Origin of the sequence: Sphingobacterium thermophilum, assembly GCF_039541675.1 — a bacterium.
GTDB lineage: Bacteria > Bacteroidota > Bacteroidia > Sphingobacteriales > Sphingobacteriaceae > Sphingobacterium > Sphingobacterium thermophilum.
The window spans coordinates 288,358-403,700 of sequence record NZ_BAABGR010000015.1 but is presented as its reverse complement, the minus strand read 5'-3'; the positions used below and the strand labels follow the sequence as shown (position 1 = coordinate 403,700).

At 41.5% G+C, this 115,343-nt stretch carries 95 protein-coding genes, 2 tRNA genes and 1 pseudogene (2 of these 98 only partly in view); 52 read left to right on the top strand and 46 right to left on the bottom strand.

Going from position 1 to position 115,343, the window contains the following annotated elements; all coding sequences use genetic code 11:
• The 3 genes from uvrC to ABD873_RS07665 form a co-directional block, all read right to left on the bottom strand.
• On the bottom strand, nt 1–969 hold the 5' portion of the coding sequence (gene uvrC / locus ABD873_RS07675; RefSeq protein WP_345066852.1) for an excinuclease ABC subunit UvrC. It extends 831 nt beyond the left edge of the window; the window shows 969 of its 1,800 coding nt (coding positions 1–969); the start codon lies at nt 967–969; its stop codon lies off the left edge, out of view.
• 73 nt (nt 970–1,042) lie between these two features.
• Nucleotides 1,043–3,292, bottom strand: coding sequence for a penicillin-binding protein 1A (locus ABD873_RS07670; protein ID WP_345066849.1), 2,250 nt, complete (start codon nt 3,290–3,292; stop codon nt 1,043–1,045).
• Between the two features lie 266 nt (nt 3,293–3,558).
• Nucleotides 3,559–4,872: a tetratricopeptide repeat protein gene (locus tag ABD873_RS07665; protein WP_345066846.1), complete on the bottom strand. Its 1,314-nt coding sequence runs from the start codon at nt 4,870–4,872 to the stop codon at nt 3,559–3,561.
• Between the two features lie 97 nt (nt 4,873–4,969).
• Here ABD873_RS07665 and ABD873_RS07660 point away from each other — a divergent pair, with 97 nt between their 5' ends.
• On the top strand, nt 4,970–6,187 hold the full coding sequence (locus ABD873_RS07660) for a TCR/Tet family MFS transporter (protein ID WP_345066843.1): 1,218 nt from the start codon (nt 4,970–4,972) through the stop codon (nt 6,185–6,187).
• Here ABD873_RS07660 and ispF read toward each other — a convergent pair whose 3' ends face one another.
• The gene (gene ispF, locus ABD873_RS07655; RefSeq protein WP_345066840.1) at nt 6,188–6,664 is read right to left on the bottom strand and encodes a 2-C-methyl-D-erythritol 2,4-cyclodiphosphate synthase; all 477 of its coding nucleotides are present in this window, start codon (nt 6,662–6,664) and stop codon (nt 6,188–6,190) included. It abuts the gene before it with no gap.
• A gap of 153 nt (nt 6,665–6,817) precedes the next feature.
• On the opposite strand from ispF, the gene ABD873_RS07650 reads away from it, so the two are divergent.
• From ABD873_RS07650 to ABD873_RS07630, 5 genes are all read left to right on the top strand, one after another.
• Nucleotides 6,818–8,320 (top strand): SUMF1/EgtB/PvdO family nonheme iron enzyme, encoded by a 1,503-nt coding sequence (locus ABD873_RS07650; RefSeq protein ID WP_345066836.1) that lies wholly within the window; start codon nt 6,818–6,820, stop codon nt 8,318–8,320.
• A 640-nt stretch (nt 8,321–8,960) separates the two neighbouring features.
• The gene (locus ABD873_RS07645) at nt 8,961–9,602 is read left to right on the top strand and encodes a thioredoxin family protein (protein ID WP_345066833.1); all 642 of its coding nucleotides are present in this window, start codon (nt 8,961–8,963) and stop codon (nt 9,600–9,602) included.
• Nucleotides 9,603–9,980: 378 nt separating this feature from the next.
• A complete protein-coding gene (locus ABD873_RS07640) occupies nt 9,981–10,805 on the top strand; it encodes a hypothetical protein (protein ID WP_345066830.1) in 825 nt (274 codons plus the stop codon).
• A 462-nt stretch (nt 10,806–11,267) separates the two neighbouring features.
• Nucleotides 11,268–11,450, top strand: a complete 183-nt coding sequence (locus ABD873_RS07635) for a hypothetical protein (protein WP_345066827.1) — start codon at nt 11,268–11,270, stop codon at nt 11,448–11,450.
• A 51-nt stretch (nt 11,451–11,501) separates the two neighbouring features.
• Nucleotides 11,502–11,750 carry a hypothetical protein gene (locus ABD873_RS07630; RefSeq protein ID WP_345066824.1) on the top strand — a complete coding sequence of 83 codons (249 nt, stop codon included), beginning with the start codon at nt 11,502–11,504 and terminating at the stop codon, nt 11,748–11,750.
• Nucleotides 11,751–11,948: 198 nt separating this feature from the next.
• Here ABD873_RS07630 and ABD873_RS07625 read toward each other — a convergent pair.
• Nucleotides 11,949–13,069 (bottom strand): IS3 family transposase gene (locus tag ABD873_RS07625; RefSeq protein WP_345066821.1). Its coding sequence is split into 2 segments (ribosomal slippage): nt 11,949–12,814 and nt 12,814–13,069, totalling 1,122 coding nucleotides; the frame shifts between segments, so codons are not numbered across the junction.
• 107 nt (nt 13,070–13,176) lie between these two features.
• Here ABD873_RS07625 and ABD873_RS07620 point away from each other — a divergent pair.
• Both ABD873_RS07620 and ABD873_RS07615 read left to right on the top strand, forming a co-directional pair.
• Nucleotides 13,177–13,413 carry a hypothetical protein gene (locus ABD873_RS07620; protein WP_345066818.1) on the top strand — a complete coding sequence of 79 codons (237 nt, stop codon included), beginning with the start codon at nt 13,177–13,179 and terminating at the stop codon, nt 13,411–13,413.
• A gap of 11 nt (nt 13,414–13,424) precedes the next feature.
• Nucleotides 13,425–13,763, top strand: a complete 339-nt coding sequence (locus tag ABD873_RS07615) for a hypothetical protein (RefSeq protein WP_345066815.1) — start codon at nt 13,425–13,427, stop codon at nt 13,761–13,763.
• Nucleotides 13,764–14,005: 242 nt separating this feature from the next.
• Here the strand turns inward: ABD873_RS07615 and ABD873_RS07610 are convergent, their stop codons facing one another.
• Nucleotides 14,006–14,368, bottom strand: a complete 363-nt coding sequence (locus ABD873_RS07610) for a hypothetical protein (RefSeq protein ID WP_345066812.1) — start codon at nt 14,366–14,368, stop codon at nt 14,006–14,008.
• Between the two features lie 353 nt (nt 14,369–14,721).
• Here ABD873_RS07610 and ABD873_RS07605 point away from each other — a divergent pair, with 353 nt between their 5' ends.
• A complete protein-coding gene (locus ABD873_RS07605) occupies nt 14,722–15,282 on the top strand; it encodes a hypothetical protein (RefSeq protein WP_345066810.1) in 561 nt (186 codons plus the stop codon).
• 344 nt (nt 15,283–15,626) lie between these two features.
• Here the strand turns inward: ABD873_RS07605 and ABD873_RS07600 are convergent, their stop codons facing one another.
• Nucleotides 15,627–16,106, bottom strand: coding sequence for a hypothetical protein (locus ABD873_RS07600; RefSeq protein WP_345066807.1), 480 nt, complete (start codon nt 16,104–16,106; stop codon nt 15,627–15,629).
• 147 nt (nt 16,107–16,253) lie between these two features.
• On the opposite strand from ABD873_RS07600, the gene ABD873_RS07595 reads away from it, so the two are divergent.
• Entirely contained in the window at nt 16,254–17,807 is a 1,554-nt protein-coding gene (locus ABD873_RS07595) for a restriction endonuclease (RefSeq protein WP_345066804.1), read from the top strand.
• A gap of 267 nt (nt 17,808–18,074) precedes the next feature.
• On the top strand, nt 18,075–18,422 hold the full coding sequence (locus ABD873_RS07590) for a hypothetical protein (protein ID WP_345066802.1): 348 nt from the start codon (nt 18,075–18,077) through the stop codon (nt 18,420–18,422).
• Between the two features lie 141 nt (nt 18,423–18,563).
• On the opposite strand, the gene ABD873_RS07585 is transcribed toward ABD873_RS07590, so the two are convergent.
• From ABD873_RS07585 to ABD873_RS07575, 3 genes are read right to left on the bottom strand one after another with little or no spacing between them, the layout of a single operon-like run.
• On the bottom strand, nt 18,564–18,968 hold the full coding sequence (locus ABD873_RS07585) for an acyl-CoA thioesterase (RefSeq protein ID WP_039053546.1): 405 nt from the start codon (nt 18,966–18,968) through the stop codon (nt 18,564–18,566).
• 28 nt (nt 18,969–18,996) lie between these two features.
• Nucleotides 18,997–20,802: a MutS-related protein gene (locus ABD873_RS07580; RefSeq protein WP_345066797.1), complete on the bottom strand. Its 1,806-nt coding sequence runs from the start codon at nt 20,800–20,802 to the stop codon at nt 18,997–18,999.
• Between the two features lie 50 nt (nt 20,803–20,852).
• Nucleotides 20,853–21,509: a protein-L-isoaspartate(D-aspartate) O-methyltransferase gene (locus tag ABD873_RS07575; protein WP_345066794.1), complete on the bottom strand. Its 657-nt coding sequence runs from the start codon at nt 21,507–21,509 to the stop codon at nt 20,853–20,855.
• Nucleotides 21,510–21,653: 144 nt separating this feature from the next.
• On the opposite strand from ABD873_RS07575, the gene blaOXA reads away from it, so the two are divergent.
• The 3 genes and pseudogenes from blaOXA (at nt 21,654) to ABD873_RS07555 (ending at nt 24,216) form a co-directional block, all read left to right on the top strand.
• Nucleotides 21,654–22,472 carry a class D beta-lactamase gene (gene blaOXA / locus ABD873_RS07570; protein ID WP_345066791.1) on the top strand — a complete coding sequence of 273 codons (819 nt, stop codon included), beginning with the start codon at nt 21,654–21,656 and terminating at the stop codon, nt 22,470–22,472.
• Nucleotides 22,473–22,477: 5 nt separating this feature from the next.
• Nucleotides 22,478–23,318: pseudogene (locus ABD873_RS13870) on the top strand (DUF4886 domain-containing protein).
• Between the two features lie 58 nt (nt 23,319–23,376).
• The gene (locus tag ABD873_RS07555; protein WP_345066783.1) at nt 23,377–24,216 is read left to right on the top strand and encodes a DUF4886 domain-containing protein; all 840 of its coding nucleotides are present in this window, start codon (nt 23,377–23,379) and stop codon (nt 24,214–24,216) included.
• Between the two features lie 28 nt (nt 24,217–24,244).
• On the opposite strand, the gene priA is transcribed toward ABD873_RS07555, so the two are convergent.
• Both priA and ABD873_RS07545 read right to left on the bottom strand, forming a co-directional pair.
• Nucleotides 24,245–26,722 (bottom strand): replication restart helicase PriA, encoded by a 2,478-nt coding sequence (gene priA, locus ABD873_RS07550; RefSeq protein WP_345066780.1) that lies wholly within the window; start codon nt 26,720–26,722, stop codon nt 24,245–24,247.
• 72 nt (nt 26,723–26,794) lie between these two features.
• A complete protein-coding gene (locus ABD873_RS07545; RefSeq protein ID WP_345066777.1) occupies nt 26,795–27,184 on the bottom strand; it encodes a DUF423 domain-containing protein in 390 nt (129 codons plus the stop codon).
• A gap of 131 nt (nt 27,185–27,315) precedes the next feature.
• Between ABD873_RS07545 and ABD873_RS07540 the strand changes: the two genes are divergently transcribed.
• The 5 genes from ABD873_RS07540 (at nt 27,316) to ABD873_RS07520 (ending at nt 33,945) form a co-directional block, all read left to right on the top strand.
• Complete coding sequence (locus ABD873_RS07540; RefSeq protein WP_345066774.1) at nt 27,316–29,943, top strand: outer membrane protein assembly factor BamB family protein; 2,628 nt, start codon at nt 27,316–27,318, stop codon at nt 29,941–29,943.
• Between the two features lie 49 nt (nt 29,944–29,992).
• Nucleotides 29,993–31,000 (top strand): DHH family phosphoesterase, encoded by a 1,008-nt coding sequence (locus ABD873_RS07535; protein ID WP_345066771.1) that lies wholly within the window; start codon nt 29,993–29,995, stop codon nt 30,998–31,000.
• Between the two features lie 22 nt (nt 31,001–31,022).
• Nucleotides 31,023–32,000: an FKBP-type peptidyl-prolyl cis-trans isomerase gene (locus ABD873_RS07530; RefSeq protein WP_345066768.1), complete on the top strand. Its 978-nt coding sequence runs from the start codon at nt 31,023–31,025 to the stop codon at nt 31,998–32,000.
• Between the two features lie 139 nt (nt 32,001–32,139).
• Entirely contained in the window at nt 32,140–32,925 is a 786-nt protein-coding gene (locus ABD873_RS07525) for a TatD family hydrolase (RefSeq protein ID WP_345066765.1), read from the top strand.
• 3 nt (nt 32,926–32,928) lie between these two features.
• Complete coding sequence (locus ABD873_RS07520; protein WP_039054084.1) at nt 32,929–33,945, top strand: asparaginase; 1,017 nt, start codon at nt 32,929–32,931, stop codon at nt 33,943–33,945.
• Between the two features lie 48 nt (nt 33,946–33,993).
• Here the strand turns inward: ABD873_RS07520 and ABD873_RS07515 are convergent, their stop codons facing one another.
• Nucleotides 33,994–35,457, bottom strand: coding sequence for a hypothetical protein (locus ABD873_RS07515; protein ID WP_345066761.1), 1,464 nt, complete (start codon nt 35,455–35,457; stop codon nt 33,994–33,996).
• A gap of 90 nt (nt 35,458–35,547) precedes the next feature.
• Nucleotides 35,548–37,428 carry an alpha-L-fucosidase gene (locus ABD873_RS07510; protein WP_345066758.1) on the bottom strand — a complete coding sequence of 627 codons (1,881 nt, stop codon included), beginning with the start codon at nt 37,426–37,428 and terminating at the stop codon, nt 35,548–35,550.
• 233 nt (nt 37,429–37,661) lie between these two features.
• On the opposite strand from ABD873_RS07510, the gene ABD873_RS07505 reads away from it, so the two are divergent.
• The gene (locus ABD873_RS07505) at nt 37,662–38,834 is read left to right on the top strand and encodes a trans-sulfuration enzyme family protein (protein ID WP_345066754.1); all 1,173 of its coding nucleotides are present in this window, start codon (nt 37,662–37,664) and stop codon (nt 38,832–38,834) included.
• Nucleotides 38,835–38,852: 18 nt separating this feature from the next.
• Here the strand turns inward: ABD873_RS07505 and ABD873_RS07500 are convergent, their stop codons facing one another.
• The 3 genes from ABD873_RS07500 to ABD873_RS07490 form a co-directional block, all read right to left on the bottom strand.
• A complete protein-coding gene (locus ABD873_RS07500; protein WP_345066750.1) occupies nt 38,853–39,533 on the bottom strand; it encodes a copper homeostasis protein CutC in 681 nt (226 codons plus the stop codon).
• A complete protein-coding gene (locus ABD873_RS07495; protein WP_345066748.1) occupies nt 39,533–40,516 on the bottom strand; it encodes an isoaspartyl peptidase/L-asparaginase family protein in 984 nt (327 codons plus the stop codon). Before ABD873_RS07495 ends, ABD873_RS07500 begins: the two co-directional genes overlap by 1 nt.
• 99 nt (nt 40,517–40,615) lie before the next feature.
• Complete coding sequence (locus tag ABD873_RS07490) at nt 40,616–42,394, bottom strand: aminopeptidase P family protein (protein ID WP_345066745.1); 1,779 nt, start codon at nt 42,392–42,394, stop codon at nt 40,616–40,618.
• A 142-nt stretch (nt 42,395–42,536) separates the two neighbouring features.
• Between ABD873_RS07490 and dacB the strand changes: the two genes are divergently transcribed.
• The 6 genes from dacB to ABD873_RS07460 all read left to right on the top strand — a co-directional run bounded on the left by dacB (nt 42,537) and on the right by ABD873_RS07460 (nt 55,338).
• Nucleotides 42,537–43,955, top strand: a complete 1,419-nt coding sequence (gene dacB / locus ABD873_RS07485) for a D-alanyl-D-alanine carboxypeptidase/D-alanyl-D-alanine endopeptidase (protein WP_345066742.1) — start codon at nt 42,537–42,539, stop codon at nt 43,953–43,955.
• Nucleotides 43,956–44,025: 70 nt separating this feature from the next.
• Nucleotides 44,026–46,299: an NADP-dependent malic enzyme gene (locus tag ABD873_RS07480; RefSeq protein ID WP_345066739.1), complete on the top strand. Its 2,274-nt coding sequence runs from the start codon at nt 44,026–44,028 to the stop codon at nt 46,297–46,299.
• Between the two features lie 3 nt (nt 46,300–46,302).
• A complete protein-coding gene (gene ruvA, locus ABD873_RS07475) occupies nt 46,303–46,887 on the top strand; it encodes a Holliday junction branch migration protein RuvA (protein WP_345066736.1) in 585 nt (194 codons plus the stop codon).
• Nucleotides 46,888–47,046: 159 nt separating this feature from the next.
• Nucleotides 47,047–53,964, top strand: coding sequence for a T9SS outer membrane translocon Sov/SprA (gene sov, locus ABD873_RS07470; protein ID WP_345066733.1), 6,918 nt, complete (start codon nt 47,047–47,049; stop codon nt 53,962–53,964).
• 55 nt (nt 53,965–54,019) lie between these two features.
• The gene (locus ABD873_RS07465; protein WP_039053339.1) at nt 54,020–54,490 is read left to right on the top strand and encodes a GAF domain-containing protein; all 471 of its coding nucleotides are present in this window, start codon (nt 54,020–54,022) and stop codon (nt 54,488–54,490) included.
• Nucleotides 54,491–54,516: 26 nt separating this feature from the next.
• Nucleotides 54,517–55,338, top strand: coding sequence for a hypothetical protein (locus ABD873_RS07460; RefSeq protein ID WP_345066729.1), 822 nt, complete (start codon nt 54,517–54,519; stop codon nt 55,336–55,338).
• Here ABD873_RS07460 and ABD873_RS07455 read toward each other — a convergent pair.
• The 11 genes from ABD873_RS07455 to ABD873_RS07405 all read right to left on the bottom strand — a co-directional run bounded on the left by ABD873_RS07455 (nt 55,329) and on the right by ABD873_RS07405 (nt 64,726).
• Nucleotides 55,329–56,234 (bottom strand): WD40 repeat domain-containing protein, encoded by a 906-nt coding sequence (locus ABD873_RS07455; protein WP_345066726.1) that lies wholly within the window; start codon nt 56,232–56,234, stop codon nt 55,329–55,331. The two genes, ABD873_RS07460 and ABD873_RS07455, sit on opposite strands and share 10 nt — an antisense overlap.
• 152 nt (nt 56,235–56,386) lie before the next feature.
• Entirely contained in the window at nt 56,387–56,971 is a 585-nt protein-coding gene (gene hisIE / locus ABD873_RS07450) for a bifunctional phosphoribosyl-AMP cyclohydrolase/phosphoribosyl-ATP diphosphatase HisIE (protein ID WP_345067387.1), read from the bottom strand.
• A gap of 56 nt (nt 56,972–57,027) precedes the next feature.
• The gene (hisF, locus tag ABD873_RS07445) at nt 57,028–57,780 is read right to left on the bottom strand and encodes an imidazole glycerol phosphate synthase subunit HisF (RefSeq protein ID WP_345066723.1); all 753 of its coding nucleotides are present in this window, start codon (nt 57,778–57,780) and stop codon (nt 57,028–57,030) included.
• A gap of 1 nt (nt 57,781) precedes the next feature.
• Entirely contained in the window at nt 57,782–58,534 is a 753-nt protein-coding gene (locus ABD873_RS07440; protein ID WP_345066720.1) for a 1-(5-phosphoribosyl)-5-[(5-phosphoribosylamino)methylideneamino]imidazole-4-carboxamide isomerase, read from the bottom strand.
• A gap of 13 nt (nt 58,535–58,547) precedes the next feature.
• Nucleotides 58,548–59,141 (bottom strand): imidazole glycerol phosphate synthase subunit HisH, encoded by a 594-nt coding sequence (hisH, locus tag ABD873_RS07435; protein ID WP_039053973.1) that lies wholly within the window; start codon nt 59,139–59,141, stop codon nt 58,548–58,550.
• A 58-nt stretch (nt 59,142–59,199) separates the two neighbouring features.
• Nucleotides 59,200–60,339 (bottom strand): bifunctional histidinol-phosphatase/imidazoleglycerol-phosphate dehydratase HisB, encoded by a 1,140-nt coding sequence (gene hisB, locus ABD873_RS07430; protein ID WP_345066717.1) that lies wholly within the window; start codon nt 60,337–60,339, stop codon nt 59,200–59,202.
• 7 nt (nt 60,340–60,346) lie between these two features.
• A complete protein-coding gene (gene hisC / locus ABD873_RS07425; protein WP_345066714.1) occupies nt 60,347–61,399 on the bottom strand; it encodes a histidinol-phosphate transaminase in 1,053 nt (350 codons plus the stop codon).
• Nucleotides 61,400–61,453: 54 nt separating this feature from the next.
• The gene (locus ABD873_RS07420) at nt 61,454–62,365 is read right to left on the bottom strand and encodes a ribonuclease Z (RefSeq protein WP_345066711.1); all 912 of its coding nucleotides are present in this window, start codon (nt 62,363–62,365) and stop codon (nt 61,454–61,456) included.
• A gap of 3 nt (nt 62,366–62,368) precedes the next feature.
• Complete coding sequence (locus ABD873_RS07415) at nt 62,369–62,743, bottom strand: STAS domain-containing protein (RefSeq protein ID WP_039053975.1); 375 nt, start codon at nt 62,741–62,743, stop codon at nt 62,369–62,371.
• Between the two features lie 27 nt (nt 62,744–62,770).
• A complete protein-coding gene (locus ABD873_RS07410) occupies nt 62,771–63,715 on the bottom strand; it encodes a phosphoribosylaminoimidazolesuccinocarboxamide synthase (RefSeq protein WP_039053976.1) in 945 nt (314 codons plus the stop codon).
• Between the two features lie 42 nt (nt 63,716–63,757).
• Nucleotides 63,758–64,726: a PhoH family protein gene (locus ABD873_RS07405; RefSeq protein WP_039053977.1), complete on the bottom strand. Its 969-nt coding sequence runs from the start codon at nt 64,724–64,726 to the stop codon at nt 63,758–63,760.
• A gap of 241 nt (nt 64,727–64,967) precedes the next feature.
• Between ABD873_RS07405 and ABD873_RS07400 the strand changes: the two genes are divergently transcribed.
• The 16 genes from ABD873_RS07400 to ABD873_RS07325 all read left to right on the top strand — a co-directional run bounded on the left by ABD873_RS07400 (nt 64,968) and on the right by ABD873_RS07325 (nt 79,727).
• Nucleotides 64,968–65,750: an SAM hydrolase/SAM-dependent halogenase family protein gene (locus tag ABD873_RS07400; protein WP_039053978.1), complete on the top strand. Its 783-nt coding sequence runs from the start codon at nt 64,968–64,970 to the stop codon at nt 65,748–65,750.
• Between the two features lie 56 nt (nt 65,751–65,806).
• Nucleotides 65,807–66,355, top strand: a complete 549-nt coding sequence (locus tag ABD873_RS07395) for a hypothetical protein (RefSeq protein WP_345066700.1) — start codon at nt 65,807–65,809, stop codon at nt 66,353–66,355.
• A 58-nt stretch (nt 66,356–66,413) separates the two neighbouring features.
• Nucleotides 66,414–68,252: an ABC transporter ATP-binding protein gene (locus ABD873_RS07390; protein WP_345066697.1), complete on the top strand. Its 1,839-nt coding sequence runs from the start codon at nt 66,414–66,416 to the stop codon at nt 68,250–68,252.
• Nucleotides 68,253–68,348: 96 nt separating this feature from the next.
• Nucleotides 68,349–68,723: a YtxH domain-containing protein gene (locus ABD873_RS07385; protein ID WP_345066694.1), complete on the top strand. Its 375-nt coding sequence runs from the start codon at nt 68,349–68,351 to the stop codon at nt 68,721–68,723.
• 45 nt (nt 68,724–68,768) lie between these two features.
• Nucleotides 68,769–69,431: a heme exporter protein CcmB gene (locus ABD873_RS07380; RefSeq protein ID WP_039053980.1), complete on the top strand. Its 663-nt coding sequence runs from the start codon at nt 68,769–68,771 to the stop codon at nt 69,429–69,431.
• A gap of 13 nt (nt 69,432–69,444) precedes the next feature.
• Nucleotides 69,445–70,110, top strand: coding sequence for a cytochrome c biogenesis protein (gene ccsA / locus ABD873_RS07375; protein WP_039053981.1), 666 nt, complete (start codon nt 69,445–69,447; stop codon nt 70,108–70,110).
• A gap of 3 nt (nt 70,111–70,113) precedes the next feature.
• Entirely contained in the window at nt 70,114–70,323 is a 210-nt protein-coding gene (locus ABD873_RS07370) for a CcmD family protein (protein ID WP_039053982.1), read from the top strand.
• Between the two features lie 27 nt (nt 70,324–70,350).
• Entirely contained in the window at nt 70,351–71,334 is a 984-nt protein-coding gene (locus ABD873_RS07365) for a DUF6427 family protein (RefSeq protein WP_345066687.1), read from the top strand.
• 152 nt (nt 71,335–71,486) lie between these two features.
• Nucleotides 71,487–72,812, top strand: coding sequence for a BamG family beta-barrel-assembly machinery protein (bamG, locus tag ABD873_RS07360; RefSeq protein ID WP_345066684.1), 1,326 nt, complete (start codon nt 71,487–71,489; stop codon nt 72,810–72,812).
• Nucleotides 72,763–73,419, top strand: coding sequence for an LPS export ABC transporter periplasmic protein LptC (lptC, locus tag ABD873_RS07355; RefSeq protein WP_345066681.1), 657 nt, complete (start codon nt 72,763–72,765; stop codon nt 73,417–73,419). The genes bamG and lptC overlap by 50 nt, the downstream gene beginning before the upstream one ends.
• A gap of 147 nt (nt 73,420–73,566) precedes the next feature.
• Nucleotides 73,567–75,669 carry a peptidylprolyl isomerase gene (locus ABD873_RS07350; RefSeq protein WP_345066678.1) on the top strand — a complete coding sequence of 701 codons (2,103 nt, stop codon included), beginning with the start codon at nt 73,567–73,569 and terminating at the stop codon, nt 75,667–75,669.
• Between the two features lie 60 nt (nt 75,670–75,729).
• The gene (locus tag ABD873_RS07345; RefSeq protein WP_345066675.1) at nt 75,730–76,248 is read left to right on the top strand and encodes a DUF2480 family protein; all 519 of its coding nucleotides are present in this window, start codon (nt 75,730–75,732) and stop codon (nt 76,246–76,248) included.
• Between the two features lie 30 nt (nt 76,249–76,278).
• Nucleotides 76,279–77,070 carry a DUF3108 domain-containing protein gene (locus tag ABD873_RS07340; RefSeq protein WP_039053873.1) on the top strand — a complete coding sequence of 264 codons (792 nt, stop codon included), beginning with the start codon at nt 76,279–76,281 and terminating at the stop codon, nt 77,068–77,070.
• A gap of 10 nt (nt 77,071–77,080) precedes the next feature.
• The gene (locus tag ABD873_RS07335; RefSeq protein ID WP_345066672.1) at nt 77,081–77,644 is read left to right on the top strand and encodes a DUF3109 family protein; all 564 of its coding nucleotides are present in this window, start codon (nt 77,081–77,083) and stop codon (nt 77,642–77,644) included.
• A gap of 57 nt (nt 77,645–77,701) precedes the next feature.
• Entirely contained in the window at nt 77,702–78,673 is a 972-nt protein-coding gene (locus tag ABD873_RS07330) for a polyprenyl synthetase family protein (RefSeq protein ID WP_345066669.1), read from the top strand.
• A gap of 1 nt (nt 78,674) precedes the next feature.
• Complete coding sequence (locus ABD873_RS07325) at nt 78,675–79,727, top strand: TerC/Alx family metal homeostasis membrane protein (RefSeq protein WP_345066666.1); 1,053 nt, start codon at nt 78,675–78,677, stop codon at nt 79,725–79,727.
• A 77-nt stretch (nt 79,728–79,804) separates the two neighbouring features.
• Here ABD873_RS07325 and ABD873_RS07320 read toward each other — a convergent pair whose 3' ends face one another.
• The 3 genes from ABD873_RS07320 to tpx all read right to left on the bottom strand — a co-directional run bounded on the left by ABD873_RS07320 (nt 79,805) and on the right by tpx (nt 82,317).
• Complete coding sequence (locus tag ABD873_RS07320) at nt 79,805–80,749, bottom strand: hypothetical protein (protein ID WP_345066663.1); 945 nt, start codon at nt 80,747–80,749, stop codon at nt 79,805–79,807.
• A gap of 164 nt (nt 80,750–80,913) precedes the next feature.
• Nucleotides 80,914–81,624 carry a hypothetical protein gene (locus ABD873_RS07315; RefSeq protein ID WP_345066660.1) on the bottom strand — a complete coding sequence of 237 codons (711 nt, stop codon included), beginning with the start codon at nt 81,622–81,624 and terminating at the stop codon, nt 80,914–80,916.
• Nucleotides 81,625–81,819: 195 nt separating this feature from the next.
• Complete coding sequence (gene tpx, locus ABD873_RS07310; RefSeq protein ID WP_039053878.1) at nt 81,820–82,317, bottom strand: thiol peroxidase; 498 nt, start codon at nt 82,315–82,317, stop codon at nt 81,820–81,822.
• Nucleotides 82,318–82,449: 132 nt separating this feature from the next.
• On the opposite strand from tpx, the gene ABD873_RS07305 reads away from it, so the two are divergent.
• The 3 genes from ABD873_RS07305 to ABD873_RS07295 all read left to right on the top strand — a co-directional run bounded on the left by ABD873_RS07305 (nt 82,450) and on the right by ABD873_RS07295 (nt 85,484).
• Nucleotides 82,450–83,670: an OmpP1/FadL family transporter gene (locus tag ABD873_RS07305; protein ID WP_345066654.1), complete on the top strand. Its 1,221-nt coding sequence runs from the start codon at nt 82,450–82,452 to the stop codon at nt 83,668–83,670.
• Nucleotides 83,671–83,678: 8 nt separating this feature from the next.
• Nucleotides 83,679–84,980, top strand: coding sequence for an SGNH/GDSL hydrolase family protein (locus tag ABD873_RS07300; protein WP_345066651.1), 1,302 nt, complete (start codon nt 83,679–83,681; stop codon nt 84,978–84,980).
• Nucleotides 84,981–85,067: 87 nt separating this feature from the next.
• Nucleotides 85,068–85,484, top strand: a complete 417-nt coding sequence (locus ABD873_RS07295; protein ID WP_345066648.1) for an OsmC family protein — start codon at nt 85,068–85,070, stop codon at nt 85,482–85,484.
• A gap of 3 nt (nt 85,485–85,487) precedes the next feature.
• Here ABD873_RS07295 and ABD873_RS07290 read toward each other — a convergent pair whose 3' ends face one another.
• The gene (locus tag ABD873_RS07290; protein ID WP_345066645.1) at nt 85,488–86,540 is read right to left on the bottom strand and encodes a DUF2157 domain-containing protein; all 1,053 of its coding nucleotides are present in this window, start codon (nt 86,538–86,540) and stop codon (nt 85,488–85,490) included.
• A 137-nt stretch (nt 86,541–86,677) separates the two neighbouring features.
• Here ABD873_RS07290 and uvrA point away from each other — a divergent pair, with 137 nt between their 5' ends.
• The gene (uvrA, locus tag ABD873_RS07285; RefSeq protein ID WP_345066642.1) at nt 86,678–89,524 is read left to right on the top strand and encodes an excinuclease ABC subunit UvrA; all 2,847 of its coding nucleotides are present in this window, start codon (nt 86,678–86,680) and stop codon (nt 89,522–89,524) included.
• Between the two features lie 31 nt (nt 89,525–89,555).
• Here uvrA and ABD873_RS07280 read toward each other — a convergent pair whose 3' ends face one another.
• The 7 genes from ABD873_RS07280 to ABD873_RS07250 all read right to left on the bottom strand — a co-directional run bounded on the left by ABD873_RS07280 (nt 89,556) and on the right by ABD873_RS07250 (nt 98,830).
• Nucleotides 89,556–90,854, bottom strand: coding sequence for a bifunctional folylpolyglutamate synthase/dihydrofolate synthase (locus ABD873_RS07280; protein WP_039053883.1), 1,299 nt, complete (start codon nt 90,852–90,854; stop codon nt 89,556–89,558).
• A gap of 5 nt (nt 90,855–90,859) precedes the next feature.
• Nucleotides 90,860–91,687: an energy transducer TonB gene (locus ABD873_RS07275; RefSeq protein ID WP_345066637.1), complete on the bottom strand. Its 828-nt coding sequence runs from the start codon at nt 91,685–91,687 to the stop codon at nt 90,860–90,862.
• A gap of 64 nt (nt 91,688–91,751) precedes the next feature.
• Nucleotides 91,752–92,159, bottom strand: coding sequence for an ExbD/TolR family protein (locus ABD873_RS07270; protein WP_345066634.1), 408 nt, complete (start codon nt 92,157–92,159; stop codon nt 91,752–91,754).
• A 27-nt stretch (nt 92,160–92,186) separates the two neighbouring features.
• A complete protein-coding gene (locus ABD873_RS07265) occupies nt 92,187–92,888 on the bottom strand; it encodes a MotA/TolQ/ExbB proton channel family protein (protein ID WP_039053885.1) in 702 nt (233 codons plus the stop codon).
• Nucleotides 92,889–92,932: 44 nt separating this feature from the next.
• Entirely contained in the window at nt 92,933–94,012 is a 1,080-nt protein-coding gene (locus tag ABD873_RS07260; RefSeq protein ID WP_345066630.1) for an HU domain-containing protein, read from the bottom strand.
• Nucleotides 94,013–94,057: 45 nt separating this feature from the next.
• A complete protein-coding gene (locus ABD873_RS07255) occupies nt 94,058–95,779 on the bottom strand; it encodes a TonB-dependent receptor (protein ID WP_345066627.1) in 1,722 nt (573 codons plus the stop codon).
• 15 nt (nt 95,780–95,794) lie between these two features.
• Entirely contained in the window at nt 95,795–98,830 is a 3,036-nt protein-coding gene (locus ABD873_RS07250) for a tetratricopeptide repeat protein (RefSeq protein ID WP_345066624.1), read from the bottom strand.
• Between the two features lie 313 nt (nt 98,831–99,143).
• On the opposite strand from ABD873_RS07250, the gene ABD873_RS07245 reads away from it, so the two are divergent.
• On the top strand, nt 99,144–101,144 hold the full coding sequence (locus ABD873_RS07245; RefSeq protein ID WP_345066621.1) for a hypothetical protein: 2,001 nt from the start codon (nt 99,144–99,146) through the stop codon (nt 101,142–101,144).
• Nucleotides 101,145–101,162: 18 nt separating this feature from the next.
• On the opposite strand, the gene ABD873_RS07240 is transcribed toward ABD873_RS07245, so the two are convergent.
• The 3 genes from ABD873_RS07240 to ABD873_RS07230 form a co-directional block, all read right to left on the bottom strand.
• Nucleotides 101,163–102,101, bottom strand: a complete 939-nt coding sequence (locus tag ABD873_RS07240; RefSeq protein ID WP_345066618.1) for an aspartate carbamoyltransferase catalytic subunit — start codon at nt 102,099–102,101, stop codon at nt 101,163–101,165.
• Between the two features lie 24 nt (nt 102,102–102,125).
• Nucleotides 102,126–102,671, bottom strand: coding sequence for a bifunctional pyr operon transcriptional regulator/uracil phosphoribosyltransferase PyrR (gene pyrR / locus ABD873_RS07235; protein WP_039053995.1), 546 nt, complete (start codon nt 102,669–102,671; stop codon nt 102,126–102,128).
• A gap of 126 nt (nt 102,672–102,797) precedes the next feature.
• On the bottom strand, nt 102,798–105,824 hold the full coding sequence (locus tag ABD873_RS07230; protein WP_345066614.1) for a protein O-mannosyl-transferase family: 3,027 nt from the start codon (nt 105,822–105,824) through the stop codon (nt 102,798–102,800).
• Between the two features lie 327 nt (nt 105,825–106,151).
• Here ABD873_RS07230 and ABD873_RS07225 point away from each other — a divergent pair.
• From ABD873_RS07225 to ABD873_RS07215, 3 genes are all read left to right on the top strand, one after another.
• Nucleotides 106,152–106,222 (top strand) — tRNA-Gln (locus tag ABD873_RS07225).
• A gap of 158 nt (nt 106,223–106,380) precedes the next feature.
• A tRNA-Gln gene (locus tag ABD873_RS07220) sits at nt 106,381–106,451 on the top strand.
• Between the two features lie 147 nt (nt 106,452–106,598).
• Entirely contained in the window at nt 106,599–107,555 is a 957-nt protein-coding gene (locus tag ABD873_RS07215; RefSeq protein ID WP_345066611.1) for a ribose-phosphate pyrophosphokinase, read from the top strand.
• 79 nt (nt 107,556–107,634) lie between these two features.
• Here the strand turns inward: ABD873_RS07215 and ABD873_RS07210 are convergent, their stop codons facing one another.
• Both ABD873_RS07210 and ABD873_RS07205 read right to left on the bottom strand, forming a co-directional pair.
• Nucleotides 107,635–111,036 (bottom strand): DUF1080 domain-containing protein, encoded by a 3,402-nt coding sequence (locus tag ABD873_RS07210; RefSeq protein WP_345066608.1) that lies wholly within the window; start codon nt 111,034–111,036, stop codon nt 107,635–107,637.
• Nucleotides 111,037–111,054: 18 nt separating this feature from the next.
• A complete protein-coding gene (locus ABD873_RS07205; RefSeq protein WP_345066605.1) occupies nt 111,055–112,323 on the bottom strand; it encodes a Gfo/Idh/MocA family oxidoreductase in 1,269 nt (422 codons plus the stop codon).
• A 194-nt stretch (nt 112,324–112,517) separates the two neighbouring features.
• Between ABD873_RS07205 and ABD873_RS07200 the strand changes: the two genes are divergently transcribed.
• Nucleotides 112,518–113,108, top strand: coding sequence for a 50S ribosomal protein L25/general stress protein Ctc (locus ABD873_RS07200; protein ID WP_039053991.1), 591 nt, complete (start codon nt 112,518–112,520; stop codon nt 113,106–113,108).
• 80 nt (nt 113,109–113,188) lie between these two features.
• Nucleotides 113,189–113,752, top strand: a complete 564-nt coding sequence (gene pth / locus ABD873_RS07195; RefSeq protein ID WP_039054102.1) for an aminoacyl-tRNA hydrolase — start codon at nt 113,189–113,191, stop codon at nt 113,750–113,752.
• Between the two features lie 232 nt (nt 113,753–113,984).
• On the opposite strand, the gene ABD873_RS07190 is transcribed toward pth, so the two are convergent.
• Nucleotides 113,985–115,019, bottom strand: a complete 1,035-nt coding sequence (locus ABD873_RS07190; RefSeq protein WP_345066598.1) for a phosphodiester glycosidase family protein — start codon at nt 115,017–115,019, stop codon at nt 113,985–113,987.
• A 51-nt stretch (nt 115,020–115,070) separates the two neighbouring features.
• Nucleotides 115,071–115,343 carry the end of an alpha amylase family protein gene (locus tag ABD873_RS07185; RefSeq protein WP_345066596.1) on the bottom strand. It continues 1,047 nt past the right edge of the window, so the window shows 273 of its 1,320 coding nt (coding positions 1,048–1,320); the start codon falls outside the window, past its right edge; its stop codon occupies nt 115,071–115,073.

The following is a 115,343-nucleotide window of genomic DNA, read 5'->3' as shown; positions in this document are numbered from 1 at the left end:
AAAAGGGACAATAATCTCGCGTGACAGCGATTTGTAGCGATTGCGGATTTCTGGAATAGCAATCTGCAGCAGTTCCGCATCGGTCTCATCCAGTCGTTTTTTCATTTCCAAAGTCTGCGTCTGGATTACCACTCCGTTCACCACTCTCAAGAAATTTACAAAGGCTATACTTTCATCCGATGCAATGCTAAAGACATCCACATTCGTAATAGATGAACTTACCACTGTCGATTTGGATTGGTAGTTTTCCAGCTTATCCAACTTGATCTTTAGCTGGTGCGCCAATTCGAAGTTGAGGTTCGCGACGGCTTCATCGAGCTGCTCTTTGATACGCGTTTTCACTACCGATATCTTACCATTAAGGATATCTTTGATGTTAGCAAGATTCTGGTCGTAATCTTCTTTCGACTGTAGTCCCTCACAAGGCCCCTTACAATTGCCGATTTGATATTCCAGACAGATACGGTACTTCCCTTTGGCGATAATTTCAGGAGAAAGGTTGAGGTTGCAAGTGCGCAGCGGAAACAACTCCCTTATGGTATCCAGCACCACATGCATCATGCCCACCGAAGCGTAAGGACCGAAATAAGTGGAGCCATCCTTGATATATTTACGTGTCCACTGTACGCGCGGAAAAGGTTCATTCTTGATGACAATCCAAGGATAGGTTTTATCGTCCTTAAGCATCACATTGTAGCGTGGCTTATGTTTCTTGATAAGGTTGTTCTCCAGCAGCCAAGCATCAATTTCCGTATCTACAATGGTAAAGGCTATGCGGTTGATCTTACGGACCAACACCCTAGTTTTGGCATTGAGCTGACGGTCATTGACGAAATAAGAACTCACCCTATTCTTCAAATCTTTAGCCTTCCCCACATAAATCAACACATCGTCCTTATCAAAATATTGATATACGCCAGGTTTATGAGGAATCTTCTTTAACTCTTCTTTATAATCGAACGAACTCATCAACACTACATAAAAATGCCAGACAACAAATTACGAAAATTCATTGTCTGGCGTGTTATAATATTATCAAATTTTAAAATCCTAAACGGTCGTCTTGCAGCTCCGGTTCGGGCTGTTCCCCACCTTGATACACTCCACTATACTTCGAGCAGTCGATCACGCGTGTCAATCCTCCCGGCGGAAGAGGGAAATCCTCTTTAGAATATCCGAGCTTACTATCAGCATACACACGCTTCATAAATAAGCCGAACACCGGCAGGGCTGCCGCAGCCCCCTGTCCATACTGCATATTGCTGAAGCTTATACCTCGGTCTTCACATCCTGTCCACACTCCGGTTACCAGTTGCGGCGTAATGCCGATAAACCATGCGTCGGAGTTGTCGTTGGTAGTACCGGTCTTACCCCCTATAGGATAGGTAATCCCCCCAAACTCGGCACGACGCAGTCTGCTGGCCGTACCGCCATCTACCACTCCTTTCAACATATCTACCATGATATAGGCAGACTCACTGTTAAGCACTTTCCGGATTTCAGGTTTATGCTCATAGATTACCGTTCCTTCTTTGGTTTCTATACGTAGGATCATCACCGGCTTAATCCATGTTCCGTGATTGACGAATGCCGAATACGCACCAACCATATCATATACCGATGCTTCATATGCTCCCAAAGCTATAGAAGGATAACTAGGCACCTTGGATGTTATACCCATCTTGCGGGTAAGTTCTGCCACATTTGAAGCACCTACCAAGTGAATGAGGTATGCCGTAGCGTGGTTTTGCGAATATTTCAGCGCATTTTTCAAGGTTATAGGATCTCCACCCTGAATAGTTCCCCGTGGCGACCAGTCGCCGTATGTTTGGGGATGGTTAGGAATCGGCTGACACGGCGAGTAGTCGTTGTCTATTGCCACCGCATAGGTGAAAGGCTTGGCTGTAGATCCCACCTGACGTGTTCCCATCTTTACCTGATCGTATTTATAATGTTCAAAGCTTATCCCTCCGACCCACGCTTTGATATGTCCGGTCTGTGGTTCCATAGACATCATGGAGTTGCGGAGAATAAGTTTGTTGTATTTAATAGAATCCATCGGCGTCATCATCGTATCGACGCTTCCTTTCCAGGTGAAGATGGTCATGCGCGTCTTTGTGTTGAAAGCTTTCAGGATTTCCTCTTCAGAAGCGCCGTCATTTTTCATCTGTATATAACGGTCCGAACGCTTCATACCAGTAGTGAGGAGCTTAGCACGCTCCCCGGCAAAAGGATTTCTGTTGCGCCACTGCTTATCAAACTCTTTTTGCAGCTTCTGCATCCATTCTTTCTGTGCCTGTTCGGCATACAGCTGCATATCGTAATTTATAGGTGTATAGATGCGAAGTCCGTCTCTATCCAAGTCGTACGGGGTGCCATCCTCTTTGGTGATGCCCAGACGTTGAAACTCCTTCTTGATCTCATCTTTCAGCACCGCACGGAAATAAGGGGCCGGGCCTTCGCCATAGCTCGTCACATTGAGATTCAGCTTCAACGGTTTTTCCTTGGCTTCCTCATATTCTTCTTTGGTGATAAAGCCCTCTTTCATCATATTGGCCAACACCAGGTTACGGCGGTTAAGCGAACGTTCCGGATTGCGGATAGGAGAAAATAAAGAAGGGCCTTTCAACATACCTACCAACACGGCTGCTTCTTCCATCTTCAGCTTATCCGGCGTGGTATTGAAGAAGGTCCGTGCCGCAGACTTAATACCATACGTATTTTTATAGCCGAAGTCTACGGTATTGAAGTACATCATGATGATCTCTTCTTTAGTGTAGTTCCGTTCCAAACGTACGGCCGTAATCCATTCCTGCAGTTTCTGCATGATACGCTTGATGGTGTTGCGCTCTCTCTTTTCCGAAAAAAGATTTAATGCTAGCTGTTGAGTGATCGTACTTCCCCCTTGCTTGTTTCCCATCAATGTATAGAAGACCGTAGTTATCGTACGGGAATAATCTATTCCCGAATGGCTATAAAAACGTTTATCTTCGGTAGCAATCAACGCATTAACCAGATGAGGAGATAAATCACTATACTGTACGTTAGATCTGTTTTCTTTATAATAGGTACCCAACACACGGTTGTCGTCCGTAAGGATTTCTGAAGCCAAATTACTTTTTGGGTTTTCCAATTCATCGAAACCAGGAAGCTTACCAAAAAGACCGATACGTACTAAAAATATTACTAAAAAAATACATCCTATACCACCAAAAATGATCAGCCAAAAATTTCGAGTATAGCGTTTGATCTCTTCCGGTGTAAGCTTACTATTTTTTGATTCTCTCTTCATATTAATTATGTAGAATGCTACTTAACGATTCTTTCCGTTTTCAAATATTCCCTGACAGATTCTGCTATTGCATGAACGCTAACATTTTTTGGGAATTACAAAGGTACTATATTTTTTTTCACTAAGCTTTATAAATTCGGGGCGCTATCCACAAACTTATCTGCAAAGGGTCTCCTCCATAGCAAGAGAAGTAACGTTTTAAGGTTAATCACCTACTGTCTACAGCCGCGTTTCCGCATTCTATACATGTACACATTTGCTGACTTTTAGAGCATGTTCTCCAACAGGTTTATCCGATGCAGATAATCTGTCTTTCTAACGGTATCTTGCTGCATGAGCTCCTTCAGAACTCCTACCGCTTCCTTCCTTAAGCCTATCTTCTCAAGGAAATCTGCATAAGCCACTCCCTTTCCGATCGTTCTATCCTCTTTATATTGGCGCAAGAGGGAAATCCATTCGTCACCATTCGCACTCAAGATACGCGCTTCATCCTCTAACCCATCATGATATCCACTCTCCCTGATTTTTTCTAAATACGTCTTTGCTAAATCGTATTGCGACTTAGAAAGATATAGTTGTACCAATTTCCAGCATGCCTTGCTAGCCATACGTGGTGACGGGTACTGCTGCACAGCCTTTGTGTAATACACTATGGCCGAATCCGGCTGATGAGGCGCATAATCTTCTGCCACAGCCATATAAACCAGCCCCTCCTTGCCCAAAGAATAGCCCTTCTTCAAAATCTGTTTGTATTGGGCAAGACGTTGATTCAAGTCTTTCGACTGTAGACGTAAACAAGCAACTTCCGAAGCAATTTTTATACCATCGGGAGCGGTAAGACTTCTCCGCACCGCTTGAAAATACGGTAAGGCCTGTTCGTAATTTTCCTTTTCCGCATACATCAATGCTAGGCTATACGTCCAAGACCAGCGGTAACCCTTTGGAGCATATTCCGTTTGGGCCAATTCCAAGTACACGATGGCTGAGTCTATCTGCCTTTGAAGATAGAAGGTTTCTGCATGAGCAGCATAAAGTAAGGATCTCTCTCGAGGAGAGAATAGTCCTAATTCGATTTCTGGGAAAAGAGAGTTTACCTTCTGATATTGTCCCAAAAGATTATGGATTCGCAACCAATAATACAAAACCTCGAAGTCCGTAAAGGATAGTCCCGGCAAGTCTAGATAAGCCTGGGCAGCATAATAATCTTCCTTATAAAAATAGGATTGAGCAAGACGTACATATAGTGCTTTTTTCTGCCGGTCTTCATGCACGTAAGGCAGCAGTTCCAAGATGCCCTGTTGTAAGGAATCCAGAAAGTTCGAATTAGAACGATAATCCGGCTTTTCAAGCAACTGAATCTGCCACATGTTCTGCTGTTGAAAAAGTAGTCTTTCCCTTTCCTTCCTTAATGCGGCGTCAATATTAAAAAGCGTATTATACCGAATAGAAAATGAATGATACTTCTTCTGCGAATAAGAGGATGGATTACCCGAAGGCGTAGAACATTGCACAAAGAATATCCCGCCTATTGTGGTGACCAATAAGGAAAAGCATATAGAAAAACTCTTTAAAAACCTCATTTCTATTAGCTTACGCTGACAATCAAATATACAATACGATTGTAGATTTCAACAAATAGTTTAATTATAGGCCTTACATTCCTTACCTTTACCTCCGATGTTGACGAAATCAGTAGAATCCAAAGGTTTATTTTTCATTTTTGTAACCGTAGTGATTGACTCTATAGGACTGGGCATTATCATTCCGGTGATACCGAAATTAATTCAGGAACTTATACATGGAGACCTTAGCGCTGCCTCCCAGTATGGGGGATGGCTGGTATTTGTTTATGCTTTCGCTCAATTTTTCTTTGCTTCGGTGTTGGGCAACCTGAGTGATAAATATGGGAGAAGGCCGGTATTGCTGTTTTCTCTATTGGGTTTCGGAATCAACTATATTCTTATGGGGATAGCTCCTTCTATTGGATGGCTCTTCGCAGGACGACTTATTGCCGGCATTACGGGAGCCAGTCATACGGTCGCTGCCGCCTATATCGCCGATATAAGCTCTCCCCAGAAAAAAGCACAAAACTTTGGTTTGTTAGGTGCAGCCTTCGGGCTGGGTTTTATCCTCGGGCCGGTACTTGGAGGCATCTTGGGTCAATACAGCTCACGGCTTCCCTTTTTTGCGGCGGCGGCTCTCTGTCTGTTAAACCTTCTTTACGGCTATTTTGTCGTGCCGGAATCGTTAAAGCCTGAACTGAGAAGACCTTTCGACTGGAAGACGTCCAACCCCATCGGCACTTTTGCCCATATCAACACCTATCCCCAAATTTTACCGCTTATGGTCTGTATCTTCCTCGTAAACATAGCAGCCAATGCCGTGCAAACCACGTGGTCCTATTATACGATGGAAAAATTTCAGTGGGATGAACGTATGGTAGGTCTATCGCTAGGTTTTGTAGGTACGTTATTGATGATAGTGCAGGCAGGACTTATACGCATAGCCATACCGAAGCTAGGACTCAAAAATGCTATCCTCCTCGGGCTCACCCTTTACCTGATTGCGTATTCTTTGTTCGGCATTGCAACACAAAGCTGGATGATGTTTGCGATAAGTATCTTCTTCGTATCGGCAGGTATCGGAGGACCGGCACTGCAGAGCTACATCTCCAATCATATACCGGCAAACGAGCAAGGACAGATACAAGGAGGAATCACTTCCGTCATTAGCCTTACAGCCATCATCGGCCCTGTCATCATGAGCTCCCTATTTTCTTATTTTTCAAGAAAAGAGGCTGTCTTCTATTTTCCGGGAGCCCCATTTGTCTTGTCGGCATTACTGTCCGTCCTTGCCTTGCTGATAATGATTTCTTATTTCCGAAACAAAGAGTGATTATTTCTGAATCAGGCAAACAGCATATGCTACAACGCCCTCCTGACGGCCAATGAAGCCCATGGTTTCGTTTGTCGTCGCCTTAATGGAGATATCTTCCTCCTCTAGGCCTGTAACTGCTGCTATGTTTTTTCGCATGGCAGGAATATAAGGTTTGATCTTCGGAGCTTCCAGCACCAGCATTGCGTCAATATTACCCAGAGACCAGCCTTTCTCAGAAATAAGACGCACACACTCTTCTAAGAGCACAAGACTGCTAACACCCTTCCAGCGCATATCCGTATTGGGGAAATGCAAACCTATATCGCCTAAGTTGGCAGCTCCCAATATAGCATCACATATAGCATGCACCAACACATCTGCATCGGAATGCCCAAACGCTCCGGCATGATGTTCTAGCTGTACACCTCCCACGATGAAAGGGTGTCCCTCTTTCATCTGGTGTACGTCGAAACCGAATCCTACTTTAATCTTCATACCGGACGAAGTTAGCATTTACTTTTAATATTCTCTATACATCATTGTGCACGTCCTTTCCGAAACACAATTAGTACCTGTATTTATATTTTGTATTAAGATATTACAAAAAAATCCTATTTTTGAACAACTATTAATGACATTGAAATCATCATGATGAAATTGCGAGTTTTTACATCTGCAATACTAATTATTACAATTATAACCTCTTTCAGTTCTTGTAAAAGTAAAAGCGGTGACTATTCAAGCAAAACAGGTGTTCGTTATAATGATCCGGACAATGGAGGCTTACAAATAAACAGAAAAATCAAAGAAACGCCGGGACCAGGTTTAATTCCTATTGAGGGTGGTACTTTCGTGATGGGAGGCAGCCTGAGCGACGATATAGCTTACAACTATGATGTGGTAAAGCGTAGGGTGACCGTGGCTTCGTTCTATATCGACGAGACTGAAGTAGCCAATGTAGACTGGTTGGAGTATCTACATTGGATTACCACCAATTTCCCTGATGACCAAAAAATGTATTACGATGCTCTCCCTGACACCTTGGTGTGGAGACATCCTCTTTCGTATAATGAGCCTTATGTAAACTTCTACTTGCGTCACCCTTCCTTTCAGGATTATCCGGTGGTGGGAGTTACATGGGAGCAGGCTGTAGCGTACTGCCAATGGCGTACAGACCGTGTAAACGAAAACATATTGCGCCAGAAAGGCATCCTAGCAGATTATAAAACTGCTGCTCAACAGCAAAAAGCAACCGGTTTCAACACCGAAATTTATCTTAACGGCCAATACCAAGGGGAAGGTATTGACGGTAAAAATATGCCCAAAGATACTCGCCCTAACGCACAACAGGGTGCTCGCAGACCTGTACGTATGGAAGACGGCATCCTAAAACAAGCATATAGACTACCTACAGAAGCAGAATGGGAATATGCTGCTCTAGGGTTGATAGGAAATACAATCAAAGGAAATGTGGAAACCAACAAGGTTTATCCTTGGAATGGTCTGGGCGTTCGCGACTACAAACGTGGAACTCAAGGACAGATGATGGCCAACTTCAAAATTTCTAGAGGTAACAACATGGGAGTTGCCGGCGATCTGAACGACGGTGGTGACATCACCGTTCCGGTAAGAAGTTATCAACCTAACGACTACGGTCTATACAATATGGCCGGAAACGTAAACGAATGGGTAAGCGACGTGTACCGTCAGCTATCTTATGAAGACTTCGAAGACTTCAACCCTTACCGCGGTCACGAATTTAAAGACTATAAATACGAAGACGAAGAGAAACGGATTCTCGCCAAAGATGAATACGGCAGACCTATAAAAGTGCCGGCAAAAGCGCCTCGCAAACAAACATGGGAAGAGCTGCAGGCCGCTAAAGCCGGAGAAAACCCATTGAAACCATATAACAATGATGTGCGCGGTTTCAAAGACGAAGAAAACAAAGAGCTTTACGGCAAGACTACTCTCGTCAACAACAAATCTAGAGTCTATAAAGGTGGCTCATGGAACGACAGAGCCTTCTGGCTAAATCCTGCTACCCGAAGACATATGCAACAAGATGAATCCAACGCCATGACAGGATTCCGCTGCGCTATGACTATGGTAGGCAACATATTTGGACCAGGAAACGGCTATAGAAGATAAAAAAATAAAAGGGAGGAAAATTTCTTCCCTTTTTTCATATAGAGGGCTTTCATAGCAGCCTTGCCAACCATTACAGGTTTCAAACCAATAAGTTTTCTGTAATGCGCATTATCGGGAACATACCATTTTTGGGTGGATCGGCTCTATTAGCGCTAGCGTTTTCTTTAAGAACACTAATAAGATCGGGACTATAAGGATAACAATCCAAATAACATTTTTTGCCCTCATATACGCCCAGCTCAAAAGCGAAGTCCTTTACATCAAAACCACTCATTTCTTAACTGCGTATTTTGTGTAATCAATACTAAAAATAGTAAAATTTCAAACAACTAACAATGCAAAATGCACAATTAAATTACTGTTGGATGATATTGATAATCAACAATCTAAGAATCCCAAAGGATTGATTAATTTCTTCAAAAAAATTATTGCGTATATTTGAGAGTTAGCCACCATTTTAAAGAACACTCGCAGAAAAAAATAAAAATCTAAGATTTGACTTTTAAAGAGCAAAATTGAAATAAAAGCAGGACGAAAAAAAAGAAAATTTAAAAGGAAAATCATAACGGAAGTTTAAGCGGAACGGAAAACCAAAAAAAGAAAAATCCAAAAGAAAAAATATTTTGTACCTAAAAACAATATGAAAAAAGGCGAAAAAGTATTTCTTACTATTTTGATAATGGGATTTTTACTAAGTTCTATGTATCTAATTTACAAGTTGCCTCAAGTATATGGAAAAATTGCACTTGGCGTTTCTTTTCTCGTATTGACTGTTTCATTTATCAAAATCAAATGGCTTAGAAATATACTGCTAATCGTTTGTTCAGGTGGAGTAATTTTCATCCTATACTCAGGATTTGCCTTTTTGGATTATACAGAGAATAAAAAGACTGTTTTTGATAGTATTGAATATGCAGTGACTTTTGAAAAAGGAACTTTTAAGGAAGCCCTGCAAAAATCAAAAGAATTGAATAAGCCAATCTTTATTGATTTCTATACTGTTTGGTGCGCACCCTGTTTGGCATTTAGCAAAAATGTGCTGACAGATGAAGAAGTAGCCAAATATATGAACAAAGCTTTCCTCAATTTGAAATACGATGCGGAAAAAGGTGAAGGGATTAGTATTTCAGAAAAGTACAATATTTCGTCTTATCCGACCCTGTTGATAATAAATCACAAGGGGGAAATTGTAGAACATATCAACAAAAAATGGGTTCCAAACAGTGAAAATATGATAGATATTTCAAAAAGATATCTTTCTACAAACATCAGTTCTCAATAAAACTGATTTAAAAACAATATGATTAATTTAACCCGAAAACCGATATAAAAAACGGTGGCTAACAGCGGCTATGCGCCAGGCGGGAAATCCGTCTTCGGTTGACAGATTACGGATGCGAGAAATGTTCGTTTCCAAAAGGACAATTCTGGGTAAAAGTCCCGCCCATCGCCAATACGCGGCCCGTTGGCAGAAATAATTGGACACACCATCAAGCTAAGAGAGCACTAAACAAAGATGAGTGACAACAAAAAATGACGACTGCAAAAAGCGGAATATTCTGAAACAGCGCTTAATCTGAAAGTAAGACTAACTTGAAAATTTTAATTATGAAGATGTTAAACCAAATTTTACAACCTGTAAAAAAAATTCTCAAAAGGAATGCTTGCTCTATTGACATTGAACTTGTTTGTTGTCCTTTGTATATTCATTTTCGACTCTTGTAAAAAGGCAGCGTATGAAAAAAGTGATGCTAAACAAGCTAATGCTAAATTCATTGCCGCCTTGGAAACAAATAAAAAAAGTATTGCCTCGGTTTCGTTTGGCAGCCGAAGTAGTTCTTCGACCGGAACAACCGCACGTATGGTAGCTCCAACCTCTGAGGAAGTAACTATTTATGTACAGTTTCCAAATGAAGTTGATTCTGAAACAAGCTCCTTATTTCAAAGTGCAAATTCTGTGCAGGAATTAGTTGAACTTATTCACGAGGCGGATGCCATTATCCAATATGAACCAACGGCCACAAATTCTGATTATCAAATCAATGTGCCAATTGAAACAATCGTAACTGCGTTAAACCCATTAGTTCAAGAATCAAAGCAATATCTATATTCCAAAGGCTTTACTGAACTGGAAATTCAACAAATGATAGCGGAAGAAAGCGCAGAAGAAACCGATTTAATTCCCTTTGTAATGGCTTTAACTCAAGTTGAAAATAGTCAGCCAGTAGCTAGGAATTATCTCAATTTTTTTGTTAATTCTGCCAATGCAAGAGCAATTACATGGAGTGATGCAGGAGCCTGTGCCGTTGCTGCGTTATTAGGCGATTTCGCTGGATTTGCTTATGGTTCGACAGCATCTGTATGGTCAATTAGTGCAATGAAAACAGCTTTCAAATCTATTGCAAAAAAAGCACTTGGGCCTGTTGGTGTAGCGATTGCTGTCGCTGAATTTGGCATTTGTCTTACAGGAGTTTATTTAAGCTAAAACGTTGTGTATGCTAATAATATATTTCCTCATGATGCCTATTTTCGTATTTGCTTTATTTGGTCGAACAGTGAAGCTTGCTTCATCAATAAAAGAACGGAATAGTGACCAAATTAAGATAAACATATTCTTTATAGGAGTAATTATTTTATTAGGTGGACTTTGTGTTGTCGTACTTGAAACATTAAGACGATAAGAATTAGATGATTACTTCTGCCAACAATGCATTGGCTATATGGCGGGTTGACACTAAATGCTCAACGGAAGTAATTCTGTTGAGCATTTTTACAAAACTCATCATTAGTATTTCTATTTCCGCCACATCGCCAATGCTTTAACGTTACACGACATTTTTCCAAACATTACGTATAAAATGAAAAATTATTAATAAGTGCTGTTTTATTTTTATCTGTAAGCTTTGCGTTTGCTCAACCTGCTAAACAAAATATTGAACGAGATTTTATGGATTATAACCAGCTTATTTTAGATAAGAAAATTGATGATGCATTAGAATATACGAATCCAAAACTATTCGATATAATTCCAAAGGAATCAATGAAAAGTTTACTTGAAGATGTTTATAAAATGCCAAATATTGAATATAAAACTTCAAAACCAATAATATCTGAAATTAGTGATTCTTAAAGAATTGAAAATATTGATTATATAAAGATTGAGTACATTTCACCTATTGAAATGAAAATGATTGATCTTGATTTAAATGATGAAAGTAAAGTACAAGCTTTAATAAATTCTTTTGAACACAAATTCGGTAAAGGAAATGTTTCATTTGATAAAACATCAGGATTTTTTAAAATTAATGCTAACAAAGTTGTAATAGCAAGTTCTAACTCTGACTTAAAAAACTGGAAATTTGTAACAGTTAATAATCCGAAAATGAAAACATTACTTGAAAAAATAATTCCGGCTGAAGTTTTAGAATAAAAACGTCGTGTAACATCGGCTTGGCGAAATTGAGGGTTAAGGGAAATATAGAAAGACTCTCCTTTTTTATCCCAACAACTTTCTCTATTTACTTATGTCATTGCTATTTTATAAAAATGTGTTCGTGATTCGTGTAATCTTCCCTTAGCTAGCTACATTCAAAACTAAAAAATTCCAATCAGTGACCCCTCCCCATATTTAGGAGTCTTCTAAAATAGAAAATTCGGCCGTTTTTACCTGTTTTTCTATGAACATTTCCGGCGTCAAATTTTCGAGGAAACTATGCGGCCTGAAGGTGTTGTACTCCTCTCTCCAGACTTCTATTTTCTCTTTGGCATCTTCCAGTGAAAGAAACCAGTGTGCGTTTAGGCACTCATCCCGGAAGCTCCCATTGAATGATTCAATATACGGATTATCTGTGGGTTTACCCGGTCTAGAGAAAATTAATTCAACCTGATGCTCATAAGCCCACCTGTCGACTTCTTTAGAAATAAACTCCGATCCGTTATCCACCTGGATCTTTTTCGGCTTTTCACCTTTCAATAAACGAAGTTCCTCCAAAACGGCAACTACGTCGCCTCCTTTTAACCCTTGTCCGACTTGAATCGCCATGCATTTACGACTATAATTATCGACTATAGTTAAGCAACGGATCTTTCGGCCATCGAACAGCGCATCTGCAACAAAATCCATACTCCAACAATCATGTAAATTGGAAAAAACAGGCCGCTCGGAGCGGTGTGAAGCAGCCCGGCAACGACTAGGGCGCTTCACACGCAGATTCAAACCCTCTTCTTTGTAGATACGGTAAACACGTTTATGGTTATCTTCCCAGCCCTCTCTTCTTAGTAAAACAACAATCCGCTCGATACCGTAGCGAACCCGCGTCTCCGCAATATTCCGTATGCGCTGCCGTAGTGGAGCATCGTTCTTACGAACATTTTTATAATACCACACGGACGTACTCAGCAGTGATACATGACATGCTCTGCGAAGGGAAACTCGATAATCAGAAACCAATCCAGCAACCATTTTTCGACGTTGAGCAGGATTTAATACTTTTTTTTTAAAACGTCTTGCAGCATCTGCTTATCCAGGCTCAGATCCGCAACCAACTTTTTTAATTGAGCATTCTCCTCTTCAAGCTGCCGAAGACGGCGCAGTTCCGCTACCCCTAAACCACCATATTTCTTCTTCCAGTTGTAGAAAGTGGCTTCACTGATCCCCATTTTTCGGCACACTTCCTCTACTCGCGTACCGGTCTCGGCCTGCTTGATGGCAAAGGTGATTTGTGATTCGGTAAACTTTGATTTTTTCATGGATATTCCTCCTGTTTAAAATTAGTAATTCAATCCGTTTTTCTCTAATTTTAAATACTCCGGTTTTTAGGGGAGACGTCAAAAAATGGGTGCAAAAATATTCATCTTTGAAAACGGATTCTATTATATGGAAAAATGAATACTTAGAAAATTTGGAAAAAGGTTATACTATTATAGAAGCACAGGAGATTGCATTATTGCATTTATATGGTGATGTCATTGATTTATTTAAATCACCTAATACAGAGAATTTAGATTTTAAACCAATTGTTATCTCGCCTAATCCAAATAATACAGATAAAAGAAAAGTAAGAACAACTAATAAACCTTGTCCAACGAATTAGAAAATAATGATATGAAACAAATATTAAGTGTTATAATAATCTTATTATCAACTAGTCTAAGCAAAGCGCAAACTTATATTGAAGGATGGCGAGTTATTCCATTTTCACAAGTAGCTAATAGTTCACTTTTACCTCAAAATCAAAGATTGAGCACGACAGCTTCATTTAATAAATTAAAAGAAATAGAACCTACTACTACTAAAAAAGCACCCGATGAAATGACAGGCGAATATTGGTTAATTGATAGTATGCTAATCCAATTAGTGACTAGACAAATATCCTCTGAATGGCCTAAAAATGATTTGGAAGACTTTAGACTATCTTTAATCCAGATGTTGGTGGAGAAATAAGTAATCCGCATAGACCAGCTTTACTCCGTCAGAAAGAGGATTTTTTCACAGAAATTAAATCTGTTAATAATTTTGAAGTTTTGGTTTTTTATTACAAAACAATGTCAAATTCTAAAGATTTTTTCATTTACGATAATATGAACAGATACGGTATAATAGGATCTATATATGCCAAGAAGGAGGATTATAGCAAAGCACATACTTTTATAAATACACTTTTAAATAGTATCACGTTCAAATAGCTATATTAAAAAATTCCACCATCTTTTTTTCTTTACTATTAGAGCCTCTTTTTCTTTTGGAGATTCCAATAGTAACATTGCTTTTTGTAAATCCATTATTCGACCATCTTTTTCGTTTAAAAGTTGGTCTTTATGCTTTATTTCCTGCTCATATAGAGCTATCTTACTTTTAAGCTCAGACAACTCAATGTCTATGGACACATCTTGAACAATGTCCACATTTTGACCACTGCCCTTTTCGTATGTTTTAACAGGTGAATATGAGGCGAATAAATAATTTACATCAACAAAAAGTTTATTGTCTTTTTTTAATAAAAGACTTACTTTCAGTCTTAGACAAAAATCAACGTATTGTCTTCTCACTTTTACCTGTAGCTTTTACAGCTTCTTTAACATCTATATAGTTCATTTATATGAATTAAGTCCAGTTAGTCAAATATAACAAATGTCCACCCATTTAAATAAAGTCAAAACCTTTAAAAAGGACCTTCTAATATACATATTGAAACACGCCGGAAAAACCCTTAATACCAAACGATTAGGCTTAACTTTATTTTTTTTATTAAAAATAAAGTTTTAACTTTAGGGAAATACTAATTATTATTTAAACCCTTTTTATTATGAGAAGAAATACAATTATAATTTTATAATGTTATTTACAACACTGTTTGGTTGTTCTAAAGATAATAGTATGGTCGAACAATCTCCCATGGAGCATGGAGCAATCTTATCTTAGTTCCAAAAGTTTCAGTAAAATTAAAGCATCATTTGAAATATCAGATTCTGATGTAAAGTTTGATAAATCCTTTAATATTACAAGTGGATCAAAAGATGTTGACATTCTAGTTATTCCAATTTACAGAGGAAATGTACATGAGGCCTATTTGTGGGTTTACAACAATAAGAAGGAAAACAGAATTACCACTCTTTATGAATCATTAACTTACGAAAGTTCAATATTATCTTCTGCTTCTTTGTATTCTGAATCTAAATTATTTATAATGGATATTGATTTTGAAAAAGAAAAAACAGGACTTCGGTATAAAATTGCTGATGACCTTGATAAAAGAGTTGTCTCTAAAAAATTAGCTTCTAAAAAATTAGCTAAAAACCCTCCTGTTGATACAGAAGAAGAGACATATGTTGATTGTGTAACTAGAGTCTATCAGACTGCAAAGCAAGCTTGTGAAGCAGATGCAACATGTGACACTCTTTGTGATTTTACACCAGGTTGTCACGCATCCATGTTAGCTGCAGCCGCATACACTTGTCTATAATATATATTTAGTTACTTAACTTTAAACTTTTTGCAGATGAAATTCTTCTTTATAATAATCGCTTTATTTTGGTTGATTAGTTATGTGATAGCAACAGTTCAAATAGCTAAATCAAAAGATAGAATATCTTTTTTGAGTATTGTATTAATGTTCCTATTTCCTTTTATATGGGTGTTTTTTACAAAAAAGCTTACTCATATTGAAGGAGTTTATAGGCAAAATAAAAAGAGACATCATTCAATAAATACATATCGTTAAAAAAACAAAACACCTTTAATATTTCATACAACCTAATACTTTATAAATGTAGGTTGTATGAAATATTAAATAAATTTTTGTAATTATCATCTTCTGTAACCTCGTGAGCGTTCCTGCTGTTGGTTTTGTTCTTTTTCCTCTCTTTGGGCTTTTATCTGTTCAAATTGGCTTAGTTCCTTTCCTTGCTTTTCGACTCTATTATCTATCATAAATTCGCTTTTTACAGCGTTTTCAATGTAATTATTAAGCAACTTCTTTTGCTCTTTGGTCGGTTCTTGTACTGGGTTCTGCTCAATCTTCTGCTTAATCTTTTCAAACTTCTTGTTATAGTCTTCCGATTTGGCGTTTTCTTCCTTGATTTTACTATTGAAAAGAAAGGGAACGGGCTTTATCTCCTTTGGCTGTGCGTTCCTTACTTTTTCCTCATATGCTTTGCGCTCCTCGTATTTGGATTGTAAAGAACTGCTTTCTGAAATCGTGGTTCTTATTCCCTTTTCCAAATCTGATTTAATCAATAATTTCACGTCATTGACTTTGTATGAATATCCTTGAGTTTTTTTTTCCAAACCTCGCATTTTCAAAAAATGCTCAATATTTGCACTATGCCCCAAAGACATTGAACGAGAAACAACGGTCTGCAAATCTGCCCTTAGATGCCTTTCTACTTCCTCCCTCTGAATAGTTTTTGTTTCGTTTACCGTTTTACTGTTTTCTTGCAGAATCTTGCTTATATCACCCCATTTAGCCCCGATTTGAGAACCTTTAACGCTTATCTTGATTTTAAAATCGCAATGACAGGTACACCTGTTGAAAATACTTTAGTCGATATTTGGTGTATTATGGATTTTGTAGTTCCTGGACTCTTAGGTAATGCTAAGGATTTTGCCAAAGAATATCAAACCCCATTAAAAGATGAATCAACTGATGTTAAGGCCCTTACTGAAAGATTACGCAACAAAATTGGAATTTTTATAAAAAGAAGATTAAAAAGTGATGTGGCGAAAGATTTGCCTAAAAAATACGACAACGAAAATTCAAGAATAAAAAGTACAATGCCACCAACTCAGTTAAATAGATATCTTCAAGAAATTGAATTGGCTAATGATACTAATTTAGACGGAGTTGATGCTAGAAACCAAAAATTAAAATCCCTCTGGGCACTTAGAGATATTTCAGACCATCCCTATTTATTAGAAAGTCAAATATCAAATTTCCCGACTGTAGAACTTATCGAAAGCTCTGCTAAATTAAATACTACTGTTGGTATTCTTGCTGAAATAGAAGCAAAAAACGAAAAAGCTATTTTATTTGCAGACAGAAAGGCTACCCAAAAAATGCTACAAAAGGTTATTTATGATACTTTTAGAGTTTCCCCAAGTATTATTAACGGAGACACCCCAACTAAAAAACAAGATGAAAGTAAACAGACATTAAGTAGACAACAAACAATTGACAGATTTCAGTCAGAAGAAGGATTTAACGTAATAATCATGTCACCTCTTGCAGCAGGTGTAGGGTTAAATGTTATAAAAGCTAATCATATTATTCATTATACAAGACATTGGAATCCTGCAAAAGAGGAACAGGCGACTGATAGAGCTTATCGAATTGGACAAGAAAAAGATGTCTTTGTGTATTATCCAATGGCAGTTTTTCCTGAAGATATGAAAGATGAAGAAGGTAACAGATTGAAATCTTTTGATGAAGTATTGGATAGTCTTCTTGCTTATCGAAAAAACTTAGCTGCTAGTACTTTATTTCCAACAGAACAAGCTGAGATCACACCTGATGAACTATTTGGAAATATTTTTGGAACAAAAACAGAGATCAAGCATAAAACACTTTCTTTAACTGACATTGACAGACTTCATCCAAATCTTTTTGAAGCAAGTATAGCATCGCTTTACAAAGGTCAAGGCTTTGAAGTTTATCTTACGCCATATTCCAACGACAAAGGTGTAGATGTTGTAGCTTTAAAGAACGGAGAAAATTACCTCATACAAGCCAAGCAAACAAAATCCTTAGTTGGAAATGATGCAATACAAGAGATTTGTACTGCAAAGAATTATTATGAGGCAAAATTTAAAGAGAAGTTTAAACTGCTGACAATAACTAACAATAATTACACTCCAACAGCAGTACTTTTAGCGGGAGCCAACGATGTTAAATTGCTACACCGAGCAGAGCTTGAAAAGTTATTGAAAGAACAAAGAATCACAACTAAGGATATCCATAAAATGGACTTACAAAGGTTAACAAAAATATAGCCAACGCTTTTGACTTCAAATATGTGCTAAATTTAAACTTTGGTATTTCTGTTTAAATGGATGTATTATATTAAAAAACCCTCACAATACCAATCCACCACTCCTTTATCTACATTTTCCCAAAAGGGAAATATGATGGAAATTTGATTGCCTGCTAAAAATGATTATATTACGTATTTGCTACAAATCAATGGGAAGACGGATATTATGGAATAGCTTTTTATAAGCTGATATCCCACCATCCTAAAAATAATGAGGGCTTACACTATGAAAGTCATAACGCTATGCGGATCCACCAAATATAAAAAGCAGTTTGAAGATGTTAATGCTTTCCTTACTCTTCAAGGGAATATCGTATTAAGTTTATGTTTCTTTGAGCAGAGTGAAGGCATACATATTACCGAAGAACAAGCAAAATTGTTTGAGGATATTCATTTCCGCAAAATTGACATGTCCGATGAAATATTCGTCGTCGATGTTGACGGTTACATAGGAAAGAGTACCCGAAAGGAAATAGAATATGCCAAGAAGATGAAAAAAGAAGTTAGATATTATTCAAACAGTGAAATTCCAAAGGATTTTATTGCTTCCTATTTCAAAATACAAAAAGGTTAATGGAAATATTAGGGAAAACCGAGGTAGTCGAAAACAGCACCTTCCAGCTTCGGCAAGCCTTAGTCCTATTACTCAGAGCGGGGCAAAACGTCTACTACAAAAGTTCTGCCCTACTTCAAAATAGTTTACCAAGATAAAAAATTAATTGTCTATTTCTATTCCTTCTAACACTGGTATAGGCTTCTTGTTGTCGTCCAGCGCCACGAAAGTAAACAGTCCTTGGATCGCGAGCTCCCTACCTTCTTTATACATGTGTTCAAGGTAAATATTTACCCTAACCTTCAAGCTTGTACGACCCACGCTTTCCACACGTGCTACCGCTTCAATTATACTTCCGGAAGGTATGGCCTTCTCAAAATTTATCTTATCGGAAGATACGGTGACCAACCTCTTGCGGCAGAAACGTGTCGCCGCCATAAACGATACCTCATCCATGATGGCCATAGCTTTTCCACCAAACAAAGTATCGTGATGATTTGTCAGGAAAGGAAATACCGTAGTACACACCCTTGTCTCCGACTGTTCTATTCTCTCTTCTAAGGTCATGAGTTACTTTTTTACAAAGGTACAATTTCTAACTGTCTTGCACGTCTATCCCTATACCTTTTAACAGAAGCGAAGCATTGAAGATCGTACACTTACCTTCCTTAAGCTTGTAATCAAACAACATCTCTCCCTCTATCACCTGGATATCAAAATGGTAATTCTTCAACAGTCCTTTATATTCCTCCTCCAGAGCTGCCAGCTGCAGGTCATGTGTTGCTACCATACCTTTACCTCGTAGGGCCAAAATTTTCTTTATAATAGCTTTGGAGCCCAAGTATTTATCCACCGAATTTGTACCTCGGAGCATTTCATCAATCAACACAAAAGTATCCGGATCCGATGTCAGCTTATCCAAAATATACCGCATCCTGTCCAGCTCAGCTTTGAATGTCGAAGTACTCTCGTTCAGGCTGTCTTTGATACGCATATAGGTTACCAAAGAATATATAGGAAGTTTAAAGTCCTCCGCGCAGACCACCGCTCCGGCATATGCCAGCACAGCATTGATTCCTACGGTACGCAAGAAGGTACTTTTCCCCGCCATATTTGACCCGGTGATAAGCGCCAGAGTATGGTCGTGGGCGTCATAATCATTAGCTACAGCCACCTCTTCGGCAATCAACGGGTGACATAGCTGCTTAGCGCAAAGATGGTCATTCTGAGGGCTTTCCAGAATCTGTGGCTCTACCCATCGCGGATAATTATTACGAAGTATTGCCAAGCTCGCCAAGGCTTCCATCTCCGCAATGACCTCGAAAGCCTTCAGGATATTTTCTTCATATTTCTTCTTCCACTCTAGGATGGCCAACACCTGCCTGAAATCCCACAGCAACAACATATTCAAAAGAGACCCTATCAGAATGTTGTTGCGTGTATCCAGCTTATCGATAAGCTGACCCAGCTGCTTGAATGCCGTAGACAAGGCTTCTCCCCGCTGCGACTTCAGCACCTGCCGGATATGCACAGTATGGGGCGCCTCAAAAGACTCCTTTTCTACCATTTCTACCGCATCCGCATAGGCCATCAACGTTACCCCTATCTTGTCTATACGGCTGGAGAAATAAGAAACTTTACCTCCCAAAGCCATGGTCCACAACAGATGAACCACGGCCAGAGCAAGCAGAAAATTCCACAACGGCAACATCCAGAGGGAAATTCCTACACCCAGCAGGAAGATGTAAGGCACAACCTTCACATAAAAACGCATAAAAGAAGACCCAAAACGTAAAGAGTCATCTCTCATATATCGTGTCAAAAAACTTTTGATGTTGACCTTCTGTCCCAGATTAAATAGAAGTTTGGCCTGCAGCTGTTGAATCCATTCCTTCTTACCTGCAAGTTCTTTCGTAGCACGCTGACGAGCCACGATATCTTCCTTTTTCGAAGGGCGCAACAGCCAAGAAGCCAGTAGTCCTTCTCCTTCTTTTGTAGCACAGCGGTTGATCAAAGCAAACAAGGACTGCGGGCCGAAGATATCCAAATCCGAAACATAAGCATGTTTAGGGTCCTCATATTCGGCACCATCCGCATACATATTCTGCCGGGATTCTAACACAAGGACTTCATTCTCGTTGACTTTCAGCAGCGCGCGCTTATAGGCTCTGATTTTTTCTAGGCGGCTCTGTCGCAGCACCAGAAAAGCAAAGCCTACCACCAACAGAAATACCGCCCCCAGGAGCAGCCACACGCTGTTCTGCTGAAAAATCTGAAACAGCACATATGCCCCCAATAAGATCAGGGCTAGACGCATCATGCTGTTTCTGTTTATCTTCTTTTCGAGCTCTAGGAGCTCTTGATTGACAGCTCGAATATTTTGTGAATAGAAATTCTTCATCAAGGCTAAAGATAGGGAAAAGCCTGAGAAGAATTATTATCGGAAAGATTTTACCAGGCCTTGTCCCCTACCAGCGGCACGAAGCGGAAGGTGTCAAGCTCAATGCGTTCAAACTCATTTTCGCCGACACGCAATATGGTCACCATCTTTTGGGATTTTTCGTCGCCCACAGGGATCACCAGCAGGCCTCCCAACTTGAGCTGACGCAACATCATATCGGGAACGAAGGGAGCACCCGCCGTCACTATAATTTTGTCGTAAGGAGCATGTTCGGGAATGCCTTTTGAGCCGTCGCCAAGAAAAAACTTAGGTCGGTACCCCATATAAGGCAACACCTGGATGGCTCGCTCGTACAAGTTCTTTTGTCGTTCGATAGTATATACATCTGCCCCTAGCTCCAGCAAGATACAGGTTTGATACCCCGATCCCGTGCCTATCTCCAATACCTTATCGCCTTCCTTCACATGAAGCAGCTCGGATTGATAGGCCACCGTGTAAGGTTGCGAAATCGTCTGCCCGTCCCCTATAGGGAAAGCAATATCCTTATAGGCCTGATTCCAGAAGGTTTCGTCGAAGAAAAAATGACGAGGCACCTTACCTATAGCCTCTAGCACACGTTTATCCTGAATACCCCTACTTTCAAGATGCTTTACAAGCTTCTTTCTTGCCCCTTTTTCCCTGTAATTATCTATGAATTTGTATGCCATCGTTCTTCAAAAATACCATTGTTTGCGGATATTATTAAAGAATAAATACAATTAATTTGGAGCCAACAGGTTGAGGTTTCTCATAGGCAGCATTGCCATTCCAATTTTTAATAAGTAAATTTAAAAATTAAAATCATCAAACCTATGCTTCGTAATTTTCCGATCATCATTCTTATTGTTCTGTTACTAAACACCGCTTTCGCACAAAAGCTCCCGACAAGAAATTTAGAATACAAAGAAAAGATTGAGCAGCTGATGCATGCACAAGATATGCAGGGCACCATAGTGGTATACGACGCCAGTAATAACATCTATTATTCTAACGACTTTGCCCTTGCCGAAAAAGGAAACCTCCCTGCCAGCACCTTCAAAATCGTCAATACCATCATAGCACTGGAAACCCAAGTGCTGACAGACGAAAATACCATAATGCGGTGGGATGGAAAAAAAAGACGCTTCGACTTCTGGGAAAAGGATATGACCGTACGTGAAGCCTTCCACGCTTCCTGCCTCCCCTGCTACCAAGAGGTGGCCCGTAAAATCGGCGTCAAACGCATGCGTACATACCTCAAGAAGCTGCAATACCCTCACATGGTGGTGGACGAAAACACTATTGACAACTTTTGGATAAAAGGACCCTCGCGCATATCTCCTTTGGAGCAGATTCTTTTCCTGCAACGCTTCTACAGTCGACAGCTCCCTATATCCGCACAGACCTACGACAAAATGATTTCCATCTTTGAAAAAGAAAAAAACGACAATTACCGCTATTTCGGAAAAACGGGATGGTCGGACGACAACAACTGGAACAACGGCTGGTTTGTAGGAATTGTCGATAAAGGAGGAAAAGTTTATTATTTTGCACTCAATGTGGAACCTATAGACCAAGCCAATACCAGCAAATTTACTGCCGGTAGGGAATGGGTAACCCGTGAAGTATTGAAATTATTACAGATACACTGAATATTATGAAAAAACTAAATCTAGTTTTTTTCACATTTTTATTTATTCATAATTGCTTTTCACAAGCACAAGATACTATTAGACTATTAGCAATCGGAAATAGCTTTTCGGAAGACGCTCTTGAATACTATTTGCACGATCTGGCTAAGGCCGATGGTAAGGTTATGATTATTGGCAATATGTACATGGCAGGAGCACATCTGACATTTCATGTTGAGAATATTAAGGAAAATAAAAATGCTTATGAATATCGCAAGATAAATGCTGAAGGTGTCAAAAAGGTATATAAAAATCAAAGTATTGCTTCTGCATTAAAAGACGAAAAATGGGACTATATAAGCTTACAACAGGTGAGTTCTCTTTCGGGTAAATATGATACTATTATGAAGAGCTTACCTTTTATGATCCACTATGTTAAAAAGAATAAATCAAAAAAAAACAAAATTGCTATATCATCAAACATGGGCCTACCAGAAAGGTGTCCCCCATAAAGGATATATTCATTATGACAATGATCAAGGCAAAATGTATGCAGGTATTGTAGATGCAACAAAAAAAATAAATAAACTTAAAGACATTCACATGGTGATTCCCGCAGGAACAGCTATACAAAATGCTCGTACCTCGTCACAGGGAGATACGTATACTCGAGATGGATATCACTTAGAACAAACGTATGGTAGATTTACAGCAGCCTGTGTTTGGTTCGAAAAATTATTTGGAAAAGATGTCCGAAAAATCAGCTATAAGCCAGAAAAAATCACGGATAAACAAGCTGAAATTGCTAAAGTAGCAGCACATCTAGCCGTTAAATATCCATTTAAAATATCAAAATTAAAATTATAACATATTCCATGCTTGGATTGATTACATTTGTATAGCTTATATCAGACATATTCAAATTATGAAAAACCTAATTACCTTTCTTTTCACCTTATTATTTTTCTTTTTAAACACTTCGGCCCAGGAAAAAGTGCTCAAAGTCTTAGCCATCGGCAACAGCTTTTCAGAAGATGGCATAGAAAACTACCTTTATGACCTTGCCAAAGCCGACGGCCACAAAATCATCATCGGCAATATGTATATCGGTGGAGCACCTATAGAACTTCACGTAAAAAATGCTAAAGAAAATAAGGCTTCCTATTCGTATCGTAAGATCGGCGTGGATGGCGTCAAGAAGACCACTAAAAATGTAAGCTTGGAACAAGCTATCACCGACGAGGACTGGGATTACATAAGCTTACAGCAGGCTAGCCCCTTTTCGGGACAGTATGCGGTGATCATGCAACATCTGCCGCAGCTTATAAGCTATGTCTCTTCGCTGAAAAAGCCACATACCAAACTTATCTATCACCAAACATGGGCTTATCAGCACGACTCTACCCATAAAGGCTTTGCCAACTACGATAAAAGCCAGGAAAAAATGTATGCCGCAATAGTGGATGCCACAAAACGCATCAGCAAAATGAAAGAATTCATCTTTCTAGTGCCTGCCGGATCGGCAATACAGAACGCACGTACATCCTCCCTTGGGGACACCTTCACACGAGACGGCTATCACCTAGAACTTAACTACGGAAGATTTACGGCTGCCTGCACTTGGTACGAAAAGCTTTTCAATACCGACGTCCGAAAAAATACCTTTAAACCGGAAAAGGTAACAGACCAACAGGCCGAAATAGCCAAGCTGGCAGCACACAAAGCCGTGAAAAAACCTTTTAAAATTTCTAAAATCAAGAAATAAAAAAAGCGGGGGTAGTCCCTCGCTTTTTTTAATACGGATCTACATCGATTACCACCCGCACCCCGGCATTCTGCTTATCCAGCTCAAATTGCGTAAGTGCCGCACGGATGATTTCTTTAACCTTATTGATGTTGATATTGACACGTTCTACCTTCAAGGTGATGGTCTGAATATAATGGTTGCGCACCCGCGACACCAATGGAGGCTCGGGCCCCAAAATACGGTTTCCCAACGACACACGTAATAGCTCAGCCAGCTTATGCGCTGAATCTGCTGCCTGCTGTTGGTCTGGATGCTTGACATCCAAGCGGATAATCCGATAGAATGGAGGATAAGCAAAATTTTTCCGCTCGGTAACCTCCTGCATAAACATGCCTTCATAATCGTGGTTTACAACCTGCTCTATAACCCGATGTCCGGGATTATAGGTTTGGATAATCACCCTGCCTTGGTCTTGACGGCGTCCCGCCCTTCCCGCCACCTGCGAAAACAGTGAAAAAGCCCTTTCATAAGCACGGAACTCCGGAAAGTTGATGATAGTGTCCGCATTCAAGATACCGATGAGGCTCACCCTGCCAAAGTCCAGACCTTTTGCAACCATCTGCGTACCTATGAGCACATCGTATTCATGGTCATCAAAGGCCGAGATGATGCGCTCAAAGCCATGCTTTCCCTTTGCGGAATCCAAGTCCAAGCGACCTATGCGCAGATCGGGCATCAGGATTTCCAACTCCTCTTCCACACGTTCGGTGCCATAGCCCTTGCTTTCCATATGCGGCATTCCACATGCCGGACATACGCTGACCGTATTTTCCGTATGACCACAATAATGGCAATGCAAAAGGTTGGAAGATTTATGGTAAGTAAGGCTAACGTCACAGTTTATACATTTAGCCACATAACCACAGGTGCTACACTGCACAAAGGGTGTGTGTCCTCTCCGGTTTTGAAAAAGTATAACCTGCTCTTTCTTGGATACAGCTTCCCCTATAGCATCTAACAGGGTTTTGCTGAAATATGACTGCATCTCCCCTTTTCGGGCAGCTTCAGCGATATTGACAATTTCTATGGAAGGGAGTTGAGCCTCACCAAAGCGCTGCAGCAGCTGTACCAAACCATATTTTTTTGCCTTAGCATTATAATAACTTTCTATGGAAGGTGTTGCGGATCCCAACAGCACCTTGGCATGATGCAGATACGCCAAATAAATTGCCGTATCCCGCGCATGATAGCGCGGTGCTGGCTCATACTGCTTATACGAGCTTTCATGTTCCTCATCCACAATAATAAGTCCCAAATCGCGGAAGGGCAAAAAAATGGAAGAACGAGCCCCTATGACGACCTTATATTCATTTTTCAATACCTTATGCCACACCTCCGCTCGTTCGTTATCGTTAAACTTGGAATGATATACTCCCAAATCATTTCCGAAATGTAGCTTGAGCCGCTCGGTAATTTGTGTGGTCAGGGCAATCTCCGGCAGCAAATACAGTACATTCTTCGCTGACTGTAAAGCCTGCTCTATCATGCGGATATAGATTTGTGTCTTTCCCGATGCGGTCACCCCATGTAGCAGGACTACATCTTTCTCCTCAAATTGTTTATTGATTTCCTCGAAAGCTCTCTGCTGCTCCTCACTGAAGGTGAAATCTTTGGTCAGCAACACATCCACCCCTTGAAAGCGGCTGACGACCTGCTCTTGCACCTCAAAAACTCCTTTATCTATCAACGAAGTAATAGCACTGCTACCACATCCGCTAGCCTCCATAAGGTCTTTCCGTGTTATATGTTCCTGCATCTTGGAAAGCTGGATATATCCCAGCACGGCATCCTGCTGCTTAGGAGCCCTATTGAGGCTATCCAACAAAAGGTGTAACCCTTCGCCGTCGTTATAGGTAGAAGCTAGGCGGAGGAAAGCTTTCGTCTTGGGCTTATAGCGCTCTTTAATCTCTTCGGAAATGAGAATAAAACCCTGCTCAAAAAGTGATTTCAACAAAGGAAATACCGTCTTCTGCCCCAAAATTTTGGTCACATCCGCCACACTAAGCTCTCCCGCCACATCTAAGGCATCCAACACCAAAAAGGCTTTATCCGACAGCGTACTGCGGTCCAGTTCAGCATTATCTGCCGCAACAATCTTCGTCTCTGACGCCATCTTTAGAGCGGCCGGCAATGCTGCCTGCATCACCTCTCCCAGATGGCACATATAGTAGTCTGCTATCCAATCCCACAACTTCAGCTGGCCCTCATCCACGATAGCATAATCATCCACAACATCCAAAATATATTTGGCCTCGTACTTCTCCGGGGCTGCAGTACCAATATCCCTGACAATGGCGGAATATACCTTGTTCTTGCCAAACTGCACAATGACCCGCTTGCCTATCCCAATCTTTTCGTTAAGCTCAAAAGGAACACGATAAGTATAGGTTTTGGCTATAGCCAATGGCAAAATAACATCTACAAAATACGTTTTGCGTTCTGCAAATAAATCCGGATGTGACATAGCACAAATGTAAAGAAAAAGCCTCTGATAGCATTTACCAGAGGCCTTATATTTTCTTGAGACAGATAAAGTCTATGCTCTGTTTTTCAATGCCGCCACAAAAAGGCCTATCCATCCTACCATAAAACATACTCCTCCCAGCGGTGTCACCGGCCCTAAAATCGTCAGTCCCGACGCTCCAAGTAGCTCTCGAACACTCAACAGGTACAACGATCCAGAGAACAACAGGATCCCCACAGTAAAGAAGATAAAGGAAACACGGATAGATTGACTCTTGGCTCTTGAAAAGGTAGATAAAAACAACATCGCAAAAGTATGGTAAAAATGATACTGGTTAGCGGTCTTCCATGTACCAATATGGTACTCACTTATTTTGCCTTCCAAACCATGTGCACCAAAAGCCCCCAAAATCACAGCCAAAAGTCCAAAGAATGAAGCTGTAAGAATGATCTGTTTATTCATTAATACTTACTCAGAATTGTTTAAGTTAAAACTAGTGATAAATGTAATAAAAAAATAATGTAAATCGCTATACTAATTGATGTTTTTAATAGGTTTTTCTTCCTTTCAAAGTAATTATTTAGGTTTGTAGAATGAGGAATACAATAATTCTTGCGGTGCTCTTGTTTCTTGGCGTTATCGCTGCCTCGATTTACTATTTCAGTGGACTCAACAGAGAGCAGCACAACACACTCAAACCACTAAAATACTTGCCGGAAAATACTTTCCTCATCGCTTCGATAAAGAACGATGAAGTTACAGACAATATATTCAAAGATTTTGATCTTTTCGATGCTTTATTGGGTAAAAAAGATATCTCCCTCCTAAAGCGATACAAAAATCAGCTACTGCGTCACGATGCGCTGTACGACTACATCGCCGAGCAGGATGTATTCCTTTCCTTCCATCCGGATAAGGATTCGTTGAATCTACTGATTACCATTCCGACCTCCGAAAACATCAGCGAAAGCCAGTTGGCCAGCCTGATTAATAAGTTTGCCAAGCACTATAAAATAGGATCGGTCGATACCTTGGGCAACAAAATCACTACTTTAAGTTTCGGCAATCCGGACACCACTTTGTACACGACCTATTATCAACACGTGCTCTTTGCTTCCTCTTCCTTACAGACAATAGTTTCGGCATTAAACAAAAGTATTCCTAAACTGTCGGAAAAGCAGATAGACTATTTTATCCATAACAACTCGAAAAACACCCCTTTCAGCGTGTATTTTCCTCATCAAAACTTCCAAGCTCTTGTCAAACATTTCCAGCAGAAGGAGAAAGGTTTTTTCCTTGATCAGTTTTTAGGTCTGGAAGGACAATCCACATGGAACATCAACTTCAAGCAAGATGCACTGATGCTTACCGGCGAAAGCCAGCTTCAACAGACCCAAGGAAACTACATCGCTCTCTTCCGTTATCAAAGCAAAAGAACACAGCGACTTTACAATTTTTTCCCTTCCAATACTGCCGTTTTCATGGAGTATAGCCTCAGCAGCTACCCTAAATTCGCTTCCGACCTCAAAGAGTATTTCGAAGCACGTCAGGAAACAAAAAAGGTAGCTTCTCTGCTTGAGAATCTTGACAAAAAAAATAGCAGCTTGCATAAACTAATAGCAACATGGCAGCATAATTTCGCTGTGGTGGAAATGACCAACCAAAGCCAGCTAGCCTTCGTAGCTTTAAACGACACCACAGCATGGAAAGATGTGGCGTCCTCTCTTCTGGAAGATGCAGGTGATAATATCTACCGCTTCAAGACATCAAACATACTCTACAGTATCTATGGGGAGCCCTTCAAAAATATGAGCCGCCCCTACGTCACACGCGTACAGGACGTATTGGTAATATCCAACATTCTAGCCGATTTAAGATACTATCGTAATAGTTATGACCGTAAAGATCTCCTAACAGGGACCTTAGGATTCAAAAACTTTGAAAAACTACAAGGCAACGAAGCCAACGTAACATTGTTCATTCATAACAAGAACGCCTACTCCAAAATTTTGTATTCCCTTCCCGCGAAGTATCAAAAAAAATTCAGGGATGATGAAAACTATGGTTTCAAGGATTTCTACTCTTGGTCATTACAGCTTTCAGGAAATAACGGAACTTTCGGTTCACAGCTGTACGCCCTCTACAAAAGCAAAAATGCCTTGGGGGGCACTCCGGAATGGAGTTATCCTCTAGCAAATAAGGCGATCACGGCGCCATACGTCTTCGAACACTCGGACTCCACACAGTTCATCCTTATCCAAGAGCTTGACCACACTCTGCACGCCATCCATCCTAGCGGCACAAAAATGTGGTCTACCGTCATCTCCGGAAGGATTGTGGGAGAAATAAAACAGCTTGAAGACCGCAGCATAATATTTGTCACCGACAAAAACAGATTATACCGTCTCGATACGGACGGAAAAAATAAAAAAGGTTTTTCAAGAGGATTATCCGATACCCCTGTTGCCGCACCGCTAGCGGCCACAGCCGCCGGCAAAGAAGCACTGCTCGTCCCTACGAAAAATAAGATTCTTGCCATAGACCTAGACGGAAATATGATAGAAGAGTGGAAAAACATCACGGCTGACGGAACACTATTAGGTGAAGTGCAACAAATTGGTAAAGAATTTGTCATCGCTTCCTCGTACGGACGGATTTACTTCATAAATCAGGATGGCTCCCTGCGTAAGGAGATAGATATCCCCGGTGATGTAGAGTTCAGATTCCCGCTAGGAGTGGTAGACAAAGGTAACAACAGCTACGAGCTATTGGCATATGCTACCAACCATACCTTATATCGAATTGCCGAAGATAAGGTCGTTGACCAACATACGTTCGACAGCAAAGCAAATAGACAACATGTAGATTTCATCAATATCGCAGGCTCCTCAGCTCCCGAGATGATTCTTATCCACGACAACCGCCTTCAGTTTGTCGACATAGCAAAGAAAGACACGCTTTACGAATATCATTTCACCAAATACATTGACGATAAACCTCAGTACTTCAGGGATGGAAGGACAAGCAACAGCCTCATCGGCGTAGCTTCCAAAGCGACCAACCTGATATACCTCTTCAGTGGCGACAATACCTTGATCGAAGGATTCCCTGTAGAAGGACTGCCCCTATTCTATTATGGCAAAATCAATTACAACAGCGAGATATTCCTCCTATGTACACGCAGGGATAAGAAGTTATACGCCTTCAAACATCAAAAATAAATTGAGATAAAGCTATTATTTTTTGTACGTTTGTATTCATGAATATTTTATGTTAAAAGGAGAAGAGAATTTACAACTATTAACCAAACCTAAACGAATAACAATTACTACGCATCATAAACCGGACGGAGATGCTTTAGGTTCTTCGTTAGGACTTTACCATTGGTTGATACAACACAATCATGAGGTTGCTGTGGTCACTTCTTCTGATTTCCCTACCTTTTTGGATTGGATGCCGGGAAGAGAAAAAGTGGTTATCCACGCCGAAAACCCTTCCCTAACACAAGAGCTGATAGAAAAGGCAGATATTATCTTCTGTTTGGACTATAGCGCTTTGTCGCGCACCAATGTGTTGGAACCTATCATCCGAGATGCCAAAGGACAAAAATGGATGGTAGACCACCACCTCGATCCGGAAGATTTTGCAGACTTAAGCTATTGGGATTCTACCGCCGCAGCGACAGCACAGCTCGTTTACAGCTTCATCGCCGACATATGTAAGGATGAAAAAGCTATCAATGCCGATGTGGCAAGTTGTCTCTACGCCGGAATAATGACGGATACCGGTTCTTTCCGATTCCGCTCTACCACCTCGGCAGTACATCATATCATCGCCAAACTTATAGACGCCGGAGCACGCAACTGGGAGATACACGAAAATATTTATAACAGCAATACTGAAAAAAGATTGAAATTTATCGGATATTGTTTATTAAATTGCCTAGAAGTAATTCCAGAATACAATACCGCATTGTTTTCTCTTTCCAAAAGTGACTTGGAAAAGTTCAATGTGAGCACCGGAGATACAGAAGGTTTGGTCAACTACGCCTTGTCTATTAAAGGGATAAGATTAGCAGCACTAATAGTTGACAGAACAGAATTAATTAAATTATCTTTGCGTTCAATCGGCGAAATACCTTGCAATGAAATTTGTAAGAAATATTTCAACGGTGGAGGGCATCTCAACGCTTCCGGAGGCAGCTCAACAGAAGATTTGGCTTCGGTAGTGAATAAGTTTAAATCAATTTTACCTGAATATTCACATTATTTAAAATAGTAAATAAGTATTAATCAATAAAATGAAAAAATCAATTTTTTTAATGGCTGCAGCCGTAGGTTTAATGACCACAGCATGCCAAAACTTCAAAAAAGGAGATGGAGGTTTAGAGTATAAAATCGTTAAGGACAACGGTAAACCAAAAATCCAGGCAGAAGACTATGTGATTTATGACATGGAAGTACTCTCTGACCGCAACGACTCATTAATCAACAGTACTTTCGAATTGGGTTTGCCTAGCGCCTTGAAAATCGCTCCAGATTCTGTTCCGGGACGTTACAAAGGAGACTTCATCACAGCCTTCACTTACTTAGGAGAAGGAGACAGCGCAGTATTCCGTTTGAATTTGGATACCGCAGCAGCAAAATCCGGCCAGCCTAAGATGCCTTTCGCGGACAAATATGTCACTATCAAATTATCTATCCGCAAACACCTGTCGAAAGCTAGCTACAACGACTCTACAGCTTCTGCAGAGTTGAACAAGTTCTTCGACGCTGAATTGAAAAAATTAGAAACGGCAGAACCAGCTAAAATCGAAAAATATATCGCTTCTAATAAACTACAACCTAAGAAAACGGCTAGTGGCCTTCAATACGTTGTAACCTCTGAAGGTAAAGGTGCAAAACCTGTAGATGGCGATACCGTGTATGTAAACTATGTGGGTAAACTGACTAACGGCAAAGTGTTTGATACATCTATCAAAGAAGAAGCGGAGAAAGCTAAATTACCTGTAAACCCTATGCGTACTTTCGAACCTATCAAATTCGTGTTAGGTGTAGACCCTATTATTCCTGCATGGGTGGAAGGTCTTAAGTTGATCAACCAAGGTTCTAAAGCGACCTTAATCATCCCTTCTAGTCAGGCTTACGGCGCTAACGGTCAACCTCAAGGTAAAATTCCTCCTTACGCACCGTTGATCTTCGACTTGGAACTAGTAAAAGTAGTGAAAGGCAAAGCGCCAGAGCAAAATCCTCAGGCATCAGCCCCAGCGCAAAACTAGTTAAACAGTAAATACTTATTCAGTCTAATATTTTAAGACTTTATAAATAAAAACACGATTTTGTTGATAAAATCGTGTTTTTTTATTTCCTGTTAACCAGTATATTATCAATTTCTTATTTTTACGCCAATTTGAAAACATGGAAATCTCCAACGACATCATACTCACCGACACGCATACACATATCTACTATCATCTAGGTACGGAAAAGCTGGATCAGCAAATACAACGTTGCCTTGATCACCATATCAAAAGACTTTTTTTACCTAACGTAGATACGGAATCCATAGACGCGGTGTTTGGAACGGCGAAGCGCTATCCAGACCTCTGTTTTCCTATGCTGGGCTTGCATCCCTGCAGCGTAAAAGAAAACTTTAAAGAGGAGCTGCAAACCATCCATGAGGCTATAGAGAAATCAAAAATCTATGCTATCGGCGAAATAGGAATTGATCTTTATTGGGATAAAAGCACCTTAGCTTGGCAACAGCAAGCTTTCCGCACACAGATACAATGGGCCAAAGAGATGTCCCTACCTATCGTTATCCATTGTCGGGAGGCTTTTGACGAAGTATTTGAGGTGTTGGATGAGATGAATGATGAAAAGCTGTTTGGAATCTTCCACTGCTTCACGGGAACTTTGGATCAGGCCCGTAGAGCCATAAATCTGGGATTCAAACTGGGGATAGGTGGTGTGGTGACATTCAAAAAAGCAGGCTTGGATGCCGTAGTCAAAGAAATAGATCTACAACATATAGTATTGGAAACGGATGCCCCTTATCTGGCACCAACTCCTTATAGAGGGAAAGAGAACGAAAGTTCTTATCTCATTTACGTCGCTCAGAAAATGGCCGAGCTGCACAACCTCAGCGTTGAAGAGATAGCAGCCATAACGACACAAAATTCAAAAGAGATTTTTGGCATTTAGAACATGAATATTTTCATCATATATACGGGCGGTACAATAGGGATGGTTCAGGACCACTCAGGAACTTTTGTGCCTTTCGACTTCGAACTGATCAAAAACAACCTTCCCGACTTAAGCAGGCTGGATTATAAACTTACCGTACACTCCTTCAACCCTATCATCGATTCTTCCAATATGACTCCTGAAATATGGATCCAAATGGCAGAATTGATTCGGGATAATTATGACGAGTATGACGGGTTTGTCATCCTTCACGGCTCGGATACCATGGCCTTCTCGGCTTCCGTGTTAAGCTTCCTGCTGGAAGGTCTCCAAAAGCCGGTAATCTTTTCGGGCTCACAACTTCCTATCGGTGAAATACGTACCGACGCCCGCGAAAACATGATGACAGCCTTGGAAATTGCCTCCGCAAAACATAATGGCAGATCTATCGTACAAGAGGTGTGCATCCTCTTCGACAATAAGCTGTTCCGCGGCAACCGTGCTTTCAAATACAACTCCGCAAAATTCGAAGCTTTCCGCTCACCAAACTATCCTGTCCTCGCAGAAGCAGGCATACATCTGAAATATAATTTCGATGCGCTGATGAACAACTCGGATAAAGAGTTTATCTGCCACAACAATTTGGATAACAGAGTAGCGGTATTAAAGCTTTTTCCGGGCATAAGCCCCTCTACCGTAAAGTCTATCCTTGATCTCGATGTGCGCTCCATCGTCATGGAAACCTTCGGCTCCGGCAATACCACTACCGAAAAATGGTTTTTGGACCTTCTCGAAAATGCTATCAAACAAGGGAAAAATATTCTCAATATATCGCAATGTAAGGTAGGTTCCGTAGAGCTGGGAAGATACGAAACTAGCAAAGGACTGAAAGATATAGGCGTGCTCAATGGATATGACATGACTTTTGAGGCCGCAGTAACAAAGCTGATGTACCTCCAAGGCGAGCTCATGGACCAACAGGCCGTAGCCTATTGGATAGAAAAAGACATACGTGGAGAACTCACTGTCAACGACTAAAACTATTACATACGCTAAAGCCCCACTAATCGGGGCTTTAGCTTTATTTTAGAAAGTATCTGTCAAAGAACCCTCCCAATTTTCATTTTTGATAATCTGGAAGCCTACGGGCCATGTCAGCTCATTGAGCAGCTCTCCCCGAAAGACAAGCTGCATATTATTCTTCAAAAAGCTTCCAAGCTGGAATGTACGCAATAATCCATTTGCACCATATACCTCCACCTGATAGAGCACAGGCTTGGTCTCCTGCAGCAATCCCAAAAACTGATTGAAGACCACCTGCTTATTGGTACTAAAATCTTCCGTAAAGGTTATACTCGTCTGATCCAATATTGGATTGGAAGCAAAGCTACCGAATGGAGCATAAAAAAATGGTTCATGCTGCTGTGTGACCACCAACTCCTTTACCAATGACAAATCTCCGGCATCCGTAAATTCTATCTTAATTTGGCTGAAAAGACGTGTCAGCAGTATGGGCTGCACCTGCTCTCCACTTACCGTAAGGGTACCAACGTACCCAAAAATATCGGCCTCGTGGTTAGAAAATAGATTCGAGCAATATATATCCGCTGCCTTTTCAATAGAAGAAGGGAAAATCAATGGGCTTTGAGAAGTGTTGGAAACAAAAAAGACATCATACTCTCCCATTGGAAGCTGAACCTGAAGCTGCATATCTTCCGAAAAGTCCACAACCCCTACACTTTTTACCCCTGGCTTATCCTTATGGAAAATAAAATAGTACAGCTCGTTAATGGGTTGTGGATGTGTGAAAGTAGATGCCTCCCCCACAAGTCTGATATTATCCAACCTGACTACTCCCTGCGACTCATTATATTCGCCAGAACTTCCCCGTTCTCCTGCCTTCATCACCAGCTTCATCCAAAGCTCCTCACCCTGTATAGATATGGTATCCAGCTCATACGAAAAACTGTTTTTCGTATTGGAAGTTACATTTCCAAACTGGTTGTTCAACGCTAGCGCCACATAATTATCTCCCTCATCAATGCTATAATAAATCTCAAAATCCTTAGGCCCGGTATTGGTACTTGTAATATCAAAGGCAAACGACCGAATAGCAATAACATCGTGGATAGGCATTTTGATAAACACCTCCCTCGCTCCCGTCATGCTCACGGATTTGCCGGCAGCGAAATCTTCAAAAGCAAAACCATTAGCATTGAAATTGGTCGGCACTATGCCATTATTGTAGGTTATGGAAGGTTCTGCCCTATAATCATATTTGATATCCGGATTTATACTTTCATTATTAAAACTCCAGAAATACAGGTATCCATCACCTACATTAGGGGTTGTGGAAGCCAGCAATGCCCCACCGGAAGAAGAATTTACTGCCAAATACCTGCTGGTATTGGAGAATTGATGGATAGCAAAAGTAACAGAATAGGCTAACTCATCATCATCACGGACTATACTATCTTTTTTACAGGAAACGGCTAATAATAAGATGAATACTAAAGCTAGCCCATTCAATAAATGAACTATACTTTTCATATCTTATTATTTTTTAACTTAAATTAATGATTTTTTTACATTAAAATCAAGTTTCTTCGAACAAAAAGTATAGTTCAAACTTAATACTGCTTATTTATAAAAAGCTAAATCCTTAAACGTAATTTCTGAATTTTCCAGAGCCACAACTTTAATAAACTTCGCATCTATTGTTTTGCCGAATTCAACGATTTGCTGTACAGGATTAGCCAGAATATTGGAAAACTCGCCTCGCGTCACGCTGCTCCATGTTTTACCATCATCGCTGCTGTAGATAGCATATTTTATGACTATACCTTCCTTACGACCATCCTGTCGTGGCTCATACACCATCTTGGTCACCGAACCATCTAGCTTGAACACCATCTCATTTCCCTTAATAACAAAAAGTGAGCGTTCGATGTCCTTTTTTGTTTTCTCTTTATTCACAAAGGAATAGCTCTGTCTTTCATTATTCTCCATAGCCGGAGAATCGAAGAAAAACGGTTCTTTAAACTCTTTAAACAAGGCAAAGTCACTCAAAGTAGGTTCTACTGGAGCAAAAAGACAGATCTTAAGCTTCGAAGTCTTTATAGGCTCAGACAATTTTATCAATCGGTTCGCACCTATGCTTGTTGCCGATGCTACATGCTGCCATTGCTGATTTTTCCAGATCCATACCTGAACAGAATCCATGCGCTGTCCCAGCTTGATGTTTTCACGCAACCGTATGATATCAAATTCTTTCTCACCATCCAATGTGACCTCAATCTCGGGAGTGAAAACGCCATCCTCCGGTGCGTAATAGCTATATCTGTCATCGTCGAAAATGTTGGCGGGAGCAAACGCCGCACTGTTGCCTCTCAAAGAGGTGGAGGTGGCTACAGCCCCTTTAGCAAGATTGGTCTCAAAGGTCTTCCGCAACTTTCTTCCGAAATATTGCAGAGCCTTCACGTCGTTAGGATGCAATATACCTTCGGGCATTGGAGCCAAGCCCAAATTCATATTTGCTCCGTGACCTACCGATTTAAGATAGATTTCGAAGAGCTGTTCGGGAGTTTTTACGCGCAAATCCTGATTTTTATGGTAAAACCACCCATCCCGCAAAGGAACATCACATTCTGCCGGAATCCAAAAGCGGCCAAAGCGATCGCCTGTAGGTAGATTGTGTTCTTCTACCGCTCCGGGCACAGGCTTAGCTCCATTAAGGCCTATTGGGGTAATCGTTGCCCACGAGGTTTCCGCCGCATATCCCTTTTCGTTGCCTACCCATCTCATGTCGGGCCCTACATCAGAAAAGATACAGGCCATAGGCTGCAACTTACGAACTATAGGCCACGTCTTTTTCTCCCACTCGTAATAAGTTGTACGATCTATAATACGTTTTTCTTTACGTCCGCCATAGTATCCATCACCGCCGTTAGCACCATCGTGCCATGAGGTAAACAGCTCGCCGTAATTGCTCATCAGCTCCGTAAGCTGCTCCCGGTATGCCTCCGCATATGCCGGAGTGCCATACCTTGTATCGTTACGGTCCCACGCCGAAAGATAGACACCAAACTTCAATCCGTTTTCTCGACTGGCCTCCATAAATTCACGCACCATATCGCCTTTACCATTTTTCCATGGCGAACGGGCTATACTATAGGTTGTCGTTTTGGTGGGCCACAGGCAAAAGCCGTCATGATGCTTCGCCACACTGATCAGCCCTCTGAAGCCTGCCGAAGCGGCAGCACGTGCTATCTGATGTGCGTCAAAATGAGAAGGATTGAAAATAGCAGGATCCGCATCTCCAAAACCCCATTCTTTATCTTGAAAAGTTGTTGGCGTATAATGAATAAGACAATACATCTCCATTTCATGCCAGCGTAGCTGACGTTCCGTAGGAACAGCACCAAACGGCTTCAGTGCCTCCTGCGCCCACAGAAAAGACGCTGAACCCAAAACAAGAATTTGTGTTACTAAAATCTTATTTAAAGAGGAGAATTTTCTCATAGACAATACCATTTTAAGACTTATAATCGGTGATTCGTTGTAAACGCTATTTTCCCTTAAAATATGAATTTATATTTATTTGTAACTATAAAGAAAAATTAAATTATTCTCCTAGCATAATATATCAAATTCATTATGTCAAAGAATTTATATCTACGCTTTACAAAATTTGAAAATTTTACCCTATAAAATGACAAATTTTCAAACAACAAATCCTTAACTTTACCACTGTTATGAAAAAAGATCAATCCAGAATAATCCGTGAGCAAGCTCCGCGTTCAGCTACACGGGAACACTCTGTACCCTTATATCTTACTTCCAGCTTCATCTTCGACAGTGCGGAACAAGGTAGGGCAATCTTCGCAGAAGAAGAGGAAGGGATGGTTTACTCTCGCTACGCAAACCCTAACACTACTGAATTTATCAATCGTGTATGTACTTTAGAACAAGCTGAGGCAGGGCTAGCATTTTCTTCTGGAATGGCAGCAGTATTTGCTTCTTTTGCTGCTTTCATAGAAAATGGCGATCATATTGTTTCAAGCCGCGCAATATTCGGCTCTACCCACCAGTTGTTGACACAGCTGTTTCCTAAATGGGGAGTCTCCTACACTTATGTCCACTCCTCCAATATCGAAGAGTGGGAAAAGGCCATCCAGCCCAACACCAAAATCGTATTCTTGGAATCTCCTTCCAATCCAGGATTGGAATTGTACGATTTGGAGGCTCTAGGGAAACTCAAAGAAAAACATCCACATATAATTTTTTCCATCGATAATTGTTTTGCTACCCCGTACCTCCAAAAACCTTTAAAATACGGCTTTGACTTAGCCATACATTCTGCAACCAAATATATGGACGGACAGGGACGCGTCCTAGGAGGGGTAATTGCAGGGAAACAAGAGCTAATCAATAAGCTGATGTTCTTCATACGTCATACCGGCCCTGCCATGTCGCCTTTCAATGCGTGGATACTATCAAAAAGCTTGGAGACATTAGGCCTTCGTATGGATAGACATTGCTCCAACGCATTGGCATTAGCCGAAACGCTGGAAAAACATCCGGAAATAGAGCAGGTAAAATATCCGTTCTTACCTTCCCATCCACAGTACGAACTGGCGAAAAAACAGATGAAAGCCGGCGGTGGTATCGTTACATTTGATGTTAAAGGAGGAAAGGAAAGAGCCTTCCGCTTTATTGATGCATTAGAGATGATTCGTTATACTTCAAATCTGGGAGATTCACGAACCATAGCTACCCATCCGGCAACCACAACACATGCCAAACTGAAAGAAGAAGAACGTGTCTCCTTGGGAATTAATCCCGGCACCATACGCCTTTCAGTAGGACTGGAAGATCAGGAAGATATTATAGGTGATATCCTACAAGCATTGGAAAAATCAAAATAGCAAAATAGTAAGGGGTTCTCAAACCCCTTGCTTATTTAAAAGAGTCTTTAATCTGTGCACTTCTTGCGGGTCCGCAATGTCACTATTATCGGTAATGGCTGAGGAGTGGAAGTATGAAGCTCCTGTTTCATGCAACAATTGCTCTATATTCGATGAACGTACACCTCCACCCGGCATGACTACAATTCTATCTCCCGCCTGCTGTACTAACGCTTTAAGGGTATACAAACCTTTGTCCACATTAGAGGTACATCCTGAAGTAAGCACCGTAGTAAAGCCACAGGAAATCACCTCTTCAAGGGCTGCCCTATAGTCCGGTACATCATCAAAAGCCCGATGAAATGTACATGACGCAGGAGACGCTAGCTCCACCAACTCTTTGTTCAACACGGTATCCACCGTATTGTCTTCATTAAGAATGCCGAAAACAAAACCATCTACTCCTAGCTTTTTAAAAGTGATAATGTCGGTCTTCATCTGTTCCAGCTCTTCGGCAGAATAAACGAAATTGCCCCCCCGTGGTCGTATCATCACATTCAGTTTGATATGCAATGCATCCCGCACATACTGAACATCCTCTAAGAAAGGAGTGGTACCTCCCACTTCCATTCCTGCACACAGCTCCACCCTATCAGCGCCGTTAGCCTGTGCCACTAAAGCTGAGTTGTTGTTGAAACAAGCTATTTCAAGTTTTGCCATTAGCTGTTCAGATAAGATTTTCCTTTGATAAGTTCATTGCCCTGCCTATCGTATTTGGCAAAACTAAAACCGCTATGGATACAATAAGCACCATAATCTCCCGCTTTGTTGAGTGCGATGAAGCCCACCTGTGTATGGGTTAAAGTTTTTTCTCTTTTCTCTATAAACTTCACTATTCGCCGTACAGCCTCCTCACATGCCTGCTGAGGCGTCCTTCCTTGGCGCATCAGCTCTACGACCAGATGAGATCCAACCGTACGTATTACTTCCTCACCATGGCCTGTTGCCGTGGCGGCGCCCACCTCATTATCTACATAGAGTCCGGCTCCGATAATAGGGGAATCACCCACACGGCCATGCATCTTGAAAGCCATACCACTCGTGGTACATGCTCCGGAAAGATTACCGTGAACATCGAGGGCTATCATGCCTATAGTGTCGTGATTTTCAATATTGACCACCGGTTCATATTTGGCTGTCTTCAACCATTCCTTCCATTCCTTTTCCGACGCCTCGGTAAGCAAGTTTTCTTCCTTAAATCCCTGTTCTCTAGCGAACTGCAAAGCACCCTCCCCTACCAACATCACATGAGGTGTCTTTTCCATCACAGCACGTGCCACGGAGATAGGATGTTTTATGTTTTGAAGGGCTGCTACCGATCCTATATTGGCATTTTCATCCATGATGCATGCATCCAAGGTCACCTTTCCGTCACGGTCCGGACGACCGCCATATCCCACGCTGCGCTCTTCCGGATCGGCTTCTGTAACCCGAACCCCTTGCTCTACAGCATCCAATGCCCTGCCTCCCGCACCTAAAATTTGCCATGCCGCCTCATTGGCCTTAAGTCCAAAATCCCAAGTCGACAAAACTATAGGCTTGTTCGCCACAGCAGCTTCCCTTCCTCTGGAAAACAAGGGCGCCAACGTAACAGCCAAAGAAGAAACACCCAACTTTTGTAAGAAAGTTCTACGTGTGGTCATAATCAGCTTTTTTTAACGTTCCGAATACGAATATTTGTTTATAATACGGTTAAAATTGTAAAAGGGATAAACCATTTTATCCCTTTATACTTATGATTGTTAGATAGCTTTAGTCTTTTGTGCTAACCACTCCTCTTCAGCCTGAGATAGATGTGGCGACAACATATCAAACACCCACTGGTTATAGTTGTTCAGCCAATCAATATGGGTTTGGTCTAGCAACTCCTTATTCACCAAGGCCGTATCAATATAGCAGATGGTCAATGTTTCGAAATGCATAAAATCACCGAAAATGCTGCTATAATACTTACGTGCCAAGACTAAGTTTTCGATGCGGATGCCGTGCTTACCTTCTCTATACAATCCAGGCTCTATAGAAGTAATCATACCTTCTTCGATGGCAATATCCACATTGGTAGGATTGAACACGTGTGGACCTTCGTGCACGTTTAGAAAAAAGCCGATACCGTGCCCCGTGCCATGGCCATAGTTACGCAATGTTGCCCAGATAGGACGTCTTGTGATAGCGTCAATCTGATAGCCTTTAGATCCTACAGGGAAGATAGCCTGACTACCTTCGATGGTACCTTTGAGCACTATGGTATAGTCATCTTTTTCCTCTTGGGTGATGTTGCCTAATGACACCACGCGTGTAATATCTGTTGTTCCTGTGCGATACTGACCACCAGAATCCACGAGCAACAAGCCCTCAGGTTTTAACGTATAATTACTTTGTTCGGTAGCATGGTAATGCGGCAAGGCACCGTGCTCCAAATACCCTGCTATCGTGCTGAAGCTAACATCTACAAATCCGGGTTGCTCGGCACGGAAAGCCTGCAACTTCTCCGCAATAGAGATCTCGGACAGCTCCTCTTTTCCTACAGTTTCTTCTAGCCATTTGAAAAATTTGGTCAAAGCAATACCGTCATAAATCATGGTCTGGCGGATGTGATTCAGCTCTACCTCATTCTTTACAGCTTTCAGACTTGTAGAAGGATTTATTTTTTCGACAATTTTTACCGAAGAAGGAATACTGTCGTAAATCGCAAAACAAGTGCGTTTAGGATCGATAAGAATAGATGAGCTTGTAATATGCTTCACAAAATCGAAAGCGTGCTCATAAGGTTTTACCTGCACCCCATGACCGTTGAGTACAGCTATATCTTGTTCATCCAACTTACCTTCCGAAATGAACAGGATAGCCTCCTGCTGCGACACGTACACAAAAGATAACACAACAGGATTGCATGGCACATCTTGACCACGAATATTAAGTAGCCAAGCCACATCATCTAACGAGGAGATAAAGTGACTTTCTACACGACTTTTGGCCATAATCTGACGTACGGCCTCCAACTTAGACGTAGTAGACTGGCCTGTTGTTTTCTCATCCAAAAGGAATGCTTTTACCTGTGGCAGAGCTGGACGGTCATCCCAGATAGAGGACAGCAAATCCGTATGGCCATCCACCTCAATCTGAAGAGGTTCCAATGTGTTTTTCACTGTCTGCGCTACAAGTAAGGATGCCAAATTGCCGTCGAAAGCAACCTTGGCACCAGCAGACAACTTTTCTGCTAGCCATTCCGCATATTCTGCTGCTCCCTGAATCCTAAGCTTCACCAACTCAAAGCCGGACCCTTGCAACTGCTCATTTGCCTGAACAAAATATCGTGCATCAGTCCATAATCCCGCAAAGTCATGCGTGATAACCAAAGTTCCGGCCGAACCCGTAAATCCTGAAACCCAGGCAATACATTTATATCTATCAGGAAGATACTCACTGATATGAGGATCTGATGATGGTATAATGTAAGCATCTATGCCCTGTTGGCGCATAGCTTCTCTGATCTTTCCTAATCTTTCTAAATGCTTTGACATGCTATTAACTATTATACTGATTGCAAGTTAAAAAATTATATAACCAATTTATAATAACCACATCATACAATACACTATTTTTACAATAAAGGACCTTCAATCCTTATCGGTAAAACGTATATTTGCCCTATACCTTTATCTTATGAAGAAGAATATACTACTTGTTGCATCGGCTTTACTTTCTACAATAATTAACATACAAGCCCAAACCACCAAACAAAAGCTAGAGCAAAATTTCGCTGCTTTTTCAAAAAGCCCTTCGCTCGCAAACGGCATAGCCTCCCTGCATGTCATCAATTCCGAAACGGGCGAGACGGTGTTTGAAAAAAATGCTTCCATAGGACTTCCTACTGCCTCCACTTTGAAAGTCATCACCTCCATAACGGCATTGGATATTCTTGGTAAGGACTTTACCTACAAAACCACCTTATCGTACGCCGGAGAGATAGATTCCCTAGGCATATTACATGGGGATATCATCATCCATGGAGAAGGAGACCCCACCTTAGGCAGTCACCGCTACGAAAGTACCAAAGAAGACGTTATCCTCAACAAATGGAAAAAAGCAATCCTTGACGCAGGTATTAAATACGTCGAGGGACGCATCATCGCCGACGACAGACTTTACCAAGGCATGGATATGCCGGGCGGATGGATATGGACCGATATGGGAAATTATTACGGCGCAGGAATTTCTTCGCTAAACTGGAGAGAGAACCAAACCGGTGTCAACTTTTCGGTCACAGCACTAAATCAGCCGGCACCTATTGCCAACTTCACTTCCGACATAAGCTATCTAAAAGTTATTAACCATGTTACCACCGGAAGAAAGGGCTCCGGAGATAATGTATATGCCTATTCTGCACCTTATAGCGAAAAGATAGTCATCAAGGGTACTTACGGTTTAGACCTTAAAAAGACTATTGAAATTTCAATTCCTGATGCGGCCTACGACTTAGCATACAACCTTAACAAAGTTTTGTTACAGGACAGCATTATCGTTGCGCAAGGCATTACGACGGGACAGCGCCTCTTCGAAGAGGGATTGTCCGTTCCCACAAAAACAAAAACCATCAACGTACATACCTCTCCTGCCCTACACGAAATAGTGTATTGGTTCAACCAACGCAGTATTAATCTTTATGGAGAAGCATTACTGAAAAGCATTGCATATATTACGGGAGGAAAAACATCAACCTATGATGGCGCTCAATACGTAAAAAAATATTGGGAGCAGCGCCTAAAACTAAGCCCTTCAGAGTTGGATATCATCGACGGTTCCGGCCTTTCACCACAAAACAACGTCACCACCCGCGCGATGAACCAGATCATGCAATATGCACTGAAAAGACCTTGGTTCCCGGAATTCCAAAAAAGTCTTCCCACCTACAACGACATGACCATGAAAAGCGGAACCATCGGAGGCACATTAGGCTATACGGGATATCATACTGCCAAAGATGGCAAAAAATACACCTTCTCCCTGCTCGTTTACAACTATTATCGCAGCGCAGCAGATATGAGAAGAAAAATGTTTGAACTACTCAACACCCTAAAATAATAGTAATTATTTTTCTTAGTTATTAGTTTGTGATACATTTGTGGATTAAGTAAGAAACCAAAAAATAAATATGAGCAATATTAACAGAAAAAAGGATGCCCTAAATTATCATGCTATGGGGCGCCCGGGAAAGATTGCGGTTGTTCCTACAAAACCTTATAACTCACAACGTGACTTATCATTAGCATATTCACCAGGTGTTGCTGAACCTTGTTTAGCTATCGCCAACAACCCTGAAGATGCTTATAAATATACAACCAAAGGAAACCTTGTTGCCGTTATCAGCAACGGCACAGCGGTATTAGGACTTGGAGATATTGGCGCTCAGGCCGGCAAGCCTGTAATGGAAGGAAAAGGACTTCTCTTCAAGATATTTGCTGACATTGATGTATTCGACATCGAGTTGGATACGAAAAATGTGGACGAATTCGTAAATATCGTCAAAGCCCTAGAACCTACCTTCGGAGGTATCAACTTAGAAGATATCAAAGCTCCTGAATGCTTCGAAATCGAAAGACGTCTTAAAGAAGAATTGAATATTCCGGTGATGCACGATGACCAGCACGGTACAGCCATCATCTCGGGAGCAGCATTGATCAACGCATGCGAACTGCAACAAAAGAATATCGCAGACGTAAAAATCGTAGTGAATGGTGCCGGTGCTGCTGCTATATCTTGTACGGCAATGTATGTGGCTATAGGTGCTAAAAAGGAAAATATAGTCATGCTGGACAGCAAGGGTGTAATCCGAAAAGATAGAGCACACCTGGATACTAGTAAAGCCGAGTGGGCAACAGACAGAGACATCCACACATTAGAAGAAGCGGTAAAGGATGCTGATGTATTTATTGGTCTTTCAGCAGCAGATGTGCTCACGCCCGAAATGCTGAAAACTATGGCTCCTCGCCCTATCGTATTGGCTATGGCTAACCCTAACCCTGAAATAGCATACGACTTGGCCGTAGCTACTCGCGACGACATCATCATGGGTACAGGCCGTTCGGACTACCCTAACCAGGTGAACAACGTATTGGGTTTCCCGTACATCTTCAGAGGCGCATTAGACGTGCGTGCCAAAGCTATCAATGAAGAGATGAAGATTGCTGCCGTACATGCTATCGCTGCCTTAGCTAAAGAGCCTGTGCCGGAAGAAGTAAACCAAGCCTACAATACAAACAACTTACGTTTTGGCCCGGATTACGTAATCCCTAAGCCTACAGACCCTCGTCTTATCACTGAGGTTTCTATGGCTGTAGCCAAAGCAGCTATTGAATCTGGCGTCGCACGCAAAAAAATTGAAAACTGGGATGAATACAGAGAACAGCTACGTAAACGTTTAGGAAAAGATGATGGTATCATGCGTAATCTTACGGCTATTGCCAAAAACAATCCTAAACGCGTGGTATTCGCCGAAGCAGACAATTACAAAACGCTACGTGCTGCACAAATCGTAAAAGAAGAAGGCATCGCCATCCCTATATTATTAGGTAATATCCAGAAAATCAAAGACCTGATAGAAGAATATGCTTTCGACCTTAGCGATGTAAAAATCATAGACCCTAGAGAAGAAACAAAATCTCCTCGCTTTGCCGAATATGTGGAGAACCTCTATAAAAAGCGTCAACGTCGTGGATTATCCAAATTTGATGCCACACAGCTGATGACCAACCGCAACTATTATGCGGCAAGCATGGTGGAGTTCGGCGACGCCGATACCCTGATATCGGGATTGACACGCAACTACGCCAGCACCATCCGTCCTGCTTTGCAGGTAATAGGCGCTAAGCCGGGAAGCCGCATTGCGGGTATGTATATGATGCTCACCGAAAAAGGACCTCTGTTCTTTGGTGATACTACCGTCAACGAAAATCCTACAGCGGAAGAGTTGGCCGACATCACCGTATTGATAGCCAAAACCGTACGCCGCTTCAACGTTAAACCTCGTGTAGCGGTGCTTTCATACTCTAACTTCGGTTCAAATGACGGCCCTACCTCAGTGAAGGTGCGTGAAACAGTACGTATCCTGCACGAACAACATCCGGACTTGGTTGTGGATGGTGAACTACAAGCCAACTTTGCACTGAATAACGATATGCTGAAGTCCAACTTTCCTTTCAGCTCCTTGGTAGGAGAAGCGGCCAACACCTTGATCTTCCCTAATCTGGAATCTGGAAACATCGCCTACAAACTCCTTCAGGAAGTAGGAAACGCTGAGGCGGTAGGCCCTATCCTACTGGGAATGAACAAGCCGGTACACGTATTGCAGCTGGACAGCTCCGTACGTGAGATTGTCAATATGGTTACTATTGCGGTAGTAGACGCACAGGCGCACGAAAAAAAATAGAATATGTACGATTATTTCAACGGTAAATTAGTATTCAAAGCACCGACACATGTCATCCTGGAGGTAGACGGAATAGGATATCATATCCATATATCCCTGACCACCTATTCACAGATCAAAGACCAGGAGAACTGTAAGCTGTATGTGTCCTTTCAGGTGAGAGAAGATGCTCACACACTCTATGGCTTTGCTACAGAAAGTGAACGTCATCTCTTCAACCACCTTATATCGGTATCGGGCATAGGACCTAACACAGGCCGTATGATGCTTTCATCCAGCACTCCCGAAGAACTGCATACAGCCATAGTAAATGGACAGGTAGCCTTGATACAAAAAATAAAAGGTATAGGTCCAAAAACAGCACAACGTCTTATCCTTGAATTGCAAGATAAACTTAAAAAACAAGGAGACGACGTCCTACTACCTCTTCCTGTAGCAAAACAGTCCGTTCCGGAAGAAGCCTTGGCAGCCTTAGTCATGTTGGGCTTCCCTAAAAATCAGGTAGAGAAGGTGCTGTCCGCCATTGTACAGGCAGAACCCAACCTTACCGTTGAGCAGATGATCAAACTGGCGCTCAAAAAACTTTAATACCCCAAGAAAGCGGATCAAAGATCCGCTTTCTTTTTAAGAATACTCTCCCTAAGCTGAGTCTTAGACATATAAATTCCTCTTTTATATTGTCTTAAGAAATCGTATAATTATAAAGGCTAATTCTAGGTAACGCCCGTACTATGCCTTAACCAAACGATGAACCTTAAGTATTGGATGCTGGTATTCCTTTCTTTTTTGTTACTCTGCAAAAGTGGAGCAGGCCAGCCTTTTCTTTCCTTAGGAGATTCACTACGCTTCCGTCATCTTCAAAGAGATCTTCCTTTTACCGTAATATCACCTAAAACACCTTTTCTTAAAAAATACACTTACCAATATGATTATCACCCTTGGCAGAACCTTTTCATAATATCACAAAATTCCGGACATAGCATATTCCAGCAATATGCCTCATTGACCGATTATCTGAAAATTTCCTCCTCGCTTTCTAAAAAGCAATATTGGAAAACTCATGCTGCTAATACATTTACCCAAGAAAAGAAAGCCATTCTGGAACCTATAACAATAAAAAGCCCGGCCTTTGAGCGTATCTTTGGAGGCAACACGATTGAGATTATTCCCAAAGGAAGTATAGACATATCCCTTATGGCACAGCGTAACGTCAGCCAGAATCCTTTGCTCAACGAACGCCATAAAAAGTTATGGGGCCTAGAGTTGGACCAAAAGCTACACCTTAATCTTTCCGGAAATATCGGACAGCGAGGACGCATCACCGCCAACTTTAGTTCCGAATCCGAATTTGATGTCGACAATTTCATTAAATTCGATTATATCGGAAAGAAAAATGACATCCTGCAACGACTAGAAATAGGAAATGTCAATTTCATTACCCCTACGCGGCTGATGGCTTCCTCCGAATCTCTTTTCGGCATAAAAGCACAGCTACAGGTCGGCAAACTAAATATCACAGGTGTAGCATCACAGAAAAATGCAGAACACCGAGAATTAACATTATCGAACGGACGGCTTGAAAGAGAGATAAACATCTCCATAGCCGATTACGAAGCCAACCAACATTTCTTCCTCGCCCATTACTTTAGAGATCAATATAACGAAAGTCTAAAACTCGCTCCCCTTATCAATTCACCGGTAAATATTACCACCATAGAGGTTTGGTTGAGCAATCGAGCAGACAAAGTCGACGGAGCGCGCGACATTCTGGCCTTGCTGGATTTAGGGGAATCAACTCCCTACAATACGCTCATTACCGGCAATCCCACTGTTAAATTTCCGAATTCAGGGCTTCCAAATTCTGCCACTGACCTTTCCAACAACCTGTTGGAACTCTTAGGACCTAACGGCAGGAATCCTAACAGTAATGCTGTGGGCTCCCTGTTCAGTGCAAGCGGAGGGGGTGATAACTTCGTTAAGCTTACCAATGCGCGAAGATTGATAGAAGGAAAAGATTATACTGTAAACAGAAAATTGGGATATATCTCCCTATCCTATCCTCTTATGGAGGACCAAGTGTTGGCAGTAGCCTACCGCTATACGGTAAATGGCAGAGAATATCAGGTGGGTGATCTTTCGACAGACATTGCCTTTGACGCCTCCAATCCGCAGATGCTATATACCAAACTGCTGAAAAATGAGGTGCTAAAAACGAACCTCCCTACTTGGAATTTGATGATGAAAAACATCTATAATTTAGGTATCAGCCAAATCAGCGAGGAAGGTCTCAACCTGCATATTGTGCGCCACGACGAAAACACCGCATTAGAAAGCCCTATTATGTACGAAGGCACAGCTCTTGAAAATAAAAGTTGGTTGGAAATCGTTGGACTGGACAGGCTTTCTCAGAATCACACAGCCACAAAAGATGGACTCTTAGATTTCATTGAAGGGGTGACATTCGATAACAGCAAGGGAAAACTCATTTTTCCTCTTGTAGAACCTTTCGGAAAAGACCTTCAAAACCAGTTTATGCCTAATGAAAGCTCTGTGGCCGAGCGCTATGTCTTCCATGAACTGTATAGTCTCACAAAGTCCGATGCCATTCAACACTATAGCAACAAAAATCGATACTACATCAAAGGAACGGTACGGTCGGCCAATAGCAGCGAATTCTCTCTTGGCGTTTTTGATTTGAAACCCAACACAGTGAAAGTTTATGCCGGTGCTATGTTATTGCAGGAAGGTGCGGATTACGCCATAGATTATGAGACCGGAACCTTACGACTCCTCAATCCGTTAATATCTTTTGCCAACAATACTATCAAAGTACGTATTGAGGATGCAGGCTTCGGCTCATTACAAAAAACTTTCCTTGGCACACGCATAGACTATATTGCCAACAATAACCTGCAGTTAGGGACAACGCTAATGAAACTCATCGAGAAGCCTTTCTCAGAAAAAGGATATGTGGGATCGGAACCCCTCTCCAATACTATGCTCAGTGCCGACATCAGGTGGCATAAGGAGGCTCCATGGCTTACCCGCCTCCTAGACAAGTTGCCCTTTATCAAAACCAATGAGCCATCCTCCATCAATTTTTATGGAGAAGTGGCCTATCTCAAACAGGGATTAGCGAAAGCATTGACCAATGCCGGAACGACTTATTTAGATGATTTTGAAAATAACTTCAGCTTCATCGACATCAAAAACCAGCAAGGCTGGCAGCTTTCTTCCACTCCACAGCTCTTTCCTGAACATATCTTATCCAATGACCTTTCTTATGGATATAATAGAGCCCATCTAGCCTTCTACAATATTGACCTTATATTTTACCAGTCCTCCAGCTTAACACCCGCTATCGATAGACATTTCCTTGCAGACCATAGAACGAGAAAAGTAACCGAACAGGAAGTTTTTCCTTTCAAGGAAAGCAAAACAGGGACAGACATCTTTTTACCTACGTTGGACCTTGCATATTATCCTCAGCTGCGAGGTGCATACAATTTCAACATACACGAACTAAATGCCAATGGGGAGCTGACACAACCCCAAAAAAGGTGGGGAGGGATGTTCAAGAAAATAAATCAACCCGACTTTGAAGCGCAAAATATTGAATTTCTCGAAATGTGGCTGATGGACCCTTCTCTTACCAACCCTAACAAGGAGGGGGGCGACCTGTACGTCAACCTCGGCCTCATTTCGGAAGACATTCTCAAAGACGGTCGCAAATCCATAGAAAATGCTATTCCTGCTAGTGGAGACAAGTCTACTATGGATAAGACAGTATGGGGATATGTCCCTAAAGTGGAAGCCGTAAACCGGGTCTTCGAAAGTTCGGATGCCAGCCGAAGAAATCAGGACGTCGGCTTGGATGCCTTAAACAATGAAGAGGAAAGATCTTTTCATAGCAACTACCTGAATCAGCTTAAAAACAAGCTCACTCCCGAGACCTACGCCCGCTTTGAACAGGACCCCGCCAATGACGACTACATCTATTTCCGAAGCAACGTGTTCGGCCGCACAGACGGCATCATGGAGCGTTACAAATATATCAACGGCACGGAAGGCAACTCTAAAACCTCTCAACTATCGCGCGAAGCCTTCGGCGTGGACAATGCCGCACGCACACTTACACCCGACGCAGAGGATATCGGTCGCGACAACAATATGAATGAAGCAGACAGCTATTATGAATACCGCATCTCCATGCGACCACAAGATATGGTAGTAGGACAAAACTTTATCGTGGATGAGCATACAACACGCGTAAACATACAAGGTCGAAATACAGATGTCAAATGGTATAAGCTGCGCATCCCTCTACGCAACTATCATCACAAATACGGCAACATCAACGACTTCAAGTCCATACGCTTTATACGTCTGTTTTTAACAAATTTCGCTGATACGGCGGTCTTTCGGTTTGCTACTATGCAATTCGTAAAAAGTGATTGGCGGCTTTATAACCCCGACAATTCTTCTCCACTGATTATCGCCGACCCTGCCTTAGGACAAACCCCAGCCCCAGATCAGTCTAAGGCGGCGATAGGTTATGTCAATATTGAAGAAAATGGAAAACGCTCTCCAATACCTTATGTGGTTCCTCCAGGCATTAATCGTCAAGTGGATTTCGCCAACAACAACCTTGATGTACAGCTCAACGAACAAGCTTTATCATTAAGCATTAGCAACCTAAAAGACGGTTATGGACGCGCCGTATATAAAACCGCTAACTACGATCTGCGACAGTACGGCAAACTGGAAATGTTTGTCCATGCAGAGGGAGTGGAGCTCAACGACAACGACGCCTATGTATTTATACGCCTAGGAACTGACGACAGATATCATTATTATGAATACGAAGCTCCGTTGAAAATCACTCCATATGGAAGTACCTCGCCACAATTGATATGGCCTTCCGAAAACAATATAGCTATCGAGCTTAACCTACTGGTACAGGCTAAGATAGCGCGAGACAACGCATTCCTCAAAGGGCAGCCTTGGCCGCAAGACAAGCCTTTCGAGTATCGGATGGAAAGGGGAAAAATAACTGTCAAAGGCTCCCCAGATTTGTCCAAGGTGCGTTTTTATATGTTGGGAATAAAGAACCCCTTACAAACACAGGATGTACATTCCGATCAGGGAAAAGCTATCAGCGGAGAGTTCTGGTTCAACGAGCTCCGGCTAACGGACTTCCGCAGCAGAAGCAGCTGGGCCGCCACAGGAGAGCTCCAACTAAAACTCGCCGACCTAGCCAATATTTCCCTTTCGGCTACAAAAATGACTGCCGGATTCGGACCTATCACACAGCGTATTTCCGAACAGGACCGCACAAACCGTCTCTCCTGGGACTTCATGACAAATGCAGAGCTGGGAAAGTTCGTAAACCACAGAAATGCTTTTTCCATCCCTTTATATTTCAATTTTTCCAAGCAAATCGGCACACCGGAATACAATCCCTTTCAAGGAGATGTATTGATGAAAACATCCTTGGAAAAACTTTCTCAAGAAAAAAAAGACTCTCTACTGCGACTGGTTCAGGATTATTCTTTCAGAAAGAATTTCAGCATCATCAATGCACGGAAGCTTTCTACTGCTATAGACAAAAAGCTTAAGCCTTGGCATATAGAGAATTTCTCTTTGAGCTATCATTTCAGCGAATATCAACATAGAGACCTGTATACATATGCCTCTCTTCAGAAAAATTATAGAGGAGCACTGGATTATACCTTCACTGCCACCCCGAACTACAGGTTTCCTTTGCAGAAAAACAAGTTACTTCGGTCCTTCAACTATAATCTTATGCCCTCGCTATTAAGCTTCCGGCTAAACGTAAATCGCATATACCACGAAAATACATTCAGAGATAATGCCAGCAACAATATTCTTCCTACCTATTATAGCAAAAACTTCAATATGTCCCGTATTTACGGTATTAGCTGGGATCTGACGAAATCTTTGCGGTTGGATTTCAATGCGACAAACTATTCTATCATCGAAGAGCCGGACGGACGCATCAATGGGGCTAAAAAGGATACTTTGTGGAACAACTTCTGGCGGATGGGTACAACGGTGGACTACCATCACATGATGAATCTTACCTATACACTTCCACTACAAAAAATCCCATATCTGGAATGGCTTAATATCACTGCACGCTACGGCAGCCAATTCAACTGGCAGCGCGAGCCCTTGGCCTTCCGCAACTACGAAAATGTAGACTTTGGTCACAGCATCCAGAACAACAGGACCATACAGATAAACCCTACGCTCAACTTCAATTCTCTTTACAGTAAAGTCGCCTTCCTGCGAAAAAACACTTTGAGTCAAGAAGTATCTTTCCGACGGTTTATGGCTGGTCTGCTGACTACGTTAAAATACGCCAATGCGGCTTATACCAAAATCGAAGGCTCCTTCCTACCGGGATACCTTCCTCTTTCCAACATGCTGGGATATAGCTTCAGTAACAACGCGCCAGGCTGGGATTTTATCTTCGGTTCCCAAACAGATATCCGACAAAGAGCTCAACGAAACGGATGGCTGACGACAGATTCCTTACAAAATGAGAACTACACCAAAACTTATTCAAAAAACCTGTCGGCAGTGATTCACGCCGAACCGCTCAAATATCTGAAGATAGACTTCTCCGTCTCCAAAATGGACAACAAAAATTACAGCAGTCCTTTCCACACGTGGAACATCCTTCCGGACTATATTACGGGCAATTACTCGGTAACACAGGCATACCTGAAAACCAGTTTCCGAAGTGCGGCACACATGTACGAGGATTTCTTACATAAAAAATTGGAAATGTCCGAAGCATTGGGCACTTATAATCCCAACTCCACAGGCATTAAGGCAAACTTCTTCAGTGACGGCTATGACGAAAATCAACAGGATGTGGTCGTAAATGCCTTCCTTCAAACTTATCTTAACAAAAAAATAAAAATTGGTAAAAGCAATAGACCTGACTTTCCTATCCCTAACTGGAGACTGAATTATAGCGGATTGTCCAAAATTTTGGGTTGGGAGGACTGGATTCCCGCCATCAACATCCTTCACGGCTATCAGTCATTATACAGCATAGTGAACTACCATTCTAATACACAATATCAAGAAGAAAACAACTATCCTTTCATACGGGATGGAAACGGTAACTTCATCCCGCAGTACCAATACAGCCAAATCACCCTGACTAGCAGATTTGTTCCACTATTAGGATTGGATATACGCTTCAGAAACAACTGGAGCATAAATACCGAATACCGAAAGGTCAGAGACCTCAACCTTACCTTACAAAACAGTCAATTAGCCGTATTCGATGAACAATCCTACATCGCTGGAATAGGCTACCGCAAACTCAACACCTTGCTGCCTTTCGGACTTTTCCAAAATCGCAACTGGAAAAGCGATGTAAACTTCAGAGTGGATATAGCGCTGAATGACAGAAAAGTCAGCACCTTCCGCACAGGGATAGCCTACGCCCAAATTACAGGGGGAAATAAAAGTATTACCTTAAACCCTTCACTCGACTATACCATAAATAGGCTATACAACATACGTCTGTTTTACAACACTAACGCCATAAAACCCTACACCTCAGAAACTTTCGCTTCATCCACAACCTTCATGGGCATAAACTTTAAGATATTATTACAATAATAAAACGATATGGGTATCCCATTAGCTTATATTTGTATCTCTAAACGATAAAAAGATGGCAGAAGATTTAGTTATTACTCAGGGTGATAAAGAAGCCCAATACCAAAGTTTACTACCCCAGATTGAAGCGCTTATCGGTGGAGAAACAGACCTTATCGCCAACTTAGCTAACATCTCAGCGGCACTGAAAGAACAGTTCGGCTTTTTATGGGTAGGCTTTTACCTAATCAAGAACAATGAATTAGTGTTAGGACCTTTCCAGGGTCCCGTGGCTTGTACGCGTATAGCATACAACAGAGGAGTGTGCGGTACGGCATGGGCCCAAGAAAAAACATTGATCGTACCTAATGTTGATGAATTTCCAGGGCATATTGCTTGTAGCTCTCGCTCGAAATCTGAAATCGTTATTCCTTTCTACTTAGGAGGCAAGCTCACCGGTGTACTGGATATAGATAGCGAGTCGCTAAATAATTTTTGTGAAATTGATGAAAAATATCTAAAGAAATTATTAAATTTATTAAGCTAACACTAAATTAATTTACAACCTAAACTATGAGAAGTGCTAACCAGACCGCTTTTCTAAACCTCATTTACATCATCATCAACTTTGTATGGCTTGTTATTGTGGATAACAAGAAAATTTTCGGCACTTCTCTGTATGAAACTTTCTATCAAAACTGGTCCTATCTGACTCCTCACTACGCCACCTTCGAAATATGGAAAGTCATAGCTATATGTTTTGTGACAACAGCTCTATTTTACTGTATTCTTTTGCGTAGAGAAAGAGATGAAGATCGTGCCTTGGCCGAACAGATATCTTCTTCCGAAAACTGGGTAATCTACAATCAGCTTTTTCTAGGATTGAGTATCGTTTTAAAAGTGAACAATTATCTTACGGTGGCACTGCTGTTCACCATAGCGACCTTCTACACACTAAACAAGCTCAATTATATTTTCAAAATCAGGGACTACAAAAATCCTACAGCCATACATATTTTTACACGCACCTCGATGGGCTTATATAGTGGATGGCTCGTGTATCTTATGGGGTTCAATGGATTGCCGGTGTTAAGTCACTTGTTCAAGATGCGTGGCGATGAAACTATATTCTGTATACTGGCGTTAATATTTTTATTGGTAAGTTTTTCTTTTATACTTTATAAAGCTATCATATGCATACTGCCGGCCCTTCTCGTAGGATATACCGCAGGCGTCCTTGGTTCATATTTTTACAATATCCAAAGTCAAAATACCGATATCTATCATCAAACCATGAAATATGCATTTTTATCTATCATGTTAATCTCCATAAGTATGATGATAATATTGCTTTACAGAAAAAGAAAGGCTTTACTAGCTTTGGGTCATGGCTGATGGAAATACCAAACCTTTATCAACTTGTCATCTCCCGCGGTAAATAATTCACCTTTTGCGGTATGGAAACAAGCTGTATTAATAGAAAGGTAATGGGAATCAATACCTCTGTCACGCGACAGATTCTTATGAAGCTGAAACTGCGTATCCCACACTTTTAATGTCTTGTCTCGGCTTACCGTCGCAAAAAGACCCTCATAAGGCAGTGGCACAATGCCATAAACCGTAAACATATGAGGTGTCACTTCCAACTTTTTGGACAGGTCCAATACATTCAGTCGATACATCTTGGCATCTCTCCCTCCGGAGAAAAGATCTTCTCCAACAAACGCAAGACTGGTAACAGGATGGGTATGCACCTTCGCAGAAATACGTAGATGATAATCGAGAAGGTCTAAAATATGTATCTCGCCCAGCTTATCGCCCAGAGCTACAATACCTTTTTCTTCATCAACAGCAGCACAGCGAACTGTAGTATTGGAGACGTTAAACGAATATAAAAGCTCAAAGCTTTCCAAACTCCATACATAGGCCTTACCGTATTCATCCACAGCCAGCAATTCATTTTTCGAAGGTATAGCCTTAGCCACAAAAACAGCACCCTGCTCTACCGTCAGCCTCGCCGCCAATGTGGGTTCCTCCTTACGGATGACCAAGATTCCTCCCGAACGTAAACAAGCTATCAGCAAATCACGATCCTCCAATACCGAAAGATGATACACCGAAGAGGGTACATTGCATAACACACGCTTGAACTGCAAACTGTCCAAATCCCACTCCACAATGCCTTTGTCGTTGCCTGCAGAGTATAAAGTATTCCGCTGTGTATCAACGGCAAGTGTATAAATGGGATTCTGATGTCCTGTTAAAGTTTTCGCGAGTGTTATGTCTATCATATGCTCAAAAAGATGTACTACGAAGATACGGCACTTTTCGAAGATGACCGAAATGTTCGAAAGATATTACAAAAAGATTAAGAAGTAATGTAATAAAAAAACAAAGCCGTCTACGTGTGTAGACAGCCCTATTTTTTCTGTTTATATTTAATTTACTGATGTCTACCTTCCAAATTTTTGGCGATAGCCTCCAAAGATAGTCCCTTCTCGCGCAACAAGACAATAAGGTGGAACAACAGGTCTGAAGCTTCGTTGATAAAGTCTTTTTCGGTTTCGTTCAATGCTGCTATAACAGTTTCCACAGCCTCTTCACCCACCTTTTGCGCAATCTTATTGATACCTCGCGTACGGAGACGGTTTACATACGATTCTTCTGTCGGAAACTCAAAACGGTTGTTGACGATACGTTCTAACTCAAACAGGAAATTCTGATTGTATTCTGTGTTAAAGCAGCTACGGGAACCGGTATGACAAGTAGGTCCAACCGGCTGTGCCTTAATCAATATGGTATCTTTATCACAGTCTATATGATAACTTTTTACCAACAAAAAATTACCGCTTTCCTCACCCTTTGTCCACAACCTGTTTTTGGTTCTGGAGAAAAAAGTAACTTTCTTCTCCTCTTGTGTTTTCTGCCAAGCTTCTTCGTTCATATAACCCAACATCAACACTTCTAAGGTTTGATAATCTTGGACAATAACAGGAACTAACCCGTTTCCTTTTTCAAAATCTATCATGACTCTTTTGTTTTTGTCGTCAAGGAGAAAATTCTTCATTGACTATGGTTGAAGCATTATCTTACGATAATACCATTTTTTCGTAATGTTTCCTTAAGCTCCGGAATCAATATTTCCCCATAATGAAATACCGAAGCTGCCAATGCTGCATCTACATCGGCTATCTGGAAGGTATCCACAAAATGCTGCTGATTGCCGGCACCTCCCGACGCGATTAATGGAATATTGATGGAGTCATTGATCTTTTTTAGAAGATCATTGTCAAAGCCATTTTTCGTGCCGTCATGGTCCATCGAGGTCAGCAATATCTCGCCAGCTCCACGACTTTCCGCTTCTTTTATCCAATTTTCTGTCTCGATATCCGTCTTATCACGGCCTCCACGTAAGTGAACATAATTTTTGCCGTCCACCAGACGCGTATCTACGGCCACCACGACAAACTGTGTTCCGAAAGCTTTTGCCAGATCGTCGATCAGCTGAGGGTTACCTACCGCCGCCGAGTTGATCGAGATCTTGTCCGCGCCGCTGTTCAGAAGAATTTCCGCATCACGCATCTCGTTGATTCCTCCTCCTATCGTGAAGGGAATGTTCACCTGTCGAGCCACCGCCTTCACCAAGTCAATAGTGGTTTTACGCTTTTCGTGCGTCGCCGTGATATCCAAAAATACCAATTCGTCAGCTCCCTGTTGTGAATATTGCCAAGCCAGCTCTACAGGGTCTCCTGCGTCACGCAGATCCACGAAGTTCACCCCCTTGACGGTACGACCGTCCTTGACATCCAAACAAGGTATGATACGTTTTGCCAGCATCTTAGAATTTGATTAATGTTTTCAAATTCCACTCCTTGATCTCTTCGATCGTAATTTTATTTTCGTAAATGGCTTTTCCCACGACTACGGACTCCATACGTCCCAAAGCGTCAAGTTCTTCAATGTCTTTCATCGATGAGATTCCACCCGAACCGATCAGCTTAATGATTGGGGAGTAGTCCAACAATTTTTTGTATAATTCCACACCGGCGCCGCCCAACTTTCCATCTTTGGAAATATCCGTACACAAAAAGCGGAAGAAGCCTAAGGCCAAGCATTTATCGATATACTCCATTAGTTTTACTGGAGAACTTTCCTGCCAGCCTGAGTATTTTATCACTTCATCCAACACGTCGATAGCTATCACGATATGGTCGGCATATTTCACAGGCCCCTTGTTCAGCGTTGCAAGCTCTTCTAAAAAAGAAGGGTTGGTGATGGCCTGGGTACCTACAATTACACGGTAGATTCCGGCATCGATAAGCTCTTTTACCTTTTCAATGCTGCGTACACCACCTCCATATTGTACCTTCATATCCGTTTTACGGATAATGTCAAAAAGGTATTCCTGATTAGAGAAATCTCCTTTGGCACCATTCAAATCGATGATGTGGACCAACTCCGTTCCGTTAGCGTAATAGTTGTTGATCTGTTCTACCAATGAAATATCATAAGTCGTTACGTCGTTATAGTTTCCTTCACGCAGACGAACTACCTTTTTGTCTAAAACATCAATCGCTGGAATGATATACATAGCTTATATATTTTTAGAATCTTGAAAAATTTAACAACAGTTGTTCCCCCAATTTACCCGACTTTTCGGGATGAAACTGCACTCCGAAAAAGTTATCTCGCTGAAAGGCTGCAGCAAAAGACACTGTATCATACGTACATGTTGCTGCAACTGTAGCTTCATCACGCTCTATATAATAAGAGTGTACGAAGTAAAAGTAACTATTATCAGGAATATCCTTAAAAAGAGGACTATTATTTTCTATACGAATGCTGTTCCAGCCCATGTGTGGAACTTTCGCTTGTATCCTCTTCCCGAAGTGTAACGTCCTGACAGGGAAAATATCCAACATGTCGGCATCACCTTCTTCAGAAAAGGCAGTCATCAGCTGCATACCCACACATATCCCCAGCACAGGCTTCTTCAATGAAAGAATAGTATCCACCAATCCCGTATCCTGCAGTTTTTTCATTGCAGCACCGGCATGTCCTACTCCCGGAATGATGATATGACTATATTTATCAAAATCTTCTTTGGTGTTAATCATTCCATGTTCTACACCGATTCTATCCAGTGCAGCTGTCAATGAAAATATATTTCCTGCTCCGTAGTTTACTATTCCTATCATATTACAGAATGGTACTAGGTCAAATAAATTATCTTACCTGACCCGGATTTCTAAATTATTACAAAACACCTTTAGTACTTGGCAACTGCATATTATCGGCATCACGACGTACAGCCTTCTTGATTGCCTTGGCAAAAGCTTTGAAGATAGACTCTATTTTGTGATGCTCATTGTCGCCTTCCGCTTTGATGTTTAGGTTGCATTTTGCTGCATCGGAAAAAGATTTGAAAAAGTGGAAGAACATCTCTGTAGGCATGTCTCCGATTTTTTCACGTCGGAATTCTGCATCCCACACAATCCAGTTACGGCCTCCGAAGTCCAAAGCGACTTGTGCCAGACAGTCATCCATCGGCAATGTAAAGCTGTAACGCTCTATACCACGCTTGTCACCTAGCACTTTCAAGAATATTTCTCCCAAGGCTATGCCCGTGTCTTCTATAGTGTGATGCTCATCGATATGCAGGTCTCCTTTTGTTTTGATGGTGAGATCCAAAGCGCCATGTCGTGCAATCTGATCCAGCATGTGGTCAAAGAAAGGTAGCCCCGTATCGATATCAGCCTTACCCGAACCATCCAGATTCAATTTGATATATATATCTGTCTCGTTGGTCTTGCGGTGATGTTCCCCAGTACGTGTTCCCAGCTTCAGATATTCATAAATAGCCTTCCAGTCCGATGTCTGCAGAGCTATGACCTCTTCGGAAAATTCTACACCTTCATTTTGGCCTAGCTCGTCGTTGTTGCGCAGCCAAATGGCTTTAGCACCTAAATTCTGTGCCAGCCTTACATCATTCACACGGTCGCCAATGACAAAGGACTCCGCTAAATTGTATTGGGTAGTGTCGAAATATTCCTGCAACATTCCTACTCCCGGTTTGCGGGTAGGGGCATTCTCATGCGGGAAAGTGCGATCGATATGTTCTTTGGCAAAGACCACTCCCTCTCCCTTGAATGTATCTATCACAAAATGATGTACGGGCCAAAAGTTCTCCTCAGGATGTGAGGCAGTACCTAAACCATCCTGATTGGATACCAACACCAATTCAAAATCCAGTTCCTTGGCTATACGCGGTAAATATTGCAAAGCTCCAGGATAAAATTTCAACTTAGCAAAAGAATCTATTTGTTGATCTTCAGGCTCCAAGATTAAGGTTCCATCTCTATCAATAAATAAAACTCTTTTAATCAAATCTGCCATGTCTAGATTATATATAAAATTGCTTAATAGCTTCTATCAATTTAACATTCTCATCGCCGGTACCTACAGTAATACGGAGACAACCCTCACAAAGTTCTACCTTCGAACGGTCTCGCACGATGATACCTCTACTTACTAAAAAGTTATACAGCTCACGAGGTTCTTCCAGCTTCACCAAGATAAAGTTAGCATCGGAAGGAGTAATATGATGTACTTGTTCAATAGTCGAAAGTGCGGTAACCAGTTTTTCGCGTTCCGCTACCGTCTCTTTAATCCAAGCATTGACCTGATCCACATTTTCCAAGGCTTCCAACACCAAATCCTGCGTAGCCTGATTGATGTTGTAAGGAGGCTTGATCTTATTGAAAATCGCGATAATATCTTTGCTGGCAAAAGCCATTCCCAGACGCAGCGCCGCCAAGCCCCATGCCTTAGAGAGTGTTTGCAAAATCACCAAATTCGGATACTCGGCAAGTTCTTGGGTAAAGGAACGTTGCTTCGAAAAGTTGATATACGCTTCGTCGATGACGACAATGCCCTTGAAATTCACCAAAATGGTTTCTATATCCTTACGGTGAATGCTATTACCTGTAGGGTTGTTTGGCGAACAGATAAAAATCAGCTTGGTATTCTCATCCACCGCTGCAGCAATGCCATCTAAATTCAGCTGATAGTCCGAAGTAAGGTTAACCTTTCGGACTTCCACATCATTGATGTTGGCAGACACCTCATACATGCCGTAGGTAGGAGGAACTAGAATAACATTATCACCCCCCGGACGGCAGAAAGCTCTGAACAGAATATCTATAGCCTCGTCGCTACCATTTCCTAAGAAAATATTTTCTGAAGGAACACCTTTAATCTTCGAAAGCTTGCTTTTAACTTGATGCTGCAATGGATCCGGATAGCGGTTGTATGCATGGGATAGCGGTGAACCGAAAGCATTTTCATTGGCATCCAACAGCACTGATGCTTCACCCTTGAACTCATCGCGAGCAGAAGAATATGGGACCAACTTTTTGATATTGTCCCGTAAAAGATTTTCTAAGTTAAAAGACATAATTAGAGCCTGTTAAAATTAAGGCGTAAATATGAGGAAAATTACACAAAAACACTAAACTTTATACCATTTTCCTTCAAAACTCAACTCTGTATTGACAAATTCTAATTGTGCTTCTTCGAGTAAAGGAGTAAGATCTTTATATCTTGCCGAATAATGCCCTAGCAGCAGCTTCTTGGCTTCGACCTGTCTAGCCACCATCCCTGCCTCCTTGCAGGTAGAGTGACACGTCTCTTCCGCCCTATCTACCAGCTCATGCAGAAAGGTGCTTTCATGGTACAGTAAGTCCACGCCGCGAATGCTGTCTACATACTTTTCAAAGGCTCGGGTGTCCGAACAGTAAGCATAGCTTCGTGATGCCGGAGCTGGCTTTGTAAGCTCGGCAGCCTTGTAAACCGTGCCATCCACATCTACACAGTCTATGCCGCGCTTGAGCATCCCGAAGAAAACTTTGGGAATGTTCAGCTTTTCAATTTTCTCGCGAATCAGAGATGCAGAACGCGGTCCTTCATCAAAACGAAAGCCGGTCGTCGGAACGCGGTGTTTCAACGGGAATGAGCGCACTGTAAGTTTTTCACTCCGATAAAGGACTTCCTCCTGGTCGGGATTGGTGGGCTGAAAAATAAGATTATATTGAAGGCGTGCATCCGAATACTTCAATTGCAGATTGATAATATCTATCAACACGGATGGGCCATAGAGATGAAGGTCTGCCGTCCGTCCATGCAGGTTCATCGACGAGAGAAGACCTATAAGTCCGAGATAATGGTCACCATGAAGATGGCTGATAAAAATATGAGAAATTTTGTTACTTTTGACCCCATAGCGATGCATCTGCATCTGGGTTCCTTCTCCACAGTCAATCAGAAAATACTGTTCATTGAAATTTATTATTTGGGCTGTGGGATGTCTTTCAAAGATAGGCGTTGCCGAACTGTTGCCCAAAATCAAAACTTCAAACCTCATAAACTATTCTCCCCCCAAAAGATCGCGATGCAACTCGTTCCCGAAAATCATATCTTCAGCATCCGACAAAGATGGTAGAATAGTAAAATGTTTGTCCAGATGTAAGACCTTCAGCAACTCTTCAACCTCTTTGTTAATATGAACGATGATAAAAAGGCCTCCCGCAGCTTTGCAAAGTCTGTGCGCCAAGAGGCCCATTCTTAATCCTTCTTCCGTAATTCGCTGAACTTGATTGAGGTCCAACACAATATTACGCTGTCCTGCGGTATTGCGCAGCATAAACTCACCTTTCAAAAAATTGGCAGCTTCGCCGTCTATCAATTCGCGCAAAGGTTCTATAACAACATACCTTTCATGCTTATCTATTGTGTATCTCATAATTCAGCTTACATTTAAGTTAATAGTTTATAAATTGGCCAAGGCCTTATTAATATTGGATTCCACACGCGCTAATACATCACCCTCTTCAGGATATTGGAATTTTTCGCCCGTAATATGTTCGTACAATTCGATGTAGCGCTCCGAAATAGATTGAATGATTTCATCTGTCATTTCAGGTACCTGCTGTCCTTCTTTCCCTTGGAAACCGTTTTCAATAAGCCATTGACGAACGAACTCCTTCGACAGCTGTCGCTGTGGCTCTCCTTTGGCCTGTCTTTCTTCATAGCCTTCTAGATAGAAATAGCGAGAAGAATCCGGCGTATGGATTTCGTCCATCAAATAAATTTGACCGTCTTTCTTTCCGAATTCGTACTTGGTATCTACCAAAATCAAGCCACGTTCTTTAGCAATTTCGGTACCTCTCTGGAATAAGGCATGTGCATATTTTTCCAACTGCTCGTAATCTTCTTTACTTACAATACCACGAGCGATGATTTCTTCTTTGGAGATATCTTCGTCGTGCCCTACGTCAGCTTTTGTCGTAGGCGTAATGATAGGTTCCGGTAGCTTGTCATTTTCTTTCAATCCTTCTGGAAGTGTAACCCCACATAGCACACGCCCTCCGTCGCGATAGGTACGCCAAGCATGTCCCGAAAGGTAGCCGCGGATCACCATTTCCACCTTGAAAGGTTCACACAGATGTCCTACCGTCACCGAAGGATCCGGCACGGAAATCACCCAGTTCGGTAGTATATCTTCCGTAGCTTTCAAAAATTTTGCTGCTATCTGATTCAACACCTGCCCTTTATAAGGAATAGGCTTTGGCAATACCACATCGAAAGCCGATATACGGTCCGAAGCGACCATCACCAAGTACTGATTGTCAATAGTATAAACGTCTCTTACTTTTCCTCTGTAAAATGCTGTTTGCTTCTCAAACGTAAAGTTGGTTTCCTTAATTGCGCTCATATTTTTTGTTATGACACCCTTGTGTCTTTATATACTATTTTTCTATTTATTCAAATCTCCGTATGCTTCGAGGATACGTTTTACAAGCTTGTGGCGCACCACATCCCCTCCTGTCAGATATACTATATCAATGCCTTCAATATTGTCTAGGATCTTTATCGCCGTAGCCAATCCAGACTGATTTTTCTTAGGCAAATCGACCTGCGTAAGGTCCCCTGTTACGATGAATTTGGCAGAAGGCCCCATACGGGTCAAGAACATCTTGAGCTGCATATCTGTAGCGTTCTGCGCCTCATCCAATATCACGAAACAGTTGTCCAAGGTACGACCACGCATGAATGCCAGTGGTGCTACCTCTATGGTTCTGTTTTCAAGATATCCTTTAAGCTTTTCAGCTGGAATCATGTCGTCCAAAGCATCATATAGAGGACGAAGATATGGATCCACCTTCTCTTTAAGGTCGCCTGGTAGAAAGCCTAAATTTTCACCGGCCTCCACGGCAGGGCGTGTCAATATGATCCTTTTGATTTCCTTATTTCGCAAAGCTCTCACTGCCAGGGCTACCGCAGTATAGGTCTTTCCGGTACCCGCAGGTCCTATGGCAAAAAGTATATCATTTTTATTTATACTTTCCACCATCTTGCGCTGATTCGGTGTGCGTGCACGCACAATCAGGCCGTTAGGTCCGTAGACTATAGGCTCCCCTTTCGCTGTAGATGAAGCTTCTATCTTCTCCTTCTTGGCAACTTCTCCCTTCATCTGGCCTCCGAGAAACTCCTCCAGCTGCATGGACTCTATATTGTCAAATTTGGAGACATGATCAAGAATGTCGGAAAACTTGCTTTCAAACGCTTTTTGCTCTGCCTCTTCCCCAAGCACCTTAAGCTCCGTACCTCGAGCTATTAAACGCAGCTTTGGAAATCTGGACTTGATGAATTCAAAATTCTCATTCTGTGCTCCCCACAAAGCGACAAGATTGACATTCTCTAAATTTACTACTAATTCACTCAAATTTTCTTTCTTTTATATGTTTTAACTTTTAACAAATTTCAATCTTTCGAGGAATATATTTCCTTCTTCCTAACAAAAATACAAACTAATATTCTGACTGTCACTAATTCCAAAAAAAATCATTATTTTAAACACAATAAAGACATTCGACAAAGGGTATTTTCTTACCTTTGTATTCGTTTTTCGGGATAATATTAAGGAATAGCATAGTTGCGTTCATCTTACGCACTAACAATAAAAAATGAGTGTAATTACGTTAACAACTGATCTTGGGTATCGCGACTTTTATCAAGCGGCACTTAAAGGAAGCATTATTTCCTTGCTTCCTGATGTGAGATTGGTAGACATTACTCATGAAATCCCTTCCTTCAACATACAGCATGCAGCATTTGTTTTGCAAAATGCTTACCACTACTTCCCAAAAAACACAGTACACCTTATCGGTATAGACACTGTGTTTCAAGAAGGGAACCGCTATATCGCCATGAAATATGACGGCCATTATTTCGTTGGGGCGGACAATGGCATTTTCAGCATTATCCTCGGCGAAAACAAACCGGAAGATTTAGTAGAAATCGAGCTGATGCAAGACCTTCGATTCCTACACTTCCCCCTGGCAGACATATTGGTGAAAGCAGCCTGTCACATTGCCTCCGGCAAAGACATAAAAGAGCTGGGCCCCGCCATTGAATCCCCAGTGCAGAAGGTTACCCTGCTCCCTATTATCGAGGGAAACATCATCAAAGGTCACGTGTCCTACATCGACTCTTTTGGCAATGTAATCAGCAATATCAGCAAAGAGTTATTCAACCAAGTGCAGCGAGGACGTAACTTCATCCTCCACTTCAAACGCAACGAAACCATCAACAAGATGAGCTGGCACTATAATGAAGTGGCAGAAGGAGAAAAACTGTGTCTCTTCGGCATCTCCAACTATCTTGAAATAGCCATCAACAAAGGTAACGCCAGCAGCCTGCTAGGTCTCTACCCGGACGAAACTATTATGGTGGAGTTTATCGACTAGCTTTATATTAAACGAAAAAGAGTATTTTTAGTCTTATGTCCATCAACAGCAGACAAATGACACTAAGACTAACATTCCTTTTTCTATTCTTGTGGGGATTAACTCTACAAAATTATGCTCACACGTCATCGGACAGCATCAATGCTTTCGAAGATCAACGTCAGCGTGTGAACCAACTCCTAAATGAGCGGAGCCGTAAATTTGGCGAATATGACGAATCCTTGAAACAGAAAACAGGTATCTTCGGCTTATTCAAGTCAAAAGGAGATATGCAACGCTCCATAGATATTCTTAAAGAAATAGTCATCAATGACAACAACATTTTTATCGAAACAAGAAAGCTGCTAGACCTTAAAGACAGCGAACGCGAACGCTACCAACGTATGGCCACAGAATACGACCAACAGGTAACGGCATATATGAAGACTATCAGCAAACTGCAGCAGGAAAACGAAAGACTCAAAGAGAAAATAAATACCTTGGAACAGGAAGAACACCAAAGCAGCTCCTACCTTTCCTTATTTATCTTTGTAACATTAGTGTTGATAGGTATTATTATCTACCTTTATACATGTCTTAGAGCAAAAAATGTGACGAAAGTTTGATAGCATCCTAGGCGATTATATGTACCTTTGTCGCCTATTAAGGACTAAGTTGACGAAAATGGCAAGACCGAGATTGAATAGTGGCGATTCGCATGCTGGAGAATTACCAAAACCAAAGATTAACAAGGAACTTCTTAAGAAAGCATTAGAAATCTTCTCGTACCTGACGCCTTATAAAACCAAATTTGTGGTAGGCATGGTATTTTTGGTATTGTCGAGCTTAACGATGCTTACCCTTCCTGCCCTTTTAGGCGCTATGATAGACGCTTCGCAGGGTAAGCAGACCTATCCTTGGCTAGAACCTAGCGTCTTTTATATAGGGTTGGTGGCACTGTGTATACTTTTGTTCCAATCGATCATGTCTTTTTTCCGCATCCGTCTTTTTGTAGAAATCTCTGAAAAAGCCCTTGCCAACATACGTCGTGATTCCTACCTCAAACTTATCGCTCTCCCTGTAGACTTCTTTGCCAACAGAAGAGTGGGCGAGCTCAACAGCAGACTCTCGGCCGACCTTTCCCAAATCCAGGACACGCTCACCACAACATTGGCTGAGATGATACGTCAGACTATCAGCCTCACCATCGGCGTCCTGCTCTTAATCTGGGTATCGCCGAAATTGGCTCTAATGAATCTCAGTATACTCCCTATCCTTATCGTCTGCGCCATCTTTTTCGGAAGATTTATCCGCAATCTGTCACGAAAAACACAGGATCAGCTTGCTGACTCCAACAGCATTGTACAAGAAACATTGTTAGGCATCACCAATGTCAAAGCTTTTGTAAACGAATATTACGAAGCACAGCGCTACGGCAAAAAGCTGGACAATGTAGTCAAACTAGCTATCAAAGGTGCTACCTTCCGTGGACTTTTTGCTTCCTTCATCATCTTCTGTATCTTCGGAGCAGTCATTGCTGTAATATGGTATGGGGCCTCCCTAGTATCTAGCGGGGAGATTTCCGTAGGAGATCTTACCACCTACATCCTCTATTCCATGTTTGTCGCCGGATCTATGGGAAGCTTTCCTGAGCTGTATGCCAGTGTACAACGCGCCTTAGGAGCCAGCGAAAGGGTCATCGAAATTCTTAACGAAACAACAGAAGACATCACCATCGATGAAAGCAATAAAGATATCGTAAAACGCATTAAGGGAAAGCTTACTTTCCAGGATGTACATTTTGCTTACCCGTCAAGACCGGACATCAATATTCTTAAAGGTATTTCCTTCAGTGCCAAGGCCGGAGAAAAAATTGCCATCGTAGGACCTTCGGGGGCCGGCAAGTCTACCTTAGCATCTCTCATCTTACAGTTCTACAAACCTAGCAAAGGACATATCTATTACGACGATATCGAAGCCTCACAATACTCCTTGACAGATATCCGTAATCAGGTGGCCATAGTACCGCAAGATGTCCTTCTTTTCGGCGGCACCATACGTGAAAACATTAACTACGGACGTCTGGAAGCCGACCCTGAAAGCATCATCGAAGCAGCGAAAAGAGCTAATGCCCATGACTTTATCATGAGCTTCCCAGAAGGTTATGATACCGTAGTAGGTGAACGAGGTGTAAAGCTCTCCGGAGGACAACGCCAGCGCATCGCCATTGCAAGAGCGCTTTTGAAAGACCCTTCCATCCTTATCCTCGATGAGGCTACCTCCGCATTGGATTCCGAGTCGGAGCGCCTCGTGCAGGAAGCATTAGAAGAGCTCATGAAAAACCGAACTTCTATCATCATTGCGCACCGGCTTTCAACCATTAAAAGTGCAGACAACATTATCGTCATAGAAGATGGCGTTGTAGCTGAAAGCGGTAGCCATGAACAGCTGCTGGCCAAAGGATCAGGCTTATATCACCATCTCTACACCCTACAATCTTCACAAAAAATAGGAGAAGGCTAAGTCCATCTCTTCCAAAAGGGAAAAACTTTTTGGAATGATACTTGTTTAGTATAAATACTGATTAATAGAATTTTATATTAAACAAAATCGAATATTATGAAAAATAGAAATGGATTAGTAGCGTTCGCATTGTTAGGTTTAGCAGTAGGTACTGCGGCATATTATTTATTGGCAACAGAAGATGGCAAAAAGACATTGGACAAAGCCAATTCAGGGATTAAAGACTTAACCAAGTCGTTAAAAGATATTTCCAAAAAAGAATCTAAAAGAGCGGCTAAGTTGGCAGCAAAATCAAAAGAAGAGCTGGAGAAATTAACGGCAAAAGCTAAAGATGTAAGTAAGGACGTCATCGATAAAATGTCAAGCAAAGCATCAAATTGGGCTCAGAAAGCTTCAGAAGCAGCCAACGACATTACCCATCAGGCAGAAGACATCGCCGACAAAGCAAAATCTGAAATTTCTAAAGCCTAACTTAAATCAAAGTTCCTTTTTCAAAATTGTGTATCTTTGTCGCACATGAATCTTTTGAAAGAGGTCAAAACGTTAGTCCACAAGGATTTAATTTTAGAATGGCGTTCCAAACATGCTATCAACAGCATTATATTATATGTAGTGTCTACAGTCTTCGTATGTTATCAGGCATTCAAGACTGTAGATGATACATTGATGTGGAATGCTCTGTTTTGGATTATCCTTCTTTTCGCTTCCATCAATGCCATAAGCCGCTCGTTTGTTCAGGAGAGCCAATATCGGCTTCTTTACTATTACGCTATCACGAGTCCTAAGGCTATCATCCTCTCCAAAATCATTTACAACACCTTGCTGATGATCCTTCTTTCGGTCATCGCCTACGTCACCTATTCCCTTATCTTCAAAAATCCCGTAGGAGATCCTTTGCTTTATTTCGTGGCAGTACTGCTAGGAAGTATAAGCTTCGCAACGGTATTTACTATGGTTTCAGGAATCAGCTCCAAAACAGGCAACAACAGTACAATCATGGCTATTCTGGCCTTCCCCGTAATTATTCCTTTACTTATTGTGCTGATTAAGCTAGCTAATAATGCTTTGCAAGGCTTGGACCGCAGCATAAGTTTCAGCGAAATTGCCGTCCTGCTTGCAATTAATGTCATAACTATTACCATATCTTTATTGTTATTTCCGTACCTTTGGAGGGATTAAATTTTTAGCTGAAATGAGAAAAAATTGGTGGAAAGTTCTTGCTGCAGTGATGATTTGTTCAACCATTGTTGCAGGAATAATGGGACCGGTGCCAGAGCTGTATATATTGCACGAATCCATCCGTAATGTATACTTCCACGTACCTATGTGGTTTACCATGCTGACGCTGTATTTAATTTCCGTCATATACAGCATCAAATACCTTAACGGAGGAAAGATGGAGCACGACACCATGGCTGTGGAAGCCGTAAACACGGGTATCGTTTTTTGCTTCTTCGGCTTGTTGACAGGTATGCAATGGGCCAACATCACTTGGGGAGAACCTTGGCCTAACGACCCTAAACTCAATGGATCGGCCATAGCCACGTTGATGTACTTAGCGTATCTGGTGTTACGTAATGCACTGGAAGAAGAGCAAAAAAGAGCAAAAATATCTGCTGTGTACAACATCTTTGCCTTCCCCATCATGGTGGTACTGTTGTATATCTTACCAAAACTTACAGACTCTTTACACCCGGGCAGCGGCGGAAATTCTACCTTCGGTGACCTAGATATGGACAACAATATGCGTCCAGTGTTCTATACTGCCGTGATAGGATGGATACTCACTGGCGTTTGGGTATTAACTTTACGTTTTAGATTGCGTCTTTTAGAAAACAAAGCAAATAAAATTCAATAAGCGATGAAAAAATTATCTCTTGCATGGGCTTTAATGCTGTTCAACATATGTGCTGCTTTTGCGCAAGACAATAACACCGTGGAGATGGCTACCGGTCTAAGAAGCTCCGGTAAGATTTGGGTAGTGGTATGCGTTATCCTTACCATCGTTATCGGCATGTACATATTTTTGTTTACCATAGACAGAAGAATAAAGAAATTGGAAGACAAATAGTCTTTCAGTTTTATTTGAAAAAGCACTATGATCATAAACCAACTCAGAAAATTTACGCCTATCAACATCTTTTGGGTATGTGTGATAGGTACTTTTTTGTGTTTGGGAGCCTTTTTACATCTGCCGGAGCAGCTGCAACCCTTTTTTCTGGAGCCGGCTGTGGACAACCTGTTAAACATTCCTTTTGGAAAGAACCTTTCTCCACAGTCCAACGTCATCATCACGCTTATACTGACGTTGCTGCAGGCATTTTTCTTAAACCGGATTATCAACCATTACAACTTTCTGGGGAAGCCTTCCTTCCTGACCGCACTACTCTTTATGACGTTGGTCAGCGTATTCCTTCCCTTCCTAATCCTGTCACCTACGCTGTTGTGTAATTTCATCACCATATGGATGCTGGATAAGCTATTCAACATTTATAAACAACCGGATGTAAAGTTACTCATGTTCGATCTGGGCATGATCGTTGCCGTCGGAAGCCTGATATACTTCCCGTTTATTGTCATGCTTTTATTGCTGTGGATAGCTTTAATCGTATTCCGTCCTTTTATCTGGAGAGAATGGATAACTCCGATTCTGGGATTCGGCGTAGTTTATTTTCTGCTGGGAGTAGTTTATTATTGGTACGATCGCTTTGAAGAGTTTTTAGCTATCTTCAAGCCTTTCGCTAATCCCTTACCTACAGGACTGAACGTAGACTATCACGACTATCTGGTTCTTATACCATTGGTAATCGCCATGTTTTTGTTCCTGCTAGTTATCAAGGAACAATATTTTCGTAGTATCATTCATCTACGCAAATCTTTTCAGCTGCTTTTTTACATGCTGATACTTATTGGAGCATCTTTTTATCTGAACGAGAAGATAAATATCAATCATTTCTTGCTCTGTGCTCCACCCTTAGCTATTTATCTGGCTTATTATTTTTCTTATGCCAAGATAAAATGGCTTTATGAAGGAATATATGTAGTCATTATACTGACCATTTTATATTTTCAATTTATGTAAAAAACTAATTTATAAACGATTAACCTTTTTTAACAAAATTGACTAAGGTATTCGTAGAAAAATAGATAGTTTTGTATCAAATAAAAAAGTTAGTAATATTATTGGCCTAACACGGTAAAATATAATCCCATAATAGGATTCGAAATAAATATATGTATAGACAGTCAAATATATTGAGTGCCAAAAAAGCGATAAAATGGATTCTGGGGACAGCACTGCTGTGTTCTGCATCTTCTATTCAAGCACAGGAAACCACTTCCCACTCCCCATATTCTAAATTCGGTATAGGACAGATGCGCGAAGACCTGCTGCCACAGACCCGATCTATGGGAGGAATTTCAGCAGCAGTAAGATATCAAGCCGGATTGCCTGTACTTAACGTAGCCAATCCAGCAAGTTATTCAGCGCTCAATAGAACCATACTCGATGCGGGATTATATGGCAATATCACACAACTTACAAAAAATTCAGCATCCGATAATACGGCCGACTTTGCATTTTCACATTTCGGCTATGCTTTCTCCATAGCGCGTAACCACGGCGTGGCCTTCGGTCTGATGCCTTACTCGGACATAGGCTACAACAAAACGGAGTATAAAACAAACGGATCTATAGTAACAAAACAGACTTCTTACGGAGAAGGAGGACTGAACAAAGCGTTTGTTGGCTACGGCTTCTCTCCTTTCAAAGGGCTTAGCATAGGTGGTAATGCGGGATTCCTATTCGGTGAGCTGAAAGATAACCTTTCCGTAACATTCCCTGACGACTACGAAGCGTTGAACACCAAACTGCAAGAAACACGCCTTATCCGCGGTCTTACTGTAGATTACGGCGTACAGTATTCTTTGGCGGTCAGCCGAAAACATAACCTCACCATAGGCTATTCAGGATCGCTGAACAATACCGTGAAAGAAACCACGTCACAGCTCATAACTCGTACCCAGCCTTCACTGGATCCGGACTACGAAAATGTGCCGTTGGATTCTTTGCCACAGGCACCAGCAACAAAACGTAACATCAACTTACCACTGAAGCATAATGTAGGAATCACCCTATCTAAAGGCTACTCTTGGATGATCGGTGCTGACTTCAAATATGCAGACTGGTCATATTACCAAACCCGTGTCGGCGAAAATGCCTTAGGAAAAAATTACGGGTTTGCCATTGGAGGTCAGTTTAAGCCGGACCCTACCTCCCTTAAATACTGGGATATCGTAGACTATAGATTAGGATTCCGATATAATCAGGGACATATCACTACGTCTCAACAGCGCATCAACGATATGGCCATTACCGTAGGCTTAGGATTGCCTCTTCCAGAGACCAACTTCGGTAGAACTTCTTCTCGAATCAATATCTCGGCAGAGATTGGGCAGCAAGGTACATTGCGTAACAACCTTGTAAGAGAGCGTTACATTAACATCAACATTGGATTCAACATCAATGACCTTTGGTTCCAAAGAAGAAGTTATGATTAACAGCATGTATATACGCAAACATATTGCACCCCTATTATCATTCAGCATAATAGGGTTTTTATTATTTACGGCCTGTGAAAATGACATGAAAGATATCAAGGCCATAGAAAACATACAGGCTGAAGAGGCGGTTGACACCTACAAAGATGTGCGTATAATCTATAGCGATTCGGCCATCGTCAAAGCCCAGCTCACAGGTCCTGAAATGAAAATCTATCACGACACAACAGCTGGACGAAACAATAATTACGAATTCGAAAAAGGATTACAGATTATCTTCTTCGACGAACAAGGTAAAGAAACACAACGTATAAAGTCGGATTACGGCATACAGAAGGCCAAAGAAGGAATCACCGAATTCCATAAGAACGTGGTCATCACTATGGCCGACGGCTCTATCATCAAGTCGGAAGAAATCATCTATGACGAAAACCAAAAGATATATTACAATAATGCACCTATCACCTTCGAATTCAAAGACAACCGTGGTAGTTTCCAAGCCTCGTCATTCCGTTCGGACTTGGATTTTCGCAATATAGAAGCACAGGAAATGTCAGGTTTCTATATTCCTTCAAACAAAAGTGCCTTGCCTAGTTTCGGCCAATAAAATTATAACCTAAAAAAAAGAAAAAACACTTTTGGAATTAGCATATATTTTATATGCTTTTTTTTTATAAAAATTGTATCTTGCGCCTTGTTAAAAAAACAAGTCAATTTAAATAACTAAAGAACACATAAATACAATTTACGAAATATGGGATTAATGGGTAATTTGCGTAACCGTGCGGGATTAGTGATCATCGTCATCGGTTTAGCAATTCTTGCGTTTTTATTAGGAGATGCTTTACAATCGGGAGTACCTCTATGGGCTAAATCACAAAATCAGGTAGGTAACATTAATGGCAGAAGCATTGACTACAATGAATTCAATGCCATGGTAGAACAAACTGCCTTAAACTACCAACAACAAATGGGAGGAGTAGAAACTCCACAGCTCAAAAATTTCGCTGTTCAACAAGTTTGGAATCAGATGGTTTCGCAAGAATTGTTGAACGCTGAAATCGAAAAAATCGGAATTACTGTAGGCAAAAATGAATTCAACGATTTGATCACCGGTCCTAACCCAGCTCAACAAATCGTACAGACATTCACTAACCCTCAGACAGGAGCTTTCGACAGAAATTACTTGTCGCAAGTGATCACTGAAGCAAAAAACAACCCTCAAGTTCGTCAACAATGGGATGCTATGCTAGAGCAAATCCGCTCGCAACGTCTTGCAGAGAAATACTCTACCCTAGTAGCATCATCACTATATGTTACTGCATTGGAAGCTCAAGATGAATACACCGCCAAAAATAAATTGGCGAACTTCAAATACGTATTACTTGACTATTCATCAGTAAACGATGCAGACATCAAACTAACTGATGCAGACTACAAAGAATATTACAACAAATACAAAAACTTATTCAGAAATGAAGAAGAAACTCGCACCGTAGACTACATCCTTATCGATGCGAGACCAAGTTCAAAAGATACTGCAGCTACATTGGCTAATATCCAAAACTTGAAAACACAATTAGCGGCATCAACCAACGACTCTACTTTCGTATCCGTAAATGCTGATTCTAAAATTCCTGTAACTTACTTCAAGAAAGGACAGTTGAGCGGTGCATTGGACTCTGTGATCTTCAATGTTCCGGTGGGTACTGTTGTGGGTCCTTACCTTTCAGAAGGCAAATACGAGATTGCTAAAGTGCTGGATGCTAAGTTCAGTGCCGACTCGGTAAAGGCTAGTCACATCTTATTAAATCCTGCTGCTGAGGGAGGTCTGGATAAAGCTAAAGCCAAGGCTGACTCTATCAAAGGTTTATTGGCTAAAGGAGAAAAATTCGAAACACTAGCCATCGAATTCAGCCAAGACCCAGGAAGCAAAAACAAAGGAGGTGACTTAGGTACTTTCGCAAGAGGTCAGATGGTAGGACCTTTTGAGGAAGCTGCTTTCAACGGAAAGCCAGGAGACATCGTGGTAGTAGAGTCACAATTCGGCGTACATATCTTACGTATAGAAAAACATATAGGTAACTCGAAAATCGTAAAAGCTGCCGTAGTAGACAAAGTGATTTCTGCAGGCAAAGAAACTACAGATGCGGCTTACACTAAAGCTAACAATCTACATTCGGAAATCAACGGCAAAAACTTCGAAGAAGTAGCCAAGAAACATCAACTTGAGGTCGGAAAGGCTTTCCGTCTACGTGCTATGGACAACACACTTAACGGCATCTCTATTCCAAGAGAGCTGGTACGCTGGGCATTCGAGGCAAAAGCTGGTGAAGTTGCAGAGCAAATCTTCGAATCGGATGAGTATTTCATTATCGCTAAAAATGCTGGCATCAGCCCTAAAGGCGTACAACCACTAGAAGCAGTAAAAGGTGAAATCATCTTGGGTGTACGTAACATGGTAAAAGCCCGTATGCTTAAAGAAAAAATGGATAACGCCCTAAAAGGTGCTTCTTCAATAGATCAGGTAGCCCAAAAATTGGGCAAAACAGCTCAGACAGTAGAAAATATCGTCTTGGCAAATCCTGTACTCCCTGGTGTAGCTTTCGAAAGTGCAGTGGTAGGTACAGCTTTCGGACTGCAACCTAACAAACCTTCAAAAAGTATTGAAGGCAACCAAGGGGTATATGCTGTACAGGTGTTGAGCTTCGTAAATCCTAAAGAAATGGTGGAATCAGAACGCAAAACACAACAAAAACAAATCCTATCGGCAAAACAACAACGTGCATGGGGAGCTGTCTTCAAAGCCCTTATGGACAACGCCGATATAGATGACAATCGAATTAGATTTTATTAAGATATTATAATTATTTTTATAGCCGAACATAAACATGTTCGGCTATTTTATTTTACGGCTATGGATAATACAGGAAATATCATAAACAAGGTAGCACAGAGCGGTTTGATTACGGTAGACTTGTCAGTATATGCACCAAATCCGGAAGATATCGTTATCTACGATATTAAAGACAATCTTTTTCAAGGTCTGATACTTAGAGAAAAAGATTTCCGCGACTTTGCCAAGCAACACGACTGGTCGCAATACCAAGGTAAACATGTCGGCATCATCTGTACTGCTGACGCCATTATCCCGACTTGGGCTTATATGATATTGGCCAATAAGCTAAGTGCATATGCACAATCTATTACTTTTGGCAATAAAGAACACCTCATAGCCACGCTGTTCGACAAAGCCATAGACAGCATAGATTATACCCAATATCAGGACCAACGTGTGGTGGTCAAAGGCTGCGGCGATATATATATCCCCGAAAGTGCGTTTATCAATTTCACCGCAAAACTTTCTTTGGTAGCCAAAAGCATTATGTACGGCGAACCATGCTCCACAGTTCCGGTATTCAAACGCAAAAGTTAAACTTTGTACTTATTTTGAGGTCATACTTATATGAGAAATTTTTACGTTGTATTATTTGCTATACTAATAAACATTTGTAATGCTTATTCCCAAACCTTACCTTATTTGAAAGAACCTACCTTCAAAGAGGGGGAAAAGCTGACCTACAAACTTAAGTACGGCTTCATTTCTGCAGCAACAGGAGTACTGTCTGTGAAGAAATCCAACCTGCAATTCAGCAGCAAGGATGTCTTTCACCTTAGCGCCTTTGGAGAAACCGCTTCGGCCTTTTCTGTGTTTTATCATGTACGTAATCAGTATGATTCGTACATAGACGGAAAGACCTACCAGCCACTACTCTACATCGAGGATATCAAGGAAAACAACTACAGAAGGAAAGAATACGCAACATTCGACCATGTCAACCATACGGTTAAGGGTAATAAAGGAACTTTCAAAAGTCCTACAGGCCAGCTTTTCGACTTAGTATCTGCGTACTATTTTGCACGTAACTTGGACTTGTCAGGACTTAAAAGCGGCGATGCATTCAATATCACCTACTTCCTCAACGATGAGGTAGCAACCTTAAAGGTATATTACATCGGAACGGAAAAAATCAAAACCAGCATCGGTACTTTGGACTGCATCAAGCTAAGTCCAGAAATCAAGCCGGGACGTATATTCAAGAAAAATAGTAAGCTGTATCTTTGGGTTACCAATGACGGCAACAGAATTCCCGTTCGCGCACAAGTGGAAATTCTAATCGGCTCGGTAACCATGGAACTGGTGAAAGCCGAAGGATTGAAGTACGAATTAGGGAAACGAGTAAGTTATTCAAAATAAATATAGATTGATGATTGAGGTTGGCAACGTACTAGTGCATGAAGACATTATCAATAACGATTTTGTCTGCAATCTCTCCAAATGCAAAGGTATCTGCTGCGTCGAAGGAGATGCAGGAGCCCCTTTGCGCGATTCGGAGAAAGAGATTCTCGAAGAAGTATATCCAAAGGTCAAAAAATACATGACCGAAAAAGGCATTGAAGCCATAGAAAAGTTTGGCACCAGCGTTGTCGACGCCGATGGCGACCTGACCACAACCTGCGTGGACGGCAACAAGGAATGTGCTTATGTAACCTGGGAAAATGGCATTACCAAATGTGCCATAGAGAAAGCCTACGAAATGGGAGAAGTAGACTGGAAGAAACCTATCTCCTGTCACCTATACCCAATCCGCACCACCCGATATCCAGGCTTCGATGTACTACATTACGACCGCTGGCATATATGTAAAGATGCCTGCACCTTTGGCAAAGAACTCCAAGTCCCTGTATATAAATTCCTAAAAGACCCACTGATAAGAGAATATGGTGAAGCTTGGTATGAAGAATTGGAAAAGAGCGTAAAATCTATCTAAGTATTTTATTATCTTTAAAACTCACTGATATTTGCATATTGGTAGGTCTTATTATACATGCTAAGTTTAAAAGAAATACAGAAGCCCATAGCTGCAGAAATAGCCGCTTTCGAAAAAAAATTCAGACAGGCCATGCAAAGCAATGTGCCTTTGCTGGATATCATCACCCAATACCTATACAAGCAGAAGGGCAAACAAATGCGCCCCATGTTTGTTTTTTTCTCTGCCGGACTATGTGGTACGATTAACGAATCCACCTATAGAGGGGCTTCCTTAGTAGAACTACTCCACACAGCCTCCTTGGTACACGACGACGTAGTCGACGACGCCAACGAGCGCAGAGGCTTCTTCTCAGTGAACGCCCTATGGAAGAATAAAGTAGCCGTACTGGTAGGAGACTTTCTCCTAGCTAGAGGATTGCTGCTTTCCGTAAACAATAACGAGCTGAAGCTCCTCAAGATAGTATCCCATGCTGTGGAACAGATGAGCGAGGGCGAATTACTTCAGATTGAGAAAGCACGCAAGCTGGACATCAAAGAGGATATATACTACGAAATCATCCGTAAAAAGACTGCTTCGTTAATGGCTTCCTGCTGTGCTTCCGGAGCCTGTTCGGTAGGGGCAGATGACGCCACCGTCGAAAAAATGCGTCTCTTCGGTGAGAAAGTAGGTCTTGCATTCCAAATCAAGGACGACCTTTTCGACTTCGGATTTGATGATGTAGGTAAACCAGTGGGAAACGATATCAAGGAAAAGAAGATGACCTTGCCTCTGATCTACGCGTTGAGTCAGACCTCAACAGCACAGAAAAGAAACATCATCAACTTGGTGAAAAACCACAACGAAAATCCGGACAAAGTGGCCGAAGTGATTCGTTTTGTGCGCCAAAGTGGAGGGTTGGAATATGCCACAGAAAAAATGCTTCAATTTAAGCAAGAAGCATTTGAACTGCTTAACGACTTTCCAGATAATGAATATAAAAAAGGGTTGCAAGACTTGGTAACATTTACAACAGAACGAAACAAATAAAATGAATCACGAATTAATGTTTTTTGGAGGATTTATAATTTTTATAATCCTCATGTTGGCTATTGACTTGGGATTGTTTGCCAAGGACAACAAACCTATCACGTTGAAAGCCGCAGCTATCATGTCTTTGATATGGGTACTCTTCGCCCTTGCCTTCGGCGGTGTTCTCTACTTTTGGGGCTATGAACTACACGACGTACACGATATAGCACGGCTACAGGAAATCGTAGCTAAACACCATCACGACATAAAAATCAACGTAAATGACGTGGCGGCAAGCATACAGGCCTATAATACCAACCTTACACTCGAATATCTTACGGGATATGTGGTAGAATATGCGCTTTCTGTGGACAACATCTTCGTCATGGTACTGCTCTTCAGCTCTTTCGGTATTCCTGAAAGATATTATCATAAAGTATTAGTATGGGGTATCCTCGGAGCCATCCTCATGCGCTGTATATTCATATTCGTAGGTGCTGCCTTAATAGCCAAATTCGGGTGGATACTGTATGTCTTCGGAGCATTCCTTGTATATACAGGTATCACAATGTATATCAACCGAAATCAGGAAGAGGAGGTAGATCCCAAAAACCATCCGGTCGTGAAATTTGCCAGCAAATATTTTAAAGTAACACATAAGCTGGACAGCGGCAAATTCTTCCTGAAAGAAAACGGAGTTAAATACATCACTCCTTTGTTTTTAGTGCTTTTGGTCATAGAATTTACCGACCTAATATTTGCCGTAGACTCCATCCCCGCGATATTTTCAGTAACAAAAGACCCTTATGTCGTCTTTTTCTCTAACATCTTTGCGGTACTGGGGCTGCGATCTATGTTTTTCCTACTGGTAAATATTATTCACAAATTCCACTACCTGAAAGTCGGGTTGGCATTTCTTTTGGTATTCATCGGAGCAAAAATGCTTCTTCATAGTTACCTTAAAGAATGGGGATTTTCTACCTTACACTCCTTGATAGTAATTATCGGAATATTGGCAATAAGTATCATAGCTTCTCTCGTATTTCCTAAAAAGGTGGATTACGGAAAATAGACCCTTTAAGCAATAATATACAAAGGGGACACCGTTGAATGGTGTCCCCTTTGTATATATTATCTTCACTTATACTTTTATTTCAATAATGCACTAGCCCTTCCCATGATGGCATCATCTACATACAGCAAGACAGTATAAGCTCCTTTTTTCAGTTTGCCGTTAGGATCTTGCCATAAGAACTGATATTCTTCACCGTTGTTAGTGAAGTTGATACTTTCTTTAAAAGAATAATTCATCTTATCGCCTTGAATATAAAATTCATCACTTGAGGATGCAACAAGATTTCCTTGAGGATCAATTACTCTTCCAAAAATTACCTTCTTACCTTTTTTTGCTAAAGGGTTATCCGCAATGGTAAACTTTATTTGCAGGAAATCAGCCTTTTTAGCTTTAGGCTGAACTTGAAGGTTGCCGTTACGCTTTTTCTCTACTCCATCTACCGTAATGCTCGAAACCTTCAGCGAAGAAGCCACTACGACTTTTTCGTTAAGTGAAATATTATCCTGTTCGAGTTTCTCTACTTTGGAGTGCGCTTGTCTTACGGTATGCTGCAGTTCTGTATTTTCCTTCTTTAGCATCTCGTTTTGCAACCTCAAATCATTTATCTCGCTCATAAGCTTCGAGACGTTCGATTTGAGCAATTCCAGCTGAGCATTGGCCTCAATAAGATTACGATCTGTAACCTCACTATCCTCCAAAGCTTTTCGCAATTCGGCAATCACTTGCCTAGCCCTATCTTGCTGCTCGGATATGGAAGAGGGAATTTCTTGGATATTCATCCTATCTATATTGTCCAGCTCAGCCTCTATCCTATCAATCTCTATCTGTAGCTTTTCCTTTTGAAGAGTAAGCGTGTAAAGTCTTTCGCCAGAAGATTTATACTTTACATAAAAGTAAACGTTGGTGGCCAAAAGAGCCATAATAGCAATGATGAAGAAATAGATTTTAGATTTATCCCTATTTCCATTTGATGCGGCTTGGGCTTGATCCTGAGCTTTAGCTATTACATTCTCTTCCATAATCCTTCCCCAATAAATTCATTTTCATAAGTATCCATGTGGCAATAAGTCCAAATGTTATGCATCCACGTGTAACAAAAACTATTCCAATTAAAAGTAGCTAATATGATTTTATGTTATTTTTATAAAAAATAAGCTACAAAATTCATAATTTTTTGGCAAAATCAGTGCTTATCTTGAAAAATTTTACTTGTCACATCAACCACTAGTTTTTTTTCAACATCACTATAATTGTGATTCAATAGAATTATAGTCTGCTGCGAGAAACAATAACCTGGGTATATTTTTATTGCCGTATTTCCTAATCTTATGTTATCTGAAAAAATATTTTTATCCTCAAGCAACATTTCATCATAATCTACAATAACACCACGCTCATTGCTTTCCTTACCTGAAAATTCAAGCTCTATCCCCACTTTTTCGAAAATCATTTTTAACAATTCTCGAAAATTTACACCTTCAAAAAAAACCTCTACATTCGACAATTTGTATTCATCCTTCCCACAAGAAAAAAAAGATGCCCCTATTCCATCAAAAACCAACCTTGATTTCTTCCCTCTTAAAAAAGATGCTATCACATTGGATAACCTCTGTACAAATAGATCATAATCGACACAGTGAGTCCAAGAAGCAGAAAGTAGTTTTTTTCGAAGTTCTTCGGGATAAGAATGAAATAAAGGACAGATATCAAAAGATTCAAACTTATCCTTTTGATCTGTATTATTCGAAAAAAATTTGTTACGGTCAAACGGAAAAATCATCCGGCAAACATTTTTTTTTGCCTTATTTTTTGCCTCAAAATTGTTTAAACAACCTTCTAGATTATCAGTGAATTCTACATTTGCAGAAGACAATCCACAAGCCGTTTCCTTCAACTTCGAGTTTATGTCTAATTCCGGAAGTATAACTAACAGGACCTTTTCTTCTTTGCTCCATTTCTTAACGAAAGAAGACCAATTTTCGGACACTATACTATAAAACATCTTAATCTATCGATTATCATTCACAATAATAAATACAAAAGGTATAGAGAATGTTCCTCTATACCTTTTAGTCTGTTCGGATAGTAATTACAATACATTTAATGCTGCTTCATAGTTTGGCTCATCTACAATTTCGGCTACCTGCTCCGTATAGATAACCTTTCCTGATTCGTCAATGACCACTACGGCTCTGCTAAGAAGGCCTTCTAAGGGGCCGTCAACAAATTTTAATCCATAAGCATCCGAAAAATTACTATCTTTATACTCGGACAGGGTAATCACATTTTTCAGACCTTCTGCAGAGCAGAATCTACTTTGTGCAAAAGGTAAGTCTTTAGAAATACATAGCACCACCGTATTATCCAATGAAGATGCTATCTCATTAAAAGCCCGTACGGAAGCAGCGCAGGTGCCGGTATCGACACTTGGGAAAATGTTAAGCACTACTCTTTTGCCTTCGAAGTCCTTCAAGGTTTTTTGCGAAAGGTCCGATGATGTTAAAGAAAAGTTCGGTGCTATAGCACCTACAGCAGGTAAATTTCCCTGCGTATGTACTGGTGTTCCTTTAAATGTTACTTGACTCATGGTGGTTGTTTTTAGTGTTTGATTGTCAAGTTAATCAATTCTTATAATCAAAAAAAGACATTTTTTATTTTTATTTCACAAGAAAAATACTATGTTAGCATTGTATTTTTTAACTTAAGAAAACCTCAATATATGAGAAAACTACTTTATGCTGTATTGTTGGCGTGTCCGACGCTGGCCTTTGCTCAAGGCTCTCAAGTGAACACGCAAGGCATCAAAGCACTAGGTATGTCCGGTGCCGGGTCTGCCTTATTTGTTGATGAGACGAGTATATTTTACAATCCTGGAGCGGTGGTAAAAACCACATCCAATGGAATATCTATAGGTGCGACAGGTGTAATGTATCGTTCCGCTTTTAAAGAAGTGAAAAGCAACGTGCAATATGACACCAAATTTCAGGTTTCGCCACCTTTTTCGGTGTTTGCCACTTTCGGACCAAACAACAGTTGGTGGAAAGCAGGAATAGGTGTTTACACTCCTTTCGGAGGCGCCGTAAACTGGGGTGACCAATGGCCAGGCAGATTTGAACTCAACCACTTATCTATGCGTGCCATTTATATACAGCCTACGTTGAGCTTCAAAATAACAGACAACTTCAGTATAGGAGGAGGTTTCGTATATAATTTGGGGACAGTGGATCTATCACGTTCTATCCCTGTATTTGACCAACATGGAGCTCCGGGAAAAGCCGAGCTTACGGGTGTAGGTACCGGAACAGGATATAATATCGGTGTACACTATCATCTAGAAAACGAGATAGCGATTTCCTTGAGTTATCGCTCAAAAGTCGTTACCAAACTGAAAGACGGGGATGCAGAATTTACCGTTCCTTCAGCTGTGGCAGCTTCTTTCCCAAATACGAAGTTCAGCGCCGAGCTACCTCTCCCTGGCTCATTCAATGTAGGGATTTCATTCCCTGTAAGCAGCAAAGTGGATATCGCTGGTGACGCTACATTTATAGGTTACAGCATATACCGCAAACTGGTATTCGACTACGAAGACAATACCCCAGTATTAACCGATACCGAGCAGGATAAGAAATACCAGAACGCACTATCTGCTAAAGCAGGGATCAATTATAAAGCCTCTGACAAGTTTAGTTTAAGGGCAGGTGCCGGCTATGTATATACACCTGTTCAGTCATCATATGTGTATGCTGAAACTCCGGATAATAACCGTATAATGGCGTCTGCTGGATTTACAGTAAACCTGTCGCACAAAATGGATCTGTCGGGAGCGTACACCTTCCAACGTATCACCGAACGTACAACCCAAAATGTCGTGACTGGTCTTGCTGGAACGTATAAAACGAACATACACGCCCCTGGACTTTCTTTAACTTACAAATGGTAATATAGACTATGAAAAGATTTCAAAAAAATATAAAACTATATGTCGGACTAGCTTTATTAGCTTTAGCCAGTTCGTGTAAACCTGAAATAACGAAAGAATTTGGCCCAGCCAATTCTTCGTCGGTAAATTTCTCAAAATATATTGCCGTAGGTAACTCATTGACCGCAGGCTTCGCCGACGGTGGTTTGTATCTGGAAGGCCAACAGGTAGCTTTCCCTAATCTCGTCGCAGAGCAAATGAAAAGTCATGGCGGAGGTGAGTTCAATACGCCATTCTTTTCAGAAGCGCAATCCAACGGATCGGGATATATCCGTCTTGCCGCATTAGAAAACGGCAGACCTGTTACAGAGAATGTAACAGAAAAACTGGCTTATACTGCACCAAACGTATTAGCCAAATATTCTGGTTCTGAGATTCATAACCTCGGTGTTCCGGGAATGCGTCTGGATCACTCCGGACAAGGCATAGTAAGTGCAGCAAATATGTATTTTGCACGTCTCTTGCCAGATACGGATTTAGGAAGGGTTTCCTATCAAGATTTCGTAGACAATCGCAACCATACCTTCTTCTCTTTCTGGTTGGGAAACAATGATGTGTTGGGCTACGCAACAAACGGAGCGGTGGATGACAACCCAGCAGGTACCACAGCCTTAACCTCTGTGGCCGTTTTCAAAGCCGTATATACGCAATTCATCAATAAGCTTACCGCCAACGGACAGAAGGGGGTTATAGCTACTATTCCTGATGTGACCAACATTCCTTACCTTACTACCGTAACACGCCAAGCATTGTTGGATGCTGCCTCGCAGGCTGCCGGAACGACCATAGAAAACCTATATATCGCGACGAAAACAGGTCCTCGAGCAGCAACAGACCAAGACCTTTTCGTATTACCATTCTCTAGTGCCGGCTTGCTAGGTAAACCTAATACTCAGCAGATTCCTTACGGCTTCCATCCTCTCAACCCGATCGAAGATAAATACGTGTTGGATGAAGCTGAAGTGCAAAATTTGAGAACACATATCAACGAACTGAATAAATTCATCACAGAAATCGGTCAGCAGAAAAACCTTGCCGTAGCAGACGTAAACGCCTTGTTGTCACGCCTTAAAACAGGTATAATTTACAACGGGGTGGCTGTAAGCTCCGCATTTGTTACCGGCAACGCCTTCTCTTTGGATGGAATTCACCTTACTCCAATGGGTAATGCCATCATGGCCAATCTTATCATCGACGCCATCAACGCAAAGTATGGCACTAAGCTGGAAAAAATCGATGCTACAAATTATAGAGGCGTGAAAATGCCTTAATAATCATTAAAAAGCAAGAAATAACAAAAGGTCGCTTTATTTAGGCGACCTTTTGTTATTTTAGAGATACTATAAAACAATTTTGTCATGAAAGTTATTTTAAAACGAAAAAATAAAGCCGTCCATTTTGAAGGAGAAAGCAGCTCTTCAACAGTAAAAGTCAATATCGACGGTTCGGAAGCTATTGGCGGAGAAGGAAAAGGAGTAAGACCTATGGAACTGGTCCTCATGGCCCTTGGATCCTGCAGCGTCTTTGATCTGACGACCATACTCCTAAAGCAACGACAAGATGTGGAAGATATACAGGTAGAAGTAGAAGGTCAACGTCGTGAAGAAATCCCTAACATATTCACAAAAATTCATATCAGCTTCTTGCTAAAAGGCAATATTGACGAAGTCAAAGCCCAAAAGGCTGCTGAACTGGCTGTAAAAAAATATTGCTCAGTGCACGACATGTTAGCTGCCGGTGGTGTGGAAATAACCTATAGCATCAAAATAAATTAAATATCATCTGGAAGAGCTTTTATTGCGCTTCCAGATCTTTTCCGACCACTGCCCCACGAACCAGAAAGATACGGCCAACAATAAAAAAAAGATGGTCCTGTTAATGTTGTCCCACAGATATTCCACAAATCGGGTATAAAGATTCAATAAGAAGAAAACAAATCCTATATCTCTTATCGTACTATCCTTATATTTCAACCCATATAAGGCTAAGCCTAAAGAAATGAAAACCGCTAACAGGCCCCAATAGAAGATTTCATACTGCCGGATACGTGTCCAGGCCTCCAAATCACTATAGTTTCCAAAAATGGACAAACACCACAAGGCTATCATCGTATAAAGTAAGCCTACCACAATACTCGTAGACTGAAAAGGAAGCAAGACTTCTATCTTTGGTTGTAGAAACACCGCTCCCGCCGTAAGCAAAACCCCGAAGATAGTAAAACGCAATGGGTAGTTCATACCCCAGAAGCGCCAACCCCAATCACTATGATAAGCGGTCTCTGTGGCAAACCACACACCGAGAGCCACAAGGGTAAACACCCAAATAAGCTTGGACCGCATGACTACAGCCAAAATACCGTAAATAAGAATAGATAGGAAGAACAACACCGTGAAATAGTGAGTTTCTCTATCTAGAATCTTACCCAGAAAGCCTATACAAGCTGCCGTAGCAAAAGAACCGGCAAGCATCAACGTTTCATTGGAAAAAGTCTTTTCCGGAAACTTATTCTTATTACGCAGTCCCCACAGATAGAATACCGTAGCCAACACGGCAAAGCCTAAGCAAAACACAATATCAGGTGTGTCATAAAATTGCTGGACAAAGCGTTCCAATGTATCGTCTGCAAAAAGAGATACAACAGCAAAAATCAAGGAAGCAAGAGCAACCCAAAAGGCGTACCGTGCCAAAACTTTCCACTCGAAGCCACGCTCTTCAATCGTGGATTGAAGTTCCTCTCTTTTTGCTGCATCTATCCTTCCTTCCTCATACCAAAAGCGAAGAGCATGATCCACCACTTCCTTTTCCTGACGGTTTAAATCTAATTTTTTCAAAATCAAAGTTTTTGTATATCCAAATTACAAATAAATATTATATCATTAGAATATAATAATACCTGCTAAATCATTATACTACAATACAACTTCATTTAATATTCAGTAACTTTGCAAGTTCACAATTCTAACAAAGCATGTCAAAAAACTCAAAGTTCATCGATTTAGGGGAGCAAAGTGAGGTGGAAGTGTATGGCACCCGCGTACACAACTTAAAAAATATTGACGTATCCTTTCCCCGAAATGAACTGGTAGTCATCACCGGATTGAGTGGTTCAGGAAAATCATCTTTAGCCTTTGACACCATATACGCGGAAGGACAACGCCGCTATATGGAGACCTTCTCGGCCTATAGCCGACAATTTTTGGGTGGGCTGGAAAGACCTGACGTCGACAAAATTTCGGGTTTAAGTCCTGTAATATCTATCGAACAGAAGACTACTAATAAAAATCCGCGTTCTACGGTAGGTACAATCACCGAAATCTATGACTTTCTGCGTCTGCTCTATGCACGGGCCAGTGAAGCTTTCTCCTACATTACGGGAAAGCGTATGCAACGCATGTCTGAAGAACAAATCGTAACCCAGATATTGAAAGACTTTGATGGTCAAGGTGTCAACGTGCTGGCTCCCGTCGTAAAAGGTAGAAAGGGACATTATCGAGAGCTGTTCGAACAGATTCGCAAACAAGGATATTCTAAAGTTCGTGTGGACGGTGAAATTCTGGATTTGGTACCCAAACTACAGGTGGACCGATATAAAATCCACGACATAGAAATCGTCATTGACCGTCTCACCGTTTCCGAAAGCAATCAGAAACGATTATATACATCTGTACTTCAAGCAATGAAGGCAGCCAAAGGCATTATAAAAATTGTCAATCGTGACAACACAAAAGAGCAGTTCTTTAGCCGCTATCTTATGGATGCTGAGTCGGGAATTTCGTATGACGAACCTCAACCAAATACTTTCTCTTTTAACTCACCGTATGGCGCATGCCCTAAGTGTGACGGATTGGGTTATATTTTTGAGATAGATAAAGATATTGTCATTCCTGATAAAACCAAAAGCATACAGAAAGGCGCTATTGTACCTCTAGGTCCGCTGAAGGAGTCTTGGACTAGTGCCATTATTAAGGCTGCGGCCAAGAAATTCGACATATCGATTACCGCGCCTGTAGAAAAGCTGACGGAAGACCAAATAGACCTTCTACTGTTTGGCTCGGAAGAAAGCATTCCATTGACAGTGTCATATGGCTCGTATGGTGCCAGAGAGTATAAAGTTAACTTTTCCGGAATCTTCAAACTATTGGAAGAACAGAGTGGAAAATATACCGATGATGCTCCTGCATTGGAAGAGTTCCGCACCCAGGTGGTATGTCCTAGCTGTAATGGAGACCGCCTACGTAAAGAATCGCTCCATTTCAAAATAGCAGATAAAAACATTGCTGAGCTGGCCGCAATGGACATCGCCGAGCTCGCGCATTGGCTGGACAATCTGGAAGACAGATTGGACGAACGCCAGAAAACTATCGCAACGGAAATACTAAAAGAAATACGTACACGCGTAGGCTTCCTCTTAGATGTGGGACTAAGCTACCTGACCCTCAACAGATCGTCGAAGACCTTATCAGGTGGAGAAGCCCAACGTATCCGACTTGCCACACAGATAGGATCTCAACTGGTAAATGTACTCTACATATTGGATGAACCTAGCATAGGCTTGCACCAGCGTGACAACGAAAAGCTCATCAACTCATTGAAGAACCTTAGAGATATAGGCAACAGTGTTTTGGTGGTAGAACACGATAAGGATATGATCCTCGAAGCAGATTATGTCATCGACATGGGGCCGGCAGCAGGTATCCATGGTGGCCAAGTGGTGGCACAAGGAACCCCTGAGCAGATTAAGAAAGCAGACTCTCTTACTGCTGCCTACCTCAACGGCAAAAAAGAAATTGCTGTACCAACAAAACGTAGAGAAGGCAACGGAAAGGTAATCTCTCTCAAAGGAGCTTCAGGAAATAACCTTAAAGACGTTTCTGTAGACTTCCCGTTGGGAAAACTTATACTTGTCACCGGCGTATCGGGGTCTGGAAAGTCCAGCTTAATAACAGGAACCCTATACCCTATTCTGAACAAACATTTCTTCCGAGCTAAAGCGACGCCTCTTCCTTACAGAAGCATCGAAGGACTGGAACATATAGATAAGGTCATTGAAATAGACCAAAGTCCTATAGGACGTACACCTCGCTCTAATCCTTCGACATATACGGGTGTCTTTGCCGACATTCGGGCCTTATTCGTACAGCTGCCGGAAGCAAAAATCCGTGGTTACAAACCTGGTCAGTTTTCTTTCAACGTCAAAGGGGGACGCTGTGAAACCTGTCAAGGTGCAGGAATGAAAATCATTGAAATGAACTTTCTTCCTGACGTACAAGTGCCATGTGAAGCATGCCACGGAAAACGCTATAACCGCGAAACATTGGAAGTACGATACAAAGGGAAATCTATTTCCGATGTATTGGATATGAGTATTGATGAGGCAGTGGAATTTTTCGAACATATTCCTTCCATATACCGTAAGATAAAAACTTTACAGGATGTAGGATTAGGCTATATTACCCTAGGACAGTCATCCACAACTCTGTCGGGGGGAGAAGCGCAACGTGTAAAATTGGCGACAGAACTTTCCAAAAAAGACACGGGAAACACGTTCTACATCCTCGATGAGCCTACTACAGGGCTGCATTTTGAAGATGTAAACGTATTAATGAACGTAATTAACCGCTTGGTGGACCGTGGCAATACGGTGCTGATCATTGAACACAACTTAGATGTCATCAAGATGGCAGACTGGATTATCGATATGGGCCCTGAGGGAGGTCAACAGGGAGGGAAATTGCTTTTTGCAGGTACACCGGAAGACTTGATCAAGGTCAAAGATTCAGAGACAGCAAGATTCTTAAAACAAGAGTTAATATAACATTAAAGCCCTTCTTGGAAGGGCTTTAATGTTATATTTCAATATGTTGCAGCACTTCTGCCACCACAAAGTTAGAACCGCCTATAAAGATGAGGTCCCCTTTGTGGTACGCTTTGCGGGCATCGTTCAAGGCATTCACTACAGCGCCACTCACTTTACCTCTAAGTCCATAGCCTGCCGCCTTCTCGGCTAGCTCTGAGGCCTCCATCGCTCGTGGCATATCCGGACTGGAAAAGTAGTAGTAAGCCTCCTTCGGAAGATACGGCAGCATATGATCTAAATCTTTATCTTTCATTGCTCCGATGACAACATGCAGTTGACCATAGGACATCTCTTCCAAATTCTTAAGCACCTCCTTAATCCCATCCTCGTTATGCCCTGTATCACAAATCATCAGAGGGTCTGTGCTTAACGTCTGCCAACGTCCCTGAAGACCTGTAAGTTGCTGTACATGCTCCAAAGCATAGGCTACATGCTCCTCCTCAATGGCAAAACCTAAGCTACGCAGTTCCTCAACCACAGTCAAAACCCCTAAAATATTCTTAAGTTGATACGAACCGGTAAGATCTAGCTTATAGACTTTATTCTCTTCATTTTTCCTTATTTCAACCAACTGAAATAGGTTACCTTTTTCCAATCGAAGAGATTGCATACGCTTGTCAGCAAACACTAAAGGAGCATCCACTTCCCGAGCTTTCGCAGCAAATATAGAAGCTGTCACAGGATGGGTTTCTGAAATCACCACAGGTGTCCTAGGTTTTATAATTCCTGCCTTCTCTAGGGCAATCTCTTCCAATGTATCTCCAAGAAGGTTCATATGATCCATACCTATATTGGTTATAAGGCAAACCTCCGGAGAGATAATATTGGTACTGTCCAAACGCCCTCCCAAACCAACTTCTATAACAGCTATATCCACATTCTCTTTGGCAAAATAGTCGAATGCCATAGCTACCGTAGCTTCAAAGAAGGATGGCTGTACTTCCTCTATAAGACCCTTATACGCTTTGACAAAATCTACGACAAACTTCTGTGCAATCTGCTCACCATTGACACGTATACGTTCCCTAAAATCCACTAAATGCGGAGAAGTATACAGTCCAGTTTTATAGCCGGCACACGCCAAGATAGCAGCAAGCATATGCGAAGAAGAACCTTTTCCGTTCGTCCCAGCAACATGTATGGTTTTAAATTTATGGTGAGGGTTTCCTAAGGCATCACACAGGGCGAGTGTTCTATCCAAGTCTTTCTTGAAGGCAGTAGCTCCGTCACGGGTAAACATAGGTAATCGACTATATAAATAATCGATTACCTCTGCATATGTTTTCATACAAATTATCTTAATTTGAAATAAATCGGAACGATATAATCTCGGGATTCCGGTGCATTAGGGTTAGCACGCAACTTACCGCTTCTAAAGGCACGTTCTACCTCTTCTATGAGTCTTTGTGTGGGAGGGAAAGTAGTACCCTTCACGCCGGCACGTACATAGGTAATCTGTCCTTGGCGGTTAACCCGAATCATCACATTCATCTTCCCTTCAAACTGACCGTCATCATTAATCTTCGGTTTTACTTCCCAAACACGACTTGTCAAGTCCAAAGGTGTATTGCCAAAGCCGGAACCTCCTTCACCATAGTTGGAAGCCATAGGGTCACCAAGCTTACTGCCCTGGTTGCCCACACCACCACCTTCACCGTCTCCGGCTCCTGTGCCATTATTTTTCTTACCTTTGTACAGCGCATTAGTATTGATGGCCGGCGTACTTTTTTTGACCTCCTTTGTGGTTTCAGCTGCTGGATTTTTCACAGCCTTTTCGGACTTCGTCACCGCCGGAGCGTCCTCCATATCTTGAGTAGCTACAGCCTTATCCGCCACCTGTTGGGTAGGTGTTGGGGTAGGTGTCTCTGTAGGAACTACACGATCAGGAAGAACTTCATTGGCATTTTCATCCACCGAAGGTTCTTCAATACTCATATAATCCGTTCCCATACCTACTTCCGATGTACCATAGTTGACCACTATCCCTCCCATTCCATATTCCGGAATTACAGGTTGGCCAAATACGATAAAATAGCCTATGATCAACAATACCGCCGTGACAATAGTGGAATATCCTATTGCTTTGGGTAAGTTATTTTCTTCTTTGTATTGATAATACATCGTATTCTCTCCCTAGACTTTAAGACTATTAAAACATAGGAATGTTTAATAGTTCTTGTCGCTATTAATCTTTTTTAGGTTCTGTAGCTAACACCAGTTTAAGCTTCAATCGGTTTGCCACATCCATCACCGAGATAACGTTTTGGATAGGAACGCTACTATCTGCATAAAGCATGATGGTAATTTCCTCTCCGGGATTTATCTCCGCCTGTAATCGTTGTTCCATTTCATCAAAAGGTACAGGCTGCTTATCGATATGATAAGTCAGGTCACCGGTAATGGAGACTGTTATCGTCTTTTTCGCTACAGACTGCTCTCCGGCACTAGACTTCGGCAAGAGCAGTTTCACCACTTGAGGGTTTGCCACGGCGGAAGCCAACAGGAAGAACAACATCAAGAAGAACATGATATCGTTCAGTGCTGCGGTATGTACCTCTGCGGCAGGTTTTCCTCTTCTATTTCTAATATTCATGGTTTCTTACGCTATTAAATCTGAGGATTACACCCCTGGTTCATCCAACAAGTCGATAAATTCCACGGCCTCTGTTTCCATTTTCAGGATAAGGCGTTCTACCATCATATTTAAAATATGGTAGCCGATATACGCCAAGATACCTATGGTCAATCCTGATGCCGAAGCAATCATCTTCACGTAAAGACCTCCAGATACCGAACCGATATCAATACCACCTGCAGCTTCCACGTCACGGAAGATTTGAATCACCCCGAAAATGGTACCTACGAAACCAAGCATCGGCGCAATACCAGCGATAATTCCTAGGATATTAATATTTTTTTCCAAGCGTGAAACCTCCAACTTGCCGGCATTCTCGATAGCTCCTTCAATATCTTTGATAGGACGTCCTACGCGAGTAAGACCTTTCTGTAGCATACGAGCCAATGCCGAATTATTTGATCTACATACCGCAATGGCTGAATCCAATTTTCCAGACAACACGTTACTTTTAATTTGTGCCATCAGGTTGCCATCTGACTTGGAAGCATTGCGGATAGTAATATATCGTTCTATAAATATTACTAGACCCAAAAAGAATAAGATACCTATAGGTAACATTATCCATCCACCCTTCATCAGAAGTTGAAGTAAGTTCTGATCTTCAACAGGTTGAGCTAACTGAATAGCTTGTTGCTGTACTTGATTTAAAGTATCCGTTACTAAATTGTCTTGTAAAAGTGACATATTCTAATAAATATTTATAGGTTCTGTTTATTCTTATTATATTTTCATTTGATGACCAGAGGCCATGCGTCGGCTTTAACATTTTTCTGAACATAGCGCAAAGCCGAATCACGAAGTTCTTTTGTGGGATAGGTATCCCAAATAACTTTTTTAAGGTTCTTATCCAGATTAGGAGTCAACACGCGTACCGACTTGTATCCTTTACGGTTGTATTCGGCGGCTTCTTCCTGTGCTTTTTCCAACTTAGGATGCGTTCCGATGACAATAGCATATTTGTATTCTTTCTCTTTCTGTTCATCCTGCTCTATAGATGGAGTATGCACAAGTGTATCTATTTGGTTTTCCACTGTAGTATCGGATTCTAAAGAGATAAGCGTATCAGCATCATTATTTGTCTCCTCTGCTATAAAATCATCAAACAGTATTTGTTCTTCAACATGTTCTAGCTTTGAAAAGACAGCCTTATAATAATATAAAGCTCCTAAGGAGATGAGGGCAAGCACAGCAATTATAGCATATACTAGACCTTTTCCTTTCCGAGGTTCTTCATAAGTTTCCTCCATCAAGGGTGATGGATTTACTCCTTTTGTTTCTTCCTCTTTCTCTTGTAGATTCTCTTTCTTTGCCTCATCTACATTTGAGCTCTCTACATCTTCCACCATATTAACTTCAGCCTCTTCCTTTACGGCCGGAAGGGGCAGCTCTGAAGGCTGAATCTCCTCTTGAGGTTTATAATAAGGGTCTTCCAAAGGAACATACTGAAATCCACTCAAATCCAGAGGCTTGAAGATATAAGCATGGCCATAGCTTACCAAATAGCCCAGCTCATCAAGTGTTACTTGACCGTCTCTTTTAATGTTCGCGGTAAGGTCAGCAACTTGCTGCGCCAGCCATTCCTCAGCTTGGACACGCTCTACCTGCCGGACCTGCTGCACATACAGTACAAAATCATAACCCTCCTCCGCATCATAATCGAACTCAATAAAATTGATTGGCGGCAAGACCATCTTACGTTTTGCATCGTAAGAGGCCGATTGATGAATACGTCTAAACGTACCCAATCCTTTTACTGAAACAGCCTCATGTTTCTTTAATAACGCATTGATGTGTCTTCCTAAATTCATTTATTTTTCAATTATGAGCGCTTTGCAAAGTTATAATCTTATTTGTTAAAAAGAAAAATTAACCCCACCTATGATATTGAAGCCCAGCTTCGGATAATACAGGTAGCGCTCGTATTCTTTGTTGAAAATATTGTTTGCCTTGATAAAGACTCCCAAGTTCGATGTAGCCTTATACTCCGCACCTCCGCTCAAGTCAAAAAAGGCAGGAATAGAAACTATATGATATGTACCATCCAATTTCACTGGAGAGGCTGTCTTATCATATTCGTAGGTAGCTCCCGACGAAGCACCGTGGAACAACCCTTCTGCCGTGATATATAACTTCTCGGAAATGTTGAAGCGCGCGTTGGCAGCCAAACGTAAACTTGGAGTAAACCAAGGTTCATCCAAAGTAGCTGTAGTATAGCTGTCAATATTCAGACGTCCACCCAGATTTACTACATCCGAAAGACGTACGTTGATCTCTCCTTCGATACCGAAAAATTTGACCTTATCATTTTCGTTGCCGTCATATACAAGGTCAAAACGGAAAGGAGCCTCATCGTTATTGATGAAGAAAGGTACTCCCTCCAAGGTCTTATACATCACCTTAGCCTTATATCCAAAAGTTGCTCCTGCATTACCCTCTATTCCTCCATAGATATTCATACGCTCAATCTGATTTTGGAATAGTTGGTTTGGTCCAAGATACGGGTTCAGCTGTGTCAGCTCTTTATACGACACTTTCTTCACGCCACCATCAATACCGGCAAAAATTTTCATGTAATCCGGTACTAAGGCAAAATCCAATTTTGCGGACGGGAAAATATTGAATCGGCTCTCATCGCCAAATTCAGAAATAATATTACCGCCTAAAGTAAGATTATAATAATCTCCTTTGAAACGAATATAAGGGTTAAATGTAGCTACCGAATTCTTGAATGTACCTAAGTCCGGTCCCACACCTTTGATGGTATTAAAATCCACAGCTACGTTCGCTCCAATATTAAAGGTGCGAATTCTCTTGTTAAGGTATGCCGACAGGGCAAAAGAATTTTCTCCCGCATCAAATTTATCAGAATAAGTGTAGGCATCCACCTTAGCCGAATAAGCTACAGCTTCGTCATTGTTAGGGTCATAGTTGCTGGTAAGTTCTCCGCTAAAATAGATGTCTTTGAAGGCTTGAGCTTCTTTGGCAGGGTTAAGCGTTTCCGCATTGCGATCTACCGGAATACCATAGAAGCGCGTAGCAAAACGATTGAATCCTAACACCCCATCTACCGTAAAATTGTCCATCACCCTTCTACCAAAGACTCCTACCTCCTGCCGTGAGAACTTCTGTTCGTCCAAAGCTCCTTTTTGGTTGAGGTGTTTGACAAAAGCCCCAAAGCGGATATTTTCATATTGTTCGTTGGCGATGTAGGCCTCACCAAGAATAGTTCCCAAATTTCCTATTCCCAACTTCACATAGTTTGATGTGATATCCTGAACCTTAGTGAAAGGGAGCTCTTGCACATTAAGCTGTTTCAAGCCTGTATTTATATCCAACTTTTTGTCAGGTATATTGCTGTAAGAAAGCTTAGGCATATATGCCCTCTTGTTGGTCATGTCCGGGCTGCGACGGATTTTCACCGCATCGGCAAGAATAGGTCTGTAGTCTCGTACTACATCGAAAGAATCTATAGTGATAGGTTTATTCGGATCTTCTTGAGAGAAAGCTATCTGCCCCACACCCATTAACAGCGCTACTATAGCGTAACTCTTAAATACTGTTTTATGCAATTTCATCTTATCTCCTATTTCTTATTTAAGTTTTTGTAAACGTTCTTTAGCAGTTTTCAAGATATCGTCTGTTTTGTTTTCGTAGTTTTCGATAACAGACTCTAACGTTGCTTTTGCTTGGAACTTGTCTCCTTTGCCGGCGTATGCGTCAGCCATCAGAATAAAGCCTTTCGCCACCCAATAATCATAAGATGAAAAAGTATTCGAAATGTCGAAAGCCGATTCTATAGCTTTGTCGTACTGTTTAGCTTTAAGCTGTTGCTCTGCAACCAAATAGCGGGCTTCCGCTCCGGTTTCTGTCCTAGACTTCAAAGCCGCCAGATTCAGCTCTTTCGCAGCATCAGCCGTCTTATTCTGTCTAGTATAAACTTTTCCGGCATACAGGTGAGCTAACGCTATTTCCTCCTGCGATGCTTTCTCATATTCTTTAAGAAGATTTGCGTAGTTTAAGGTTTCAATGTCATCTCCAATATTATAGTAGCAGATCAACTGGTTTTTGATGGCGTAGCCATAATTTTCTTTATACTCTGAAGTGAGTTCGAGTTTTTTAAGAATTTGTACCGCTTCATTATATGCTTTGTTGCGCAGGTGAAGCTTAGACACACTAATCAATGTTTTTTCCGTGTATGCCGACGTCCAATCATTCAGAATAATGTTGAAGTCGTGAAGTGCTTCACTATCTTTACCTAGCTGCGCGTAGCTCTCCCCACGGATATAGCGGGCAAACTTTTCGTTGATAGGTTTTGGAAATTTATCGAAATAAGCATTCACGGCTTCCACTGCCGCCTGATAATTGCCTCTTTCGAACAGGTTGCGAGCTATGCCGAAGGCGTGTGCGTCCTGCTCTGCCTGCGAAAGATTACCTATATTGGTAGAGGTAGCATAGCGGATATATCCTGCAGCATCGTTACGATCCATATAGATATTCTCTATAGAGCGGATAGCTTGCTTAGCCTCATCCGTCGTAGCATATTGGCTTACCACGCGCTCGAAAGTGGCTTTGGCAGCATCCAGATTGTCTTGGTTATACTGCACCAGACCTATTGTCAACAAGGCACGTGGAACATAAGAACTGCGAGGATATTTTTCCACCATGGCCTGTAGTCCTTCAATGGCCTTATCGTATTGTCCCATCAAGAAATAGGTATACGGAATCTCGAAGGCCACATCATCCGCATAGTTGGATTTCGGATACTTAGTGATTACCGAATTCAAGGTAGCCAATTTAGCGTCATAGTTACCTTGTAACCCTTGGATGATTCCACGTTGGAATAGTGCATAATCTTGGCTTGGCGCATTGCTATTTATAAGCCTATCATAGTAAGACATGGCCTTGCCATAGTTTTTGGTAGCAAAGTAAGAGTCTGCAAGACGAGCTATAGCGTCGTTGCGCGTATTGAGGTCAATGCCATCTTTTCCGCCTCCAGCAAGAAATCTTTCAAAATAATTGGCTGCCGTATTGTAGTTGTCATTACGGAAGGCTGCATAGGCCAACGCATAGTTGGCATAGTGATACACTTCGGTCTTACGAGCAGCAGGAAGCTGCAAGAATTTATTGAAATTGGTAACGGCCTCTTTGTACTTCCGTACTTCATACATCGCTTCAGCCTTCCAATAAATCGCCAACGCATAAATCTCTTCGTCATAACGATTAGCTTCCGAACGCATAAACATAGAAATAGCATTTTCGAAAGCCCGCTCGTTATAATATTCAAGACCGCGATAATAGGTTACTTTTTGGTATGCGGCCTTAGCTTCTTTGGTAGTAAGAGGGAATGATTCCAACACATCTACTGCCAGACGATAATTTTTTGTACTCAACAACACTTCGGCATGTAAGGTCTTTGCTTCCTCCCTACGTGAAGGATTGGTACTCTTATAAGTATCCAGATACTCTTGGATAGCATCCAAAGCTACCTGATGAAATTCCAACTCGTAAGATAGCTTGGCATAATTGAACAACCCTTCTTCCTGAAGCTTAGGATCAAAGTCTAATTTGGAAGCTTTGAAGAAGGCGTTGCGAGCCCCCTGTTTGTTTCCTGTTTTGATATACGCATCACCCAAGGCAATCATCGCGCTTTGATAATACGCATCAGGCTCATCCATCTTTTCAAATTCAGCAATAGCTTTCTTGTAGTCTCCTAATTTATAGGCGATATAGCCTATTTGATAACTATCCTGATTGTTTTGGGTTTTGCCCTGATCCTGCTGTTGGAACTTGTCGTAATACTGTTTGGATTTGGCAAGGTCGCCTTTGATGAAATACGTGGCCGCAATGATACGGATCATCTCCGTCTCATATTCCTGCTTTGTTTTCTCCAATATCGGCAAAGCATAGCTCAACACATCATCATAACGTTTATCCAAGAAGTACAGGGCCGTAATATAATAAGGATAAGTAGATTCGAAAGTTTTGGAACCATTAAGACGTTCGAATTCATTCAACGCCGTCTTATATTCCGCATCCAGATAACACAAGTATGCATAGTAATAGATGGAAGCTTCCTGATAAGGACTATTTTCGTCTTTCAGCTGCTCGAATAAAGGCTTTGCGGCACGATAATCTTGGGTCATGAACTGCGAATAGCCTAGCTTGAAACGATATTCCTTATTTTCTGCACCGGCAAAATTTCTGCCGTCGATTTTCGAGAACCATTCTATGGCTTTCACATAATCTTTCTTCTGATAGTACGAACGACCGATCTGGAAAAAGGCGGCCTTAGCATTCGCACTGGTAGGATAATCCCTTATGTATTTCAAGAAACGGCTCTCCGCATCCGACTCGCCCAACTCCAAAGCACATATAGCCTGGTAAAAACGCACATTCTCCTTTATCAAAGTAAGCTCTTCCGTCTCATCAAGCTGAAGGTTGGATTTCGTTCTTAACTCTTCTACTTTATCAAATTGTTTTGCTGCCGAACTGAATTTGCCACGCTCGAATAATTCTAAACCTGATTTATAAGCTTTGTTAAGCTCTTGCCAAGCTGTCTGCTGACCAAATGCAGGTATAGCCATTAAGCCAAACGCAACACTCAATCCGTAAATTCTCTTGTACATAATGGTTTAATACTTAAATATCTAAATCCTTTATTCCCCTAATCAAAAAAAATTATAGTAACCTTAAGCTCCTAAGCATACTATACTTCATTGTACTAAATTAATAGTTCAATGTCAAGTTTTCCTCAAAAGTTCTTAACATCTGTTAATAACCTACGCTATATAACGCAAATTTTACCTTAAAAGGGGAATTTTAAATTATATTTAACATTTTTTCACATTGACTATGTAAAAATCCAAGCTTTTGTGATAAATTGAAAACTATACGTTAGAACGTACGTTTATACATGTTGTAAATTATCCGTATCAGGCTATGACTCCGACAGAACAGGAATTAATAAAACTTTTTAACCGGAAAAATATACAATCGTTGGAGGGGCTGGACTTCCTCATCGATTTGGTCGACATTTTCAGAAAGCATAAACATGCTTCACTTGTCGACCTTACTCCCCTAATCCTGCTGCTACAGGAAAGTCCTCGCTATAGAGAAATCCTCACCCAAAAGGTGGCTGATCTGGAACCCCATAAGCGGGATTTTGACAACATCATTTCGGATGTAGGTATTATCAACTATAGTGACTTTTTATTTGAGGTAAAAAAGCGTCTTATTGCTAAGCTCATTCCCCATCAAGCCCCCTTAGACTCATTAGAATATATTCTCAATCAGATATTTTATGCCCGAACAGACTATGATTGGATTCAAAGTATTCCAGACGAACAGCTGGTCAAGCTTTTCCAAATGCTGGAGAGTAACACCATCTATGCCGACAAAGAAGACAACCATTATATCTCAGAGATATTATATGGATTAGAAGTACTGACCCAACGGATTTCCGGCAGAGCCATGGAGTCCGAGGTCATCAAAATGACACCGGAATACCGCAACTTCGACAATCCCTTCATCGGATTGCTGCAAGAGATGGAGGCTATCATCATCTACATGAGAGATCAAAAGACATCCTTCATCAAAAGTACAGACCTTAACTACAAACAGCTGCTCATCCTTTTAGGGCAATGTGAAAAGTATATTGACGATGCCTTTTCCAACTCACAAAAGCTGGGGATATCCATGAAAGTGAATCAATCCTTGCTCAGGATCAAACAGCAGCTGGGAAGAATCAAAGACACTCTCCCGTTTATTGTGCTGGATGAAGAAAGCAAAAGTGTGCAACAGACCATTGATTTTATCAAACATCTAATCTTCATCAACACCAATAAGACGAATGTCAGAAGACTTATTAACGAGAGCACGCAGGCTGTGGCTTATGAGATTACACAGCACACTGCACAGACGGGTGAACATTACATCACCACCTCGCGCAGTGAATACGTCAAAATGTTTTGGTCTGCCTGTGGTGGTGGTGCTATCGTAGGCCTTCTATGCATCATCAAAGTCATGCTCGCCAAAGTTGACACCAGTATTTTCGGACATGCGGTACTGTACAGTCTTAACTATGCCGTAGGATTCACGGCTATCTATCTATTAGGATGTACGCTGGCGACAAAACAGCCAGCCATGACGGCTACCGCCTTGGTGAAAGCCCTAGAAAAGAAAAGTGATAATAAGGAAGAAAGAAACTATAAGTACTGGGAGTTCGCCCATTTCTTCTCTAAAGTTTTCCGTTCCCAATTTATAGCCTTCGTGGGCAACGTTTTCGTCGCCTTTCCTGTGGCTTTGCTCTTGGTGTCAGGAATTGACAAAATATGGCATTACAACATTGCGGAAAGCAAATGGAAAACCTTGATGTTCGACTTAGACCCTATAGACTCTCCAGCGATTTTTCATGCCGCTATAGCCGGCGTATTTCTATTCCTGTCCGGAATTATTGCAGGAAGTGTGTCTAACCGGGACAAACACAATAACCTTTACTACCGCATAGAACAACATCCTATTCTTAAAAAACTGTTTGGTAAAGAAAAAACAAAGAAAATTGCCAGCATTTACCAGAAAAAATGGGCGGGTATTATATCCAACGTATGGTTTGGTGTATTTATGGGAATGACCGGATCTATCGGGATATTCTTGGGACTAAATATTGACATCCGACACATTACTTTTGCCAGTGGTAATCTGGCACTAGGAATTTACGGCAGTGACTTCCGTGCCACCACAGATACAATCATATGGGGCATTGTGGGGATAGGAATCATAGGCTTTGTAAACTTCATCGTCAGCTTCACCTTATCACTTTCCTTAGCTTTCCGCGCCCGCAAAATGAAGTTCTTCGAATTGATACTAGTAGGAAGAGCCATTTGGGCTTTGTTTTTGGTAAGTCCAATGCAATTTTTCTTTCCTCCTAAGAAAGAAGGATAAAAAAAGAGAGGTTAATGACTAACCTCTCTTTCCTGCCAACAGATATAGCACCGCCATTCGGACTGCGACCCCATTTTCTACCTGTTCAAGTATGATGGAGTGCTTGCTGTCCGCCACATCCGAGGTCAATTCTACCCCTCTGTTTATCGGTCCAGGGTGCATGATGGTTATTTCTTTGTCTAACGAATCTAAAATTTCCTTATTCAAGCCATAAAGCATAGAATATTCGCGCAGCGATGGAAAGTAAGCAATATCCTGACGTTCTAGCTGGATACGAAGCATGTTGGCCACATCACACCAGTTCAATGCTTTTCTAAGGTCGTGCTCTACTTTCACCCCCAGTGAAGTGATATATTTAGGGATTAATGTGGTAGGACCACAGACCATTACTTCCGCACCAAGCTTTTGCAAGCACAAAATATTGGAAAGGGCTACACGCGAATGCAATATGTCGCCAATGATGGCCACTTTACATCCTGCCACATCACCGAACCGTTGACGGATACTGAAAGAGTCCAACAGAGCTTGCGTTGGGTGTTCGTGAGCGCCATCGCCGGCATTGACAATCTGTGCATTCACATGTTTACTCAAAAACACTCCTGCTCCGGCATATGGGTGACGCATCACTATCATGTCCACCTTCATCGCCAAAATATTGTTTACCGTATCGATCAACGTTTCTCCTTTGCTTACTGATGATGAGGATGCAGCAAAGTTGATGATATCTGCCGAAAGTCTTTTCTCCGCTAATTCGAAGGAAAGTCTTGTACGGGTAGAGTTTTCAAAGAAAACATTGGCTATAGTGATATCTCTCAACGAAGGAACTTTCTTGATAGGACGGTTGAGGACGTCTTTGAAATTAGCTGCTGTATCTAAAATGAGATGAATATCTTGTTCAGTTAGGTCTTTGATGCCTAATAGGTGGCGTGTACTTAACTGTTCTGCTGTAGTTGACATTGTAGAAATATTTGCCTTCAAAAATTATTTTTTCTCTGTAACAAGTATGATGCTATCCTCTTTGTCCACTTCTTCCCAGCTTACGATAACCTTTTGGGAGTCTATGGAATCCACCTGGATGCCAATATAATCCGGCTCTATAGGAATCTGTCTGGAGAATCTGCGGTCCACCAGCACGAGAAGTTCGATACGTTGCGCACGGCCAAAGGCTTGGATAGCATCCATGGCCGACCGGATGGTGCGACCGGTCCACAAAACATCATCGACGAAAATTACATTTTTCCCTTCAACGATAAAGTCGATCTGCGTACTGTTGGCCATCAAAGGCACATTGCCCTTCATACGGAAATCGTCTCTGAAAAAGGTGATATCCAAAGCTCCGTTTTCCACCTCTTTGCCCAACATGGATTTCAACTCTTTGACGATACGTTTAGCCAAAAAGGTTCCTCTAGGTTGAATACCTATTATCGCCGAATTACTGAAATCTCCGTGATTTTCAATCAATTGCTGACACAATCGCTGAATGGTAATCTGAAACTTAGGACCGTCTAATAAAATCGATTGTTTCATTATAGGATTATTTGGACAAAAATAGGCTTTTTTATTTATACTTGGAATAAAATCCTTGCGAAACCTTACTTCTATACATAAAAAAGAGGATGCTTATCAGCATCCTCTTTTTCTATATTGCAACGGCTATTCTCCGAAGAAGTAACCGTATTTTTTCCAAAGTTCGTCACATACTTTTTGGACGTCTGCGTCTTTATGTTGGTCTGCTACCATTTTTAGACGCTGCAAGCCTACCAGCGCCATACGTACATTGCGCTCAGCCATCAAATCCTTGATATATTGGTTAGACTCATAGTAATGCATATTTTCTTTGATATACTTCAGGTTACGCAAAGCTATTTCTTTAGCCTTTGCCGACTCTCCTGTTTCGTACATCACATTAAGAAGTGGCGCATAACTCATCGCTTCACCCATCTGGTACACCTTCTTAGGTAAATTTTCATAGGCCTTCAACACTACGTCGTGCGCTTCTTTTTTCTTACCAGCCAACAACAAGTTCTGTGCTGTCTCTCCGAAGATCGAACTCAAATAGTAAGTAATGTAGCGGTATGAGTCCGGATCCAAGTACTTGGCATTACCCATGTTACCATACTTGTACTTGTTCATAATCTTGTCATACACAGAGTCTGTATCTTGGACAGAACCTTCTTCCTCTGCATTGGCAATTTTGGTATCCACAGGTATTAACCTTAAGGCAAAGCCTTCAGAGATAAGATATTTGTCCAATCCAAGATAATATTGGGAAGGTGTAGTGGTTGTGAAATAGATTGGACGCTTCCAATTGTTGTTGGCTAATATTGACAGTATAGAAAGCTCCGCACGAGAAACATAGTTCATCGGATAGGTGAAAACTAAGGAATCCACAATAGAATCTCTATATGCTTCCGGAACAACATTATTCGCCAAAACTGCCTGCTTGTCCACCTTTAGCTTCAGATTTTTGGTCGGAAGGATATTTACATTATCTCCCCCTTGCGTCTGCATCATATTTTGCGGATCATCTGACAACATCACTTCAAGAACGTCCTGCACATCTACCGACCCCGGAATCTGATAGTCGTAATAGAATATCACATCACGTACACCATCTTTGACTTTTTCCGGATTAATATTGATTGGCAAGGCATCAGCGTCATTGACTTTTTTCATCATCTGGCGCATATACCAGTCTGAGGAAAGCAAGCTCAAATTCACGACACGCACATCGGTACGTATGCCTTCCACCTCTTGCAGATACCACAATGGATAAGTATCGTTATCACCATAGGAGAACAGTATGGCATTAGGAGCACAAGACTCAAGGTAATTGAGAGCCATATCTCGAGATAGAGTCTTCTCCGAACGGTCATGATCATCCCAGTTTTGAGCTATCAATATTACGGGAGCTGCCAACATACCGACACCCGATACCGCTAGAGCTGCAGTCTTAGGATTTATTTTCTTAGACAGGAAGTCCCAAATAGCCATCACACCTAACCCAATCCAGATAGCAAAAGCATAGAACGACCCTGCATAGGCATAGTCACGCTCTCTTGGTTGCAGAGGCGTCTGGTTGAGGTATAGGACGATAGCAAGACCTGTAAAGAAAAAGAGCAGCATGACCACTCCGGCGTCACGTTGTCTTTTGCCAAAGTGCCAATAACCTCCTATCAGACCTAAAATCAGTGGCAAAAAGAAATAGGTGTTACGGGAAGGATTTTGCTTCTCAGATTCCGGCAAATCAAACTGTCCTCCCACAAAAACGTTATCTATAGGCTTGATACCCGAAATCCAGTTTCCTTCTAATACTGAACCATGTCCCTGAACATCGTTTTGTCTTCCCGCAAAGTTCCATAGGAAGTAGCGGAAATACATATGACCAATCTGATAACCGAAGAAGAATTTTAGATTGTCCGCAAAGGTTGGAGACTCATTAGGTCCCAAACCCAAATATTGTCTGTAGAAAGTCTTATGCGGCTCTTGATCACTGTATATTCGAGGAAATACAGTTTCGTGATCGTAACTATATTTTGTTTTTTTCTTGGCTACCACATATCTGTCTTTGTCTTTGCGGTACACCACCCCGTTGTCGAAAGCATCGATAGCTTTGGCATCAAAATATTTCCCTTTGAAAAGAGGTTCGTCCCCATATTGCTCACGGTTCAGATAACTCAAGAAAGAAAATGCATTATCCGGATCCGAGTTGTTTAAGGTAGGATCAGCCTTCGCACGGATCAATATCATAGCGAAAGAGCTATATCCGAAGATGATGAATCCCAAAGAGATTAAAGCAATATTAAGTATTGGCTTAGCTTTTTTGATGGAATAGACAATACCAAATACTAGGCCGCCTACCAACAAAAGCGAAAAGAATATTATGCCGGATCCAAACCCTAGACCTAGAGTGTTTACGAAGAATAAGTCCGTAAAGGCCGCAAACTTGATAAGGTATTGTATTACTCCCCAAAGGATGAGGGCTAAGACCACCACACCGATGAAGAAAGCCTTAAAAGCTCCTTTGAAGGTAGCCTTCTGTGTCTTACGGAAATAGATTACCAGCGCTATAGCAGGAATCACCAACAGGTTGAGCAGGTGCACACCTATAGACAGTCCCATCACATAAGCGATAAGTATCAACCAGCGGTTAGAATCCGGATCGTCCGCACGTACTTCCCATTTTAATATTGCCCAAAACACTATAGCTGTACACAAAGAAGACATCGCATATACCTCAGACTCCACGGCAGAAAACCAGAATGTATCGGTAAAGGCATAAGCTAAGGCTCCTACCAATCCTGAACCCATCACCACGATAGTCTGCACCGGACTAAGGGCTTCTTTGAGGTTAGGCCCCACAAACATCTTTCTTCCTAAAGCTGTTATCGACCAAAACAAAAATAGGATGGTCAATCCCGAACAAACTGCCGATCCCACGTTCATCCAATAGGCTATTTGGGATTTGTCGCCCATTGCCAGATTAGAGAAAATGTTTTGAATCATCAAAAAAAGAGGTGCGCCCGGCTGATGCACAATCTGCATCTTATATGCCGATGCAATAAATTCACCACAGTCCCACCAACTGGCTGTTCGCTCAGCTGTCATGATGTACACCACTGTAGCTATAAAAGCACATAGCCACCCCAGCAGATTGTTAATCTTGTTATAATTCATCATTTACTTTTAATAAGTCTTGTAATTAATCTGACATGTTATTTTATCGTTACAAATCAGAAGAATAACTGATCAAGTTAATCAAACGGTTATTTGTGTTAAAACAATGCTTCGAAAATAAGGAATACATCAATACAAATGAATAAATAAATTACTTTTTAACACTGCTTTACATTTTTAGAGGACTCCATAGGTTTATCAGCTCTTTAAAGAAGAAAAATATAGCCCTGAAAATCAATATAGATAAATTTTAGTGTTACAAAAAATTTGACAAGTAAAAAAAACAGTATATATTTGCATTGTCAAACGATATCGAAGTTTGACACAGTTTGTCCGATAGTATAACGGTAGTACGACAGATTTTGGTTCTGTTTGTCCAGGTTCGAATCCTGGTCGGACAACAAAAAAGAGAGTTGCGAAAGTAGCTCTCTTTTTTATGCTCGAAGAGAAGCTTTTTTGCAAAAAAATTAAAAATCATTTGCAGAATTAACATTTAGTTTTCTATCTTCGCAGCAGAATTTCGAAAGGCCTCCTGAGAGGTTAACAAATTCGACGGTATTGTCCGATAGTATAATGGTAGTACGACAGATTTTGGTTCTGTTTGTCTAGGTTCGAATCCTGGTCGGACAACAAAAAAGAGAGTTTCATTGCTGAAACTCTCTTTTTTTATTCCCTCCTTCTGTCACGCTGACAACCTCATTATAAACTTTTTATTTTCAAATTCATTTCTCTAACTTTGTCCATCATTCACAAAAAACATATAAATACACACATACCATGCCTTTGCAATTTAACACCGTTAAATTATTCGCTGGTTCGGGAACCAAAGAACTCGCAGAAAAAATCGCCAAATCTTATGGTAAAGAATTAGGAGAGATGACTCTATCAAGATTCAGTGACGGCGAAATTCAACCGTTTTACAATGAATCTGTAAGAGGAAGTGATGTTTTTCTTATCCAATCTACCAACCAACCTACTGACAATCTTTTCGAACTTCTTTTAATGATCGACGCGGCGAAGAGAGCTTCAGCACACTACATTACAGCTGTTGTTCCGTACTTCGGTTTTGCACGTCAGGACCGTAAGGACAAACCTCGTGTCGCTATCGGAGCAAAAATGATTGCCAATCTGATTACTGCCGCCGGTGCCAGCCGTATCATGACGATGGACTTGCACGCTGCTCAGATTCAAGGATTCTTCGATATCCCTGTAGACCATCTGGATGGTTCGGTAATCTTCGTTCCTTACATCAAATCATTAAAATTACCAAACTTGACGATAGCTTCTCCGGATATGGGCGGTTCGTATCGTGCCCGTACTTTTGCTAAATTCTTCAATGCAGAGGTAATAATTTGTGACAAAAGACGCAAACGCGCCAATGAAATCGAGTCCATGTCTATCATCGGTGACGTGAAAGGACAAGATGTGGTGTTGATCGACGACATTTGCGATACAGCAGGTACTCTTTCCAAAGCTGCTGCCTTGATCATGGAAAATGGAGCAAACTCAGTAAGAGCCGTATGTACACATGCTGTCTTATCAGGTAAAGCTTACGAGACTATTGAAAATTCGGTACTTTCGGAAATGATTGTAACAGACACCATTCAGTTAGATCCTGAAAAAGCTAAGCATACGACAAAAATCAAAGTATTGTCTACCGCGGATCTTTTTGCTAAAGCAATAAAAAGTGTAAACGAACACTCGTCTATCTCAGATCTTTTTGTTGTGGAATAATAACCTTTTCAATATAAAACAAAAAAACCAACGCTTAAGCGTTGGTTTTTTTGTTCATTAATTTTCTATTTCTATTTCATTATAGACTTTTGATACGGATATTTCTGAAAAACACTTCCGTACCATGACCTAAGAAGCCGATATGGCCTGATGTGCGTTTTAGTCCTGGATGGTCCTTCTTGTCTGAAGTACCATTCTTGGTAGCTTCCTTGATATCTCCATCCACGATAACTTTACCATTCAAGGTCACCTTAATTTTAGAGCCTTGCATTCGGATTTCCTGTTCATTCCATTCACCTGCAGGCTTTAATGCGCCGCGTTTCGCTGGAATGATACCATACACCGAGCCATGATACTGGTAAGGTTTCAAATTTTTATACACATCGGCATAATCATCCAAAACCTGAATTTCATATCCTAGATAAGCCGCATCGCCTTCCAATGGAGCTCGCACCCCAACCCCATTGTTGGCTCCTGGAGTTAGTTTGAATTCAAAACGTAACACGAAATCACCATACTCCTCTTTGGTGTAGATATTCTTGCCAAATTTGGCATCGGGATTAGCGCGTAGTGCCCCCTCTTCATTGATCTCATAGGCAGGAGAGGAAGTCCATTTGTCGAGGTTTGTTCCGTCGAACAACATCTGGAACCCTTCTTTTTTCTCTTGCTCTGATAGGGTAAACACTTGCTTGCGTGGCAACTCCTTGATGAAGATATCTCTGTACCACACTTTAGAGCCATGAGCCTGCAGCTCTATCTGCTCTATTGGGAAAATTGGCTGGTTTCTATCCCAGTAATTTTCCATAGTTACGCTATCTACCACCAATTCACCGTTCAGCCATACCCATACTTTATCTCCTACCATACGGATTTTAAAATTGTTCCATTCTCCTAGTGGGTTATCGGCAACTTTCAGTGGCTTGGATTCATGCACTTTATTGTTGTATAGACCGCCGGATCCCACTTGGGCTCCCACATTGGTACGAGCGATATCCCAAATCTGTACCTGAGGGGTACCTCGTAGATAAACACCCGCGTCCGGCTCTTTACCGTTTTTGTCCAATTTCCAGTCCAAGATAAGTTCGAAGTCGCCATACTGCTTTACAGTAGCGATATTATCTCCCTTTCCGGAAAACACGAGCGTTCCATTTTCTACGTACCAGCTGTCACGCATTTTCTGATCTGCTATAGCTTGTTTTTCTGCAAGCTCTTTCTCTGACATCTTAGCACGCTTGATAGGGTTTTCCACTAAGCCTTTCCATCCCGAAAGATCTTTACCGTTGAAAAGAGAAACGTAGCCTTCTCCTTTAGGCATTTCAGCAAGATGGCGTACTATCGCTTCTCTCAAATACGAACTTTCGCTGCCTGAAAGATTATTTTTAGCTTGCTCCAGCCAATTGCGGACATCGGAACCGTAGTAAGACTTGTTGTCGGCAGTGATGTTCATCACTACATCTGTAGCGGTATCCTTTAGTTTAGGGTCGGACAAGAATCTACTTGCAAAAGCTAATGCAGAGTAGGTTCCTGTAGCTTTCAAGCTAGCAAGCGCCGTATTTTTCTGTGCGTCGGTTTGAGCAAATTCAAAAGCATCTTTCAGCAACAATGTTTTCTGGTCATTGTTAACAGTACTTGCATTAAGCTGCTTGATGAAGCCGTCGAAGATTATACCAAACAATTTACCGTCTTTCTCTGTACGTAACAGCGTAGTGAGGGCATCCAATGATGAGGGATTAGACCAGCTTGCCAAAGCTTTGATAGCATCCGTGCGCAAAGGATTATCTGTGCCAAGGTAGTTTTTTACCGTCTGCAGAGACTCATTGCTGCCCTCTCCGGCAAAGATCGGAAAGTAGCGAGCTGCTGATGGCGCCATGGATCGCGAAATGTTGGCCGAAAGCTTTTTAACGATATCGGCCTTGTTAGGATTGTTTTGCAAGGCCACGATAGCTGCTTTCTGAACCTGTTTGATTTCCTTAGCGTTGGCTTTGCCAAGCAGTTCCGCCAACGTATCGAAGTCGCCATCGTTGACCACGTTAGGCAGTGCTTCGAAAGCTGCAGCTCTCACATCGCCCTGTGCCGTATTGATAAGTTTGAAAATTTCAGCAGCGGACTGAGGATTCGATCGCTTCGATAACACATCCAACAATGCGAGTTGCGTCTTAGCATCTGCCGACACCAATGCACCATTCACAATGTTGATGGTTTGTGCATCCTTAGAGGTCAGCAATAATGTTTTTATTACGTTAAGCTCTTTTTCCGAAGCACCGGCAATCTGCTTGATAAGAAAAGCGGTATTTGTTCCTTTTGTCAATGCCGACAACGTGTTTAACGCTGCAATACGGGCATCTTCGTTCTTCAACTTTGGAAGGCTTTTTTCTATAGCTTTGATAGAAGATGTAGCATCTTTCGTCTTTAGGAAGTTGAGCACATTCTCCTGAGCTTCGGGCTCTAACTTAACCAGAGAAGAAGTAATCTTTTTCATCTCTGATGCCGTAACATCGGTTCCCAACAGACCTAAAGCCACATTACGAAGGATAGTATTTTTACCCGAAGTCAAGGCCAACAGATTCTTACGTTGTCCTTTTGCGTCGAGTCTTGCAAGCAACTCCAATGCCGCAACTTTAGCCCCAATACCTTTATCCTCTGAAGCTTCATTATACACTTTGGAAGCTACAGAGAGAGCTAGATTATTATGTCCGTTTTTCGCCAGGCTATTCGCGTATTCTAACAGCAGGGCAGAGGCATTCGTTCTGTCATACTCTAGGTTTACGGCTTTAGCCTTAGCATAAAGGATATCGAAAGACTTCTCGCCTCCTATTCTACTAAGGGCTGTCAATGCATTTCTTTGGAAGTTCTCCGAATTGTATTTACCTAGGAGCTCTATGATACGAGCTTCTGCCTCTTTGTTTCTTACCTCTCCTAAGGCTCCTATTATTGCATTTGCTCTTTTTTCGTTCACATCTCCGGCCAACGCTTTGTTAAGTGCCGCCGCAGAAGAAGGACTATTCACTGCGCTTAGCACGCGTGCTGCCTTTTCAGCCAGATAGTCGTCAGCAAGATAGGTTGCCACCTTCTCTACCGCATCATCCTTGGCACAGAACTTCAGCAGTTCTAGGATATAGCCTTTGTTGTTCGGATCTTTAACCTTATCCAAACCTAGAAGCAAGCCTTTCACATATTTGGCGCGAAAAGCTTCCTTGCCCGGCTGCATCACATACAGGGCGTATGAGTTTGTCGCAAACTCGATGGTGGAGTTGGTTTGCGTACCTTGTTTTCTCAACTTAGCCACAAGCTCGGCGATATCTTCTGAAGAGAAGTTCTCGAGCTCATGCATGGCCAACAAAAATTTGCTTTGCTCTTCGGCAGGCTGCTGTGCCAGCACGTCAGCAATTTTGGTTTCCGTCGTACGGCCTGCGGGTTGCTGTGCATAAGAAGCTGCCTGCAATAAAAGTAGTATCGATAGTGTATTAAAAATCTTTTTCATAATTGCTAGGTAAGGAAATTAAATAGTCCACGGACCTCTCATCGGTTGATTGATTAATCTGTTTGCAGCTTCGTCGTTGACAAACTCCTGCTTAGCAGAATCATAATGTAAGGTTCTGTTAAGGCGTAATGCCGCCAATCCCAAGTTCACTAACGTACAAGAATAGTAGCCGTTGATTTCATTCAAGGCAAACTTCTGACGTGTGCGCACCGCTTCCACAAAGTCCGTCATCTGCGGCTCTGGATCTGGATATTGTGCAAGCTTACGTTCCAAATCCGGAATATCGGACACAAAACCACGATACAGCTTACCTTTAGGTCCTTCGATATAAGCTTTACCTACTTCCGAACCTTCGCCATCCAAGATGATTTGACAGCCGTCGGCATAGGTGTAGGTAATTTTACGCCAGGTGCCTACAGCGTCAAAATGTTGTTGTGGGGCATCCACCTCTATCTTGATAGGGCTTTCGTTGTCCTTTCCTAAGAAATACTGTACCGGATCGAGATAATGCTGTCCCATATCTCCTAGCCCTCCTCCATCATAATCCCAGTACCCACGGAAAGTAGTATGAGTACGGTGTCTACTATATGGCTTGAAAGGTGCCGGACCTAACCACATGTCGTAGTCCAACTCTTTGGGTACCTGCTCTACAGGAAGGTTTTCTTTTCCTACCCAATAAAACTTCCAGTCAAAGCCGGTATGCTTGCTGATGGTAACCTTAAGCGGCCAGCCCAACAAACCTGTATCTACTAATTTTTTTATTTTCTTTACCGGAACATTCATTCCGTAAAATTTAGCGTCAAATCTAAACCATGTATTCAGACGGAAAATATTTCCGTGCTGCGCTACTGCCTCCATCACTTTTTTTCCTTCACCTATTGTGCGCGTCATCGGCTTTTCGCACCATATATCTTTCCCCGCACGGGCGGCTTCTACAGCCATGATACCATGCCAATGCGGCGGAGTAGCAATATGTACGATATCTACACTAGGATCTTGAATCAAGTCCCTGAAGTCATGGTATTCTTTAACACCACCACCTAAAGCTTTCTGTGCCAACTCCAGATGGCTTGTATCAACATCACAAATAGCTACTGTTTTCGTCCCGGCATATTTAAAGTGACCTCTACCCATCGAACCTACCCCAATAACTCCTTTGGTAAGGTGGTCGGATGGTGCTAAATAACCTTTACCTCCCAAAACGTGTCTGGGAACAATACTGAATGCTGCAGCTCCAATCAATGATTTTTTAATAAAATCACGTCTTGAAGAATTCGTTTTTTCCATATGTTGATGCTATTTTGGTTTATAAATTAGGCTACAATATCCAATGACGCACATTGGAGACGTTCAAATATAAAAAATTTACAATAAACATTCCCGTTTATTGCAATTTTTTAAAATTAAGTCTATCAAACATTTATTTTTAATTTTTCAGAAAATATACTTATTTTTGCACCTCAAATTTTATTTAAAAACATATGAAATCAATTGCTATTAGCGGTTCTGTAAGACAGAACGTAGGGAAAAGAGATGCAAAAGAATTGCGCTACCAAGGCTTAGTTCCTGCAGTTCTTTATGGAGGTGCTGAACAAATCCACCTTTCTGTATCCGCAGCTGATTTGAAACCAGTTCTTTACACTGCTGACGTAGTATTCGTAGAATTAACTATCGACGGCAAAACTGTAAAAGCTATCGTTCAAGATGCTCAATTTCACCCATTGACTGACCAAGTAAGACACGTAGACTTCTTAGAGTTGATCGACGACAAAGAAGTTTCATTAAATATCCCTGTTAAATTAACAGGAACTTCTCCAGGTGTTAAAATGGGGGGTAAATTAGTTCAAAAGTTGCGTAAGCTTCGTGTTAAAGCTTTACCAGCAAACCTTCCTCAATACATCGAGGTTCCTATGGAATCATTAGAAGTTGGTAAATCTATCCGTGTAGGTCAGATCCAATTAGAAAACGCAAGAATCTTAAACAACGCTGACGATACTATCGTATCTGTAGTAATGTCACGTGCATTGCGTCAAGCTGAACAAGAAGCAGCAAAAGCAGCGAAGAAAAAATAATTTTTTTCGACAGATATATAAAAAGGGCATCCATCATTGGAATGCCCTTTTTGTTTTAAATGATTTTATACCTTTGTGCTATGAATTTTCTTATCGTAGGTCTTGGAAATATAGGCAGCGAATATGCTGACACCCGACACAATATAGGTTTCATGGTTGCGGATGAGCTAGCCCGTCAGGCCGGCACAACTTGGTCATTGCTGCGCCACGCTTACTATACCGAATTCAAGTTGCGTGGACACAACGTATATGTCATCAAACCTACGACCTACATGAACCTCAGCGGCAAGGCCGTTAATTATTGGATGCAACAGTTGAAAGTTCCTCTATCGAACGTGCTGGTCATCGTGGATGATCTAGCTATACCCTTTGGCTCCCTGCGCATCAAACCTAAAGGATCGGCAGCCGGACATAACGGACTGAAATCCATCGAAGCACTTTGTGGCGGCCAGAACTACCCACGCCTACGCTTTGGGATAGGAAACAACTACCCTAAAGGCAGACAAGTAGAATATGTATTGGGCCCTTTCGATAAAGAAGAACAACAACAGCTACCCTCTCTTATCGAACATGCCGTCAAGATGGTGCATTCTTTTGTAAGCATAGGTATAGAGCTGACTATGACCAACCTCAATACTAAATAAGTCCGACACACTTCTAAACCTTGTATATTACAAGTTTTTTTCTGTTTAAGCCAAAAGCTAAGACTCAAGCAGATGAGCTAAAACAGAAGGCACTATCGCCTTTATTGATTCAACAGAAGTATCGAAAAATGGGGTAGCCCACATCTCTCTACGACAATACGTCTGTTTTCTTCAAAGAGCCGAAATAGCAGAAGAGCCATTCTATGATGGCTCTTCTGCTATTAAACATACCTCAGTGCAGACTAACACCTGTCAGCACTGCTCGTTGTGTACCCCCGCTAGGCTTGATGGTTTCTTTACCGTTGACAAGCATACCACTTGAACCACCTCCATCGAGGTTTAAGGCGTCCACACACCCCAAAGCTTTCATGACATTGGCCACATCAAGAGTAGTAAGCCCAGCTACACCAGGCGTGACATTTCGACCTTCACAGACAAAGAGCACCATCTTTTTGTCAGCACGTATGCCGATAGCTGTTCGCGGCTGGTTAGAGGTGGAAGATACGTCCAACATCTCCTCGACATAAGTGTTTTTCACATCGCCATCTTTCAGAAGTACGCCCACACCTCCTATCGCTGTTTTAGCGTTCAGCACGGTAGCTGTCTCCGGAAAAGTAGCATTGGGAACTTGTAACGGTGCTTTGTTAATATCGTTAGGTGCTGGTTTATTGTAGCTATAATTCACCTTATCGCTCGTAAAATAGGTCCAAGACACCTTGAATGAATTATCCTGCATTTGCGAGAAGGCCCCTAAAGTAGGATACCACATTGTCACCCAATCTTTAGAATAATAATTTTGGTTAGGAGCCAGCAATACCCCATTTCTCACCACAAGATTTTGTGAAAAATAAAAGGCATTGGCATAATAGAACAATCCGGCGTTAATGATAATAGGACGGTTGTTCTTTTCATAAAATTGGGTAAGAGTATTTACCGACTTACCTCCATAGCCTCCTGCGGTGGCATCATAACCTATATCGCCAAGAACATCAAAAGTAGCTTTCGTCATATCTGCCACAGCGATATAAGCTATAGCCTGTTTATTCTGTAAGGTAGATGGAGATTTATAGACAGATATATAATTTGGCAATTTTCCGAAGGTATCTCCAACATTGGTCCACCCCAATTTTACTATATCTTCATTTTTCTCTCTGTCATCGGCAGGATCTTCTATACCCCATTGCGGTGGTACGTGAGTTTCTTCCTTACACGCTACAGTAGAAGAAATAACCACAGCGAGAAGAAGTTTTGTCCAGAATCTAATCATACTCATAAAATTTAAGTAATACTATTAATTAGATGATTTGCGCTAGGTAGTCTAATCCCTCAAGCCTTTCTTCAATTCATCCCACCAACCATAATTAATGATATGTACGATATCGAAGACCATGGAACCTTGCGATTTTTTACGACACATCCTGAGTGCTTTTACAAATTGCTCTGGATGCCCCTTATATTGTTCCACATATAGGCCGGCATAGACGGGAGCAACCCCATTTACAACTCTATTTACAAGGTCGGCAGATCCTTCTACGGTATACCAGTCTTCTTTCTTTACGACAAGACCGGATTCCAAGGTTTTCTCCTGACT

Coding starts and splice junctions, on each gene's coding strand:
- ABD873_RS07670 (WP_345066849.1), bottom strand. CDS start 3,292: ATGAAGAGAGAATCAAAAAATAGTAAGCTTACACCGGAAGAGATCAAA.
- ABD873_RS07665 (WP_345066846.1), bottom strand. CDS start 4,872: ATGAGGTTTTTAAAGAGTTTTTCTATATGCTTTTCCTTATTGGTCACC.
- ABD873_RS07660 (WP_345066843.1), top strand. CDS start 4,970: ATGTTGACGAAATCAGTAGAATCCAAAGGTTTATTTTTCATTTTTGTA.
- ispF (WP_345066840.1), bottom strand. CDS start 6,664: ATGAAGATTAAAGTAGGATTCGGTTTCGACGTACACCAGATGAAAGAG.
- ABD873_RS07650 (WP_345066836.1), top strand. CDS start 6,818: ATGATGAAATTGCGAGTTTTTACATCTGCAATACTAATTATTACAATT.
- ABD873_RS07645 (WP_345066833.1), top strand. CDS start 8,961: ATGAAAAAAGGCGAAAAAGTATTTCTTACTATTTTGATAATGGGATTT.
- ABD873_RS07640 (WP_345066830.1), top strand. CDS start 9,981: ATGCTTGCTCTATTGACATTGAACTTGTTTGTTGTCCTTTGTATATTC.
- ABD873_RS07635 (WP_345066827.1), top strand. CDS start 11,268: ATGGATTATAACCAGCTTATTTTAGATAAGAAAATTGATGATGCATTA.
- ABD873_RS07630 (WP_345066824.1), top strand. CDS start 11,502: ATGAAAATGATTGATCTTGATTTAAATGATGAAAGTAAAGTACAAGCT.
- ABD873_RS07615 (WP_345066815.1), top strand. CDS start 13,425: ATGAAACAAATATTAAGTGTTATAATAATCTTATTATCAACTAGTCTA.
- ABD873_RS07605 (WP_345066810.1), top strand. CDS start 14,722: ATGGAGCAATCTTATCTTAGTTCCAAAAGTTTCAGTAAAATTAAAGCA.
- ABD873_RS07590 (WP_345066802.1), top strand. CDS start 18,075: ATGAAAGTCATAACGCTATGCGGATCCACCAAATATAAAAAGCAGTTT.
- ABD873_RS07585 (WP_039053546.1), bottom strand. CDS start 18,968: ATGACCTTAGAAGAGAGAATAGAACAGTCGGAGACAAGGGTGTGTACT.
- ABD873_RS07580 (WP_345066797.1), bottom strand. CDS start 20,802: ATGAAGAATTTCTATTCACAAAATATTCGAGCTGTCAATCAAGAGCTC.
- ABD873_RS07575 (WP_345066794.1), bottom strand. CDS start 21,509: ATGGCATACAAATTCATAGATAATTACAGGGAAAAAGGGGCAAGAAAG.
- blaOXA (WP_345066791.1), top strand. CDS start 21,654: ATGCTTCGTAATTTTCCGATCATCATTCTTATTGTTCTGTTACTAAAC.
- ABD873_RS07555 (WP_345066783.1), top strand. CDS start 23,377: ATGAAAAACCTAATTACCTTTCTTTTCACCTTATTATTTTTCTTTTTA.
- priA (WP_345066780.1), bottom strand. CDS start 26,722: ATGTCACATCCGGATTTATTTGCAGAACGCAAAACGTATTTTGTAGAT.
- ABD873_RS07545 (WP_345066777.1), bottom strand. CDS start 27,184: ATGAATAAACAGATCATTCTTACAGCTTCATTCTTTGGACTTTTGGCT.
- ABD873_RS07540 (WP_345066774.1), top strand. CDS start 27,316: ATGAGGAATACAATAATTCTTGCGGTGCTCTTGTTTCTTGGCGTTATC.
- ABD873_RS07535 (WP_345066771.1), top strand. CDS start 29,993: ATGTTAAAAGGAGAAGAGAATTTACAACTATTAACCAAACCTAAACGA.
- ABD873_RS07530 (WP_345066768.1), top strand. CDS start 31,023: ATGAAAAAATCAATTTTTTTAATGGCTGCAGCCGTAGGTTTAATGACC.
- ABD873_RS07525 (WP_345066765.1), top strand. CDS start 32,140: ATGGAAATCTCCAACGACATCATACTCACCGACACGCATACACATATC.
- ABD873_RS07520 (WP_039054084.1), top strand. CDS start 32,929: ATGAATATTTTCATCATATATACGGGCGGTACAATAGGGATGGTTCAG.
- ABD873_RS07515 (WP_345066761.1), bottom strand. CDS start 35,457: ATGAAAAGTATAGTTCATTTATTGAATGGGCTAGCTTTAGTATTCATC.
- ABD873_RS07510 (WP_345066758.1), bottom strand. CDS start 37,428: ATGAGAAAATTCTCCTCTTTAAATAAGATTTTAGTAACACAAATTCTT.
- ABD873_RS07505 (WP_345066754.1), top strand. CDS start 37,662: ATGAAAAAAGATCAATCCAGAATAATCCGTGAGCAAGCTCCGCGTTCA.
- ABD873_RS07500 (WP_345066750.1), bottom strand. CDS start 39,533: ATGGCAAAACTTGAAATAGCTTGTTTCAACAACAACTCAGCTTTAGTG.
- ABD873_RS07495 (WP_345066748.1), bottom strand. CDS start 40,516: ATGACCACACGTAGAACTTTCTTACAAAAGTTGGGTGTTTCTTCTTTG.
- ABD873_RS07490 (WP_345066745.1), bottom strand. CDS start 42,394: ATGTCAAAGCATTTAGAAAGATTAGGAAAGATCAGAGAAGCTATGCGC.
- dacB (WP_345066742.1), top strand. CDS start 42,537: ATGAAGAAGAATATACTACTTGTTGCATCGGCTTTACTTTCTACAATA.
- ABD873_RS07480 (WP_345066739.1), top strand. CDS start 44,026: ATGAGCAATATTAACAGAAAAAAGGATGCCCTAAATTATCATGCTATG.
- ruvA (WP_345066736.1), top strand. CDS start 46,303: ATGTACGATTATTTCAACGGTAAATTAGTATTCAAAGCACCGACACAT.
- sov (WP_345066733.1), top strand. CDS start 47,047: ATGAACCTTAAGTATTGGATGCTGGTATTCCTTTCTTTTTTGTTACTC.
- ABD873_RS07465 (WP_039053339.1), top strand. CDS start 54,020: ATGGCAGAAGATTTAGTTATTACTCAGGGTGATAAAGAAGCCCAATAC.
- ABD873_RS07460 (WP_345066729.1), top strand. CDS start 54,517: ATGAGAAGTGCTAACCAGACCGCTTTTCTAAACCTCATTTACATCATC.
- ABD873_RS07455 (WP_345066726.1), bottom strand. CDS start 56,234: ATGATAGACATAACACTCGCGAAAACTTTAACAGGACATCAGAATCCC.
- hisIE (WP_345067387.1), bottom strand. CDS start 56,971: ATGATAGATTTTGAAAAAGGAAACGGGTTAGTTCCTGTTATTGTCCAA.
- hisF (WP_345066723.1), bottom strand. CDS start 57,780: ATGCTGGCAAAACGTATCATACCTTGTTTGGATGTCAAGGACGGTCGT.
- ABD873_RS07440 (WP_345066720.1), bottom strand. CDS start 58,534: ATGTATATCATTCCAGCGATTGATGTTTTAGACAAAAAGGTAGTTCGT.
- hisH (WP_039053973.1), bottom strand. CDS start 59,141: ATGATAGGAATAGTAAACTACGGAGCAGGAAATATATTTTCATTGACA.
- hisB (WP_345066717.1), bottom strand. CDS start 60,339: ATGGCAGATTTGATTAAAAGAGTTTTATTTATTGATAGAGATGGAACC.
- hisC (WP_345066714.1), bottom strand. CDS start 61,399: ATGTCTTTTAACTTAGAAAATCTTTTACGGGACAATATCAAAAAGTTG.
- ABD873_RS07420 (WP_345066711.1), bottom strand. CDS start 62,365: ATGAGGTTTGAAGTTTTGATTTTGGGCAACAGTTCGGCAACGCCTATC.
- ABD873_RS07415 (WP_039053975.1), bottom strand. CDS start 62,743: ATGAGATACACAATAGATAAGCATGAAAGGTATGTTGTTATAGAACCT.
- ABD873_RS07410 (WP_039053976.1), bottom strand. CDS start 63,715: ATGAGCGCAATTAAGGAAACCAACTTTACGTTTGAGAAGCAAACAGCA.
- ABD873_RS07400 (WP_039053978.1), top strand. CDS start 64,968: ATGAGTGTAATTACGTTAACAACTGATCTTGGGTATCGCGACTTTTAT.
- ABD873_RS07395 (WP_345066700.1), top strand. CDS start 65,807: ATGACACTAAGACTAACATTCCTTTTTCTATTCTTGTGGGGATTAACT.
- ABD873_RS07390 (WP_345066697.1), top strand. CDS start 66,414: ATGGCAAGACCGAGATTGAATAGTGGCGATTCGCATGCTGGAGAATTA.
- ABD873_RS07385 (WP_345066694.1), top strand. CDS start 68,349: ATGAAAAATAGAAATGGATTAGTAGCGTTCGCATTGTTAGGTTTAGCA.
- ABD873_RS07380 (WP_039053980.1), top strand. CDS start 68,769: ATGAATCTTTTGAAAGAGGTCAAAACGTTAGTCCACAAGGATTTAATT.
- ccsA (WP_039053981.1), top strand. CDS start 69,445: ATGAGAAAAAATTGGTGGAAAGTTCTTGCTGCAGTGATGATTTGTTCA.
- ABD873_RS07370 (WP_039053982.1), top strand. CDS start 70,114: ATGAAAAAATTATCTCTTGCATGGGCTTTAATGCTGTTCAACATATGT.
- ABD873_RS07365 (WP_345066687.1), top strand. CDS start 70,351: ATGATCATAAACCAACTCAGAAAATTTACGCCTATCAACATCTTTTGG.
- bamG (WP_345066684.1), top strand. CDS start 71,487: ATGTATAGACAGTCAAATATATTGAGTGCCAAAAAAGCGATAAAATGG.
- ABD873_RS07350 (WP_345066678.1), top strand. CDS start 73,567: ATGGGATTAATGGGTAATTTGCGTAACCGTGCGGGATTAGTGATCATC.
- ABD873_RS07345 (WP_345066675.1), top strand. CDS start 75,730: ATGGATAATACAGGAAATATCATAAACAAGGTAGCACAGAGCGGTTTG.
- ABD873_RS07340 (WP_039053873.1), top strand. CDS start 76,279: ATGAGAAATTTTTACGTTGTATTATTTGCTATACTAATAAACATTTGT.
- ABD873_RS07335 (WP_345066672.1), top strand. CDS start 77,081: ATGATTGAGGTTGGCAACGTACTAGTGCATGAAGACATTATCAATAAC.
- ABD873_RS07330 (WP_345066669.1), top strand. CDS start 77,702: ATGCTAAGTTTAAAAGAAATACAGAAGCCCATAGCTGCAGAAATAGCC.
- ABD873_RS07325 (WP_345066666.1), top strand. CDS start 78,675: ATGAATCACGAATTAATGTTTTTTGGAGGATTTATAATTTTTATAATC.
- ABD873_RS07320 (WP_345066663.1), bottom strand. CDS start 80,749: ATGGAAGAGAATGTAATAGCTAAAGCTCAGGATCAAGCCCAAGCCGCA.
- tpx (WP_039053878.1), bottom strand. CDS start 82,317: ATGAGTCAAGTAACATTTAAAGGAACACCAGTACATACGCAGGGAAAT.
- ABD873_RS07305 (WP_345066654.1), top strand. CDS start 82,450: ATGAGAAAACTACTTTATGCTGTATTGTTGGCGTGTCCGACGCTGGCC.
- ABD873_RS07300 (WP_345066651.1), top strand. CDS start 83,679: ATGAAAAGATTTCAAAAAAATATAAAACTATATGTCGGACTAGCTTTA.
- ABD873_RS07295 (WP_345066648.1), top strand. CDS start 85,068: ATGAAAGTTATTTTAAAACGAAAAAATAAAGCCGTCCATTTTGAAGGA.
- uvrA (WP_345066642.1), top strand. CDS start 86,678: ATGTCAAAAAACTCAAAGTTCATCGATTTAGGGGAGCAAAGTGAGGTG.
- ABD873_RS07280 (WP_039053883.1), bottom strand. CDS start 90,854: ATGAAAACATATGCAGAGGTAATCGATTATTTATATAGTCGATTACCT.
- ABD873_RS07275 (WP_345066637.1), bottom strand. CDS start 91,687: ATGTATTATCAATACAAAGAAGAAAATAACTTACCCAAAGCAATAGGA.
- ABD873_RS07270 (WP_345066634.1), bottom strand. CDS start 92,159: ATGAATATTAGAAATAGAAGAGGAAAACCTGCCGCAGAGGTACATACC.
- ABD873_RS07265 (WP_039053885.1), bottom strand. CDS start 92,888: ATGTCACTTTTACAAGACAATTTAGTAACGGATACTTTAAATCAAGTA.
- ABD873_RS07260 (WP_345066630.1), bottom strand. CDS start 94,012: ATGAATTTAGGAAGACACATCAATGCGTTATTAAAGAAACATGAGGCT.
- ABD873_RS07255 (WP_345066627.1), bottom strand. CDS start 95,779: ATGAAATTGCATAAAACAGTATTTAAGAGTTACGCTATAGTAGCGCTG.
- ABD873_RS07250 (WP_345066624.1), bottom strand. CDS start 98,830: ATGTACAAGAGAATTTACGGATTGAGTGTTGCGTTTGGCTTAATGGCT.
- ABD873_RS07245 (WP_345066621.1), top strand. CDS start 99,144: ATGACTCCGACAGAACAGGAATTAATAAAACTTTTTAACCGGAAAAAT.
- ABD873_RS07240 (WP_345066618.1), bottom strand. CDS start 102,101: ATGTCAACTACAGCAGAACAGTTAAGTACACGCCACCTATTAGGCATC.
- pyrR (WP_039053995.1), bottom strand. CDS start 102,671: ATGAAACAATCGATTTTATTAGACGGTCCTAAGTTTCAGATTACCATT.
- ABD873_RS07230 (WP_345066614.1), bottom strand. CDS start 105,824: ATGATGAATTATAACAAGATTAACAATCTGCTGGGGTGGCTATGTGCT.
- ABD873_RS07215 (WP_345066611.1), top strand. CDS start 106,599: ATGCCTTTGCAATTTAACACCGTTAAATTATTCGCTGGTTCGGGAACC.
- ABD873_RS07210 (WP_345066608.1), bottom strand. CDS start 111,036: ATGAAAAAGATTTTTAATACACTATCGATACTACTTTTATTGCAGGCA.
- ABD873_RS07205 (WP_345066605.1), bottom strand. CDS start 112,323: ATGGAAAAAACGAATTCTTCAAGACGTGATTTTATTAAAAAATCATTG.
- ABD873_RS07200 (WP_039053991.1), top strand. CDS start 112,518: ATGAAATCAATTGCTATTAGCGGTTCTGTAAGACAGAACGTAGGGAAA.
- pth (WP_039054102.1), top strand. CDS start 113,189: ATGAATTTTCTTATCGTAGGTCTTGGAAATATAGGCAGCGAATATGCT.
- ABD873_RS07190 (WP_345066598.1), bottom strand. CDS start 115,019: ATGATTAGATTCTGGACAAAACTTCTTCTCGCTGTGGTTATTTCTTCT.